Source organism: Caballeronia sp. LZ003 (assembly GCF_031451465.1).
In the GTDB taxonomy this organism is placed as follows: domain Bacteria; phylum Pseudomonadota; class Gammaproteobacteria; order Burkholderiales; family Burkholderiaceae; genus Caballeronia.
This window is the reverse complement of record NZ_JARUXJ010000003.1, coordinates 460,420-575,762: the sequence shown is the minus strand read 5'-3', so window position 1 is coordinate 575,762 and position 115,343 is coordinate 460,420. Positions and strand designations below refer to the sequence as shown.

General features: G+C 61.5%; 101 protein-coding genes and 4 pseudogenes (1 of these 105 running past the window's edge). 54 read left to right on the top strand and 51 right to left on the bottom strand.

Going from position 1 to position 115,343, the window contains the following annotated elements:
• The 19 genes from QCE79_RS20305 to QCE79_RS20215 all read left to right on the top strand — a co-directional run.
• On the top strand, positions 1 to 761 hold the 3' portion of the coding sequence (locus tag QCE79_RS20305; RefSeq protein ID WP_309847358.1) for a flagellar basal body P-ring protein FlgI. Its footprint begins 295 nt before the window's first position; 761 of the gene's 1,056 nt are visible here — the last part of the coding sequence; its start codon lies beyond the left edge, outside the window; its stop codon occupies positions 759 to 761.
• Between the two features lie 30 nt (positions 762 to 791).
• Positions 792 to 1,157 carry a hypothetical protein gene (locus tag QCE79_RS20300; protein WP_244830705.1) on the top strand — a complete coding sequence of 122 codons (366 nt, stop codon included), beginning with the start codon at positions 792 to 794 and terminating at the stop codon, positions 1,155 to 1,157.
• Positions 1,158 to 1,163: 6 nt separating this feature from the next.
• On the top strand, positions 1,164 to 1,613 hold the full coding sequence (flgC, locus tag QCE79_RS20295) for a flagellar basal body rod protein FlgC (protein ID WP_244830711.1): 450 nt from the start codon (positions 1,164 to 1,166) through the stop codon (positions 1,611 to 1,613).
• The gene (locus QCE79_RS20290; protein WP_309847355.1) at positions 1,610 to 1,909 is read left to right on the top strand and encodes a flagellar hook-basal body complex protein FliE; all 300 of its coding nucleotides are present in this window, start codon (positions 1,610 to 1,612) and stop codon (positions 1,907 to 1,909) included. Before flgC ends, QCE79_RS20290 begins: the two co-directional genes overlap by 4 nt.
• A 1-nt stretch (position 1,910) precedes the next feature.
• On the top strand, positions 1,911 to 3,350 hold the full coding sequence (gene fliF / locus QCE79_RS20285) for a flagellar basal-body MS-ring/collar protein FliF (RefSeq protein WP_309847353.1): 1,440 nt from the start codon (positions 1,911 to 1,913) through the stop codon (positions 3,348 to 3,350).
• Positions 3,343 to 3,897, top strand: coding sequence for a hypothetical protein (locus QCE79_RS20280; RefSeq protein WP_309847352.1), 555 nt, complete (start codon positions 3,343 to 3,345; stop codon positions 3,895 to 3,897). The genes fliF and QCE79_RS20280 overlap by 8 nt, the downstream gene beginning before the upstream one ends.
• A 98-nt stretch (positions 3,898 to 3,995) precedes the next feature.
• Positions 3,996 to 4,583 carry a hypothetical protein gene (locus QCE79_RS20275; RefSeq protein WP_309847349.1) on the top strand — a complete coding sequence of 196 codons (588 nt, stop codon included), beginning with the start codon at positions 3,996 to 3,998 and terminating at the stop codon, positions 4,581 to 4,583.
• The gene (locus tag QCE79_RS20270) at positions 4,580 to 5,908 is read left to right on the top strand and encodes a FliI/YscN family ATPase (RefSeq protein ID WP_309847346.1); all 1,329 of its coding nucleotides are present in this window, start codon (positions 4,580 to 4,582) and stop codon (positions 5,906 to 5,908) included. The genes QCE79_RS20275 and QCE79_RS20270 overlap by 4 nt, the downstream gene beginning before the upstream one ends.
• On the top strand, positions 5,905 to 6,357 hold the full coding sequence (locus QCE79_RS20265; protein WP_309847343.1) for a hypothetical protein: 453 nt from the start codon (positions 5,905 to 5,907) through the stop codon (positions 6,355 to 6,357). The genes QCE79_RS20270 and QCE79_RS20265 overlap by 4 nt, the downstream gene beginning before the upstream one ends.
• Positions 6,358 to 7,035: 678 nt before the next feature.
• Entirely contained in the window at positions 7,036 to 7,455 is a 420-nt protein-coding gene (locus QCE79_RS20260) for a flagellar hook capping FlgD N-terminal domain-containing protein (RefSeq protein ID WP_309847340.1), read from the top strand.
• A 25-nt stretch (positions 7,456 to 7,480) separates the two neighbouring features.
• Positions 7,481 to 8,674: a flagellar hook-basal body complex protein gene (locus tag QCE79_RS20255; RefSeq protein ID WP_309847337.1), complete on the top strand. Its 1,194-nt coding sequence runs from the start codon at positions 7,481 to 7,483 to the stop codon at positions 8,672 to 8,674.
• Complete coding sequence (locus tag QCE79_RS20250) at positions 8,674 to 9,495, top strand: FliM/FliN family flagellar motor switch protein (protein ID WP_309847335.1); 822 nt, start codon at positions 8,674 to 8,676, stop codon at positions 9,493 to 9,495. The genes QCE79_RS20255 and QCE79_RS20250 overlap by 1 nt, the downstream gene beginning before the upstream one ends.
• A gap of 6 nt (positions 9,496 to 9,501) precedes the next feature.
• On the top strand, positions 9,502 to 9,879 hold the full coding sequence (gene fliN / locus QCE79_RS20245; protein ID WP_244830721.1) for a flagellar motor switch protein FliN: 378 nt from the start codon (positions 9,502 to 9,504) through the stop codon (positions 9,877 to 9,879).
• On the top strand, positions 9,857 to 10,255 hold the full coding sequence (locus tag QCE79_RS20240; protein WP_244830723.1) for a flagellar biosynthetic protein FliO: 399 nt from the start codon (positions 9,857 to 9,859) through the stop codon (positions 10,253 to 10,255). Before fliN ends, QCE79_RS20240 begins: the two co-directional genes overlap by 23 nt.
• Complete coding sequence (gene fliP / locus QCE79_RS20235; RefSeq protein ID WP_309847330.1) at positions 10,252 to 11,040, top strand: flagellar type III secretion system pore protein FliP; 789 nt, start codon at positions 10,252 to 10,254, stop codon at positions 11,038 to 11,040. Before QCE79_RS20240 ends, fliP begins: the two co-directional genes overlap by 4 nt.
• Entirely contained in the window at positions 11,037 to 11,804 is a 768-nt protein-coding gene (locus QCE79_RS20230) for a sigma-70 family RNA polymerase sigma factor (protein ID WP_309847327.1), read from the top strand. The genes fliP and QCE79_RS20230 overlap by 4 nt, the downstream gene beginning before the upstream one ends.
• Positions 11,805 to 11,830: 26 nt before the next feature.
• Positions 11,831 to 12,370, top strand: a complete 540-nt coding sequence (locus QCE79_RS20225; RefSeq protein WP_309847325.1) for a hypothetical protein — start codon at positions 11,831 to 11,833, stop codon at positions 12,368 to 12,370.
• A 12-nt stretch (positions 12,371 to 12,382) separates the two neighbouring features.
• On the top strand, positions 12,383 to 12,757 hold the full coding sequence (locus QCE79_RS20220) for a hypothetical protein (RefSeq protein ID WP_309847322.1): 375 nt from the start codon (positions 12,383 to 12,385) through the stop codon (positions 12,755 to 12,757).
• Positions 12,758 to 13,061: 304 nt separating this feature from the next.
• Complete coding sequence (locus QCE79_RS20215) at positions 13,062 to 13,787, top strand: class II aldolase and adducin N-terminal domain-containing protein (protein ID WP_250511069.1); 726 nt, start codon at positions 13,062 to 13,064, stop codon at positions 13,785 to 13,787.
• 66 nt (positions 13,788 to 13,853) lie between these two features.
• Here the strand turns inward: QCE79_RS20215 and QCE79_RS20210 are convergent, their stop codons facing one another.
• Positions 13,854 to 14,846, bottom strand: a complete 993-nt coding sequence (locus tag QCE79_RS20210) for a D-2-hydroxyacid dehydrogenase family protein (protein WP_309848253.1) — start codon at positions 14,844 to 14,846, stop codon at positions 13,854 to 13,856.
• A gap of 46 nt (positions 14,847 to 14,892) precedes the next feature.
• On the bottom strand, positions 14,893 to 16,254 hold the full coding sequence (locus QCE79_RS20205) for an MFS transporter (RefSeq protein WP_309847319.1): 1,362 nt from the start codon (positions 16,252 to 16,254) through the stop codon (positions 14,893 to 14,895).
• 302 nt (positions 16,255 to 16,556) lie between these two features.
• Here QCE79_RS20205 and QCE79_RS20200 point away from each other — a divergent pair, with 302 nt between their 5' ends.
• On the top strand, positions 16,557 to 17,321 hold the full coding sequence (locus QCE79_RS20200; protein WP_250469402.1) for an alpha/beta fold hydrolase: 765 nt from the start codon (positions 16,557 to 16,559) through the stop codon (positions 17,319 to 17,321).
• Positions 17,322 to 17,355: 34 nt separating this feature from the next.
• Here the strand turns inward: QCE79_RS20200 and QCE79_RS20195 are convergent, their stop codons facing one another.
• From QCE79_RS20195 to QCE79_RS20170, 6 genes and pseudogenes are all read right to left on the bottom strand, one after another.
• Positions 17,356 to 18,294, bottom strand: coding sequence for a hydroxymethylglutaryl-CoA lyase (locus QCE79_RS20195; protein ID WP_244830740.1), 939 nt, complete (start codon positions 18,292 to 18,294; stop codon positions 17,356 to 17,358).
• 15 nt (positions 18,295 to 18,309) lie between these two features.
• Positions 18,310 to 19,670: pseudogene (locus QCE79_RS20190) on the bottom strand (MFS transporter).
• A 52-nt stretch (positions 19,671 to 19,722) separates the two neighbouring features.
• On the bottom strand, positions 19,723 to 20,535 hold the full coding sequence (locus QCE79_RS20185) for an enoyl-CoA hydratase-related protein (protein ID WP_244830744.1): 813 nt from the start codon (positions 20,533 to 20,535) through the stop codon (positions 19,723 to 19,725).
• Positions 20,532 to 21,701 (bottom strand): CoA transferase, encoded by a 1,170-nt coding sequence (locus QCE79_RS20180; RefSeq protein ID WP_309847314.1) that lies wholly within the window; start codon positions 21,699 to 21,701, stop codon positions 20,532 to 20,534. The genes QCE79_RS20185 and QCE79_RS20180 overlap by 4 nt, the downstream gene beginning before the upstream one ends.
• Entirely contained in the window at positions 21,698 to 23,446 is a 1,749-nt protein-coding gene (locus QCE79_RS20175) for a hydantoinase B/oxoprolinase family protein (RefSeq protein WP_244830748.1), read from the bottom strand. Before QCE79_RS20175 ends, QCE79_RS20180 begins: the two co-directional genes overlap by 4 nt.
• 17 nt (positions 23,447 to 23,463) lie before the next feature.
• Positions 23,464 to 25,509 carry a hydantoinase/oxoprolinase family protein gene (locus QCE79_RS20170; RefSeq protein WP_244830751.1) on the bottom strand — a complete coding sequence of 682 codons (2,046 nt, stop codon included), beginning with the start codon at positions 25,507 to 25,509 and terminating at the stop codon, positions 23,464 to 23,466.
• Between the two features lie 192 nt (positions 25,510 to 25,701).
• Between QCE79_RS20170 and QCE79_RS20165 the strand changes: the two genes are divergently transcribed.
• A complete protein-coding gene (locus tag QCE79_RS20165) occupies positions 25,702 to 26,640 on the top strand; it encodes a LysR family transcriptional regulator (protein WP_250469397.1) in 939 nt (312 codons plus the stop codon).
• 99 nt (positions 26,641 to 26,739) lie between these two features.
• On the opposite strand, the gene QCE79_RS20160 is transcribed toward QCE79_RS20165, so the two are convergent.
• Together QCE79_RS20160 and QCE79_RS20155 are read right to left on the bottom strand one after the other, a co-directional pair.
• Complete coding sequence (locus QCE79_RS20160) at positions 26,740 to 27,441, bottom strand: dienelactone hydrolase family protein (RefSeq protein WP_309847309.1); 702 nt, start codon at positions 27,439 to 27,441, stop codon at positions 26,740 to 26,742.
• Positions 27,442 to 27,525: 84 nt separating this feature from the next.
• On the bottom strand, positions 27,526 to 29,016 hold the full coding sequence (locus QCE79_RS20155) for a mechanosensitive ion channel family protein (RefSeq protein ID WP_250527685.1): 1,491 nt from the start codon (positions 29,014 to 29,016) through the stop codon (positions 27,526 to 27,528).
• A 131-nt stretch (positions 29,017 to 29,147) separates the two neighbouring features.
• Between QCE79_RS20155 and QCE79_RS20150 the strand changes: the two genes are divergently transcribed.
• Together QCE79_RS20150 and QCE79_RS20145 are read left to right on the top strand one after the other, a co-directional pair.
• Positions 29,148 to 30,587: a TldD/PmbA family protein gene (locus tag QCE79_RS20150; RefSeq protein WP_309847306.1), complete on the top strand. Its 1,440-nt coding sequence runs from the start codon at positions 29,148 to 29,150 to the stop codon at positions 30,585 to 30,587.
• On the top strand, positions 30,584 to 31,924 hold the full coding sequence (locus tag QCE79_RS20145; protein WP_309847304.1) for a metallopeptidase TldD-related protein: 1,341 nt from the start codon (positions 30,584 to 30,586) through the stop codon (positions 31,922 to 31,924). Before QCE79_RS20150 ends, QCE79_RS20145 begins: the two co-directional genes overlap by 4 nt.
• Positions 31,925 to 31,938: 14 nt before the next feature.
• Here QCE79_RS20145 and QCE79_RS20140 read toward each other — a convergent pair whose 3' ends face one another.
• On the bottom strand, positions 31,939 to 33,066 hold the full coding sequence (locus QCE79_RS20140) for a YbdK family carboxylate-amine ligase (RefSeq protein ID WP_309847301.1): 1,128 nt from the start codon (positions 33,064 to 33,066) through the stop codon (positions 31,939 to 31,941).
• A gap of 216 nt (positions 33,067 to 33,282) precedes the next feature.
• On the opposite strand from QCE79_RS20140, the gene QCE79_RS20135 reads away from it, so the two are divergent.
• Complete coding sequence (locus QCE79_RS20135) at positions 33,283 to 33,657, top strand: DUF4148 domain-containing protein (RefSeq protein ID WP_244830998.1); 375 nt, start codon at positions 33,283 to 33,285, stop codon at positions 33,655 to 33,657.
• 271 nt (positions 33,658 to 33,928) lie between these two features.
• Here QCE79_RS20135 and QCE79_RS20130 read toward each other — a convergent pair whose 3' ends face one another.
• The 3 genes and pseudogenes from QCE79_RS20130 to rtcA form a co-directional block, all read right to left on the bottom strand.
• Complete coding sequence (locus tag QCE79_RS20130; RefSeq protein ID WP_309847298.1) at positions 33,929 to 34,579, bottom strand: hypothetical protein; 651 nt, start codon at positions 34,577 to 34,579, stop codon at positions 33,929 to 33,931.
• 223 nt (positions 34,580 to 34,802) lie between these two features.
• Positions 34,803 to 36,571 (bottom strand): annotated as a pseudogene (locus QCE79_RS20125) (bifunctional alpha/beta hydrolase/class I SAM-dependent methyltransferase).
• 265 nt (positions 36,572 to 36,836) lie between these two features.
• A complete protein-coding gene (gene rtcA, locus QCE79_RS20120; protein WP_309847294.1) occupies positions 36,837 to 37,862 on the bottom strand; it encodes an RNA 3'-terminal phosphate cyclase in 1,026 nt (341 codons plus the stop codon).
• A gap of 254 nt (positions 37,863 to 38,116) precedes the next feature.
• Between rtcA and QCE79_RS20115 the strand changes: the two genes are divergently transcribed.
• Positions 38,117 to 40,096, top strand: a complete 1,980-nt coding sequence (locus QCE79_RS20115) for an MFS transporter (protein ID WP_309847292.1) — start codon at positions 38,117 to 38,119, stop codon at positions 40,094 to 40,096.
• Between the two features lie 9 nt (positions 40,097 to 40,105).
• On the opposite strand, the gene QCE79_RS20110 is transcribed toward QCE79_RS20115, so the two are convergent.
• Positions 40,106 to 41,257: a peptidyl-alpha-hydroxyglycine alpha-amidating lyase family protein gene (locus QCE79_RS20110; RefSeq protein ID WP_309847289.1), complete on the bottom strand. Its 1,152-nt coding sequence runs from the start codon at positions 41,255 to 41,257 to the stop codon at positions 40,106 to 40,108.
• A gap of 155 nt (positions 41,258 to 41,412) precedes the next feature.
• Here QCE79_RS20110 and QCE79_RS20105 point away from each other — a divergent pair, with 155 nt between their 5' ends.
• On the top strand, positions 41,413 to 41,832 hold the full coding sequence (locus tag QCE79_RS20105; RefSeq protein ID WP_244830770.1) for a hypothetical protein: 420 nt from the start codon (positions 41,413 to 41,415) through the stop codon (positions 41,830 to 41,832).
• On the opposite strand, the gene QCE79_RS20100 is transcribed toward QCE79_RS20105, so the two are convergent.
• A complete protein-coding gene (locus QCE79_RS20100; protein ID WP_404989390.1) occupies positions 41,827 to 42,792 on the bottom strand; it encodes a D-2-hydroxyacid dehydrogenase family protein in 966 nt (321 codons plus the stop codon). The genes QCE79_RS20105 and QCE79_RS20100 overlap by 6 nt on opposite strands.
• Before the next feature lie 157 nt (positions 42,793 to 42,949).
• Here QCE79_RS20100 and QCE79_RS20095 point away from each other — a divergent pair, with 157 nt between their 5' ends.
• Together QCE79_RS20095 and QCE79_RS20090 are read left to right on the top strand one after the other, a co-directional pair.
• Positions 42,950 to 43,807, top strand: coding sequence for a hypothetical protein (locus QCE79_RS20095; protein ID WP_309847286.1), 858 nt, complete (start codon positions 42,950 to 42,952; stop codon positions 43,805 to 43,807).
• Between the two features lie 136 nt (positions 43,808 to 43,943).
• The gene (locus QCE79_RS20090; protein WP_309847283.1) at positions 43,944 to 45,299 is read left to right on the top strand and encodes a TAXI family TRAP transporter solute-binding subunit; all 1,356 of its coding nucleotides are present in this window, start codon (positions 43,944 to 43,946) and stop codon (positions 45,297 to 45,299) included.
• A gap of 58 nt (positions 45,300 to 45,357) precedes the next feature.
• Here QCE79_RS20090 and QCE79_RS20085 read toward each other — a convergent pair whose 3' ends face one another.
• Positions 45,358 to 46,335: an aldo/keto reductase gene (locus QCE79_RS20085; RefSeq protein ID WP_244830776.1), complete on the bottom strand. Its 978-nt coding sequence runs from the start codon at positions 46,333 to 46,335 to the stop codon at positions 45,358 to 45,360.
• A gap of 248 nt (positions 46,336 to 46,583) precedes the next feature.
• Here QCE79_RS20085 and QCE79_RS20080 point away from each other — a divergent pair, with 248 nt between their 5' ends.
• Both QCE79_RS20080 and QCE79_RS20075 read left to right on the top strand, forming a co-directional pair.
• Positions 46,584 to 47,549 carry a LysR family transcriptional regulator gene (locus tag QCE79_RS20080; protein ID WP_309847279.1) on the top strand — a complete coding sequence of 322 codons (966 nt, stop codon included), beginning with the start codon at positions 46,584 to 46,586 and terminating at the stop codon, positions 47,547 to 47,549.
• A gap of 121 nt (positions 47,550 to 47,670) precedes the next feature.
• Positions 47,671 to 48,525 (top strand): oxidoreductase, encoded by an 855-nt coding sequence (locus QCE79_RS20075; RefSeq protein ID WP_244830779.1) that lies wholly within the window; start codon positions 47,671 to 47,673, stop codon positions 48,523 to 48,525.
• A gap of 56 nt (positions 48,526 to 48,581) precedes the next feature.
• On the opposite strand, the gene QCE79_RS20070 is transcribed toward QCE79_RS20075, so the two are convergent.
• From QCE79_RS20070 to QCE79_RS20060, 3 genes are read right to left on the bottom strand one after another with little or no spacing between them, the layout of a single operon-like run.
• Positions 48,582 to 49,484 carry a transglutaminase family protein gene (locus QCE79_RS20070; RefSeq protein WP_309847276.1) on the bottom strand — a complete coding sequence of 301 codons (903 nt, stop codon included), beginning with the start codon at positions 49,482 to 49,484 and terminating at the stop codon, positions 48,582 to 48,584.
• On the bottom strand, positions 49,481 to 52,114 hold the full coding sequence (locus QCE79_RS20065; protein ID WP_309847274.1) for a circularly permuted type 2 ATP-grasp protein: 2,634 nt from the start codon (positions 52,112 to 52,114) through the stop codon (positions 49,481 to 49,483). Before QCE79_RS20065 ends, QCE79_RS20070 begins: the two co-directional genes overlap by 4 nt.
• A gap of 29 nt (positions 52,115 to 52,143) precedes the next feature.
• Positions 52,144 to 55,635: a transglutaminase family protein gene (locus QCE79_RS20060; protein WP_309847272.1), complete on the bottom strand. Its 3,492-nt coding sequence runs from the start codon at positions 55,633 to 55,635 to the stop codon at positions 52,144 to 52,146.
• A gap of 189 nt (positions 55,636 to 55,824) precedes the next feature.
• Between QCE79_RS20060 and QCE79_RS20055 the strand changes: the two genes are divergently transcribed.
• Positions 55,825 to 56,886 carry a putative zinc-binding metallopeptidase gene (locus QCE79_RS20055; RefSeq protein WP_244830786.1) on the top strand — a complete coding sequence of 354 codons (1,062 nt, stop codon included), beginning with the start codon at positions 55,825 to 55,827 and terminating at the stop codon, positions 56,884 to 56,886.
• 8 nt (positions 56,887 to 56,894) lie between these two features.
• On the opposite strand, the gene QCE79_RS20050 is transcribed toward QCE79_RS20055, so the two are convergent.
• Complete coding sequence (locus QCE79_RS20050; protein WP_250469366.1) at positions 56,895 to 57,932, bottom strand: alpha-E domain-containing protein; 1,038 nt, start codon at positions 57,930 to 57,932, stop codon at positions 56,895 to 56,897.
• 56 nt (positions 57,933 to 57,988) lie between these two features.
• Positions 57,989 to 59,461, bottom strand: a complete 1,473-nt coding sequence (locus tag QCE79_RS20045) for a circularly permuted type 2 ATP-grasp protein (RefSeq protein WP_244830788.1) — start codon at positions 59,459 to 59,461, stop codon at positions 57,989 to 57,991.
• A gap of 422 nt (positions 59,462 to 59,883) precedes the next feature.
• On the opposite strand from QCE79_RS20045, the gene QCE79_RS20040 reads away from it, so the two are divergent.
• The 5 genes from QCE79_RS20040 to QCE79_RS20020 all read left to right on the top strand — a co-directional run bounded on the left by QCE79_RS20040 (position 59,884) and on the right by QCE79_RS20020 (position 65,057).
• Positions 59,884 to 60,591 (top strand): YceH family protein, encoded by a 708-nt coding sequence (locus QCE79_RS20040; protein WP_244830789.1) that lies wholly within the window; start codon positions 59,884 to 59,886, stop codon positions 60,589 to 60,591.
• 282 nt (positions 60,592 to 60,873) lie between these two features.
• Positions 60,874 to 61,080: a DUF3311 domain-containing protein gene (locus QCE79_RS20035; protein WP_370652249.1), complete on the top strand. Its 207-nt coding sequence runs from the start codon at positions 60,874 to 60,876 to the stop codon at positions 61,078 to 61,080.
• The gene (gene mctP / locus QCE79_RS20030) at positions 61,077 to 62,558 is read left to right on the top strand and encodes a monocarboxylate uptake permease MctP (protein ID WP_309847266.1); all 1,482 of its coding nucleotides are present in this window, start codon (positions 61,077 to 61,079) and stop codon (positions 62,556 to 62,558) included. Before QCE79_RS20035 ends, mctP begins: the two co-directional genes overlap by 4 nt.
• 93 nt (positions 62,559 to 62,651) lie before the next feature.
• A complete protein-coding gene (locus QCE79_RS20025) occupies positions 62,652 to 63,590 on the top strand; it encodes an LLM class oxidoreductase (protein ID WP_309847264.1) in 939 nt (312 codons plus the stop codon).
• 6 nt (positions 63,591 to 63,596) lie between these two features.
• Positions 63,597 to 65,057 carry an amidase gene (locus QCE79_RS20020; protein ID WP_309847262.1) on the top strand — a complete coding sequence of 487 codons (1,461 nt, stop codon included), beginning with the start codon at positions 63,597 to 63,599 and terminating at the stop codon, positions 65,055 to 65,057.
• A gap of 27 nt (positions 65,058 to 65,084) precedes the next feature.
• On the opposite strand, the gene QCE79_RS20015 is transcribed toward QCE79_RS20020, so the two are convergent.
• On the bottom strand, positions 65,085 to 65,636 hold the full coding sequence (locus QCE79_RS20015) for an H-NS histone family protein (protein ID WP_309847259.1): 552 nt from the start codon (positions 65,634 to 65,636) through the stop codon (positions 65,085 to 65,087).
• A 229-nt stretch (positions 65,637 to 65,865) separates the two neighbouring features.
• A complete protein-coding gene (locus tag QCE79_RS20010; RefSeq protein WP_250469359.1) occupies positions 65,866 to 66,306 on the bottom strand; it encodes a DUF3331 domain-containing protein in 441 nt (146 codons plus the stop codon).
• 478 nt (positions 66,307 to 66,784) lie between these two features.
• On the opposite strand from QCE79_RS20010, the gene QCE79_RS20005 reads away from it, so the two are divergent.
• On the top strand, positions 66,785 to 67,054 hold the full coding sequence (locus QCE79_RS20005) for a DUF1488 family protein (RefSeq protein WP_244830795.1): 270 nt from the start codon (positions 66,785 to 66,787) through the stop codon (positions 67,052 to 67,054).
• A 6-nt stretch (positions 67,055 to 67,060) separates the two neighbouring features.
• Here the strand turns inward: QCE79_RS20005 and QCE79_RS20000 are convergent, their stop codons facing one another.
• Both QCE79_RS20000 and QCE79_RS39365 read right to left on the bottom strand, forming a co-directional pair.
• Positions 67,061 to 68,350: a cytochrome c gene (locus QCE79_RS20000; RefSeq protein ID WP_250527667.1), complete on the bottom strand. Its 1,290-nt coding sequence runs from the start codon at positions 68,348 to 68,350 to the stop codon at positions 67,061 to 67,063.
• An 11-nt stretch (positions 68,351 to 68,361) separates the two neighbouring features.
• Positions 68,362 to 68,778, bottom strand: coding sequence for a molybdopterin cofactor-binding domain-containing protein (locus QCE79_RS39365; RefSeq protein WP_370652259.1), 417 nt, complete (start codon positions 68,776 to 68,778; stop codon positions 68,362 to 68,364).
• Here QCE79_RS39365 and QCE79_RS39360 point away from each other — a divergent pair.
• A pseudogene (locus QCE79_RS39360) lies at positions 68,773 to 68,823 on the top strand (hypothetical protein); the annotation flags it as partial. The gene QCE79_RS39365 and the pseudogene QCE79_RS39360 overlap by 6 nt on opposite strands.
• 78 nt (positions 68,824 to 68,901) lie before the next feature.
• Here QCE79_RS39360 and QCE79_RS19995 read toward each other — a convergent pair.
• The 10 genes and pseudogenes from QCE79_RS19995 to QCE79_RS19950 form a co-directional block, all read right to left on the bottom strand.
• A pseudogene (locus QCE79_RS19995) lies at positions 68,902 to 70,596 on the bottom strand (molybdopterin cofactor-binding domain-containing protein); the annotation flags it as partial.
• A gap of 1 nt (position 70,597) precedes the next feature.
• Positions 70,598 to 71,053: a (2Fe-2S)-binding protein gene (locus QCE79_RS19990; protein WP_244830799.1), complete on the bottom strand. Its 456-nt coding sequence runs from the start codon at positions 71,051 to 71,053 to the stop codon at positions 70,598 to 70,600.
• 321 nt (positions 71,054 to 71,374) lie between these two features.
• Positions 71,375 to 72,163: an aspartyl/asparaginyl beta-hydroxylase domain-containing protein gene (locus QCE79_RS19985; RefSeq protein ID WP_309847249.1), complete on the bottom strand. Its 789-nt coding sequence runs from the start codon at positions 72,161 to 72,163 to the stop codon at positions 71,375 to 71,377.
• Between the two features lie 105 nt (positions 72,164 to 72,268).
• Positions 72,269 to 73,342 carry an alcohol dehydrogenase catalytic domain-containing protein gene (locus tag QCE79_RS19980; protein ID WP_250469351.1) on the bottom strand — a complete coding sequence of 358 codons (1,074 nt, stop codon included), beginning with the start codon at positions 73,340 to 73,342 and terminating at the stop codon, positions 72,269 to 72,271.
• Positions 73,343 to 73,374: 32 nt separating this feature from the next.
• Complete coding sequence (locus tag QCE79_RS19975; protein WP_250511042.1) at positions 73,375 to 74,412, bottom strand: NAD(P)-dependent alcohol dehydrogenase; 1,038 nt, start codon at positions 74,410 to 74,412, stop codon at positions 73,375 to 73,377.
• A 32-nt stretch (positions 74,413 to 74,444) separates the two neighbouring features.
• The gene (locus tag QCE79_RS19970; protein ID WP_309847244.1) at positions 74,445 to 75,194 is read right to left on the bottom strand and encodes an SDR family oxidoreductase; all 750 of its coding nucleotides are present in this window, start codon (positions 75,192 to 75,194) and stop codon (positions 74,445 to 74,447) included.
• Positions 75,195 to 75,201: 7 nt separating this feature from the next.
• Positions 75,202 to 76,182, bottom strand: coding sequence for a sugar-binding transcriptional regulator (locus QCE79_RS19965; protein WP_244830810.1), 981 nt, complete (start codon positions 76,180 to 76,182; stop codon positions 75,202 to 75,204).
• Between the two features lie 36 nt (positions 76,183 to 76,218).
• Positions 76,219 to 77,064 (bottom strand): carbohydrate ABC transporter permease, encoded by an 846-nt coding sequence (locus QCE79_RS19960; protein WP_284503485.1) that lies wholly within the window; start codon positions 77,062 to 77,064, stop codon positions 76,219 to 76,221.
• Between the two features lie 32 nt (positions 77,065 to 77,096).
• Positions 77,097 to 78,014, bottom strand: a complete 918-nt coding sequence (locus QCE79_RS19955; protein ID WP_309847240.1) for a sugar ABC transporter permease — start codon at positions 78,012 to 78,014, stop codon at positions 77,097 to 77,099.
• 48 nt (positions 78,015 to 78,062) lie between these two features.
• Entirely contained in the window at positions 78,063 to 79,433 is a 1,371-nt protein-coding gene (locus tag QCE79_RS19950; RefSeq protein WP_309847237.1) for a sugar ABC transporter substrate-binding protein, read from the bottom strand.
• A gap of 261 nt (positions 79,434 to 79,694) precedes the next feature.
• Between QCE79_RS19950 and QCE79_RS19945 the strand changes: the two genes are divergently transcribed.
• From QCE79_RS19945 to QCE79_RS19915, 7 genes are all read left to right on the top strand, one after another.
• Positions 79,695 to 80,816: an ABC transporter ATP-binding protein gene (locus QCE79_RS19945; RefSeq protein WP_250494562.1), complete on the top strand. Its 1,122-nt coding sequence runs from the start codon at positions 79,695 to 79,697 to the stop codon at positions 80,814 to 80,816.
• A 120-nt stretch (positions 80,817 to 80,936) separates the two neighbouring features.
• Positions 80,937 to 81,221, top strand: a complete 285-nt coding sequence (locus QCE79_RS19940; RefSeq protein ID WP_309847234.1) for a hypothetical protein — start codon at positions 80,937 to 80,939, stop codon at positions 81,219 to 81,221.
• A gap of 152 nt (positions 81,222 to 81,373) precedes the next feature.
• Positions 81,374 to 81,883 carry a spore coat U domain-containing protein gene (locus QCE79_RS19935; protein ID WP_244830818.1) on the top strand — a complete coding sequence of 170 codons (510 nt, stop codon included), beginning with the start codon at positions 81,374 to 81,376 and terminating at the stop codon, positions 81,881 to 81,883.
• Position 81,884: 1 nt separating this feature from the next.
• Positions 81,885 to 82,679 carry a molecular chaperone gene (locus QCE79_RS19930; RefSeq protein WP_309847230.1) on the top strand — a complete coding sequence of 265 codons (795 nt, stop codon included), beginning with the start codon at positions 81,885 to 81,887 and terminating at the stop codon, positions 82,677 to 82,679.
• A 49-nt stretch (positions 82,680 to 82,728) separates the two neighbouring features.
• The gene (locus QCE79_RS19925) at positions 82,729 to 85,158 is read left to right on the top strand and encodes a fimbria/pilus outer membrane usher protein (protein WP_309847228.1); all 2,430 of its coding nucleotides are present in this window, start codon (positions 82,729 to 82,731) and stop codon (positions 85,156 to 85,158) included.
• Positions 85,155 to 86,126 carry a spore coat U domain-containing protein gene (locus QCE79_RS19920; protein WP_309847225.1) on the top strand — a complete coding sequence of 324 codons (972 nt, stop codon included), beginning with the start codon at positions 85,155 to 85,157 and terminating at the stop codon, positions 86,124 to 86,126. Before QCE79_RS19925 ends, QCE79_RS19920 begins: the two co-directional genes overlap by 4 nt.
• 293 nt (positions 86,127 to 86,419) lie before the next feature.
• Positions 86,420 to 87,319 (top strand): EAL domain-containing protein, encoded by a 900-nt coding sequence (locus QCE79_RS19915; RefSeq protein ID WP_309847222.1) that lies wholly within the window; start codon positions 86,420 to 86,422, stop codon positions 87,317 to 87,319.
• Between the two features lie 169 nt (positions 87,320 to 87,488).
• On the opposite strand, the gene QCE79_RS19910 is transcribed toward QCE79_RS19915, so the two are convergent.
• The 13 genes from QCE79_RS19910 to QCE79_RS19850 form a co-directional block, all read right to left on the bottom strand.
• Positions 87,489 to 88,871 (bottom strand): sigma-54 dependent transcriptional regulator, encoded by a 1,383-nt coding sequence (locus QCE79_RS19910; RefSeq protein ID WP_309847220.1) that lies wholly within the window; start codon positions 88,869 to 88,871, stop codon positions 87,489 to 87,491.
• Between the two features lie 5 nt (positions 88,872 to 88,876).
• Entirely contained in the window at positions 88,877 to 90,592 is a 1,716-nt protein-coding gene (locus QCE79_RS19905) for a TadG family pilus assembly protein (RefSeq protein WP_309847218.1), read from the bottom strand.
• A gap of 7 nt (positions 90,593 to 90,599) precedes the next feature.
• The gene (locus tag QCE79_RS19900; protein WP_244830825.1) at positions 90,600 to 90,899 is read right to left on the bottom strand and encodes a DUF3613 domain-containing protein; all 300 of its coding nucleotides are present in this window, start codon (positions 90,897 to 90,899) and stop codon (positions 90,600 to 90,602) included.
• Positions 90,900 to 90,925: 26 nt separating this feature from the next.
• On the bottom strand, positions 90,926 to 91,708 hold the full coding sequence (locus QCE79_RS19895) for a pilus assembly protein (protein WP_309847215.1): 783 nt from the start codon (positions 91,706 to 91,708) through the stop codon (positions 90,926 to 90,928).
• Positions 91,705 to 92,673 carry a type II secretion system F family protein gene (locus tag QCE79_RS19890; RefSeq protein ID WP_404989406.1) on the bottom strand — a complete coding sequence of 323 codons (969 nt, stop codon included), beginning with the start codon at positions 92,671 to 92,673 and terminating at the stop codon, positions 91,705 to 91,707. The genes QCE79_RS19895 and QCE79_RS19890 overlap by 4 nt, the downstream gene beginning before the upstream one ends.
• Positions 92,674 to 92,710: 37 nt before the next feature.
• Positions 92,711 to 93,691 (bottom strand): type II secretion system F family protein, encoded by a 981-nt coding sequence (locus QCE79_RS19885; RefSeq protein WP_370652251.1) that lies wholly within the window; start codon positions 93,689 to 93,691, stop codon positions 92,711 to 92,713.
• Positions 93,684 to 95,069 (bottom strand): CpaF family protein, encoded by a 1,386-nt coding sequence (locus tag QCE79_RS19880; RefSeq protein WP_244831002.1) that lies wholly within the window; start codon positions 95,067 to 95,069, stop codon positions 93,684 to 93,686. Before QCE79_RS19880 ends, QCE79_RS19885 begins: the two co-directional genes overlap by 8 nt.
• Positions 95,070 to 95,071: 2 nt before the next feature.
• Positions 95,072 to 96,364, bottom strand: coding sequence for a fimbrial protein (locus QCE79_RS19875; protein ID WP_309847209.1), 1,293 nt, complete (start codon positions 96,362 to 96,364; stop codon positions 95,072 to 95,074).
• Positions 96,361 to 97,719, bottom strand: coding sequence for a type II and III secretion system protein family protein (locus QCE79_RS19870; protein WP_309848251.1), 1,359 nt, complete (start codon positions 97,717 to 97,719; stop codon positions 96,361 to 96,363). Before QCE79_RS19870 ends, QCE79_RS19875 begins: the two co-directional genes overlap by 4 nt.
• 100 nt (positions 97,720 to 97,819) lie before the next feature.
• A complete protein-coding gene (gene cpaB, locus QCE79_RS19865) occupies positions 97,820 to 98,770 on the bottom strand; it encodes a Flp pilus assembly protein CpaB (protein WP_309847205.1) in 951 nt (316 codons plus the stop codon).
• A 32-nt stretch (positions 98,771 to 98,802) separates the two neighbouring features.
• Entirely contained in the window at positions 98,803 to 99,279 is a 477-nt protein-coding gene (locus QCE79_RS19860; protein WP_309847202.1) for a pilus assembly protein, read from the bottom strand.
• On the bottom strand, positions 99,276 to 99,785 hold the full coding sequence (locus QCE79_RS19855) for an A24 family peptidase (protein ID WP_309847200.1): 510 nt from the start codon (positions 99,783 to 99,785) through the stop codon (positions 99,276 to 99,278). The genes QCE79_RS19860 and QCE79_RS19855 overlap by 4 nt, the downstream gene beginning before the upstream one ends.
• A 142-nt stretch (positions 99,786 to 99,927) precedes the next feature.
• Positions 99,928 to 100,104, bottom strand: a complete 177-nt coding sequence (locus QCE79_RS19850; RefSeq protein ID WP_244830831.1) for a Flp family type IVb pilin — start codon at positions 100,102 to 100,104, stop codon at positions 99,928 to 99,930.
• A gap of 642 nt (positions 100,105 to 100,746) precedes the next feature.
• Between QCE79_RS19850 and QCE79_RS19845 the strand changes: the two genes are divergently transcribed.
• A complete protein-coding gene (locus QCE79_RS19845; protein ID WP_309847197.1) occupies positions 100,747 to 102,687 on the top strand; it encodes a collagen-like triple helix repeat-containing protein in 1,941 nt (646 codons plus the stop codon).
• Positions 102,688 to 102,920: 233 nt separating this feature from the next.
• Positions 102,921 to 104,636 (top strand): POTRA domain-containing protein, encoded by a 1,716-nt coding sequence (locus tag QCE79_RS19840; RefSeq protein ID WP_309847195.1) that lies wholly within the window; start codon positions 102,921 to 102,923, stop codon positions 104,634 to 104,636.
• A 25-nt stretch (positions 104,637 to 104,661) separates the two neighbouring features.
• On the opposite strand, the gene QCE79_RS19835 is transcribed toward QCE79_RS19840, so the two are convergent.
• Both QCE79_RS19835 and QCE79_RS19830 read right to left on the bottom strand, forming a co-directional pair.
• Complete coding sequence (locus QCE79_RS19835) at positions 104,662 to 104,958, bottom strand: DUF4148 domain-containing protein (protein WP_244830834.1); 297 nt, start codon at positions 104,956 to 104,958, stop codon at positions 104,662 to 104,664.
• Between the two features lie 62 nt (positions 104,959 to 105,020).
• Positions 105,021 to 105,464: a MarR family winged helix-turn-helix transcriptional regulator gene (locus QCE79_RS19830; RefSeq protein ID WP_244830835.1), complete on the bottom strand. Its 444-nt coding sequence runs from the start codon at positions 105,462 to 105,464 to the stop codon at positions 105,021 to 105,023.
• 1,026 nt (positions 105,465 to 106,490) lie between these two features.
• Between QCE79_RS19830 and QCE79_RS19825 the strand changes: the two genes are divergently transcribed.
• The 7 genes from QCE79_RS19825 (at position 106,491) to QCE79_RS19795 (ending at position 114,695) form a co-directional block, all read left to right on the top strand.
• The gene (locus QCE79_RS19825) at positions 106,491 to 107,405 is read left to right on the top strand and encodes a lipid A biosynthesis lauroyl acyltransferase (RefSeq protein WP_309936264.1); all 915 of its coding nucleotides are present in this window, start codon (positions 106,491 to 106,493) and stop codon (positions 107,403 to 107,405) included.
• Between the two features lie 184 nt (positions 107,406 to 107,589).
• Positions 107,590 to 107,793, top strand: a complete 204-nt coding sequence (locus QCE79_RS19820) for a cold-shock protein (protein ID WP_244830836.1) — start codon at positions 107,590 to 107,592, stop codon at positions 107,791 to 107,793.
• A gap of 1,077 nt (positions 107,794 to 108,870) precedes the next feature.
• Entirely contained in the window at positions 108,871 to 109,416 is a 546-nt protein-coding gene (locus QCE79_RS19815) for a fimbrial protein (protein WP_309847189.1), read from the top strand.
• Positions 109,417 to 109,525: 109 nt separating this feature from the next.
• Entirely contained in the window at positions 109,526 to 110,269 is a 744-nt protein-coding gene (locus tag QCE79_RS19810; RefSeq protein ID WP_250469318.1) for a fimbria/pilus periplasmic chaperone, read from the top strand.
• 151 nt (positions 110,270 to 110,420) lie between these two features.
• Complete coding sequence (locus tag QCE79_RS19805; protein ID WP_309847185.1) at positions 110,421 to 113,003, top strand: fimbria/pilus outer membrane usher protein; 2,583 nt, start codon at positions 110,421 to 110,423, stop codon at positions 113,001 to 113,003.
• A 37-nt stretch (positions 113,004 to 113,040) separates the two neighbouring features.
• A complete protein-coding gene (locus QCE79_RS19800) occupies positions 113,041 to 114,120 on the top strand; it encodes a fimbrial protein (protein ID WP_309847183.1) in 1,080 nt (359 codons plus the stop codon).
• Between the two features lie 56 nt (positions 114,121 to 114,176).
• Positions 114,177 to 114,695, top strand: coding sequence for a fimbrial protein (locus tag QCE79_RS19795; RefSeq protein ID WP_250527647.1), 519 nt, complete (start codon positions 114,177 to 114,179; stop codon positions 114,693 to 114,695).
• The last annotated feature ends 648 nt before the right edge of the window (positions 114,696 to 115,343 follow it).

Here is a 115,343-nt window from a genome sequence, read left to right as displayed (position 1 = left end):
TGGCCGGAGGAACCCTCATCATGACCTCTCTCCGCGGCCCGGATCGCAAGATGTATGCACTCGCGCAGGGCCCGCTTTCGGTCGGTGGTTATCGATACGACGCCAATGGCAATACGAAGCTCAAGAATCACCCTACCTCGGGCGTCGTGCCACTTGGCGCTACCGTCGAAGTTCCGGTGCGCGCCGATCTGGTCACCGACGATGGCTATCTGCGCTTCGTACTGAAGGACGCGGACGCCAGCACTGCCCGACGCATCGAACAACGCATCAATCAAGGTCTTGGCTTAGGCGCCGCGCGCGCGCTCGATGCGAAGACCGTACAGATTCGTGCACCTGGAAGCTCGCTCGCCTTGAACGACTATGTCGCTCGCATCGAGACGCTTGCCGTCGAACCAGATCAGGTTTCGCGCGTCGTCATCAACGAACGTACCGGCACGGTCGTGTCGGGCGGCGACACGCGCATCTCGCCGATCACTATCTCCCATGGCGACATAAGGGTATCCATCTCCACTGAATACACCGCTTCGCAGCCGGGGCTCGTCAGCTTCACGGGACCGGGCGTGCGCAGCATGGTCGTTGGCAATACGGATCTGACGGTCGAGGAATCAGGTCCAGCGGTTGCCGCATCCTTCCCGCGTGGCACGGTGGGCGATCTCGTCCGCGCGCTGTCCGCATTACATATCAGTACCAGAGATGTCATCTCGATTCTTCAGGCGATCAAGACTGCCGGAGCGCTTCATGCAGAACTCGTCATCCAGTAATCATCAAGGCAAAAGAGGAGGCGCAACATCATGAGCATCGACCTCGTGTCTGCCATCGCGAGCAAGGCGCTTGACGGACTTTTCGTCAGGCAGATTGCGACGGCGAATAACATTGCGAACGCCAGTTCCGAAGGCTTCATGCCGACGAGCGTGTCGTTCGAGGACGCGCTGCGTAACGCAGCCGAAGTCCACGCAGGCGACGACACCGCACGTATCGCGACACGTGTGGCGAACGTCACGCCTCTTTTGACCATCGAAACCACCGGCCTAACCCAGGGCTCACGACTCGATCGGGAGATCGCGACGGCATCCGAGACCTCGGCGCGATACGCCATGGTGACCGGCATGCTCGACCGCACCCTGCAAATGCAGATGCTGGCGATCAAGGGAGCCTGACGCGATATGTCGACAGGAATCTTCGCTATCGCCCGTTCCGGCATGGATGTCGAGCATCAGCGCATGGAAGTCATCGCGCAGAACCTGGCCAACGCAAGCGCCACGCGTGCGGCCGGCAGCCAGCCGTATCAGCCCATGCGCCTCGTGTCGGGACCACGCGCATCTGACGCATCCTCGCTGGCATTTTCAAGCGAGCTTTCGCATGCTGCGCTAGCGAATCTCAGCGGCGCGCAGACGCTGTCAGTCGAACCGGTCGATGCCGCGCCTCGTCTCGTCCATGACCCCGCGCATCCCCATGCCGATGCGAAGGGCTTCGTCCGCTATCCCGGGATCGATCACGCCGGTGAAATGGCGTTGATGGTGCAAACGCTGCGCGTTTATGAAGCGAACACGGTGATGTTCAACGCAGGGAGATCGATGTACATGCGCGCGCTCGAACTAGGGAATAAGGGATGAACATTGAAAGCATCGGATTTCCGGGCATGCCGCAGTCCCCGGCTGTGCAATGGCCGGCCGGTTCGTCGGCTGCCAATCAGGACTTCGGCACGATGCTGGCGAGCGGCGTGGTCAACGTCGACCGCGCCGTGCAGACAGCGCAAGACGCCGTTACCCGCTTCGCTATCGGAGACGATACTCCGCCTCACCAGGTGATGCTGGCACTTGAAGATGCGCGCTTGCAGTTGCAGTTCGCCCTGCAGGTCCGCTCGAAGCTGGTCGAGGGTTATCAGGAACTAATGCGGATGCAGATTTAGCATGAACTCAACCTCCTCGCGCCTGTTGGAGCGCTTCACCGACGCGTCGTTCATGCGCCGCTGCGCATTTGTCGCCGGTCTGCTGTTGATCATCGCCTTCGTGGCGTTGTCGGCATGGCTGCTCGTGCGGCCATCATACGAGGTGATGTTCAGCGATCTAAAGCGTCAGGACGCGGCCGTCATCGCTACCGAACTCGAAAAGCAAAAAATTCCCTTCCGCTACGACGAGGAACACGCGGCCATTCTCGTGCCGAGTGGCGACACGCGCGCCACGCGCCTCAAACTCATGAGTCGCGATCTGCGTTTGCAAGGCGTCGTGGGCCTTGAGCTTTTCAATAACTCGGATCTCGGTCTCACCGAATTCGCGCAGAAGGTCAATTACCAGCGCGCATTGCAAGGCGAACTCGCGCGCACCATCATGACGCTCGATGAGATCGATCTTGCGCGGGTCCACATCACCTTGCCCGAATCATCGGTCTTTCATCGCGATAATGCCCGGCCCAAGGCGTCCGTTGCCCTTTTCATGCGCGACGGCCAGACGCTCGGCGTCAATGCGATTCGCGGCATCCAGCGTCTCGTCGCGGCGGCGGTCCCCGAACTGACTCCCGCCGATGTTTCGATACTCGACGCGAGCGGCGCACCTGCCAGCGCTTCCAGCAGCGAAGTCGACGATCCAGCACTGCTATTGAAGCAAGCCATCGAACAAAATTATGAACGCAAGATCGCGGCGCTGATCGCAGCCGTGACCGGCCCAGGACATGTATCGGTGAGCGTGGAGGCATCGATCAATACCGATCAGGTGCGCTCGACGCACGAATCGACGATAAGCCGGCCGGGTTCATCCGATTCAAGCTCGAATGTACCGCTTCCTTCTTCGCGCGCCATGCCCGACGCCGGCAAGCCGCCGTTGCCCGCGCCGCAGTCACCGGCCTTGCGCGAAGACGCCCGGACGGTGCACGAGACCGAACAGATCGTGCGAACGCCGGGCGCGGTGCGTCGTTTGTCCGTCGGCATCGTGTACGACCGTGCCTTGCCACAAGAACAGATGCAGCGCCTGACGAGCGTCATCTCGACCGCGATAGGACTCGATGCGTCGCGCGGCGACGTCCTCTCCACGTTCGTTCGCGACGCGCAAGTTGGCGCTTCCACGACCGACCAGGATATACGAACCCTGCAAAACGCTAAGCAGGCCGAGAGCATTCAACCGGAGGAAGCAGCGGCTTCGGCTTCCGTGCATGCGAGCCAGCCGGGCTGGCTGAATGCATCGCTCGGACTGCCCGCCGTTGCAATGACCCTCGTCTTGCTTGGAGCGCTATTGATCCACGCTCGCTCGCGGGTCAATGCGTCGAATCGCTCGAAGCGGCTTACCGCTTCGGAACGCGATCGACACGTGGCACGCCTTCGCCAACTGCTCGCCGTCGAGGAGTCCACGCATGAGTAAGCGGCAACGCGACCTGCGCCGGGCCATGGCGAATTTGCTGTCGAATCCGATCCAAGACGTCGAGGCAATCTGGAATGCGCTTTCTCCGGACGAGCGCGAGCGACTCAAACCCATGATGGCATCGGCCTCGGGATTGCATCGGGAAGTAGACATGACTTGGGCCGCGGGCACCGGAGATCATGTTAAGTCCAAGACATCGAATACGAGCGACGATGACATCGCGCGCCTCGTGCATCGAATGCAAACAATGCCGGACATGCTTGCGCGAAGTCTCCTTTGCAGCCTCGATCCAGAATCTGCGAAGGCCGTCGTTGGCTGCTTGCCGGAGAAACGTCGCCGGGATCTCGAGAATCGGGAGGACGCGCCGTTATTGACCGCACACGCTCGCGCAGCCTGGATCGAAGCTTGCCTGCAAGGCGTAGCGCAGGCCGACATCGATCAGCCCTCTCGCGACGTTGCGAAGCAGCCTGGCGCACCCGCACGGCTGATCAAGCACTTCCTTTGCGTGCTGCGCCAACGAACGACAAGGAAAGCATGGGCTCGGTGATCAAGGCTCGTAGTGTGCGCTATTCCTCACTTTATGCGACGGTCGAGTCCGTGCGCGCTGAGGGCTCTTCTGCATCCGATGTGTCGGCGAGCGACGCAATGCCCGATACTCGCGATATCGAGTTGCTCGCCTTGCAGCAGCAGGTTGCCGACCTTCGCGCGGCCTATGCCCAGCTCGAACTCGATGCCGTCGCCACCCGGACGAATGCACGTGAAGAGGGCTACGCCGAAGGGCTCGCAGCCGGTAAGGTTCAGGCTTCGCTGCGTCGCGCGGAACACGAGGCAGCGCTGCGCGATGGCTTGAATACCGCGATGGCAAAGTTCGACGCGACGCTGCGCGCGCTCGAGCCGCTTTCCATCGAGATCGCTTTGACCGCACTCGATAGAATCTTCGGCGATGCGGAAGGCCTGACTCGACTGGTCGAACGGACTGCCCGGCACCATGTGTCACAGCTATCGGCGAAATCGATCGTCATGCTCGAAGTATCGGCGGAGGACTTTGCCTCGGATGCGGAAGTCGCAGACGCAATGTCACTCACCTTGCGTGGTGACTCCGTTCGACTCCGCGTCAATTCGCAGCTTAAGGCAGGACAATGCCTCGTCCGGCTCTCGCTTGGCACGCTCGACATTAGTCTCGACAGTCAGCTCGGCCGCATCCGCGATGCACTGCAGGAAGCGGCCACGTGACTTCGCCCAGCAATCCCTCTTCGCATCGTTTCGTGGAAGCAGTGCGCGCCGCCGACGTCCTGACGCGTAAAGGCGCCATCACACGCGTCATGCCAACCTTCATCGAGGCGGATGGTCCCGGTGTGCCGGTCGGCGCGTTGTGCCGCATCGAAGGGACATTGCCAATTCTCGCCGAGGTCGTGCGCACCGAAATCGGCCGCATCACACTGGCACCGTTCGCTCCATTGAATTCGATACGTATCGGTGACGAAGTCTGCTCCGTGCGGACGGAAAGCGAGGTGCGCGTAGGCGACGGCCTGCTTGGTCGCGTCATCGATCCGCTCGGCCAGCCACTGGACAGCGCAGGCGCCGTGGGTCTTCTCGAAGCCACCTGGCCTCTTGCTGGAATTGCTGCCTCGCCGCTCGAACGGACTTCGCCGTCCGTGCCACTGCAAACTGGAATCCGAGCCATCGATACCCTGCTCACCCTTGGCATTGGCCAGCGCGCTGGCATTTTCGCGGGAAGCGGCGTCGGCAAGTCGACCCTGTTGGGAAGCCTCGCACGGAACATCGAAGCCGATGTCTGCGTGGTGTGTCTGGTCGGCGAACGTGGACGAGAGGCCGAGGAGTTCTGGCGGCGCACTTTATCAGACGAGGCGCGCGCCCGGTCGACCATGGTCGTTGCCACCTCTGATCAGCCCGCCGTCCTGCGGGCACGCTGTGTCCTTCATGCACTCGCGATTGCGGAGTATTTCCGCTCGAAGGGCCTTCATGTCCTGCTGTTGCTGGACTCCGTGACGCGTTATGCGCTTGCGCTGCGCGAGATCGGCCTTTCCGCTGGCGAACCGCCCACCATGCGCGCCTATACCCCGGGCGTGTTCGCCGCCTTGCCGAAAGTCGTCGAACGTTGCGGCGGACTGCTCTCCGGCGGCGCTATCACCGCGCTCATGACGGTGCTTACGGAAACCGACGAGATCGACGACCCAATGGCGGAGACGATGCGCGCGCTCCTCGACGGACACATCGTGCTCACGCGTTCTCTCGCGGAACAGGGACACTATCCGGCAATCGATGTGCCTCGCAGCATCAGTCGTGCGTTTCAGCATGTCACGACCGCTGCTGAACGCCACACTGCCAGCGAAGCTATCGCACAACTCTCCACGTACGAGTCGTCGCGAACGTTGATCGAGTCCGGTCTCTATGTGGCGGGAAGCCAGCCTTTACTTGACAGAGCGCTTGCCACACGCAGTCAAATGATCGAATTCCTGCGTCAAGACTCGGACAAGCAGATATCCCGCGCCGATGCCAACGCCGCGCTCGCCGCACTGCATGGACATGCCACATGAATAAGCACGAACGCCTGCGCACCGCGAAGCAAGTCGCGCACATTCGCACGCTGCAAGTCGAGCGGCTGCGCGCCGAATATGAGCGCACGAAAGTCGAGGCATCGGCCGCGAACACAGCCTGGCGCAACGCAAAAGACTACGTGGACCTTCAACGTGCCGCCTTGCGCCATGTTCTGGAAGCTCGTGGCGGAATCGATTTGACATTGGTCGCCAATCTGAATCAAGCGCTCAGTTCAGCGATGAACGCCGCTGATGCTGCCCGGCTTGAAACTGATCGCAGGAACGAGCAGGTGAACGCACAGCGTCAGGCATGCACGCGAAGCCAGCAGTTAGCCGATCTTGCCGATACTCTCGCATTCCGTGCCGCCTTGTCGCATGCACGCAATCGCGAAGCGAGGCAAGCCAATGCTATCGAGGACAACATGCGCGCCCGGTGGAACCTGCCGTGAAGATCGACACAAACCTCATCCCGGCAAGCGAACTCAAGGTAACTAAGCAGTCAGTTGGTGATGCAGTCGCGTTCTCCAGTACATTGCGCAGCCTCGAGCGTGACATGTGGCGCGGCGCCGCGTCGGGCAGCAAGCCAGGCGCTGCGGCGCTGCGCCTTCATTCATCGATGCGCCTCGAAGAACGCGCTCGCGTACACATGGGCGATATCGTGCCGCACGAACGAGCGTCCGAGCTCCTTAAGGAACGAACGCGCCCGCCGGCAGACGACGGAGAGCATGAAGGTGTTGCCAACACGCCCTCTTCAGACGATCCGTCGGCTCGAAGCGACGATGTCAAACCTAATCAGTACGGCATTTCGCCATTGCTGTTAGAGGCACGCGCCAGTCGGACTTCGCCGGCATGTGGGACTGAACCACGAAGACGCGCTGAAACGCTGACCCTCAGACGCGCGCCCGACACCGATGTCCAGTTGAGCCTTCTCACTGGCGAGTCGGACACCACGCTCGCAATTCGTTGCCACGCCGACGCATCTCACGAACAGGATGCACTCGTGCGACACGCACTCGAAGCCTTTAGAAGACACGGCGCGCAGCCTTCGAAAGTCATCGTGAACGGCGTCGCACGTGAGATTGTCCACTTCGATCAACCAATTCATACCTTGACGAACAGAGGAAAGCATGGCCATCAGCCCTATCGGCTCTACCCAGAACGTGAACCGCGGCAACAACACCAGCCTGAGTTCGATGGGACTCGACATGCAGTCGCTGCTGCAGATCATCCTGACTCAGCTTACTTATCAGGACCCGCTCAAACCGGTCGATAACTTCGAGTTCGTTTCACAGCTTGCGCAGTTCACTTCGCTCGAACAAACGCGCCAGATGACCGACAAGATGGACAGTCTTCTATCGGTTCAGTCATCGGATCAGACGTTGTCCCTGCTCGGCCGAAATGTCGATGTTCAGACTGATACGTCGCTGCTTTCCGGCGTCGTCAAAAGCATCTCTTTGCAGGGAACTCAGCCGCAGTTGACCGTGGAAACCGCCGACGGGCAGTTCCTGACCAACGCGACGCTTACGCAAATCGTCACCGTGCGATAAGCGATCTTCCAAAGGGAGTTTTTCGATGCTCGACAGTATCTACATTGGCATGAGCGGGCTGACCGCATACTCGCGCGGCCTGCAGACCATCAGCAACAACGTGGCGAACATGAACACGCCCGGCTTCAAGACCTCGACGCCACAATTCGAGGACGTCTACTATGGACAGCGCTTCGCACGCGATACGCCAGGCTCGGCAGCGACGTTGCGCTATGGCAGCGGCGTCGACTACGGGTATGCGGCGCTCAACATGTCGCAAGGCGACATCCGCAACAGCACGGGACAACTCGACCTCGCCATTCAGGGCAACGGCTTCCTCACGCTGCTCGACGGCGACATCGCACGCTACGCCCGGACCGGCCAGTTCACCACGAGCGACGACGGCTTTGTCGTCGACACGGTGAGCGGACTCAAGCTGGGCGCGCTCGACACGGCGGGTAAGCCGCAGCCTATTTCGATGACGGGCAAGCAGTCCAATTCGCCGAAAGCGACGAGCGTCGTCAAATTCACCGACAACCTCTCGCCGGGCTCGACGAACTTTTCGGTTCCCAATGTCGAGGTCTACGACTCCACGGGCGCGAAGCGCACCCTCGGCATCGCCTTCACGCCCGATTCCACGATCATGCCTGGCCGTTGGAAAGTAACGGTCACGGACGAAAACGGCTTGCCGGTCACCGAGAGTTCGTTGCAGTTCATTGGCGGAATGCCGATGCCCGGCGCGGATACGATCAACTTCACGCTGACGTCCGCGGACGCACCGCCCACCACCATCACGCTCGATTTCTCTAGTGGCGTCACGAACTTCTCGGCGGGCAGCACCTCCACGCTGCACATGACCGAGCAAGACGGCTATGCAACAGGCACGCTGACCTCCATGTCCATCAACGAGGATGGACAGCTCGAGTGGCACTACTCGAATGGTCAGACAGACCACACGGGCGTCGTTGCTCTCGCCACTTTCGCCGATCCCGAGCGTCTCGTTCAGAGCGGTAAGGGCCTGTTCGACGCGGCTCACGCCGGTCCGCCAATCTATCGGGCAAGCGGTAAGGGCGGCGCCGGGCAACTGCTTTCCGGAAGCGTCGAGGCATCGAACGTCGACCTGTCGCGCGAGTTTGGACAGTTGATCCTGATTCAGCGCGGCTTTCAGGCGTCGTCGCAAGTGCTGACCACGGCCAATGAGATGATCATGCAACTCTTCCAGATGCGAGGACAGGGTTGATGTCGAAGGCAATTCGCTGGCGTCCGCTGGGTCCTGCCGATCTGGACCGCGCCCGTGATCTGGTTGGGGAAGCCATAACGAGCTGGCGTGACGACTGGTTCGGCACAAGAGGCATGGCCGCAATGCATCTTGAATCGGTGCGCCTGATTTCCAAGGACACGCCCTACGACTTCGCGCGCGCCCGCGCCGTGTCGCATGGCGGCTCCGCCGCGTCGTCTCCGTGGTGGAGCATCGACAGAAACGCGCGGCGCTTGCTCGCAGCGCTGGCGTTGGATCTAACCGGGCCTCTACCTATACCGGCAACGTCCGGCGCGGCGTGTCCGCTCACGACGCTCGGCGAGCGCATCATCGAAGAACTCGGCAACGCGTTATGCACCCTTTGCGATGGCACGCTTGCCGCCTGGACACCGCCTGCGCCCGCGCGTCTGCATGATGCGCCCGTAAGCGGCGTGCTGTTGCGGCTCGTCGCGGCCTGCGGCGATGCGTTATGCGAGATCGTCTGTCCTGCACCGCTGATCTTGGATCGCCCTGTCACGCGGCGAGAACCGACTCGCGCGAATCCACTTACATCTGCGTACGACGCCCTGGCTACCACGACGGTACGGATATCCGCGACTCTCGGGCACGCGCAATTGTCCTTACATCAACTGCTCGATCTCGCCCCAGGTGATGTGATCACCGTCGATCGCAAACTGCATGATCCCATCGCGCTCGTGGTTTCGTCGTTGAACACGCGCGAAAGACCACCGTTCGCATACGGCCGCCTCGGTCGCACCAGCGACAAACTCTCGATTCAATTAGCCACGCCCACATCCCTGTAGAAAAGCATGACGAATTCCGCCCAGAACGCTCGCGCCGCGATGGCGCAAGACGAGGACATGATCACGGTCGATGCAATCGACCTGCCAATGTTCGACCCTTCTTCGAACCCGAACAGTATTTCGTCGCCCAATACGCGCTCGCTCGATCTCGTCGGCGACGTGAAGATCACGCTCGACATTCACCTTGGTTCCGCAACGACATCGATTGGTGAACTGATGGCGCTCACGCCAGGCTCGGTCGTCGAACTTGAACGGCATCTTGGCGATCCGGTGGACGTTTTACTGAACGATCGCGTCGTTGGCCGCGCAGAAATCGTCGCCGTCGGCGACTGCTTCGGCATCCGCATGGTCGAGATACTCAATGGCGCCCGTGGCAGCGTCTGAACTCGCGGCGAGCGCTCCGTCCGCGGCAGCCTGGCGGGGCCTCCCCCTCAAAGACGCCGCCCAGTCCATGCATGCGCTCGGCGGAGTACTGGGGCATGACGGCGTGAGTCCGCTACGAGTCGTCGCGGCGCTCGCATCGTGTCTCTTGGTGGGCATCGTGATCATCGTATTGATGCGGCGAAGCGGACATTTCGCCATTGCCCGGCGCAGCGCCACCGCGTCGCACGTCCGGATACTGCAAAGCGTGCGCCTCAATTCCCGAACCACGCTCTATGTACTGGCTCATGGCGATGTGGAAATCATCATTGCCAGCGACGCAGGCGGCGTCAAGACCCTTCACACTGCTAGCTCATCGAAGCAGGAGCCAAGGCCTTGAACTTCTATCGCCTGATACATACGCTGGCGTTGTGCCTGATCGTTTGTTTTTTGTTCGCAAGCGCGCCACGAGCCGTAGCCCATGCCCGTCCTGCGCAAGCGCAGCCGCTGACTTTCTCCATCTCCGACTCCGTCAGCAAACGATATTCGGCCGGCGACGCCACCTCGAACACCGTGCGCATGGCCGCGCTTCTGACCGTACTCAGCGTGGGTCCCGCGCTTGTGATTTCAATGACGGCGTTCATCCGGATCATCGTCGTGTTGTCGATGATCCGTCATGCGTTCGGCATGCCGGAAACACCGCCCACGCCGGTGCTGATCAGCCTTGCGCTCTTCCTTACCGTCTTCGCGATGTTGCCCACGCTCGAGGCCGTCAATCACGATGCTTTTCAGCCCTTCATGAGCGGCCATATCGGTCTCAATGACGCGCTGGCGCGAGGTGCCGCGCCCTTGCGCGACTTCATGCTGAGGCAAGTCCGAGACGACGAATTGAAGCTGACGTATGAGTTGTCGGGGAAAGCGCTGCCTCAGACACCTGCGGAAGTGAGCTTGTTGCAATTGACGCCGGCGTTCATCCTCAACGAACTGCGCGTTGCATTTCAGATTGGTTTCGTCGTCTTGCTGCCGTTCTTGTTGATCGACCTCGTGGTATCGAGCGTACTGCTCTCGCTCGGCATGATGATGGTTCCACCGGCAACGATCTCCTTGCCGCTCAAGGTGCTGATGTTCGTGCTCATCGACGGCTGGGGACTCGTGCTGCGCGGCGTCCTGGGCAGCTTCCGATGACGGATCCCGACAGCGAGGTCGTTACGCCTTCTGCTCGTTCGGGCGATGCGCTATTGTGGGAGCGTTTCACAGCCATGCGCTCCGTGGAGGCGCGCGAAGCCATATTTCTGCGCTACATGCCCTACGCTCGCGCGCTCGCGGCGCAGTTGTACGCCGGACGACATCGCAATGACGTGGACTTCAACGATTTCAGACAACTTGCGTTGGTCGGCTTACTGGAAGCAATCGATCGTTTCGATAGCGTGCGGTCCGTTTCCTTCGAGACCTTCTGCACGCAACGCGTAAAGGGCGCGGTGCTGGATGGCGTGCAAAAGCTGACAGATGCACAGGAGCAGATATCGTTCATGAGGCGCGCGCAGCGTGAGCGTATTGCTTCGCTCGAAGATCGATCCGACCGAGACATCGACGCGAAACGCGACACCTTCGACCACTTGACGCAGCTTACCGCCGGGCTCGCAATAGGTTACATGCTCGACGACACCGGCATGCTTGCCGGAGAAGAAGACAAACCAAGCCCGGCGCCTGCGCCATGGCACGGCGTGGCATGGCGACAAACGCGTGACCGTTTGCTCGACGCCGTTTCCGGCATGGTCGAACGTGATCGAAAGATCATTCAGTATCACTATTTCAACGGCATGCGTTTCGAGCAGATCGCGAACATACTAGGCATTAGCCGCGCGCGAGTCTCGCAACTGCATCACGCCGCGCTGGCACACCTGCGTGAAGAGCTCGGCGGCTCACGTCACCTCTATACGATCGGATAACAATGACTGACAACCTGCCTTCGCGTTTGCACGCGCATATCGACGAAATCAGCCATGCGCTGACACGACCGGGTATCGATGGAACGCGACTGCTCCACGATGCACTAGAGCGCTTCCCCCACGACGATCGCCTATGGTTTTTTCTCGGCGCGCACCTGGCCAGCGCCGGAGACCAAGATGGAGCGCGCGACGCGTTCGTGCGCTGCCTTGCCGAGAACCCCGACTTTCACGCTGGTTCATTCGTGCTTGGCTTTTTGGAACTCATGACTGGACACGTGGATCGAGCGAAGCATGTCTGGTCCGCGCTCGATCAACTACCCGCGCAAGATTCGTTGAAGCTTGTCGCGCAAGGCTTGACGCTGCTCACCCACGACGATCTGGACGGAGCGTCGGAACAGCTCTCGCGCGCCCTCCAGGCCAATACCGCTTTTCTGCCTTTGAACGGTTATGTAAGCGCGGTACTCGCGGGAATCGAAGAGAGCAAGGCCGACGCAGAAACCGACGGGAACGTTTCTGCTAATCATTTGCTGCTGGCGGGCTATCTCGGCAGTGTCGCGAGACATTAAGAAGGTTTCGAGATGGATTCCGTGTCTACTTTGAATCAGGTCATGGCGCTGTTACGCCAGCAAGCGCGCGGACATGATCGGACGCCAAGCGGCGCCCGCCCGTTGTCCGGTGAGCCAAGCGATCCTTCGAGTCCGTTTGCACATCCGGGCGCCAAGGACGTCGGCTCCACGTTGAAGGAGAAGCTAGCCACACTGCAGGCAAGCGGAGTCACCGATGCGCACACACTCACGCGCTTCGCCGTGGAAACTGTTCTGGACCAGGCGTTCGGTCAGTCTCTGAGAAACGATCCACGATTTCAGGCGATGGTAGATGTGGTTCATCTCGCGCTCATGGACCACGAAAACGGTCGCGCGTTGTTCGAGCGTTTGCTGGCGGGGTTGGCCTGAGCGCTGCACCCTCTGTCCGCTGCGCCGGGAAACAGTATTTCTTCTTTAATTTGATTTGTTAGATTGATCTCGCAGCGAGCCCATGAGGTAAACGCACTTTTTTCATGCGCTAGACGCATGCATCTGCCCGCTGCTCGTCTGCCGCAACCGGAAACGGAGCACCCGCCGCGAGGAATTCGATCATGGATATGCATCGCACGCAGCGCCAATTTCATCGCGCACAAGCTGCATCAGCATCGAGCTTGAAAAGCCCGCTATCCATATGATTGCCTGCTCCCTCACCTCGACACCGGATACCCGACTCATGAACGAACGCCAGCTTCGTATCGATCTCGCTGCCGCATTCCGATGCTTCGCCCGGCTGGGCATGCACGAGGCCGTCGCGAATCACTTCAGCGCGGCCGTATCGCCAGATGGACGCAAGTTTCTGATGAACCCGAAGTGGGTGCATTTCTCGCGCATCCGCGCAAGCGACCTGCTGTTGCTCGATGCCGACGACGCCGACGACCTGGCCGGCCGCGACGATATCGATCCCACCGCGTGGGCCATCCACGGACAGCTTCACAAGCTCGCTCCGCATATCCGCGTGGCGATGCATCTGCATCCGATTCACGCTACCGCGCTCGCATGTCTCGCCGACCCGGAGATCAAGCCGGTCGAACAAAACACGGCGCGTTACTTCAATCGCGTTGCGCTCGATACGTCCTTCGGTGGCATGGCCGATACCGCGGCAGAAGGCGCGCGTCTGGCCGGCCTACTCGGTGACAAGTCGCGCTTGATGATGGGAAATCACGGCGTCATGGTGACATCTTCGACCGTTGGTGAAGCGTATGACGACATGTACACGCTCGAACGCGCCTGCCAGATTCTGTGCATGGCGTATGCAACGGGACAACCGCTGAAACTGCTGTCGCCAGAAGTCGCCGAGAAGACGGCGCGCGACTGGGAAGGCATCGCGGATTTCTCCCTCGCGCACTTCGAAGAGATGAAGCGCATTCTGGACAAGGAAGACCCGTCCTACGCCGACTGAGATGAAGCCGTTTCGCGACACCGCGGCAGCTCGAACGGCCTCGCGCAGCGTCGAGGCAAGTACGCTTCAAACGCCGACCGCAGGCTCGTAGCCAATCTCTCGCTTGTCGGCGGTGATCACTCGAATGGGCTTGCCTTCGATCCACGCGCGAATATTCTCGACCGATTCGCCATAGTAGATGGCGTACGAGTCCTCGGTCACGTAACCGATGTGGGACGTCGCGATCACGTTGTTCATCGAGCGAAGGGGATGCCCGGCGGGCAGTGGCTCCATATCGTAGACATCGAGCGCCGCGCCCGCAATCTGTCCGCGCTGCAACGCCTCGATCAACGCTCGTTCGTTGACGATGGGTCCGCGCGCCGTGTTCACCAAAAGCGCATTCGGCTTCATGGTGGCGAGTTCCGCCGCGCCTATCAGGTCTCGCGTGCGCTCCGACAAGCGGACGTGAATGGAAACAATATCGCTTCGTGCAAGCAGTTCTTCCTTTGTCACATAGGTCGCGCCATGCTTGGCGGCCGCTTCCCGCGTCATGTTCTGGCTCCACGCAATCGTCTTCATGCCGAACGCCTGTGCCACGCGGGCGGTCACGCTGCCGGAATAACCCAGCCCGAGAAGACCGATCGTCTTGCCGTTGAGATCGCGGCCGACCGACACTTGCCAGCCTCCTTCGCGAAACGAAGCCGCCTCGCTGGGAATGTGGCGCGCCGCCGCGAGGATGAGCGCCCAGGTGTGCTCCGCCGCAGCCGTCAACGAAGAAGCCGTCGCGCAGACCGTGATACCGAGTTCGTCGGCGGCTTCGATATCGATAGCCGCATTCCACGGCCCCGTGCTCGCAAGCAGCTTCAGGTTCTCGAGCTTCGACAGGACGTTTCGCGTAAAGCGGGTGCGCTCGCGCATGACGCAGAGAATGTCATACGGCCGAAGACGTTCGATGAGTTCCGCTTCGTCATCGATATGATCGGTGAACACATCGATTTCGGCGTGCTCTCGCAAGCCGTTCCAGTTGCCGAACTTGAGCGAGGTATTCTGGAAGTCATCGAGAATGGCGATCTTGTGCATGAGCGTCGTGTCTTCGTGAGAATGTATGGAGAGCGTGTCGGTCATCTCAAACCGGCTTGCTTGTCTGCGGCTTGAACCCTACGAGCATGACGATGATCCCGAGGACGAGTATCGCCGTCATCACGTAGAGGCCGCTCACGAGCGTGCCGGTCATCGTCTTGAGCCAGCCGATCACGAATGGGCTGCAAAATCCGCTGAGCAAGCCGATGCAATTGACGAACGCAATGCTTGCCGCCGCAGCAGGCGAGCCATGAAGATAATCCGCGGCGAGCGACCAGATCAGCACGTTGGTCGCGAAGATGCCGATCGATGCGAAGGTCAGCAAGGCGACGGTCAAGGCCGGCGAGTTCGTCGGATGCGACACGAGAAGCAACGCCACCGCACCCACTACACCCGCGCAGGCCGCGTGCCAGCGCCGTTCGAGCATGCGGTCGGAACTGCGGCTGATAGCCACCATGCCGATAGCGCCCATGGCGTAGGGAATCGTCGAAAGCCAGCCCAATTGCGAGAGGCTCGAGATGCCTGAATCTTTCATGACGGTAGGAAGCCAGAAAGTCACCGAATACGTTCCGCAGACAAACGCAAAGTCGATGAAGGCAAGCATATAGACCTTTGGGTCCGCAAGCGCATCCGCAAGGCGTCCGTGACCGCGATGTTCATTCTTGCGCTTGCGTTCGGTCTCGACGAGAAAGCCATCGCGAAGCACTTTCTTTTCTGATTCGCTGAGCCAGCGCGCCTTGTCGATATTGTCGTCCAGCAAGAACAACGTGACGATGCCAAGCGCCACGGCCGGCAACGCCTCGACGATATAAAGCCATTGCCATCCCGCCATGTTGGCGACATGCGCGAGTTGCGTCATCGCCCATCCCGAGACGGGACCGCCAACCAGACCCGCGACCGGAAAGCCGACCATGAAGCAGGCGATGATCACGCCGCGCCGCTTCTCCGGAAACCACGAGCTCAGATAAAAGATGACGCCTGGAAAGAAGCCCGCCTCGAAGACGCCGAGCAGCAACCGCACGGCGTAGAACTCGGTGACGTTCGTCACGAACGCCGTGCACATGCCGACGATTCCCCAGCAGATCATGATGCGCGCAATCGTCTTCTTGGCGCCCACCCGCCTGAGCAACATGGCGCTCGGTACTTCCAGCAGACAGTACGAGAGAAAGAAGATGCCGGCGCCGAGACCGTAGACGCTGTCGCTGAAACCGAGCGCGTCCTGCATCTGCAGTTTCGCAAAGCCGACATTGATGCGGTCCAGAAAAGCCACGACGTAGCAAACGAACAACAACGGCACGATGCGAAGCGTGACGCGCATATAGAGCGCCCGCTCTTCGGCGCTCGACGTCGAGACGGTTGATGATTCGTCGGATACCGCCGGCTCGGGTTCAACAAAGGTACGATTCACAGCGTGTCTCCTTCGTTCGATAGTGTCTCTCTCTATCCCGACGTCTGCGCGGCTTTTAATCGGCTGCCGCTGCGCGGAACCTTGGACCGGTCCAGTGTAAAGAGGCCGCGCTCAGGCGAGATAATGAAACCTTCCGATCAGGTGAGATGCGCGGGTTATATCGGTGATAACCAGTATCGAACGTAATGACACGCAGCGCGGATTCACTGGCTATTTGCGCTTTACAACTCACGCGCAGCCGTCGCAGAATGCGGCCTTCAGTGCTGACGTTCACGCATGACCGTTTCCGGAGCCAGACATCGATGCATGATTCATCGGCAGAGCAGGTTCGTCCCACCGCACCGCGATACACCTTCGTCCTCATTCATGGCGCGTGGCATGGCGGCTGGTGCTGGCGCTTCGTCGCCGACAAGCTGATCGCGCGCGGTCATCGCGTCTTCGCGCCGACACTGACGGGGCTGGGTGAACGGCGGCATCTGCTGGAAGCCGCGACGTCGCTTGATGTCTGCATCGAAGATATAAAGAATCTGATCGATGCCGAAGAGCTCTTGAACATCGTCATGGTAGGTCACAGCTTCGGCGGACTGGTGGCTTCGGGCGTCGCGGACCGCATGCCTCACGCAATACGTTCGCTCGTCATGTTGGACGCGTTGCTCGTCGATAACAGGCAAGCTGCTTTCGATGTGTTACCGCCGGAGGTGGTGCGCGAGCGCATGGAATCCGTTCAGGCGAGCGATCAGCCGCTGGCGATGCCCGTCAACGGATTGAAGGGCACCGGAATTCCGGAAGATCATGCACGCGCCGCGTGGGTGCAAAGGCGCCTGACGCCTCACCCGCTCGCAACCTACACCACGCCGCTCGACTTACAGCATCCGCTCGGCAATGGGCTGCCGTGTACCTACGTGCATTGCACGAACCCTTCATACGAGACGCTCGAACCCGTGCGCGAACGCATCAAGGGTTTGCCCGCGTGGAATTGGGAGACCATCGACACGGGACACGACGCGATGGTGCTCGCGCCGGATCTGCTCGTCGATCTGCTGGAGAGGCTGGCCTCGAACGCGTGAGGGTGAGCATGAGGGTGAATGACAGCGGCGAGCCCTAAGCCGCCACTGCTTCCCCTGCTCGCACGAACGTCTTCGGCAAGCCTGCACGCGCAATGGCGCCTGTGAATGGTTCGCCCGGCAACCACGCGGCAATCGTCTCGCGTATCGCCAGCAACTTGTCTATGTCGATGCCCGTGGTCATGCCCTGCGCTTCGAGCATGAACACCGTGTCTTCGGTGTTGATGTTGCCCGTGGCGTTCGGCGCGAACGGACATCCGCCGAGTCCGCCGAGCGAAGAGTCGAACGCACGCACACCCGCATCGAGTGCGGCCATAACGTTGGCCAAACCGAGTCCGCGTGTATCGTGGAAATGACACGCAACCGGCAAGGGCCCCGCAAGCTCCATGACGCGACGCATGAGCGCATAGACCTGCGCGGGATTCGCATAGCCGACCGTATCGGCGATGGTGATTTCCTGCGCGCCCGCCTCGATCAACGTTTCGACCAGCCCGAGCACGATGCCTTCATCCACCTCACCGGCAATGGTGCAGCCGAACGCCGTCGCCACGCCTGCGCCCAGCACGACGCGCCGGCCGAGTTCATCGCGCGCCGCCGCAATGCGCACGAAGTCTTCGACGGATTCCGCCGTGCTGCGCCGAACGTTCTTCAGGTTGTGCTCGTTGCTCGCGGACAGCACGTAGTGGACCTTGTTCAAGCCGACATCGAAGGCACGCTGCGCTCCCTTCAGGTTCGGCACGAGCGCTGCCGCGTGCAATCCGTCGATGGCAAGCGCGCCCGTCGCCACCTCGACCGCATCGGCAAATTGCGGCACGATCTTCGGCGGCACGAAGGACGTCACTTCGATATCGGTCACGCCCGCATCCACCATGCGCGCGCACCATTCGAGTTTTTGCGCGGCGCCGAGAATGGTGCGGACCATCTGGAGGCCGTCGCGCAAGCCGACTTCACGTATCTGTACTGCTACATCTTTCATTTTCACTCCCTTCGTTCAGATGGTTGCATCCGGTACGCGTTCACCGCCTTCCTCGGCGCGTCCTTCGCTCACGGGCGCGCTCGATGTGGACGGCGCAAGCACGACAGCCGCGATGGCGCCGAGCACCATCAGCGTGGCAATCGCGCCAAGGCCGCCTGCCATGCTGTTGGTCATCGTCTTGATGGAGCCGATGATCATCGGGCTCACGAAGCCGCCGAGCAGACCCACGCAATTGATCACCGCCACGCCGCCCGCCGCGCCGCTGCCACGGATGTAACCGTCGAGATTGCCCAGATGAGCGGGTTGGGCGCGAGTATGCCCGCGGTCGCCACCGAGAGCGCCGCAAGCGACAGCGCGAGATTGCCGGTCGTGAACGCCGCGACGACGAGTCCCGCAGCACCGAAGATCATGGCGATGGCGCAATGCCAGCGCCGCTCCATCGTGCGGTCCGAATGACGGTTGAGCATGATGAGCGCGACCCAACTCACGAAATACGGAATGGCGGAATAGCAGCCGATCTGCAACGCGCTCGACACGCCCGCGCTCTTGATGAGCGTCGGCAGCCAGAAGCCGATGGCGAACACGCCGGCAATCTGCGTGAACCACACGAAGCCCATCACGTAGACGCGAAAGTCCGTGAGCGTGCGTCCGAAGGTGTGCTCCTCGTGCTTCGCCGACACGCTCGAACTCTTGCGGATATCCGCGAGCACGACGGCCTTTTCGCTTTCCGTGAGCCACTTCGCCTGCTGCGGGCCGTCATCGAGATAAAAGAACGCCACCACGCCCAGCACGGTCGCGGGCAAGCCTTGCACGATAAACATCCATTGCCAGCCGTGCAGACCGAAGTAGCCGTTGAAGTACGTCATGAGCGCACCGGACAGCGGCCCGCCGAACAAGCCCGCAATGCCCGTTGCACACGTGAAGAGCGCGATGACCTTGGCGCGCCGTTCGACCGGATACCAGCGCGTGAGATAAAAGATCACGCCCGGATAAAGCCCCGCTTCGGCAAGCCCAAGAAAGAAGCGCACGGTGTAGAGATGCGAAGGCAGCGTGACGAATGCCGTGCCCGCCGCGATCAAGCCCCACAGGATCATGATGCGTGAGAACGTCCGCTTCACACCGATGCGCGCCAAGAGCAAGTTGCTCGGCACTTCCATCAGCACGTAGCCGAGGAAGAAGATGCCCGCGCCGATGCTGTATGTGAGATCGCTGAAGCCGACATCGTGCTTCATGTCGAGCTGCGCAATGCCTATGTTGATGCGGTCGAGAAACGCGAACACATAGCACAGGAACAGGAACGGGATGAGCCGGCGCGTGATCTTGCCATACGTCGCTTCGGCTTTCGGCATGTCGAAGCTGCCGATGTTGGGGGTCATGTCTGTCTCCTCCGGTTATCCGGGTATAGGTATGCCGGCTGTTGCGTTCGAACTAAACGCCCTTGAATCGCGGTGCGCGCTTCTCGTTGTACGCGCTGATGCCTTCTAGACGGTCTGCCGTCGGAATCAGCCGGTTATAGGCTTCGATTTCCAGATAAAGGCCCGTGCGCAAGTCGCCCTGCATGCCGAGGTCGACCGCCTTCTTGGCTTGCGCGACGGACAGCGGTGCGCTCGTGCAGATGTCGCGGGCGGCGTCGATGGCATCGGCGAGCACGCGGCCCGGCTCGCAAAGACGATTGACGACGCCCCACGCCAATGCTTCCTGCGCCGTGAATTTCGCTCCCCGGAAAATCAGTTCCTTCGCGCGGCGGGCGCCGATGGTGCGCGGCAATTGCTGCGTGCCGCCGCCGCCCGGCATGATGCCGCGCTTCACTTCGGTGAAGCCGAATACGGCATGTTCCGATGCATACGCGAAATCGCAGGCGAGCAGCAGTTCGAGCCCGCCCGCGACCGCCGCGCCGTTCGCCGCGCAGATGATCGGCACGGGGCAATAGGTGATCGCGCGGTTCATGCGTTCGAACAGATAGTGCTGCACGCCGAAGTGCTCGTCGGTCATGCCTTCGCGTTCCTTGAGATCCGCGCCGCCGCAAAACGCACGCTCTCCCGCGCCCGTCAGAATGACGCAGCGATAGAGCGTGGGATCGGCTTCAAGCGCGCCGAAAACGCGAATGATCTCCTGTCCCATCGTCGTGCTGATCGCGTTCGACACATTCGGGCGGTTCAGGGTGACGACGAGAATTTGCTGATCGATGTCTTCGAGCGACAGCGTGTCGAGCGCGCCGCCAAGTTGCGATGCGAGTTTCAAGATGTCTCCAGTGGCGTCTTCGCCAACAGATGGTTATGTTCGCCGAGCTTGGGCGTGACGCCCACATGCGCGGGCCGTGCCCCGCCGAACGATATCGGCACGCCGACGACCGTGGCCGCGCCATCGTCGGTCGTGCGCAAGAGGTCGAGCGCTTTCGTCTGCTCGTGCGCGACCACCTGATCGATGGTCTGGATGGGCCCGCACGGAATGCCCGCCCCGTCGAGCGCTTCGAGCCAGTGCGCGGTGCCGTGCTTGCGAAACTCGAGATGCAGCAAGTCGATGAGCGCGACGCGATGGCTCACGCGCGCGCCGTTGGTCACGAAGCGCGCATCGTCGGCGAGTGTCGGGATAGACAATACGGTGCAAAGGCGGCGGAACAATCGGTCGTTACCGGCCGCGACCATGATCGTGCCATCCGCGCATTCGAACGCCTGATGCGGCACGATGGCAGCCGTTCCCGATCCCCAACGGCCCGGCAGCACGCCGGAGGCGAGATAATCCGCGATCTGAATGCCGGCCCAGCTGATCGCGGTTTCGTACAGCGACACGGTGACGACCTCGCCCACGCCAGTCGTCTGGCGTCGGAAGAGCGCGGCCAACACGCCGATTGCCGCCCACAAGCCGGTGCCCATGTCGTTGACCGACACTGGTATGCGCGAGAGCGGCTCGCCCGGCTGACCCAGAAAACTCATGAGACCCGAAAGCGCCTGCACGAGCGGATCGTAGCCGGGCTTGTCGCGCAGCGGTCCCGCCGTGCCGAACGCGCCGAGATTGCAATAGACGAGCGAGGGCTTCATGCGCAGCATCTGCTCGCCGCCTAGGCCGTACTTCTCCGTGCCGCCGGCCTTGAGATTCTGCAGAACGACATCGGCGCGGCGCTCGATCAGCGCACGCAATGCCTCCGCGTCGTCGCGATTCGACAGCGTCATCGCAATGCTCTTCTTGCCGTGGTTCACCGCATGAAACAGCGCGGCGGCGCCATCGACGAAGGGCGGGCCCCAGTCGCGCGCATAGTCGCCGCCTTCCGCGCTTTCGATCTTGATGACCTCCGCGCCCAACGAGCCGAGGATCATGCCCGCATAGGGCGCGGCAAGACTATGGCCGATCTCGACCACGCACACGCCCGCGAGCGGCAAGGTCGGGCTCATGGCTTCGCCCGCGCTCATTCCGCCGCCACCGCGAGCGATGCGACTGCCGGCTCTTCCGCTGCCGGCTGTGCGCTCGGACCGTAACGTTGCGCGGCGGCTTCGGCGCTGACGTAGCCATCGGCGATATCGGCTGCCACGAGCAACGGATCGCGCTCGTGCGGATCGCCATAACCACCGCTGCCTGCCGGCTGCACCGACACGCGATCGCCGCGATACACCACCGTCTGTCCGCCCTTCGCCGCTACCGCGTGCTCGCTGCCGTCCGCCCGCTGCACGATGCATTGAAAGCGCGTGCCCGCCATCCCGCCAAAATGGCCTTCGGGCGCCGAGCGTCCGCGTTCGCCGGAGACGGTGAAGGTCGCCTCGTCGTATTCGACGCGATAGACGCGCCGCGACGTCAGGCCGCCGCGTCTGCGTCCCGCGCCGCCGCTGTCGGTCACGAGCGACCATTCCTCGACGACGAGCGGCGATGTCGCCTCGATCATCTCGATGGACTGGCTGCCCGCGTTGCCCACGTACACACGCACACCGCTCACGCCATCCTTCTCGGCGCGCGCGCCCATGCCGCCCGCGTGGACGTCGTGCATCGTGACGAACTCCTGGCCGGTGCGGCCAATGCGCGCCGGGTCCGTGTCGCGTCCGCTGAAGATGCCCGCGCACGACGCGCAGTTGCTTTGCCCCGTGATGCGCTTGGGCACCGCGGGCGCGAGTGCCTTCAGAAGCAGATCGATCACGCGTGGCGACGTTTCCGTATTGCCCGACACGACCGAGGCCGGATAGCGGCAGTTCAGCACGCTGCCTTCGGGCGCGATGATCGTCACCGGTCGATAGCAACCCTGATTGATCGGAATGCCCGGGTCGGTCAGCGCCTTTACCGTGAACCAGGTGCTGTTGCAGGTGACCGACAGCGGACAGTTGATGCCGCCGCGCACTTGCGCGCCGGTGCCGGTGTAATCGAACGTGATGTGATCGCCCGTCTTCGTCACCTTGACCTTGAGAAGCGGACGCTCCTGTTTCCAGCCCGGCGCTTCGATCGGATCGAGATACTCCTCGGCTTCGTAGACGCCATCGGGAATACGCGCTATTTCCGCGCGAATCAGCTTCTCCGAGTGATCGAGGCTCTGGCTCATCACGTCGCGCAAGGCATCGGCGCCATACTTCGCAACCAGATCGCCGATACGCCGGTCGCCGACGAACGTGCCCGCGTATTGCGCCTGAATGTCGAGCCGTAACTCGTGCGCATTGCGGCTATTGCGCGTGAGCAGGTTGAGCATGTCCTGCACAGGCTCGTCATTGCGATACAGAAACACCGGCGGAATGCGGATACCTTCCGCGAACACGTCCCATGTGGTGACCGTATAGCTGCCCGGAGACTGCCCGCCGATATCGGTCCAGTGGCCGCGCGTCATCACGAAGGCGACGATCTTGCCATCGGCGAAAACGGGACGCGTGAACTGCACGTCCGGTTGATGATTGCCGCCGCCGACATACGCGTCGTTGCTGACGATGACATCTCCGGGGCGCAAGTTCTCTCGTCCCATCGCCTCCACCGAGACGCGCGTCGAGATGACGGCGGAGCCGAGCATCGTCGGAATGTCGTTGCCTTGCGCGACGAGCTGCATGTCGGCGTCGAAGATCGCGGCGGACGAGTCGCCGCTCGCATGCATGAGCGGGCTGCCGGCGGTGCGCATCATCGCGATCTTCATTTCACGCGCGACGGCGAAGAGACTGCTGCGGATGATTTCGTAAGTAACAATATCCATGAGGATGTCCGTATATATCAGGCTGCCAGTTCGATGACGAGATTCAGATCGGGATCGACGCGCGCGACGTGCGACGCCTTGAGCACGGCGCAACTGCTGTGCTCTTCGATGACGGCGGGCCCTTCGATCGTCGCGCCTATGGGAATCTCCATGCGCGCGAACACGGGAAGCGTGCGCACGCCGCCGTCGAAATAGACCTCGCGCGTACGCACCGGCTTCGGCATCGCGCCGCCCTTGCTGCTTGCGACGCCGCCGCGCCAACCCGTCGTCGTGACGAGTTGCAGACGCACGTTGGCGACCACGACCGGCTTGTCCTTGCTGATGAAATTCCATTGCCGCTGATGCGCGGTTTCGAAGGTTTGCGCAAGCGCGGCGCGAATGCCTTGCGCATCGCCCTGCACTTCGACGGTGATGACATCGGGCTGACCGGCATAGCGGCAATCCGCGAGACGCACCACTTTCACGCCGTCTGCATCGACACCATGACGTTGCAGCTCTTGCATGCCTTCGGCGGTGAGTTCGTCGAGCGCATGCTGCAAGGTGGCGTCGTCGATCATCGCGAGATCGCTTTCCAGCGGGCGCTGATAGTCGTATTGCTGGTCCGCGACCGTCATGCCGAATGCGCTGAAAAGCCCCGGCAGCGGCGGAATCACGACTCTTCGAATGCCCATCTCGTGCGCCAGATCGACCGCGTGCACCGGCCCCGCGCCGCCGTAACAGATGTACGAAAATTCGCGCGGATCGTAGCCACGTTCCACCGTCATGATGCGGATGGCTTGGGCCATCAGTGCATTGGCCACCGACCGCACGACTTGCGCAGCTTCCGGCACCGAGACGCCGAGCGGCTTGGCGATGACCTCTTCGACCACGCGCCACGCCGCCTGTGCGTCCAGTTTGAATTCGCCACCGAGGAAGCTGTCGGGATCGATATAGCCGAGCACGAGGTTGCAGTCGGTCACGGTCGGACGCGTGCCGCCGCGCCCATAGCACGCAGGGCCCGGATCGGCGCCCGCGCTTTCGGGACCGATCCGCACGCCGCCGCCCGCATCGATCCAGACGATAGAGCCGCCGCCCGCGCCCACCGAGTCGATATCGATGCTGGGCGAGCGCACGGTATAGGTATGCAGCAGGCTTTTGTTGCGCAGCTCCGGCCGAAACTCGCGGATCAGCGATACGTCGAACGTGGTGCCGCCCATGTCGCCGAGAATCGCGTTCTTGAGATCGCTTTTCTCGCAGTTGCGAATGGCCGCGGAAACGCCGCCCGCGGGACCGGATTCGAGCAGCACGATCGGCTTGTCGGCGACCATCGCGGGGCTTGCCAGACCGCCGTTCGACTGCATGAAGAGGAACTTGCCCGCGAAGCCGTGTTGCGCGAGCGTGTTGATGAGCCTGCCGATATACCGGCCGCAGACCGGACCGAGCATTGCGTTGATGACGGTCGAGCTCGTGCGCTCGTATTCCATCGCTTCGGGATTGACCTCGTGCGATGCGCAAATGAAGCGGTCGGGCAGCAAGCGGCGCAACGTATCGACGGCTTCGCGCTCGTGCTGCGGATTCACATGCGCATGCAGGAAGCACACGGCGACGGCTTCGATATCCGACTCGCGAATCTGTGCGGCAAGGGCTTCGAGTCCGGCGTGATCGAGCGGCATTTCCATGCTGCCGTCGTAACGCAGACGCTCGCCGACTTCGAGCCGCCAGCGCCGCTCGACGAGCGGACGCGGATTGTCGAACAGCAGATCGTATAGATCCGCGCGGTCGTGACGCGACACGCGCCGCAGTTCGAGGATGTCGCGAAAGCCGCGCGTCGTGACGAGTGCGGTTTTAGCGCCCGTGCCTTCCACGACCATGTTGGTCGCCATCGTCGTGCCGTGGCCGAGAAAGGCGACGTCTTCGCTTTGCGTGCCTGAAAGCTCCAGAATCTTGAGAAAGCCTTCGATCGTTCCGACGACGCGATCCTTCGGCGTCGTCGGCACCTTGGTCGACCAGATTTGCCCCGTTTGGTCATCCACCATCACGACATCGGTGAAGGTGCCGCCGACGTCGATACCGATTCTTTTCAATTTGCTTCTCTCCATAGGGATGCATGATTCATCACGCCGCCCGCTTGTTCGCTTGCTCGTTCGTCGATCAATGCGGCTATGATCGAGCCGCGTGGCCGAGCATGGGCGGCGACGTCTGAGCCAGTGTAGGGAGAGAACGCCCTGGCCAGATAATGAAACCTTCGGATCAGGTGACAGGCTGGAGTTATATCGGTGATAACCAGTATCGATGCGATTTTGCGTAGATTGCGCGGCAATCACATTGCGTTGTTGATCGCGCTGGACGACCACGGCTCGCTGCGCAAGGCGGCGCATCAGGTCTCGCTTTCACAGCCCGCCACGACCAAGTCGCTGCGCGAGATCGAGTCTTTGTTTGGCGCGGAGCTTTTCGCGCGCTCGCCGCGCGGCATCGTGCCGAACGAACTCGGCCGCTGTGTGATTCGCCATGCGCGCGCGGTCCGTTCGGAGATCGGCGCATTACGCGATGAACTCGCGGCCCTCTTGCGCGGCGGCGGCGGCACGCTCGCGGTCGGCGCGGTCATGGGCTCGGTCCCCGTATGGCTCACGCCCGTGCTGCGAGAGTTGCGGGGCATTCAGCCGGATATTTCCGTCGAGGTCTGGGAGGACAACAGTGCGCGGCTCTTGTCGATGCTCGATCAGCGGCTGCTCGATCTCGTGATCGGTCGGCCGAGCATCAGCGTTCATCCCGAGGCTTACGACTTCATTCCGCTCGAAGTGGAGGAAGTGTGTTTCGTCGTCGATGGCGCGGACCCGCTGGCCACGGACGCGAACGTGACGTTCGCGGGCATCGGCGAGAATCCGTGGATCGTCCCTCAGGCCACCCTGCCAATGCGCTCGCTTCTCGAACAGCTATTCGACGATGCGCAAGTGCCCTTCCCGCGCTATGCGATCGAGACGTCATCGACGTTCGCGACCTTGTCGCTCTTGCGCTCCGGCGCGGGGACGGTGGGATTGATGCCGCTCAAGGTGGCGAGATACTTCGAGGAGCATGGACTGGTGGCGGTGCTGCCCATACGAATCGACAGGACAGGCGCGCCTTATGGAATTGCCACGCGGCGTGGGGCGACGCTTACGCAGCCGGTGCAGCGGTTCATCGAGTTGTGTGTCGCGAAGCGGGACGCAATGGCGTAAGTGGTAAGTCGAAGCCGTGCGGTGAGTGCGTGTGCCTGGCGATGATGGCGAACATTTCCACCGATGCCAAAGACCTCCACCGACACGCAGCCCGACAACTCAAGTCCCCGCCAGCTCGCGCCGAAACAAGTCATAGGTCCGTTCATTCGCAAGCTCTGCCGCGGCCGCATCGTAATGCAAACCTGTGTGCCGCGCGAACGCATGACTGCATCCGGGATACGCGTACACCGTCACATTCGTCCTGTCCTTCATCGCCGCCTTGATTGCGGCCTGTGCATCCGTCGATATGAATTCGTCTTCGGTACCGAGATGCATGATCATCGGCGCTCGTATGCTGTCTGCTTCGCCCAAGTACTGATCAGTCTGACCGCCGTAATAAGCCGCGGCGGCATCGACACCCTCGCGTGCGGTCGTCAGGAAAGTCATCAGACCGCCGAGGCAAAAGCCCATCAACCCGCACTTACCGTTCGACTCGGGCAAGGCACGTCCCATGGCAACCGTGGCGCCGACATCTCGAACACCCAGATCGATGTCGAATGCCTGATAGAGCGCAAAGCCCTTTTTCCATTCCTCCTCGGACCAGCTATTCAATTCGACGCCCGGTTCGAGCCGCCAGAAGAGATCGGGACACAGCGCGATGAATCCTTGCCTCGCCAACTCCTGACATGTTTCCCGCATGTCCGCGTTGATGCCGAAAATTTCAGGCAGCACCACGACGGCGGGCGCCGGCGTGTTGGCGGGAACTTCGACATAGACGGCGAAGCTGCCATCGTCGGTATGCAGTTGCCTATATTCGCCCATGAGATACCTCTCCAAGAGATTTCAAAAGATGCCAACGGATGGCCTCGTTCAACGCGACTACGTGTCTTCGCTTAAACATCTCTTCTAAGCGGACTTGTCGGTCTGCTTGACCTGAGAAGCTTCTTGCAACGCGTGCCGAAACCAGACCTTGTCCAACAACCACTGAAACAGCGATGTGCCTTTTTCTTCTTCCACCGGCATGGGATTCGTCAACTGGCCGAGCTTGTCCTGACGATAAGCGAGGAGCTGACACAACTGCTTCGCGACGTCCCGATGATCTTTCAGGAACGACGTCATATCGTTCTTACCGAGTTGATATAGCACTACGGGTGTGAGCGTCGAGATGGATACGTGCATCGGCAAACCAGCAAGCAGCCCGGCCTCCCCGAAGGCCTCTCCGGGACCGACGCGGGCAACTTCGCGATCTCCTGTCGCTTCGTGATAGGTGACCGACAGCACACCCGAATGAACGATAGAGAGACTGTCGGGCACCGTGTCAGGCGCGAGTATCTGCTGCCTTGCCTGATACTCGTGCCGCAAGAGCCGCTTGGCAAGCCGCTCTATTTCATCGCTCGTCAGACTGTCGAACAGGCTCACGCGTCTGAGCAAGGCTTCTCGTGCATCGTGCGCGGTCACGGCGGGCGCGGGAATGCCGAGCGCGCGCAGCGCCACGGACGAAGCCGCGAGATGCCGGTAACAAAGATCGAACAACTCGTTGGATACGGATGACTTCTTGTTCATGTCATCGACGAACGCCACGACTTCGTATTGCACCGAATTGAGCGTGGCACGCTTCATCCGCGCATAAGGTGCGGGGCTGTCGAGAATGACATTGCAGCCGGTCAGGGCACGGCCCAAGGCATCGAGCACGGTCTTTGGCCGGGCTTCGGGATCGATCTCGAGAATGAGAGAGATTCCGTGGATGTTCGCCGGCCTGCTGTTATTCGAAATCTTGGCTTTCGATGCAACCGCGTTAGGCACGATAAGCGTATTGCCCTGGCCCGTGAGCAAATGCGTGGCGCGCCAATTCATTTCGATCACTTTGCCTTCGACGTCATCGATCAAGACCCAGTCGCCAACCGAATAAGGCTCCGTGGTGTTGAGCACGATGCCCGCGAACACGTCGCTCAACGTGCTTTGAATGGCGAGACCGAGCACGATGGCGAGCGCGCCCGACGTCGCAACGAGCCCGCGTACCGGCAATTCGAGCACGAAGCCGAGCGCTGCCACGGCCGCTGCGAGAAAGACCACCGCACCGAACACATCTGAAAATAGCCGCTGCTTGCGCCAGGCGCGCGGCAAAAGCAAGGTGTCGAGCGAAAGCGTGAGCAACCGCGCGCCCGTCAGCCACCAGATGATTTCGAGCACTTGTCCAAGCCAGTGCAATTCGACGACGGCAGCGTAAGGCGCCTGAGTGAACGGATTCAGGTCAGAGGAAAAGAGGTCCCAGCTCAACGCGACGAAAAGCGCGAGCCGTATGAACAGCCGCGCGAGGTCTTGCGCGGGCAGACGCGCGCGCCACACGACGACATCCAGCGCGACGATAGCGAAGCCCAGTATGAGTGGGTATTTCACAGGGACATCCTCGAATGACGACATCGAGAGGATACACATCCGCAAACGCGCGTGCGTTGGTCCGTGCCATGGCATATTAACGCTGCCTGCGCACGCATTTGCGCACCCGACGGTAAAAACACGGAAGCGATATGAACGGTCCTTCACTCGACGAGCACGTTCGCGCCCTTTCCAGCGAAGCGGACTTCCACTCGGTGCGCTTCGTCGATGAACGCACGGACGATCACAAGGTTCGCAACGACGTGATCCAGCCACTTCGCACCGCGCGCGATCGCGGCGCAATGCTCACTGCATGGCACGGCGCCGGCGCGGGCTATGCGGCAACCGCCGACTTGTCCCCGGCTGGCTTGCAGGCGGCGCTCGACCTCGCCACGCGCCGCGCCAAGGCAAGCGCACGCGTCTCGCTCGTCGATCACAGGCTCGCCGCGCGTCCATCGCAAAGCGGCGAATACGCGTCGCCCGGCATCGAGGCCACGCTGCCGGCGCGGCGCGAATGGCTTGAACGGCTCGCGGAAGAATGCGCCGCGGCGAGCATCGACCCGCGTATCGTCGAGCGCACCGCGTCCATGCAGGTCATCGAAAGCGAACAAACCTTGATCACGAGCGACGGCGTTCGCATCGAGCAGCGTTTCCGGTTCGCCATGCCGCAATTGGCGGTCGCGGCGCACGCCCACGGCGATACGCAAGTCCGCACGCTGGGCGGCGATTACGGAACCATCGCGCAAGGCGGCGTCGAAATCCTCGATCGCTTCGCTTTCGATGGCGCCGGCGAGCGGCTGGCCAACGAAGCGCTCGCGCTTCTCGCCGCGCCGAACTGCCCGAGCGGCGTGCGCGACCTGCTCCTCATGCCCGATCAGATGATGCTGCAAATCCATGAGTCGATCGGTCATCCGCTCGAACTCGACCGCATTCTCGGCGACGAACGCAACTTCGCCGGATCGAGCTTCGTGAAGCCCGAGTTCTTCGGCACCTACCAATACGGCTCGCCGCTCTTGAACGTGACGTTCGATCCCGATGTGGCCGCTGAGGTCGCAACCTACGCATTCGACGACGACGGCGCCGCTGCGAGCAAACACCATCTGATCCGCAACGGCGTGCTCGAACGCGCGCTCGGCGGCACGCTCTCGCAACAACGCGCGGGCATCGGCGGGGTCGCGAATTCGCGGGCATCGAGCTGGAACCGCCCGCCTATCGACCGGATGGCGAACCTCAATATCGAAGCTGGCGAGAGTACGCTCGACGAGATGATCGCGAACATCGAACAGGGCATTCTGATGCGCACGAACACCTCGTGGTCCATCGACGACTATCGCAACAAGTTTCAATTCGGCTGCGAGTTCGGGCAACTGATCGAGAATGGCCGGCTTACGCAAGTGGTTCGCCAACCGGGCTATCGCGGCATTTCGGCGAATTTCTGGCGCAGCCTGGTCGCGGTCGGCAACGAAGCAACGCGCGGCATCTACGGCACGGCAATGTGCGGCAAGGGTGAGCCAATGCAGATCGTGCCCGTGGGCCATGCATCGCCTGCATGCGTGTTCAGCAACGTGGATGTGTTCGGAGGCACGCGATGACAGCCGCCGCGGCAAACTGGGAACATCGCTTCATGCGGCTCGCGGATGTCGTCGAGCGTCGGCTCGTCACAGGCGAAGTGGCATTGACCACACTTGCCGCCGAGGAATCGGACTTCGTGCGCTTCAATGCAAGCAAGGTCCGTCAGATCGGGCACGTCTCGCAGGGCGCGTTGACGCTGCGGCTCATCAGGAACGAGCGCCAGGCCTATTCCACGCTCACGATAAGCGGCGACGCGCATACCGACGACGAAGCCATCGCCGGGACGCTCGCCGCGCTGCGGGCCGCGCTCGAAGACGCCAGCGCCGATCCGCATTTGCTCGTCGATACGGCGACATGGACCCAGGCCACTCGACGACGCGGCACGCTGCCGGAGATCGAATCGCTCTTGAGCGTGGTCGAACGATGCGCGGCACGGCTCGACTTCGTCGGCTTCTATGCCGGTGGATCGATGGCGCGCGGCTTTGCATCGTCGAATGGGAGCCGTGGCTGGCATGAACTCGACAACTTCAACTTCAGCTGGTCGCTTTACGATGCAAGCGGACGCGCAATCAAGACGACCTACGCGGGCGAGCAATGGAGCGACGAAGTCTTCGCAAGAAAAGTCGAAGAGGCCGCGGCGCGCATGCCGGTGTTGGCCCGGCCCGCGCGCACGCTTGCGCCGGGGAATTATCGTGCATGGCTCGCGCCGGCCGCGCTTGCCGAACTCATCGGCACGGCGTCCTTTACGGCGTTTTCGGCACGCAAGCAGGCAACATCGCGTAGCGAGTTTCATCGCCTGAATAGCGGCGAGGCTTCGCTGGACGAACGCGTCACGCTCACCGAGGACATCGGTCTCGGCATTACACCGGGCTTTAGTGAAGACGGCTACGAGCGCGAGACCGTCCCGCTGATTCGAGCCGGCCGCGGCGCGCAGCAACTCACCAGCGCGCGCACAGCCCGCGAATACGGCTTGCGTCCCAACGGCGCGCCCGCGAATGAGATGCCCATATCGCTTTCGATGCAAGGCGGCGATCTCGCCGACAGCGACGTGCTCGCCGCGCTCGACACCGGTCTTTATGTCGGCAACCTGTGGTACGTGAACTTCTCCGACCGGATGGATTGCCGCATGACCGGCATGACGCGCTTTGCCACGTTCTGGGTCGAGCATGGCGAGATCGTCGCGCCCATCGAAGCCATGCGCTTCGACGACAGCCTTTATCGGCTGCTAGGAAGCGAACTCGACCGGATAGGCGCCACGCCCGAACTGCTGTTGAACGACTCGACGTGGGGCGAACGTTCGACAGGCGGCCTGCAATTGCCAGGAGTGCTGGTGCGCGGTTTCAGGCTAACGCTTTAGTCATTGCCTTGAGTTCATTCGAGCGTCTGCGCGCCACGCCATATCTGACATTGCTGCCGCACGACTTCATGCAAGGAGTCATGCGCGCCATAGACGCGGCGCAACCACGTGGCATCGCTCGTGCCGCTCGTCACCGCACGCCTGATCGATTCGAGGCCTGCTTGGCCGCCGAGAGCCTGAGCGTGGCCGCTGATCGCATCGAGCGTGGCGAGGATGTCGTCTCTGATCGGTTTGCTTTGCCCCGTCTCCGGATTCACGCATGTTGCATCCAGACCAAAGCGGCAAGCCATGAACCGGTTCGTCCGATAAACCTCGTAGTCGCGTTCACTCAGCGTCAAGGGTTTATCGATCAGCAGATAGCGCGAAAGCGCCTGAATGTAAGCCGCGATGGCGGCGGCTCGTTCCACGCGTAACGGCGTATCCATGACGCGTACTTCGATCGTTCCGAATCCAGGACTCGGACGAATGTCCCAGTAAAAGTCCTTCAGACTCTTGACGAGACCCGTGTTGGTCATGCGCTCGAAGTACTGTTCGAACTCGCTCCACTCCGTCACGAAGGGCGCCTGGCCCGACAAGGGGAACGGCGCGACCGAATTGAGTCTTGCGCACTGGAACTGCGTGTCGCTGCCCTGCACGAACGGCGAAGAAGCGGCGAGCGCAATGAAGTGCGGGACGTAGCGCGAGAGCGAGTGCAGTAGAACGAGCGCCGAGTCGGCGTCCGGGCAACCGACATGCACGTGCTGACCGAAGATGGTGAACTGCTGATAAAGCGCCCCGTATAGGCCCATGAGATATTCGGAGCGTTCGCGTCCATCGGACCGTTGGTCGTACCAATTCTGGAAGAAGTTGGTGCCGCCACCGCATACGCCGACGTTGAGAAAGTCGGCGGCGCGAACGAGCGTATCGCGAAGCACCTGCAACTCGTTACTGACCTGGTCGAAGTTCCGGCACACGCCAGTGGAGAGTTCGATCATCCCTTCGGTCGTCTCGGGGTCGATGGCCCCCGCGAAGGTTTCCTCTCGAACGCGGTTCAACAACTCCGTGGTCGCCTTCGTCAGGTTGTAGTCATGCGTATTGACGACCTGGACTTCCAGTTCGACGCCAATCGTGAACGGTTCTGATGATGCAAACGGCTGCAACATAGGGTGTCCTGTCATTCGAACGAAAGAACGGCGGCAACGCGATTTTACGCGAGCGCGTCCGATGCAACGGCGTCATCGGCTATTGAGGGTTAACGCAAATTTAACAATAATTACTTGTTCAGTCCGCACTTAATTCCCAAGCACGTGCCGCCTAGACTTCAAGCACTGAAACGCAAACGGGTGTTTGCGCAAAAACGAAGCCTGGAGGTAAGCATCATGAAACTCGTTCAATCGCTCATCGTTGCCGCTGCTCTTGCAATCCCTGCCGTGTCGTCGTTCGCTCAAACGAACCAGCCGGTGACTCGCGCTGAAGTGAAGGCGCAACTGGTTCAACTCGAAAAAGCCGGCTACAACCCCACCGGCGATCAAACGCAATATCCGGCCAATATTCAAGCCGCGGAAGCTCGTGTGAACGCCCAAGGCAATAACGCAACGGATGTCGGCGGCGCCGCGGATGGCACATCGGCTTCGGGTGCACACCATACGCTGCGCAATTTCGACCATGCAGTGGCTCGCGTGGGACACAAGATCAGCGCTTCCGTTCGTCCGGATGCCAACGACGGCATGAAGCCTGTATTCTTTGGCTCCTGATCTGTTCAGTTGTTTTCGTTCAAGGTCTGGCGCGCAATCGTCTTGTGCGCCTCGTCTCCAAGATCCTCCTCCGGTGGCCTTCAATCACTGGATTGCCCAGCGCTTAGTGGCTGGGCCTTTTTGTGCGCTAAGCGAAATAGCTTGATTTCGTTTGTCTGGCGCGTGGGCTTTATTGCCAAGCGCGTGCTTTCTTAGCGTGTCACGGCAAGACGCGCTCGTACAGGTCGCAAGATATTCCCTAAAGAAATTCGATCAAGCGCCAAGCCGTGTCTTAGCCTTGAAGATTGTCCTCGCAGTCTGCCCAGTACCGTAAAGGATCGCGATGGAATGGATAATTCGAGTTGAGCCACGTCGACAGCCGTGTCCAATCGGGATGGTTAGTGCCACTTTGCGCGGACCAGGTCGACGATCTTTCGAGAATTTGACCGTTCGATCGATCGCGGACGAGCAAACTGCCCAGCCCATTTGAACCGTTGGTCTGCGATTCAAGGGAATATCGCGGCAAGATTCGCAACTCGGCATCCTTGGCCCAACCAAACACGGCGCGCACCACGCCCGCCGGATCTCGCACTTCGATAGGACCGCTCTCCGGGCGAAGCGCCGACCATCCTTCAGGAAATTCCGTCACGATTTCGTGACCGCTTTCCCTCACCCATCTCAGGCGCCATGCTCGTGCCATCGCATCGCGCATGCGTGCGACCGATTCATAGCCAGCGGGCAACTCGACCGCCATCGGCAGCGTGATCAGGTTGTCTTTCCAGAGCTTGGCTTCTTCGTCGATGCGCTCGACAGGCTCGAACGCGCCAGCTTCGAATGGATTCTCGGGCCGGCCGGATTTACGCTCGCTCGCGCTGGATTTCGGCAGACCTTCGAAGAGACGCTCGGCGTCGTCGCGGGTGAGCTTGGGTTTTCCTTTCTTCATTTGTCTCTCTGCGGCAAGGGGTCTTGTCTAGCGACGGTGCTTCATTCGCGCGCGGTTAAAGTCGCTCTTGGCGTCATTGTGCACTGTTCGCTTGCACTAGCCCGTGAAGGTGGCTTAGGCGACGACTTTACACGGCGCTCAAAGTCCGCTAAACGCCACCGCGATGCCAACAGTCACTCCACGCCAGCACAAAGCAGCGCAGCGATAGCGGCCGCCGCATCGCTCATTGCCTCGCTTCCCGCTGCGCAAGACTCACCGTAAAAATACCCATTTCATCGATACGCTGTTCCAGCTTGCGGAAACCTGCGCGCCTGACGAGTTCATCCATCTCGGCCTGCGAGCGACGCCGCATGACCCGGCTTGCCTCACCGCGATGAGTACTCGACGAACGCGCGATAAATTCGCGTCGCGGATGCCACGGCTGTGCCGTATAGACGAGATAACTGCCCGGCAGCACTGCTTGCGCAAGCGCATGCAACGAGCGTTCGATCATCGCGTTGTCGCCGTAAAGCTCGTATAAGCCCGCCGCGATGGCAAGCGTCGGACGGGGTTCGAGCGTGGTGAACGACGCTTCATCGAAAGCATCGGCTTGCTCGAAGTGGGCGATCGACTCAAGTCCCCGCCGTGCGATCGAAGCACGTCCCGCTTCGACATTGATCGCACTCACATCGCGCAGCACGATGCGATCGACGGTCACGTTGGCGTCGTCGGTTGAATTTGCTATCGCGTCGAGCACGTGGCGTCCATGCCCGGCCGCGACATCGACGAGACGCACGGGTGAGCCCTCACGAACCAGCCGCGCGATAGCCAGACCCAGGAGCGCTTCGATATGCGTCTTGCGCTGCCGCATACCCTTGCACCCTGGCGCATTCAAGTAAAAGCGATCGATGAGACGTCCGATGCCACCGCATCCACGTGCCTCGTTGCGGTAGACATAGTCGAGCGTCGCGTCCGAATCGAACCCAAGCGAAAGACCAAGCGCGATGCCTTCCGAAAGCGCCCCGCCCGCCTCAGCGCCAGCCGGTTCATCCACCAATAAAAACGTTCGAACGGCTTGGTTGGAGGCTTCAGCATCGCCTCGTACTCGTCGCGGAATGGTCCGCGCTTGTTCGCGTGAACGAGTGATACACGCGGGCTGCGCGCATTGAATTCACGCAAGATAAATGCGCGCAATGGTTCCAGCGCCTTGGCGCGATCCCGCTCGCCTAGCGTATCGTGACGAAAACGCGGCAGCACGACGCGCTCTTTGCGAGCCGAACGCAGCCGATCATAAAAAAGGTCCTGCGGCGCACGCTGCACGACCCGGTCCGCACCTGAAATCAACACTTGCGTAGGCACGGTGATGGCAGCGGCATCGTCGACGATACGCTTCGACGTATCGTGCAGATCCAGCAACATGTTGACGGCGATCGGCCGCGTAACGAGCGGATCGGCCGCATAGCTCGCGATGCGTTCTATATCGTGCGTGAGCAGCTCGGGCCTCACTAGACTTTTCACATGGAACGAGCCGCGCAGCTTGTGCGCGAGCCGTAACCCAGCCCGCGCAAACGGTATATACAGTTTCATTCGAAATGCGGGCGATGCCAGCGCGAGACAGCGCACAGGCGGCGCGTAATCATGCACCCACGTCGCTGCAAGCACCGCACCGACGCTTTGCCCGATAACAGCGATGTCTTCCACGGCAATGCCGTGCGCATCACGGATATGATCGATGAAGCACTGCAGGTCACGCACCGACGCAGCCACGCTCGGGCTATATCCACGTGGCCCCGGCGACTTGCCATGTCCGCGCGCGTCCCATGCGAAGAAGGAGAAGTCACGCAACTTCAGCTCATCGACGAGATGCGCGACGCGTGCCGAATGTTCGTGTCCGCAATGCAGCAAGACGATTGCGCCACGACGACGCGATTTCGCCGCCGGCCAATGACGGTAGAAAAGCTTCTCACTGTCGTGCGTGATGAATTCGGACTCGTTGATTGTACGTTTGGTCATAGTGCTCTTTAACTTCGTGTTTGATTTGCTCGCAGATGCAAGTTCAATGCACCTGCTTCACTCCGGCGCTACCGCGCATGAATACGTTTGATACGCGCCTGAAGTATTCTTTCGCCGATGCTTGCCCGTAAGAAGTCTGTCGATAGCGACGAGTGCCATGCGAATGAATAGTCACGGCGGTATCGACGTAAAGAATGCCGCTCTCGCGCGAATAAGTGCGCCGCATTGTTGCTCGGGCATGTGAAGCGTTCACATGCGTCGCTGATCAGCGACGCATGACTTCGACGACCGATGCGGTCGCATCGTCGGCTTCATGGAACTCGAAGCGCACCGGCAGAAAGCGCTCGATCACTTCCGCATTCGTCCTTGCGTGCATCGATATTTTCTCGACCGTGAAGCGGCCGCCGCCCGCGAGCGCGAGTGGCAACAGGAGCTGATCGCCGAGATGCTCGCCAATGGCCGCAGCGGATGCCAAATAGCGATCCGCCATTCGAACCACGGTCTGCGCAACCTTATCCGCCGATACCGCGCGTTCGCCAAACGCCGTAAATACCTCGGTGACGTGCGCATGTTCGAGCGTGACGAGCAACGCGTTGCCCGGCCCCGGTTCGGCTTCCAGACCACGCACGAGCAGCTGCGAGTCGTCCCATCCCATGCCGGGACGAACCACGTCGAGTTCATGTTGCGCAACGCCGGCGGGCGCCGCCGCGATGAAGCTCTCCGCATACGCGGTATCGAGCGCGCCACGCGACATCCACTCGCACGGACGCAAGCCCTTGCACGGCTGCACCGTGGCGACAATCTCTCCACCGCCGTCCGGATAGAAGCCGAAGCGCTTGAGCTCGATGTCGATGACCGCTCCCATGTCGCCCATCGCGCGACGCCATGCACGTTGCAGAAAATGTGCGGGCGGCGCCATCGGATTGTGTGTGCCGCCGCGTATTCGCACGGTAGATGCTTTATCGGCGAATAAAAGCACCGGCAGAATCGTTTGCAAGACGAGCGTGCAGCTTTCCGCCGTACCGATATCGAAGCTGTACTCGCCGCTCTTGATCGGCCCCGGCGCGAACATCAGCATCCGCGATCCGACTTCTGCTCCGGAACATTGCGCACCGGATATTGCTTGCGCTGCCGCCACCGCTAAGAGATGTCGATGCAACAGCCCTGGCTCACTTCGCCTTGCGCGGATATTCCCGATCCCGAAAGGCTGCCCCGCTAAAAGCGAAAGCGTGAGCGCCGTGCGTAAAACCTGGCCGCCACCTTCGCTGGCCGATCCATCCAGTTCAATCATTTGCTTGTTACTTGGTATTTAGAATTCGTTCCGAAACCCCGGCGGCACGCATTCTCCGCTGTCGGAGCGTGATTCTGCAACCCTCCGTGCGCACGACAACCTTTGGTCTTGCGTGCAACATACAGCACGCCGGTACACAAAATGCAAAACACTAAGCCATGCGCACAAAAATAGACTAATCTCCATCTGGCGCAACAGCCCGTACCGCATCGTCCAGCCAGCAAGCGCCCGCGCCCCGACGCCAGGAGACGCCCATGAACGACGCCTCACGCCCCGCCGCCTCCGACTCGGGCAACCTCGAGCAAGCCACCAACCTCCCCATGGAGCCGCGCGTTCAGAAGATCGTCGTGGCGATACACGGCATCGGCAATCAACTGCACAGCGATACCGTGCGTTCGGTCGCGAGCCAGTTCGGCGCACGCTACGATCCGCCATTGCCCGTCATGCCGTTGGGATACTTCGATATCGCGGGTGTCGGCGAAGTGGATGTCCGCCAGCTCGATCTGCCGCAAGGCGGTCCTTATACCGCCGAGCAGCGCGAGTTCTATTCCGCGCTTGGCTTCGCGGAAGTGTATTGGGCCGACATCCCGCGCGAAGTGGTCAAACAGGACGACACGCTCGAAGAAAGCAAGGCCTGGGGATTGTCCATCGTGAGCCGCGCGCAGGCGGCATACATGCTGACCGTCGCGGATCGCAAGCTGGAGCCAGCCGATTTCTCGCTCGCCGCGGGTGTGGTGGAGGAAGTGGTCGAAACCGTCGCCATCATGCAAAGCCTGCTTGCCGTGACCGAGAAGGCCGGCATCTTCAAGTTCGATCTGGCGCCCGTGCTGCGCGACTATGTGGGCGACGTGCAGCTTGTCGCGGATTTCAAGCAGCATCGCGACACCATCGTGTTCCGGTTTCATCGCGTGATGGAGCGTCTCGTCGCGCTCGTCACCGAGCGCTGTCAGTGTCCGCCCGAGGTGTATATCGTCGCGCACAGCGAAGGTACGGTGATCAGTTTTCTGGGCATTCTGCAGGCGCTTTCCGCTCCGACGGCAGCGGACCCCAAAGACCACAAGCAAGTCATCGATACGAGCTGGGTGCAGAGTCTGCGCGGCTTCATGACGATCGGTTCACCCATCGACAAGCACATCCTCTTGTGGCCAAGACTTTGGGACGGCATGCAGCTTCGAAGCGAAGTGCAAGGAGAGTGCATCACGCAAGTCGATCGTCCGGGTGGGCCGTTGACACTGCCCTCGCGTATCCGCTGGCGCAACTACTATGACTTCGGCGATCCGGTCGGCTTCGCGCTCGATACCGCGCGCGACTTTCTGCAACAGCGTGGCTGCGAGGCTTTCGAGTTCGATGCAGACAAGCACGACATCGGCTTCTCGCGCTATTGGCTGCCGGGCAAGGCGCATACGGATTACTGGACGGACTCGAATGTCTTCGGCCATTTCATCGAAGACGTGGTGCTGCGCAAGAACACCGGGAAGGCGCCGGGCAATCTGCCGTTACGCGGCATGGTCGGCACGGCGATTCCTTATCTGCTCAGCTTCGCGCTTCATCTCATGGCCGTGTTCTTCATCTACAAGGCAGTCACGGCCGCCTCCGGTGCGGGCGGCGCGAGCACGGCGCCAGCGTTTATATACCTGACGCGCTCGGTGTTCGCGCTCGCGTGTCTTCTGATGGGCACGACGGTGGCCGCACGCATACCGCGGCTCGTCAAGGCGAGCGGCGCCACGCATCCGGTTGCACGGCTACGTTGGCGTCTCGTCGCGCTTGCTGCGTTCGTCGCGGGCGTCGCCATCTTCTGGCTCGTGATCCTGAATGGCGTTGCCGAGTTCCTCGCGAGTCCAGTCACGCATGATGGCGATGCGCCCAGCGCGCTCACCGGGAAAATCATGTTCACCCTGGCCGCGCTGATCGTCGCGCTGACGGGATGGTTCGCACCGCGCAAACCGCGATGGGGACGCCGCGTGCTCGTCGCAGCGGGCACGTTGATGACAATCCTCATCGTCGGCGTGCGACTCTGGGGCGACCTCGCAAACAAGCCGTTATGGCCCGTGGTGATCGGTGCGCTGCTGTTTCTCTATGCGTGGTGGCTGGCCATTCTGATATTCGATCTCGCCTTCGTATGGCATCGCTATGTACGCAACTCAGTCGCGCTCGATACGCTGCGCGCATGGCGTGAAACCGGTAAGGACCCGCTGCCCAAACCGATCATGTCGATGCGGGGCAAGCAAAACTGAGGGTAGCGTCTATGCATGAAGCACGAGCTTCTGCACGCGCCAGTTGAGCAGTTCCGCGACGAAGAGCGTATTCTCCGATGGACACGCCATCTCGTGAATCCAGCCGAACTGCTTCAACTGCTTGCCGGCACGGCCAAGCACGCCGAGCAGCTTGCCGTCGAGCGAGAGCTTGTAGATGCGGCCTGGGAAGGCATCGGCGCTATAGAGCACCTGGTTCGGTCCCGGTGAGATGCAAATGGCCCAGGGCGATCCGGGCGCGAAAGTGCCCGCCGCAATCGCGGCTTCATCCGGCATGTTGCCAATAGCAGGACGCGCATCCGGCGGTACGGGTACGTCGATCGTGAATTGACGCTGGAAGTTGCCTTCCGTGTCGAAGACCTGAATGCGACGGTTGCTGCGATCGGCGACGTACACCATGTTGTTTGCATCGACGGCAATGCTGTGCGGCGTATGAAACTGCCCCGGCGCCTTGCCACGCTCGCCCCACGACTTGATCCAGTTGCCGTCGTTATCGACCTTCGCCACGCGCGAATTGATATAACCATCGCTTATATACGTGTTGCCTGCCGTGTCCCACGCGACGTCGGTCACTTGCCTGAAGCGTCCCGGCTCCGAAGCCAGCGGCGGGTTCGGATGCTTGAGCGGCGCGGTTTCTTCGTCCGCTGCTTCCTGCTTGCGGCCGAACACCATCGCCACGCGTCCTTCAGGCGTGAACTTGATGATCATGTCGGAGCCTTTATCCGTCACCCAGATGTTGTCGTGCCGGTCGATCTTGACCGTATGCGCGAACGACCACGCATAGAGGTTGTGGCCGATCTCGCGCACGAAGCGGCCATTGCGATCAAACTCCAGGAGTTGCGCGGCCGCCGCGCCATACGCGGGACCTGTGCTGTTACCGCGCGAAAGAACGAAGATGTGCCCCGCCGAATTGACCGCAACGCCCGAGCATTCGCCGAGGTACATGTCGGTCGGCAAGCGCACGGGATCGGGTATGGAGTCGAAGGGCAGAGATGGCACACTGTCGTCTGCATAAGCAAGATGCGGGAACAGTGCGAGCGCCGCTGCGCTCTGCGTGGCCATCGCGAGAAAGCGACGGCGGCTTGCGACGCCCGGCTGCATGACTTCGCAGCATGGGCAGAACATCGAGTGCTGAAGGCTCATCGTTACCCTCCTCTTGTTCGTCGCCTGCATGGACGGGCATCGTCGCTTCAAGCTTCCGACGATGCGAGAGGAAGTGTAGTGTATTTGAAGCGAGACGCGCACGCAGTTCGCGCAACGGCTTTCGAATCTGAAAGGACTAAACGGAGAAGCGCATCATGAGCGATGCATGGCAATATCAGGTAAGAATCAGGCTCGCGCCGGACTATGCGACGAAGGCTCGCCAAAACATGGATGACGTTGCGCTCGCGCCGCTCGCTTCGCTATTGCGAACGCATGACGCTGAGTTGCAATGTCAGTTCGATGCCTTCGCGGGCTACGTCGCCGAAGCGGAACGCGAGGGAACGGAACACTATCCGCTCTATCAATGGACGCGCGACACCATTGAAGATCCGGTGAAGAAGGCCAAGTACATCGAGTGGTTCACCTTCCATGTGCAAGGGCAAGAGGTCTATGACAAGCCGCTCGCCGATGCACTCGAAGCCGACCTGACCGCGCTGAACAGCGAAGCGATCAGCGAGATCAGGAAGATCGATACGAACCCTGCACGCAATCCGCAGCCGCCGAAGCAATCATGACTGCGCCTTGGTTGCATCCATCCATTCGACGATATTGCGCACCGTGTCTTTGTAGAACGTGCGATACAACTCTTCCGTGACATAGCCGATATGCGGCGTTGCAAGCACGTTTTGCAGCGAGCGCAGTGGATCGTCCGCGGCGAGCGGTTCTTCGTCATACACGTCGAGCCCCGCGCCTGCGATTCGCTTCGACGTGAGTGCATCGAGCAAGGCGGCATGATCGACGATAGGCCCGCGCGACGTATTCACGAGCCGCGCCGTCGGCTTCATCAGCGCGAATTCAGGCGCGCTCACGAGATGCCGCGTGCGCTCCGATAGCCGCAAGTGAATCGACACCAGGTCCGACGTGCGAAAGAGCGCTTCCTTATCGACGCGCCGCACGCCTTTCTCTTGCGCGCGTTCCTCGGTGAGGTTCTGGCTCCACGCGATCACGTTCATGCCAAACGCGCGGCCGATCACGCCGACTGCCGAACCAATACGCCCGAGACCCAGAAGCCCGAGCGTCTTGCCCGCGAGTTCGGTGCCGAGGCCAACCTGCCATCCGCCGCTTTGCAACGAACGATTCTCGGCGGGAATGTTGCGCATCGTCGCGAGGATGAGCGCCCAGGTGAACTCGATAGTGGCTGTCGACGAGTAACCCGTGTGCCTGACCTCGACGCCACGGTCCCCGGCTGCGTCGAGATCGATGGATGCATTCGCCGCACCCGTCGATGCGATCAGCTTGAGCCTTGGCAAATGCTCGATGATGTCGCGCGTGAGCAGCGTGCGCTCGCGCATGGCGCAGATGACATCGAAGGGTTCGAGGCGCTTGAGCAAGGCATCGCGCTCGGCGATGTGATCGTTGAAGACGGTTATCTCGGCGCGGCCTTCGAGCGGCGACCAGTCTGCGAGCTTGAGTGCGACGTTTTGGTAGTCGTCGAGTATGGCGACGCGGACCGAAGAAGTAGACGCGATAGACATGATGAATGGCTCTGCTGCTAACGAAGAGGCCCTAGTGTGACGCAAAGCGCGATTTCGCGTCGGCGCGACATCTCGTGAAATAAGTTTGGAAGAGACTGCGCGAGACGCTTTCCCTATAGTGATCTGCATCGCCACCCACGAATCGAAGGGACATCCCGTGAAAAGCAGATCAGACGTCACCGTATCGAACCCATCCGGCACGCATGCGACTGCTCGCGCGCTGCGTCATGTACTCGTGATTGTCACCACCGCGGCGCTCGCATTTGCAAGCAGCTCGGCCTTCGCGGGCTGGACCCGCTCAGGCTCCGCCTATACCGGCCGTGGCGAATATAACGGCGCGCACGCGGGTTCATGCGGTGGCGGCAGTTGCTCGCATGCCGGCAGCTACATGAATCCGTGGGGCGGCGTGGCGACCAACACCGGCACGGTCACGCGAACCGGCACCGGGCAGTTCGCGAACTCGGGCACCGCCGTGGGTCCGGAAGGACGATCCGTGCAGCACTCCGGCGATACGAACTGCGCCGGCGGCAGCTGCAATCACACCGGCAACATGACCACGCCGAACGGCAAGACCACCACCACCGACAGCACCGTCACGCGCAACGGCGTCGGCCAGTACTCATCGACGGGGTCGGTGACCGGACCCAACGGCAACACCTCGACGCATAATGCATCCACGAATTGCGCAGGCTACACCTGCAATCGCTCGGGCACGGTGAACACCGCGAACGGCGGCAGCGTAACGCACTCAGGAAGCGCTACGAGCGTCGCGCCGGGCGTCGTGGTGACATCGGGTACGTCGGGTGCTTATGTGGCCAGCAGCGGCTCGCACGGCGCTACCGTGGTCACGGGTGGCACCGTAACGGCCAGCACGACGACGGTGATCGCAGCGCCCGTCGTCGCGACTGCGCCGCCGCCCGCAGCGACGGTTTATGTCGCACCGGCGCCGCGCCCTGCCGTGTGGGTTCCCGCGCACTGGGTCGGCAGATTCTGGGTGCCCGCGCATTGGGCGTGATGCGGCAAGCATGACGAGCATGACGGGCATGTCTTACCGCCTGTAAGCGGTACACTGCGGGTCAACGCCGCTCATCAACGAGACTCGCCATGGTCAATCATGCCTGTGCTTGCCGGACCTTCAGGATCGCTCACTCATGAAGCGGCAAGACGCGAAGCGCCCGTACCTGCCACACGAACATACGCATAGCATGCTGCACGATCTCACCTGGACTGCCGCGCCTGTCGTGCTTGCGCTTGCCATCGCCGGGGCGCTGGTCTTCTGGCTCCTCGATCCCGCGCCGCCTCGCACCATCACCATAAGCGCGGGACAAACCGACAGCTCGTTCTACTATTACGCCGAAGAGTACGCGAAGATCCTCGCGAGAAACGGCGTCACGCTCAAGGTAATGCCATCGGATGGCTCGGTGCAGAACCTGCATCGTCTGCTCGATCCGAAGGAGAGAATCGATCTCGCGCTCGTGCAGGGTGGCGTGGCGAGCAAGGAGCATGCGTCATCGTTGATATCGCTCGGCAGCGTGTCGTATGTCCCGCTCGTCGTGTTCTATCGCGGCAAGGGGCTGACGCAGCTTTCGCAACTCGAAGGCAAGCGCATTGCAATCGGCCGTGAAGGCAGCGGCACGCGCATGCTGTCGCTCAAGCTGCTCGAAGCGAATGGCATCAGACCGGGTGGAAGCACTGAGCTATTTGCAACAGACGGCCTGGACGCGGCCACGCAACTCGTCAGCAATCAGGTCGATGCCGTCTTTCTAAGCGGCGATTCCGCCACACGCGCACTCATGCTGCGCATCTTGAAAGTACCTGGCGTCTCGGTAATGGACTTTCAGGAAGCGCGCGCTTATACGCGTGTTTTTCCCTATCTCGATGAGATCGATCTGCCGCCAGGCGTGCTCGATCTGGGCCGTCGCGTGCCGTCCGAGACCGTGCATCTGGTTGCGCCAACCGTCGAACTCGTCGCGCGTCCAACGCTGCATCCCGCGCTATCCGATCTATTGATCGAAGCCGCGCAGGAAGTGCATGGCAAGCCCGGACTCTTGCAACGCGGCGGACAGTTTCCGAATTTCGTCGCGCATGAGTTTCCGATCAGCGAGGACGCCAACCGTTATTACCATTCCGGCAAGGGCTTCTTTTACCGCGTGCTGCCGTTCTGGCTTGCGAATATCGCGGATCGCGCGCTCGTGTTGTTGCTGCCCGTGGCGGTGCTGATATTTCCGGCGCTGCGTATCGTGCCAGGCTTGTATCGATGGCGCGTGAGGTCGCGAATCTATCGTTACTACGGCGCGTTGCTGGCGGTCGAACGCGGCGCCATGCGAATGTCGAACGATGAAGAGCGCAAGGGCCTGCTGGTCGAACTCGATTACATCGAGGAGTCGTTGAACACGCTCAAAGTGCCGCTTGCGTATGCGGATGCGCTTTACGTTTTGCGCGAACATATCGGCTTCGTCAGGTCGCGCCTTTCGGCCGTCACGCGAAAAGCCGCGAGCGAGGTTTAGCATCCTCGACGATGGCTGCGTCATCTCATGGACAACGCAGCCATTGACGCCGAAACGCTTACTTGAACCCGGCCACCGCGTGCGGCACGTAAGGCTTTTCGAGCTGCGCGATTTCCTCGTCGGTCAGGTTCAATTCGAGCGCAGCAACTGCATCGTCGATATGTCCCACCTTGGACGCACCGATGATCGGCGCACTCACAGGCGTCTTCTGCGCAACCCAAGCCAATGCAACCTGCGCACGCGGTACTCCACGCGCTTGAGCGACGGCGGCAACGGCTTCGACCACTGCACGGTCCGCATCGTCCGTTCGATACAGCGTGCTGCCGAATGCATCCGACTCTTGTCTTGCGCTCGTCGCATCCCAGTCGCGCGTCAGGCGTCCTCGTGCAAGCGGACTCCACGGCAATACGCCGATGCCCTGATCCACGCAAAGCGGCAGCATCTCCCGCTCTTCTTCGCGATACAGCAGGTTCAAGTGGTTCTGCATGGTCTTGAACTCGGTCCATCCTTTGGCACGCGAAAGATACAGCGACTTGCTGAACTGCCACGCATACATTGAAGACGCACCGATATAACGCGCCTTGCCCGCCTTCACGACATCATGCAGCGCTTCGAGGGTTTCCTCGATCGGGGTCGTGTAATCCCATCGATGAATCTGGTAGAGATCGACGTAATCCGTTCCGAGTCTGCGCAAGCTGTTATCGATCTCGTTGAAGATAGCCTTGCGCGACAAGCCACCACCGTTCGCACCGGGACGCATGCGATTGAAGACCTTCGTTGCAATGACGATATCGTCGCGTCGCGTGAAGTCGCGCAATGCGCGGCCGACAATCTCCTCCGATGTGCCATCCGAATAGGTATTGGCGGTATCGAAGAAGTTGATGCCCGCGTCCAGCGCGTGCTGAATGATCGGGCGGCTCTTTTCTTCGTCGAGCGTCCATGGATGCGTGCCGCGCTCCGGCACACCGAACGTCATGCAGCCGAGACACAGGCGCGAGACCTCGAGTCCGGTCGAGCCCAGTTTCACGTATTCCATCGTGTGATTCTCCATTCAAGGCGAACAAGCGTGTAGGCAACCAAGCTCTCTACCTTAGCGCATGCAGCCCCGGCGCGCTTTCAGCCAGCCTTAAAAGCCTGCATGGCAATTCGCGCTTGACGCATCCCTTCACTCCTGCCGGTAGCGTCCGCTGCTGCTAACATGCCCTGCTTCGAAGCGCCTTTATCAGATGTTCAAGCTCGCGTGGCTTGCAAGGAAGCGCCGATATTCGTTCGAGGAATGCGTGCATGCATCAGGATCAGCTGGACGGCATCATGACGTTCGTCGCGGTAGCCGAGGAAAAGGGCTTTTCCGCCGCTGCCGTGCGGCTTGGCGTGTCGCCCTCCGCCGTAAGTCAGGCTATTCGCACACTTGAGAAGCGCGTGGGCCTCGCGTTGTTCTCGCGCAATACGCGCGGCGTGAGCCTTACCGAAGCCGGAGAAAAATTCTTCGAACGCGTCTTGCCCGCAGTGCGCGAACTCGCGCTCGCTTCGGAAGAACTCGGCGCGGCGGCCGAACGACCGTCCGGAACCTTGCGCATTACGGTGGCGCGCTCGGGTCATATGATCGTGCTGCAGCCCGTGTTACGCCGCTTTCTCGAACGTTATCCGGAGATTCGCGTCGACCTGTGCATCGACAATTCGCTCGTCGATATCGTGGCGCGCGGCTTCGACGCGGGCATTCGTTTTGGCGATCGTGTCGAGCGCGATATGGTGGCCGTCCGGATCGGGCCGCCCATCGAAGCGCATATCGTCGCATCGCCTGACTATCTTGAACGGCGCGGCGTTCCGAAGCATCCGCATGATCTGGCGGCGCACGACTGTATAAGCTCTCGTCTGATCAGCACCGGACAGATCGAGCGCTGGAGCTTCAGGAAGAATGGCGAATCGCTCGATCTCGTCGTGACAGGTCGACTCATTCTCAATGACTCGGCTGCGCTCGTGCAATCGGCGCTGGATGGCATCGGCATCGCTTATATGATCAATGGTTATATCGAGCGATTCATCGAGGAAGGCCGGCTCGTGCGCCTCCTCGCCGACTGGAGCCCGCCACTGCCCGGCTATACGCTGTACTACCCGGACCGCCGTCATGTCGCGCCGAAGCTGCGCGCCTTCATCGACTTTCTTCGCGATGAGCGTGACGGGCTCGCGACTTCGCAGCAAGACATCGAACATAGGCCAAGCGTCGATATGCTGATTCGTCAGGCGCTTTGAAGTCTTTGTCTGTCAGCGGCGCTTATAAGGGCTTGAATCTCCAGACGCTGTCGCACAAGCAGGGAATGGATCATGCTCGCGAATTGCTCACGAAATAACGTTTTCTAACGGAGAATCGCACATGGCAACGACCGCTGACAAACCCGTCTGGTTCATTACCGGATGTTCGACCGGCTTCGGCCGTGAGCTCGCCGCCAAGACCCTGGGCCTCGGCTACCCGACCGTGATCACCGCGCGCAACGTCGCGGCCGTCGAAGATCTTGCAAAGGAGTACGGCGATCTGGCGCTTGCGCTCACGCTCGATGTCACCGACCCTGCTCAGGTCAAAGCCGCAGTGCGCGATGCGACGGCCAAGTTCGGCCGCATCGACGTGCTCGTGAATAACGCGGGTATCGGCTACTTCGGCTCGTTGGAAGAAAGCGAAAGCGAAGAAGTGCGCAAGATGTTTGAAATCAACGTCTGGGGCTTGGTCGATATGACCCAAGCCGTGCTACCGGGCATGCGCGCGAAAAAGAGCGGGACCATCGTGAATATTTCGTCGGTCGGCGGGATCATCGCGTTCCCGGGCATCAGCTTCTATCATGCGACGAAGTTCGCGGTCGAAGGCTTGTCGGAATCTCTGTCGCAAGAAGTAAAGCCGCTCGGCATCAAGGTGCTCATCGTCGAGCCGGGACCGTTTCGCACCGACTGGGCGGGCCGCTCGGCGAATCAGGCGCCGCATACCATCGACGATTACGCCGAGACCGCGAAGGCGCGCGTCGATATGGTGCGCAACTACAGCGGCAAGCAACCGGGCGATCCGGTGCGTGCCGCCGAAGCGATCATCAAGGCGGTCGAAAGCGACAATCCGCCGTTGCGGCTCTTGCTCGGCAAGGCCGCGCTCACCAACGCGCGCCTGAAAGTCGAGGCCCTGCGCAAGGACTTCGATGGCTGGGAAGCGGTGACGCTGGGCGCGGACTTTCCAGAAGGCGAATGAGTGCGCTGATGAATAGGGCATTCTGCATGCGGTCTGTTGAATGCAGAATGCCAGACTTACAACGCCAGCACGTTCACCGCCACGTCTATGTGGTGCGACCCGCCGCCGAGGATCATCCCGCGCAATAACGACACGTCCGTGTAGTCACGCCCCGTGGAAAGCGTGATGTGATCGAGATCCGCCAGCACGTCGTTGGTCGGATCGAGATCGACCCAGCCGCTCTGCGGGCAATGCACTGAAACCCATGCATGCGAGGCATCCGCGCCGATCAGCCGGGTCTGGCCCGGCGGCGGGTCGTTGCGCAAGTAACCGCTCACGTAGCGCGCCGGCAAGCCGAGCGAGCGCAGGCAACCGATCATCACCTGCGCGAAGTCCTGGCACACGCCGTGACCCAAGTCGAAGGCGCGCGTGGCGGGTGTATCGAACGCAGTCGACGACGGGCGGTATTCAAAATCCGCATGAATGCGATGCATCAGATCGATTGCACCCACGACGAGCGGTGTGTCGGCCTCGAAGCTCTGTGCGCCGTACTCGCGCAACGCATGATCGAGCGCGATGTTCGGCGACGCATAGCAAAACTCGCTCTCCGCGAAGAACCGCGCGCCCGCGTGGTATTGCAGGCGTTGCACGACCTTTTCCCACGGCGGCGTTTCGGCGGGATCGAACGCATTCCAGCGCGGCACGAGCCGCACCGTGGTCTCGCTCGTCATCGAAAGACGCTCGTGCGGCGCATCGAGCGAAAAGTACAGCACGTCGTTGCCGAACGCATCGACGCGGCTGTGCACATAGGACGGCACCGGCTCGATCCGCTCCGTGTGCGCGATCACCTGTTGCCACGGGCAATGCAATGGGCGAATCACCGCGAGATGCTGCGCGATCTCGACAGGCGTCGAATAACGATACGTGGTGCGATGCGTGACCGCGAGCGTCGTGGCTTCGGGGTTGCTGGATACGGTCATGAAGATACCTGCGAGGCCAGCGTGTTCGCATGGCTGAAGTAACGCGCGCTTACCTCGTTCGAAGCCACGCCCACGGCACTCACTAGCCGGTCGCACAGTTCGATCAGATTGGCGAAGCGGCCGTCTTCGTCCGTCTCGCACAGCGACTCGAGACTCGGAAATGATTCTGCATGCGGCATGATGAATGCAAAATGCGTTCGACGCGCGCCGCCCGCCGCCGCCGCGATTTCATCGAGCTTTTTGCGCAAGCGGACATACACGCCGACGAGGCCGCGCGGATTGGTTTCATCCAGCACGATCATGTCGATGAGCGCCGGCACTTCCAGCCGTCCCGGATAGCGCGATCGATACGTCAACGTGCTGTCGAAAAGCTGCAGCAACAAGTCGAAGCCTGCCGGCGTGGTCAACGTGCCGTGCTCGGCAGCCACGCGCACGAAGCTCGCCATGTTCGCGACGCGTTCGATATGCCGGCCAATGAAGAGCAGCCGCCACGCTTCGTCGCGCGTCATGCGGTCGCCTTGCGCACCGCTGATGGCGGATAGCTGCGTCGCCAGATGTTCGAGCGCATTCGCGAGCATCACGCGGTCGTAGTGCCTGCTGACCGGCGGCGCGGACTCGCCGCTTCCGCTCGCATTCGGACTTCCGCTCGCCGAAGGCAGCGCAAGCCGCGCGAGGGCATCGCGGAAATCGTTGCGCGACGCGAGAATGTTGCGCCAATGATCGTTGGAAAGACGGTCGCGAATTTCGCCCGAGGCGCGCGCCTGATCCGCGAGATTGCCGCCGATGCTCGTCGACCGGTTTGCAAGACCCATCACCATTGCGCGCTCGAAGGCTTGCGGCGAATTGCGTGCGGGCGTATCGATCGATGGAATCAGGCCGCATTGCGCCGCGAAGTCGGCAAGCGTCGGGAACAGATCGCCGTTGTCGTTGACTTCGAGCGTGCCCAAAAGCAGGCGGCACAGGCGCACGTTGTTCTCCGAGCGCTCGCTGTAGCGGCCCGCCCAAAAAAGATTTTCTGCCGCGCGGCTCGACACCGTGCGGCGCGCGCGCACGTCGCCCGGTTTCATCGGCGAAGGCAACAGCGATGCGGCCGGCACCGGTTGACTCGACAGCACCCACGTATCAACGCTGCTGCCGCCGAACTGCATGGACACCGTGGCTCGCCGGTCCGCGGCAAGCCGCGTGAAGCCGCCCGGCACGACGCTGAAGCCGCCGTCGATGTTCGCAATGGCATACACGCGCAGCACACAGGGACGCGAACCCAACGCGCCATCATTGAAACGCGGTGCGCTCGAAAACTGCAGGTTCTCCTGCACGGTGAAAACATCCGGCGAGCGTTCAATCCGTTCGCGCCATTCCGCCAGGTCCTGCACGCCCGCGTCGATGCCCGGCGGATGGTCGGTTTGCGCGCCCGGCCACGTCGGCGCGAGCAACGCTCGGTCCAGTTGCTCGAAAGCTTCCTCGCGCGCGGCGGGCTCGCCGCACCACCACGTCGGCACGGTCGGCAAGTCGAGCGACTCATCGAGCAAGGCATCGGCGATACCCGGCAGGAATGCATTGAGCGCGGGAGATTCGGTGAAGCCCGCGCCCGGCACGTTGGACACCATCACGTTGCCCGCGCGCATGACCTGCAGCAGTCCCGGCACGCCGATGGTCGAGTCGCCGCGCAACTCGACTGGATCACAAAATGCGTCGTCGAGCCGCCGTAATATTGCATGCACTCTCGACAAACCCGCGAGGGTCTTGAGATAGAGCTTGTCGTGCCGCACCGTCAGATCCTTGCCTTCCACGAGCGTCACGCCCAGATAGCGCGCAAGGAACACGTGCTCGAAGTAAGTCTCGCTGAATGGTCCGGGACTCAAGAGCGCGATATGCGGTGCATCGGGAGAAGTCTCTTCGTGTTCGCCATCGTCGTCGCGCATGGTGGCGCGCGCGGCGCGTGCGAGCGTCGCGATGAGTTGCGCATAAGCGGGCGCGAGACGGCTTACGCGCATGGCGCGAAACGGATCGGCAAAAAGACTCGCGACGATGAGCCGGTTTTCGAGCGCATAACCGAGGCCGGAAGGCGCCTCGGTCCGATGCGCCATGACCGTCCATGTGCCCTTTGGCGTGCGCGCGAGATCGACCGCGACGATCTGCAGAAAGCGCCCGCCAGGCGGTACGTAGCCCTTCACGGGACGCAGATAGCCAGGATGTCCGAACACGAGCGCGGTGGGCAAGAGACCACGATGCAGCAGCGTCTGCGGGCCGTAGATATCGGCCATGATCGCTTCCATGAGACGCGCGCGCTGAGCGACGCCGCGTTCGATCACGGCCCACTCTTCTTCGTCGATCAGAAGCGGCAGCAGGTCGAGCGACCACGCGCGCGGCTCGCCGTTATCGGCATAGACGTTGTACGTGATGTCGTTGTCGCGAATCTGCTGCGCAACGGCGGCCACGCCTTCATCCAGATGCTCGATACCGTCTTCACCGAGCAATTCGAAAAACTGGCGCCAGGGCTCGCGCAACTGGCCGGAAGAATCGCGCAATTCGTCCCAGTGCCCTTCGCGCGCCGGCAAGGTGCGCATCAGCGCGAGTGCGTCGACACGCGCACCGGACGTGTCGAAGGGCAAGGTCGATTGAAACGGCAAGATCGTCTGGTTCCGTGAATGAGCGCTTCTTAACGATAGCGCAGGTCGAGCGTGAAGGGGAATTCGAGGCTGCGTTGCTGCGGCTCGATCTGTGTTGCGCCCGGCGTATGTCCCGTCGCGAAGAAACGCGCGCGCCGGCGGCTCTCCGCTTCGTATGCATTCACCGGGAACGTCTGATAATTGCGCCCGCCCGGATGCGCGACATGATACTGACATCCGCCGATGGCGCGGCCCGTCCAGGTATCGACGATATCGAAAGTCAGCGGCGCATGCACGTCGATGGTCGGATGCAGCGACGCCGATTGCGACCATGCTCTGAAGCGCACGCCGGCCACATATTCACTGACGCGTCCCGTGGGCTGCATCGGCAAGGGGCGGCCGTTCACGGTAATGACATGCCGGGCGCCGTTGAGCCCGAGCGCCCGCACTTCGAGCCGCTCGACGGAAGAATCGACGAAGCGCACCGTGCCGCCTATCGCACCTTCCTCGCCCATCACGTGCCACGGTTCGAGTGCATTGCGCAGCGTCAGTTCGATGCCATTGGTGTCGTAGGCGCCGACGAGCGGGAAACGGAATTCAAAATGCGGATCGAACCAGCTCTTCTCGAATGCGAAGCCGGCTTCGCGCAAGTCGGCCAGCACGTCCTCGAAATCCATTTCCACGAAACTGCCGAGCATGAAGCGGTCGTGCAGCTCCGTGCCCCAGCGCGTAAGGCGTGCGGTGTAGGGCTTTTCCCAGAAGCGGGCGACCAGCGCGCGCAGCAGAAGCTGCTGCACGAGGCTCATGCGCGCGTGCGGCGGCATTTCGAAGCCGCGCAGTTCGAGCAGGCCGAGGCGGCCGGTCGGACCATCGGGCGAATACAGTTTGTCGATGCAGAATTCCGCGCGGTGCGTGTTGCCGGTCACATCGATCAGGATATTGCGCAGAATGCGGTCGATGAGCCAAGGCGGCACGGTGGCGCTGTCGCGACCGCCCAGCAGATCGAGCTGGCGTTGCAGTTCCTTGAATGCAATTTCAAGCTCGTAGACCTGATCGTTGCGCGCCTCGTCGACACGCGGCGCCTGGCTCGTCGGACCGATAAAGAGACCCGAGAACAGTGTGGATAGCGACGGATGGTTGAGCCAATAGGCAATCAGGCTCGCGAGCAGATCGGGCCGTCGCAGGAACGGGCTGTCGGGCGGAGTCGCACCGCCAAGGACGAAGTGGTTGCCGCCGCCCGTGCCGGTATGACGGCCGTCGAGCATGAATTTCTCCGGGCTCAGATACGTCTCGTGCGCCGCGTTATAGAGAAATTCGGTGTGCTCGACGAGCTGTTTCCAGTTAGATGCCGGATGAATGTTCACCTCGATCACACCAGGATCGGGCGTGACTTGCAGCACCTTCAGACGCGTGTCGCGCGGCGGCGGATAGCCTTCGACGATCACCGGGATACGCAGGTCGGCGGCCGTGGCTTCGACGGCGGCGAGCAAGTCGAGATACGCGTCGAGCGAGGTCAGCGGCGGCATGAACACATGCATGAGCTTATTGCCGTTGCCGTGTTTCTTGAGCGCATCGGCTTCGGCTTTCGGACCTGCGGCGCGCGCCGGATTGCGTGCTTCGACGCACACGGCGGTACGCGCGATCCACTTCGCGGATTCGCCTCGTTCGGGCATGCGAGTGCTTGCCGAATACGCCGATGCATCGCCCAAGGCTGACGATCCGGTCAATGCTTTCCCCGGACCTGCCGCATCGCTGCCGAGAACATCTGCGCCCGGCTCGGCATTTTGCACACCGGATTCAAAATCCAGGTCGGCGGCATATTGCATGCGAAATTCAGCCGCCCGCCGCAACGGCATGGACGGCGCAAACGGGTCGTGCTCGTGCTGATACGGATAGTCGCTCTTCGCCACCCACGGCAGCGAATCGAGCGGCATGCGGTAGCCCATCGGCGAATCGCCCGGAATCAGATACATGCGCTCGTCGCGGAAGAACCACGGGCCGCTCGCCCAGTGCGCCGGACGTGTGCCGTCGGCGGCTTCGCGGGCAATGGGCAGCGCGTAGCCGGTCACCGAGGGCAAGCCGGAATCGAACACACGGAAGAGCCGTGCGCGCTCCAGTTCGTCGTCGAGACGCGAGTCGAACGGGTCCACGTTGACCGGCAGGCGACGCTCGCGCCACAGGTAGTACCAACTGTCTTCGTAGCCCGCCTGAACGTATTTTGCATCCAAGGAAAGCTTGCCCGCGAGATGGCGAATGAAGCGCTCGGCATCTTCGGCGGTGTAGTTGGCGGGCTCGCGTTCGTCCGCGAAGAGCGTTGGATCGCTCCAGCACGGCTCGCCGTCCGCACGCCAGAATAGCGACAGCGCCCAGCGCGGCAACTGCTCGCCGGGATACCACTTGCCCTGGCCGATATGAAGGAAGCCGTTCACGCCGTACTCCGCGCGCAGCTTGTCCATTAGCGTGACCGCGTAGGCGCGTTTGGTCGGACCAAGGGCGTCGGTGTTCCATTCGGGCGCATCGCGGTCGCGCACGGCGACATAGGTCGGCTCGCCGCCCATCGTCAGGCGCACATCGGAAGCATTCAATTGCGCATCGACCTGATCGCCCATGCGCAGCACGTCACTCCAGTCTTCCTCGCTGTACGGCTTCGTCACACGCGGCGTTTCCAGCACGCGCGTGATGGTCATGGTGTGACTGAATTCGACTTCGCTCTCATCGACTGCACCTGAAACGGGCGCCGCGCTGTCCGGCTCCGGCGTGCACGCCACCGGAATGTGGCCTTCTCCCGCGAGCAGGCCCGAGGTCGGATCGAAACCGATCCAGCCCGCGCCCGGTAGAAACACTTCGCACCATGCATGCAAATCCGTGAAGTCGACTTCCGTGCCGCTCGGACCGTCGAGCGATTTGGTATCCGGCGCGAGCTGCAGCAGATAGCCCGAGACGAAGCGCGCTGCAAGTCCCAGATGGCGCAGCGTTTCGACGAGCAGCCAGCCTGAATCGCGGCACGAACCGGCAGCGCTGACGAGCGTTTCCTCCGGCGTCTGCACGCCCGGTTCCATGCGGATCAGGTAGCGAATCTCATCGGCGAGACGTTGATTCAATCCGACCATGAAGTCGATGGTCGGCGTCTCCGTACGGTCGATGCTCGCGACAAACTCCGCAAAGCGCGGCGTCAGTTCGCGCTTGATCATGTAGGGTGCGAGGTCGTGGCGCAAATCCGGCGCGTAAGCGAACGGAAATTTTTCGGCGGACGGTTCGAGAAAGAAATCGAACGGGTTATAGACCGCCATCTCGGCGACGAGATCGACCGTCACCTTGAACTCGCGCGTTTTCTCCGGGAAAACAAGGCGCGCCTGATAATTGGCGAACGCGTCCTGCTGCCAGTTGATGAAGTGTTCCTCGGGCTCGACGTTCAACGAGTACGACAGAATCGGCGTGCGGCAATGCGGCGCCGGGCGCAAGCGCACCACTTGCGGCGACAGCCCGACGAGCCGGTCATAACGGTAATGCGTGACATGGTTCAACGCGACGCGAATGGACACACCGGACTCCTTTTATTCAAATGACGCCGCACACGACAGTGCATCGTGCGCGTCTTATCTGTTGCTTAAGCGTTGCTGGAACGCCAGGCGGGAAGAGCGCTTAACGCGGCACGATGATTGCGTGGACTGCGCGCATCCACGAACACCGCGTCGGTTCCGACGCGAACTCCACCCCTTCCGGCTATCACGATGAAGACTTTTCACTGCAACCGCTGCGATCAGCTCGTGTTCTTCGAGAACACACACTGCGAAAATTGCGGCGCGCGGCTTGGCTACGTGCCCGAACTCAATCAGATCAGCGCATTCGAGGAAACCGGCGACGGCCAATGGAAAAGCCTGCATCCCCTCGCGAAAGACATGTTGTACCGCCCGTGTCATAACTACGAGGTCGAGAACGTCTGCAACTGGGTGGTTCCCGCCGACTCGCCGGAAACGCTCTGCTGCTCCTGCAAGCTCACGAGCGTCATTCCCAACCTCGACAATCCCGACAACCGTACCTACTGGTATCGGATCGAGGCGGCCAAGCGGCGCTTGCTCTATACGCTTTCCGAGCTCGGCCTGCCGGTGATCTCGCGGCAGGAAGACCCGGAACGCGGCCTCGAATTCCGCTTTCTCGAAGGCGATTCGCAAGGCCACGGCGTGATGACGGGTCACGACAACGGCATCATCACGCTCAACATCGCGGAAGCCGACGATGCGCATCGCGAGAAAACGCGCGCCGATCTGCATGAGCCGTATCGCACCTTGCTCGGTCATTTCCGCCATGAAACAGGGCACTATTTCTTCGATCGCCTGATTGGCGACACCGCGCGAATTGCGCCATATCGCACTGCATTCGGCGACGAGCAGCAGGACTACAACGCCGCGCTCCAGCGCCATTACAACGAGGGACCGCCTCCCAACTGGGAAGAGAACTTCGTGAGCAGCTATGCCACGATGCATCCGTGGGAGGACTGGGCCGAGACCTGGGCGCATTACCTGCATATCGTCGATACGCTCGATACCGCCGTGTCCTGCGGCCTCGCGCTCGTCCCCGACAGTCCGCATGAACCGACGCTTACCGACCAGACGCCTGTCGAGGAAACCACCTTCGATAACCTGATGAAACGCTGGTTTCCGTTGACCTATGTGCTCAACAGCCTGAACCGCAGCCTGGGCATGCCCGATGGTTATCCGTTCACGCTCGCCCCGGCGGTGATCGACAAGCTGCGCTTCGTGCATCGCGTCGTCGCGGCGGCGTCGAAACGCTAGGGACGCGTTCAAGCGGAGCCTTGCGACTGGCTCTGCGACTGACCCGTCCCCTGCGTTTGCGTCTGCGTTTGCGAGGGCTCCTGAGTCGCTTCCGGCGTCTCGGGAGCGATAGGCAAGAGAAACTCGCGGCTGATACGGCCTGCAAGATCGTTCACGCGCGCGAGGAAGCTCACAAGATACGCGTGCAGCCCCGCTTGCAGAATCTCGCTGATGCGTCCCGTTCTAAGCTCGGCGCTCAACTGCGCCGCCAGGCGCGACGCCTCGGTTTCGCGACCCTTGGTGACATGACGGATGAGCAGCTCCGCTTCGGCAATGCTCGCCGCAAGCGAGCGCGGCCATTCGCCATAGAGAATCAGGAGGCCGGCAACGCGCTCGGGCGTGATGACATCGCGATACACCCGGCGATACACCTCGAAGCCCGATACCGAGCCCAGCACGGCGGTCCAGTGGTGATAATCGAACGGCTGCGCGGAGGTATCGGCGCGCTGCTCCATCATCTCGAACTTCACATCGAGAATGCGAGCCGTATTATCCGCACGTTCGATGAAGGTTCCGAGACGCATGAAGTAAAACGCATCGTCCTTGACGAGCGTGCCGAGCTGAACCCCGCGCGAGAGATGCGAACGAAACTTCACCCACTCGAAGAAGGTATAGGGCTCGCGCTCGAGAATGCCATCGGCCAGCATGCGCTGACAGTCGAGCCACGTCGTATTGAGCGATTCCCACAACTCGCTGTTCGTCGAACTGCGTACAGCGCGTGCATTCTCGCGAGCAGCCCGCAGACAACTCACGATGGATGAGGGATTCGACATGTCCCGCGCCATGAAGTCGACGACCTCGTGGCTCTTCATGCCGTGGTGCGCGGCGGAATAGATGCCGCTTAGTTCGGAGATGGAAAGCATCGCGCGCCAGCCCAGTTCCGCATATTCGTCGGACTGCGGCAAGAGCGAAAGCTGATAGTTCGCGTCGAGCATGCGCGCGGTGTTTTCGGCGCGTTCGGTATAGCGCGCCATCCAGAAGAGATGATCCGCGGTACGGCTCAGCATGGGTTTTCCCGGTTGTTGATATGGAGGTTCGCGTCTCGATTCTCGAGCCGGGGCTCTTAGCGTTCAAGCACCCACGTGTCCTTGGTTCCGCCTCCTTGCGACGAATTCACGACAAGAGAACCTTCACGTAGCGCGACCCGAGTAAGGCCGCCCGGCACCATGCGCACCTCATTGCCCGACAGCACGAACGGACGCAGATCGATATGGCGCGGCGCGATGCCTGCCTCCACATACGTCGGGCATGTGGATAGCGCGAGCGTAGGCTGCGCGATGTATTTGTCCGGATGCGCTTCGAGCACCTTGCGAAACTCGGCGATCTGCGCGGTCGTCGATGCCGGGCCGACCAGCATGCCGTAGCCGCCCGCGCCATGCGTTTCCTTCACGACGAGTTCGGGCAAGTGATCGAGCACATACTTGAAGTCGTCTGGCTTGCGGCACATCCATGTCGGCACGTTGTTGAGTATCGGCTCTTCGCCGAGATAGAAGCGCACCATGTCCGGCACATACGGGTAGATCGATTTGTCGTCGGCAATGCCTGTTCCTACCGCATTGCAGAGTGACACGTTGCCCGCGCGATATGCCGAGATGAGGCCCGGAACGCCGAGCGACGAATCTTCGCGGAACACGAGCGGATCGAGGAAGTCGTCATCCACGCGGCGATAGATCACATCGACGCGCTGCGGCCCTTGCGTCGTGCGCATATACACGAAGTCGTGGTCGACGAAGAGATCCTGTCCTTCGACCAACTCGACGCCCATTTGCTGCGCTAGGAACGTGTGCTCGAAATACGCCGAGTTATACATGCCGGGCGTCATCACGACGATCGTCGGATTTTCAACGCCTGCGGGTGCCGCCGCGCGCAATGTATCGAGCAGCAAATCGGGGTAATGCGCAACCGGCGCCACGCGGTTACGCGCGAACAGATCGGGAAAGAGCCGCATCATCATCTTGCGGTTTTCAAGCATGTAGGACACGCCCGACGGCACACGCAGATTGTCTTCGAGTACGTAGAACTCGCCCTGGCCCGCGCGCACGATATCGATACCCGCGATATGCGCATAGATGTCGCGCGTCACCTTAACGCCGCGCATCTCCGGCCGATACTGCGAATTGTTGAGAATCTGCGCCTCGGGAATGATGCCCGCGCGAATGATGTTCTGCTCGTGGTAGATGTCGTGAATAAACCGATTGAGCGCATTGACGCGTTGCCGCAAACCGCGCTCTAGCGCTTTCCATTCGTCTGCGGGAAAGATGCGCGGAATGACATCGAAGGGAATGGTGCGCTCGGGAATGCTGCCGGATGTATCGCTCGTTCCATAGACTGCGAACGTAATGCCGACGCGGCGAAAGTTGAGATCGGCTTCGGCGCGCTTGAGGCTGATTTGCTGTTCGCTCTGCGCGATGAGCCAGGTCATGAAATCGCGGTAATGCTTGCGCGGATCGCCCACGTCATTGAAGGCTGCCGCTGGCACACCGCGCGCCTCCAGCACGCTTTGCTCGAACATCTCGTTGAAGAATGCTTGCGTCATAACCGGTCTTCCATATGAAGTGCATGCTGGGGCGGCGCCCCTTCGCTCGTAATTCTGGTTGCACTCGCAAACGCTCGAAAGCCTGAACGACGCGGCCGACCGGACTCAACCGGTATGTCGTGTTGTTTCTTAGGCGACCTCTAAGCGCGATGCCAACGATAGCCACGATTTTCGTCTGCATCGAATGCGCGGGCAGCCCAGTGCCGTTCAATCAAAAAGCAACTTCAATGCCAATGGTACAAGCCGGAATAAAAACACCTTTATATTGCGCCGATGCCAACATCCATGCACCAGAAAAGCGCATCGGTCCGAACGAGTGCACAGTCTGAGGAAGCCAGACGGCCGCACGACGGTGCGCGTACGCATGAATCGTTGCGCTCCACCGGTATCATAAGCGTCTCACCGCCAGTCTCCGACAGTTTATGAATACGCCCTCTTCTCCCGCTTCGCGCCCTGCCTTGCGCGAACTCACGCCACTCGAAGCACGCGTCCTTGGCGTGCTCGTAGAAAAGCAGCATACCGTGCCGGACACTTATCCTTTATCGCTCAACTCCCTCACCTCGGGATGCAACCAGAAGACCGCACGGGCTCCAGTCATGAACGTGAGCGAGGACGAAGTCCTCACGACCATCGACGGATTGAAGCGCCTCTCGCTCGTGATGGAAGGCAGCAGCAGCCGCGTGCCGCGTTTCGAACATAACGTCAATCGTGTGCTTGGTGTGCCGAGCCAATCGGTTGCCTTGCTCGCTACGTTGTTCTTGCGCGGCCCGCAAACCGCTGCAGAATTGCGTTCGAACAGCGCGCGTCTGCATGGCTTCGCGGACATCTCCTCCGTGGAGAGCTTTCTCGATGAGCTCGCTTCCAACGACCCGCCGCGCGTGATGAAACTGCCGCGCGTGCCGGGCGAGCGCGAAAGCCGCTGGGTGCATTTGCTATGCGGCGAAGTGAGCATGAGCGATTTTCCCGTGCGCGATGTCGCTGAACGCGAGTCTTGGTCGCCATCGGAAGTCGAATCGCTCAAGGCCGAGCAAAAGCGCCTGACACTTGAAGTCAACCAGCTAAGAGCGATGGTTCAGCGCATGGCGGCTGAATTGGGAATCGACCTCGAAGGATCGTCCGACGAAGCATGAGTGTGTCGATCGATCCCGCGGGCTTTAGCGTCAGGCGTGCAATGCTGATCGTCTTCGAGGCGGCTTAGCTTTAGCGCATCGTGCCAGGACCAACTATAAGCGATGGTTTAGCTAATGCTTGACGTAACCGGAAAGGAACACGTAAGCATTAAACGAAGATAGCGTGACATGCGCGCATCAATTACAAATATCTTGGATAATTCGCTCGCAGCGCCAGGCGCAGACAAAAGACGATACTGCGCCGCGCCTCGAACCCGCAACGACGTATGAGGAGAACCAGCGTTGGAACCCGACACGAGCGACCAAAACAAGAACCGTCCATGGCTCTGGGCGACTCTTTTGATTCCCTATATTGCCCTGCTCTGGCTGCCGTTTTATAACGACACGCATCCATCGTTCGCAGGCTTTCCCTTCTTCTACTGGTATCAGTTTCTTTGGGTGCCGCTCACGTCGCTTTTGCTTTATGTCGTGTATCGGGGCATCAAATGAACGATCTCAATCCAGTCAATCCGGTTGCGATGACCATCTTCATCGCGTTCTTTCTGTTGGTCACCGTCGTCGGCTTCTTTGCGGCGCGCTGGAAGCGTGGCGATCTTACGCAACTCCATGAATGGGGCTTGGGCGGCCGGCAATTCGGCGTTTTGATTTCGTGGTTCCTGGTCGGTGGCGATTTCTATACCGCCTATACGGTGATCGCGGTTCCCGCACTGGTCTATTCGGTCGGCGCGTACGGCTTTTTCGCGCTGCCTTATACGATCATCGTGTACCCGTTCGTGTTCGCGGTAATGCCCAAGCTCTGGAAAATCGCGCACGCCAAAAATCACATCACCGCTGCGGACTATGTGCACGGCGAATACGGCGGCAAGTGGTTTCCTGCTGCCATCGCGTTGACAGGCATCGTCGCGACCATGCCTTATATCGCGCTGCAACTGGTCGGCATGCAGGTGGTCATCAAGGGACTTGGCGTGACGGGCGAATTGCCATTGATCGTCGCGTTCGTGATCCTCGCGCTCTACACCTACACGAGCGGCCTGCGCGCGCCCGCGATGATCGCGTTCGTCAAGGACATCATGATCTATATCGTCGTGATCGCGGCCGTGTGGGTCATTCCGTCGAAGCTCGGCGGCTATGCGCATGTGTTCGATACCGCCGATCAGTTCTTCAAGGCCAAGGGCGGCGCAACGGGCATCACGCTCAAGCCCGCGCAATTCACGGCGTATGCTTCGCTTGCGCTTGGATCGGCGCTTGCGGCATTCATGTATCCGCATACCATGACCGCCGTGCTGTCTTCGTCGTCCGCGACCACGGTGCGCAAGAACGCAATTTTTCTGCCTGCTTATACCTTGCTGCTGGGCCTGATCGCATTGCTCGGCTATATGGCGATCGCGGCGGGCATTCATGTGAAATCGGCGTCGGATGTCGTGCCCGCGCTCTTCAACACGCTGTTTCCCTCGTGGTTCGTGGGCTTCGCGGCGGCGGCCATTGCCATTAGTGCGCTCGTGCCGGCCGCGATCATGTCGATCGGCGCGGCGAATCTTTTCACACGCAACTTGTGGGGACCGCTGATCTCGCCGGACATGACGCCCGCTTCGGAAGCCGCGACGGCCAAGGTGGTATCGCTCGTCGTGAAGTTCGGCGCGCTGCTGTTCATCGTCTTCCTGCCGACGCAATATGCCATCGACCTGCAATTGCTCGGCGGCGTGTGGATTCTGCAAATATTCCCCGCTATCGTGTTCAGTCTCTACACGCGCCGCATGACGATGCCCGGCCTCTTTCTCGGCTGGCTCGTCGGAATCGTGCTCGGCACTGGACTTGCCATCTCGCAAGGGCTCAAGCCGGTGTATGTCCTGCATGTAGGCGCGGGATCGTGGCCGCTTTATATCGGCCTGATTGCGCTGGCGGTGAATATCGTCGTGACGTTCGCCGTATCGCTCGTAACGCATCGCCGTGTGGTGCCCGCGATTTAACGCCATGAACAGCCCGGCGCTTGACGGCGTCGGGCTTCTTTGCCGAGTGATAGTATCGATGGAGCATGCCCTTCTCATCTTCCGTCGAGTGCCATGTCCGCCTCTTCCATCGCGAACACGCTGTTCGCACCCGGCAAGCTCTCCATCGGCCTTACGCTTCCCTTGGTAACGTCGGGCCGGACCGTAGTGGACTTTAGCGAGCAGCTAGAACTCGCGCGTCTTGCAGATCAACTCGGCTTTCGTGCGCTATGGGTGCGCGATGTCCCGCTCAATAGCATCGACTATCCCGATCCCGTCGGACACCTCGATCCGTGGGTGCTGCTCGGCGCGCTTGCATCGAATACGCAGCGTATAGCGCTTGCAAGCGGAGCAATCGTGCTCACGTTGAGACACCCGCTTCATATCGCCAAGGGCGCCGTTTCCGTCAATACGCTTTCGCGTGGACGCTTCATTCTCGGTGTCGGCTCCGGTGACAGGCCGCCCGAATATGCGGCCTTCGGGCGCGATCCTGAAGAACGCCGCGACTTATACAAACGGCATTGGGAGACGCTCGCTGCGGCCATCGAGGTGCCCTCGCGCGTCATTCCGGACCGCGAGCCCGAAGGTGCGCCCGCGTTCTTTCTGCTGCCTGAGCAGGACGCTTCGATTCCCCTGATCGCAGTCGGCTCCGGCGGTCAAAGCGTCGACTGGATTGCGCGTCACTCGCTTGGCTGGATGACTTATCACCGCGAACCGCAAGCGCAGCGCGGCCGCTATAGCATGTGGCGCGCAGCGGTCGAGCGCGTGTCGCCCGGCGAATTTCGCGCATTCGGCGTGGCCATGCGTCTCGACTTGAGCGAAGATCCCGACGAACCCGCCAGCGATATTTCTCTTGGCTATCGCACGGGTTATCGCGCGTTGATCGACCTGCTGCGCGCCATGCGGGATAACGGCACGCATCATGTCACGCTGAACGTTTCTTCTGAGCGGCGCGAGGCACGCGCGGTCATCGAGGAAGTCGCGGGATATGTGTTACCCGAATTTAATCGCTAAACGCATATGACCAGGCTTGCTTCCTTGCCCACCAACGATATCGTTGCACTCGACGCCATTGCGCTATCCCAAGCTATCCATGCACGAGAAGTATCTTGCGTCGAAGTGATGAACGCGTATCTGGCGCAAGTGGATCGCCTGAACCCGCAAGTCAACGCGATAGTCGCGATGCAGGATCGCGAGAGTCTTCTAAAGCTCGCACGCGAGCGCGACACGCAATTGGCGCATGGCGGAAGTCTTGGCGTGTTGCATGGTTTTCCTCAAGCGCCCAAGGACATTTTGCCCGTCGCCGGCATGGTGACGACCAAAGGCTCGCCCCTCTTAGCCAAGCAAATCACGCAAACCGATGCGTTTATTTTCGAACGCACGCGTCGCGCAGGCGCGGTCTTCATTGGCCGCACCAACTCTCCCGAGTTCGGCCTTGGCGGACATACCTATAACCCCGTTTATGGTTTGACGCGCAACGCATTCGATCCATCTCGGTCGGCTGGCGGAAGCAGTGGCGGCGCAGCCGTTGCGGTCGCGTTGCGCATGCTTCCCGTGGCCGATGGATCGGACATGATGGGCTCGCTGCGCACGCCTGCGGCATTCAACAACGTGTTCGGATTTCGCAGTACACCGGGATGCGTGCCGTATGGCCCCGCCGACGAAGTGTTCTATCAGCAATTCAGCGTCGCCGGTCCAATGGCGCGCACGGTCCCCGAACTCGGCTTCCTGCTTTCGGTGCAAGCGGGATTCGATGCGCGCGCCCCACTCTCGCGCCGCAACGATTCACCGGCGGCATTTGCCAGTGCCTTGGAGCGCGATATGCGTGGCACGCGAATCGGCTGGCTGGGCGATCTAAACGGATATCTACCTACCGAGACGTCCTTGCTCGATACCTGTAGCGCCGCCTTGCGTCACTTTGAAACGGCAGGTTGCACGGTTGAAGCGGCAGAGTTGAAATTCGATTTCAATCGCTTGTGGCAAGCGTGGATCGATTTACGCAGCTTCGCCATCGCGGGCGCAAATGCGCCGCTTTATCGCGATGCCGCTAAGCGCGCATTGCTAAAGCCCGAAGCCGTATGGGAAATCGAGCGCGGACTGGGTCTTTCGGGAGAAGACGTCTACCGCGCCGCACTGGACCGTTCGGCGTGGTATCAAACGCTGAACGCGCTATTCGAAAGTTATGATTTTCTGGTGCTGCCTGCGGCACAAGTCTTCCCCTTCGATGCCACGCTCAAGTGGCCTCATTCCATAGGCGCACGAACAATGGATACCTATCACCGATGGATGGAAACCGTGGTGCCCGCAACCATGGCGTCCTTACCCGCGTTGTGCGCGCCAGCCGGTTTCGGTCCTGCGGGTTTGCCAGCCGGAATACAAATAATCGGGCCGGCGCAAATGGATCTTGCCGTGTTGCAAGTCGGGCTTGCCTACGATCGCGCAAGCGGCTATTCCGGCATGCGCAGTCCATTGCTTGCTTAGCGGGATTAAACCGCGCTAAGCGCATTTTCAAGTACTTGCTTCTTGCACGCTTGCCGCTTTCTTTCCTGCCGGACGAGCTTTGCTCTTGGCGCCCGCTGCCTTAGACGATCCTGCCGGACTGTCACGACGCGCGCCCGTTTTGCCGTTCGATGCGCCATCGATCAAATACACGCTACGGTCTGCTACATCCTTGATCCAGGCCGGTGGACGCGCGTGCCCACTCCAAGTCAGACCGCTCGCGGGATCACGATACTTGGGCGGCATCTTCGATTTCTTGACGGCCTTCCTGGACGAAGCCACATTCTTCGACCCCACCGGACGCCCGCGCTTCTTGACGCCAGGGGAACTGTCGCTCTTGTCGAGATCCGCCGTAGTCAGGCCATATTCCTGCATCAGCGCGCGAATGTTTGCGATGACCTCGCTCGATTTACGTTCACGCAATGCATCTGCACGGCGCTGCAATTTTTGAATCTGAGTTTCCAACTGAGCCAATGTAACCATTCTTCCCCCGTTTGATATCCTGCATAGGTCTAGGGAATGAGCGTACGAGAATTGATAAAGGCTTAAACAATGAAGCATTAATCTCGACGCGCACACTCACCCGTCGAGACATCTTAAAGCGATACCATTGTTATAGCGGCAATCGCTCAAAAGATTACTTTTTATTGCTTTCGGCCTAATTGCGTTCGATGCGCTTAACGTGCTTTAACCGCGCACGGCGCAATGGCTTGATGAATATGGCGTTGGCGAAACAATCAAAAAAGCGGTGTGGCGAGGCGTGCATTGCACACGCCCTCTTGACGACTTCTCAGCTTTCCTGCGCCATCTCGGCAGGCTCGTGCACATCCGTCACGAGCGCGCCCGCGAGAATCATCGCGCCGCTATTGAGCGGCACGGAACTGCCCACGCGCCTTGGCCGATACACCGGCTGCCCGCGCCTGATCACCTGCCCGCTTAGCACGCACGTTCCGCCCTTGCGCGCCGTGCAAAGCGCCCACACCTGCTCTGAATAATTGAATGAAGTGGGATCGTGCCATGAAAGCGCCAGTGTCGATTCGCTCAAGCGCTCCAACACGCGAATGTTCACGCTTTCCGCGCCCGCCGCCCGCGCTAATGCGTTCGATGGCTCGCGCGTGAAGGCACGCGGCATCAGCCCATGGGTCTCGCCAGACTGCGATCGTCGGCTTGACCGGCTATCGAGCAATGCCAGGGTACGGCTCCAGGGATCCATCGTCGATGGAAGCTTCATGTTCCGCTCCTGCTGGCGGCAACAGACGTCCGCGAAGCGAGCCGGACCGCTGCCTGGTGAACTTTCGGGAATGCACGACGCGCCATCTTTGACACCGGGGCGAGCCGCGCCAGGTCGAACCGTTATCGACTCCTGCTCTTGGTGGAGACACTGCTCTGGACATTCGATCTAGAGTAGTACACCTGAGCATGCATTGTTTTTATTTTTCTTTCCATTCTTTTGTCGAAAATGACAAGCGTCTGTAGCTCGTGCGGGCCGTCCGGCCCGCCATTTGAGACGCGGCGGGGAAAGCGAACGCGTAATGCATTAGCGAACGAACGTTCGGCAAACCCTTTAGAATACTTTAGCGGCTTCCCATGTCACCGTAATGAAGGAAGTCGTTTGCCTGCTTGCGCACGTTTGCCGAACGACGAAGCATGCGCGGAGCGGCGAATTTCTGACAAAATAAAAACCGCGAACCGGACAACCCTGTCGAATCATGACAAGCAAGATGAACGTCAATGCCAGCGTCTCGGCGGACCGCGCGTCCGTCAGTTTCGTTGCCTTCTCGCGCGAGCAGGCCATTCAGTGCAACATCACGCGCAAGGCATTGGAGCAATATTTCTGGGCGCCCGTCGGTGCTACCGACGAGCGTCTGCTCAAAGCGTTAAGCGATGGCTACGAGCGCATCAGCGCTCGCGTTCATCGTAAATTCCTTGCTCATCCGTCGAGTTCGGTCACGCTCGACGTCGTCGATTTTTCCACTTGACGCGGCTCAACGCGCCGCCTGCGTCGACTTGCGCATTTTGGTGACGTCCTCGACGTTGACGGCGGGCGTGTTGTTGTTCCATGCGCCGCGAACGAACGTTAGTACGTCGGCTATCTGCTGATCGCTCAGTACCGGCGCATAGCGAGGCATGGGATAAGGCGCCGGCACGCCTTGAATGACGAGGTCGCCAGTACCGTTCAGCGTCACGTTGATGAGCGACGACGCATCCTTTTCCAGCACGTTGGGATTGCCCGCCAAAGGCGCGAGCATCGGCGCAAAGCCACGACCGTCCACGCCGTGACAATGCATGCAGTACGCCGTGTAGACACGCGCGCCCGAATCCGATGCAGCCGGACGCGCCAGGGACACCTTCGTGGCCTTGGCATCATACGAATACGGCGCGTTGCCGTTACCGCCCGCTGCCGGCAGCGACTTCAGATAACTCGCCATGGCCGCCACATCGCTGTCGTTCATGGCTTGCGTGCTGTTGTTGATCACGCTCGTCATTGCGCCGAATGCGGACGCGTGCCCGTTCGCGCCGGTTTTGAGGAACGTCGCGATATCCTGCTCGCTCCATCGGCCGAGACCGGTGTTGTGTTCGGCGGTGAGGTTCGATGCAAACCAGTTGTCGAGCAAGCCCCCGCTTAAATAGACGCTGCTCGTTTCGTCGAGTCCTTTTTCCTGGAACGCGATACCTCGTGGCGTATGACACGAGCCGCAATGGCCCAGGCCTTGAATGAGATAGGCGCCACGGTTCCAGGCGACATCCTTGCCGGATTTATCGCGGTACACGCCCTTCTCGAGAAATACCAGATTCCAAAGCTTGAGCGGCCAGCGCATGGTAAGCGGCCATTTGAAGTCTGGTTCGCGATTAGCCTGCTTGATCGGCGCGACGCCATGCATGAAATACGCATAAAGCGCATGCATGTCTTCATCGTTGATCTTTGCATAAGACGGATAAGGCATGGCCGGATAAAGATTATGGCCATCCTTGGCAACGCCCTCGCGCAAGGCTTTAGCAAAATCCTCTTCCGTATAGCGGCCAATGCCTGTGTCGGGGTCGGGCGTGATATTGGTCGTATAGATGGCGCCTAACGGCGTCATCATCGGCAAGCCGCCGGTCATGGGTTTGCCGCGCGGAGCGGAATGGCAGGCCACGCAATCGCCGGCTTTGGCAAGGTAAGCGCCGCGTGCGACGAGTGCATCGGCGGATGCATCCGCTGCATGCGCGAGTGTCGACGTCACGGCATACGCTGCAAAACAGGCAGCCACGAGAGGCTTGAATACGTTTTTCATGTCGGCCTCCGTCAAGCGCTTTGCAACTGGTTGCCGACTGGTAATTGCCTCAGTCGCTTGCCGGTGGCGGCATAAATCGCATTGGTGATGGCGGGGGCGAGTGCCGCCGTGCCCGGTTCGCCGATTCCTCCCGGCGCTTCGCTGCTCTTGACGATATGCACTTCCACCGGCGGCGTTTCGTGAATACGCAGTATCCGGTAGTCGGTGAAATTGCTCTGCTCGACGCGGCCGTCCTTGATCGTGATCTCGCTATAAAGCGCCGCCGTAATGCCGAATATGATGCCGCCTTGCACCTGCGCCTCGACCGTATTCGGATTGACGACCATGCCGCAATCCACCGCGCATACGATTCGACTGACCTTCACCGCGCCGGCTTTATCGACCGCGACGTCCGCCACGATTGCGAAGTAACTGCCGAACGCATGCATGACCGACACGCCGCGCCCCTGACCTTGCGGCATGGTTTGCTTGCCCCATTCCGCCGCCTGCGTGGCGACATCGAGCACATTGCGCGCGCGCGGCGACTTGCCGAGCAGATCGCGTCGATACTGCACGGGATCGATCTTCGCCTGCGCCGCGAGTTCGTCGATGAAACTCTCCACGACGAACGTGCCACGCGTCGGTCCCACGCCGCGCCAGAATGCGGTCGGCACCTCGCGTGGCTCCTGGCGCACGTAGTCCACGAGTTGATTCGGCAGATCGTAGGGAAGATCGGCGGAGACTTCCACCGCATCCGGGTCGATGCCATTCTTCACCGCCGGCGGCGCAAAACGCGCAAGCACCGACGAACCGACGATGCGATGCGTCCACGCCACGGGCTTGCCGTTCGCATCGAGACCGGCCGACAGCGTGTCGTGATAGCAAGGACGAAACATGTCGTGCTGAATGTCTTCCTCGCGCGACCATGTGACCTTGACCGGCACGCCAAGCTGCTTGCCTATCTTGAGCGCTTGCGTGGCCATGTCGAATTCGAGCCGTCGACCGAAGCCGCCGCCGAGCAGATGGTTATGCACGACGATCTTTTCGGGCGGCAAGCCCGTGGCTTTGACGCCTGCATCGACGACACGCGTGGGCACCTGAGTGCCTAGCCAGACATCGCAACCATCGGCGCGCACGTGCACCGTGCAGTTGATCGGCTCCATCGTCGCGTGTGCGAGCAACGGCTGCACATAGACGGCATCGACACGCGTCTTGGCATTGGCGAACGCCTTGTCGACATCGCCGTCCTTGCGCGCCACGGCGCCCGAGCGTCGTGATGCGCTCGCCATTTCATCGACAAGCTGTTTCGTCGATGTGTTCGCGCCCGCGCCTTCGTTCCATTCGATCACGAGCGCGGCCGCGCCACGTTTGGCGGCCCACGTATGATCGCCGATGACCGCCACGCCGTTGTCGAACTTGATGACCTGCTTCACGCCCGGGATTTTTTTGGCGTGACTGTCGTCGACTGAAACGAGCGTGCCGCCGAACACCGGGCAGTTCACGATGGCCGCATAGACCATGTCGGGCAAGTGCACGTCGAGACCGAATACCGCCGTGCCATCCACTTTTTCGGGAGAATCCAAACGCTTGGGGGGCGTGCCGATCAGCTTGAAGTCCTTGGGGTCTTTAAGCTTGATGTCTTTGGGAACCGGCAATTTGGCGGCTGCTTCGACGAGTTCGCCATAACTTGCGCTGCGCCCGCTGGATGCCTGCGTGACCTTGCCGCCTGCGGCGCTGCATGTCGATGCATCGCATTGCCATTGCTGCGCCGCAGCCGCTATGAGCGTCATGCGTGCGGCGGCGCCTGCCTTGCGCATCGGTTCCCATGCATAACGAATCGACGTTGAACCGCCGGTGAGCTGACCGCCCAGCAACGGGTCCATGAAAAGCTTTTCGTTGGGCGGCGCATGCGCAATCGCTACGCTGTCGAGCGGCACTTCCAGCTCTTCGGCGATCAGCATGGGCAGCGCCGTATAAACGCCTTGTCCCATCTCGACCTTCGGCATGATGAGCGTGACCTTGCCGTTCTTGTCGATCTGCACGAAGGCGTTGGGCGCGAATATGCCGTCTTGCGGCGTTTCGACACCATCGCCGGCAATAACGGACTTGCCGCTCTTCTGATCCTGGCTCGCGGCCGGCAGACTAAAGCCGATCAATAAGCCGCCGCTGGCAGCCGCGCCTATCGTTACGCCGAACTTGAGGAATGCACGGCGCGAGAATGCCCCGCGCGACGCATGACGTCCCGCCTCGATTAAGCCTTGCGACATCTCAGGCCTCCTTCGCGGCTTGCTTGATCGCCGCACGGATGCGGTGATACGTCCCGCAGCGGCAGATGTTGCCCGCCATCGCGGCGTCGATGTCGTCGTCGGTCGGATTGGGAACGGTCGTGAGCAATGCGGTCGCGGACATGACTTGTCCGGACTGACAGTAGCCGCACTGCACCACATCCAGTTGACGCCATGCGGTCTGCACCTTCTTGCCAGCGGGTGTGTCGCCGACGGCTTCGATCGTCGTCACCTTGCGCTCACCGACAGCCGCCACAGGCAGCACGCATGAACGCACGGCGACGCCGTCGAGATGAACGGTGCAGGCGCCGCATTGCGCGATGCCACAGCCGAACTTGGTGCCCGTCAGGCCCACAAGATCGCGCAGCACCCAAAGCAAGGGCATGTCGGGCGGCGCATCGACGGTATGCGTCTGGCCGTTGATGGAAAGCGTGGTCATTGGGCGGCTCCGGCTTATTAATGGTTATCGGATATCGCATGAGGCTGAAGGCGTGGGGCGGCCGTCAGTCTTTGAATTCATCGCGTCTCGAATGCAAGGCGACTAAGCACGAGGCAAGCGGATTGTAGCGCCGCATTAAAAAAGGAGCATGGATGGCGACGCCTTTAGCTCAGACGGCTTTAGCACCATGTTGCTTTGCAGGCTTAAGGAATGAGGCATTTGCTTTAAGGCGTCAACATAAAGTACCAAGCGCGATCGACAGTTAGTTGCATGATAAAAGCTAAGGCGAGTTGCTTCACGGCCCTCTCGCCTATTGGCAAGCTAGCGAATCATTTCCCAGTTTGCATAGAACACACGTCGCATGGACATGACGCCAAGACGCACCGCCGCGACCATGACGTCAAGCACGCGCGCAAAATGCGAAGGCCTCAAGACATCGAGAAAAATGCAGTACCGCAAGCGATCAGATTCGTTGACCGACCGATGCACGAGCGTATCGTCGAAAATGAATAGCGGATCGTCGTGCCAATAATGACGAAGCCCCGCTACTTCGATAAAGACATTTTCGCCGTCGATAGGACGGAGGTTGTAAAGACAACGCAAGGTAAGACGCAGCGGTCCGTAATGCACTGACGTACTCTGCCGCTCATTGAAAACCGATATGCCGATGGTCTTGACGTATTTGAAGTCGCGCGCCATTTCCGGTAGGTCAAGCGAACTATCGACAGGCATGCCGTACCAGCGCACGAAACACATGCCGCGGCGCTTGCTTGCCATTTGCCCTCCGAGGCGCGCGTTCACTAGCGGAAGATGGTCGTTGAAAGCGGCGATGATCGAGCGGATCTCGTCTTGATGCGCGGCCGGTAACTGCGAGAGATCGTAGACGCCGTGATTCCGTTCGCAGATGAGATCGACCAGCAAATTGAAGGGAGAAAGCACCCACGTAAGCAGGCCATTGCCAAGAAAATAACGCCGCCAGTTTGCTGCATCGAACTGGCGGCTGCGTTGAAAATCCGCTAAGCCGCTTGCCAGGAAACAGAGCGCAAGGACAGGCAAGAACTTTAGAAGAAGCGCCAGAATCGCAAGATAGAGCAGATCCTTTCGTCTCACATTCGGCCTCGGCGAGCGTCGTCGTTGACCGTTACATCTTAGTACGGGTTATGTCAGCAAGAAAACGCCTGCTTAAGAAAATGCGGCGCGCTTGCAACACCTGCTTCAAGCGCTCTTAGGCTTGAGCAAAACCTTGATTGAGTCGAGTGAATTGGCGGTCTTGATCGCTTCGTCCCATTCTTCCAGGGAAAAGTCGTGCGTGACGATGCCCTTGGAAGTCACGAGCCCGCGCGCCAGCAAGTCGATAGCGATGGGATAGCAATAAGGACCGAGATGCGCGCCGCGCACGTCGAGTTCTTTGCGGTCGCCGATGATCGACCAGTCGACCGTCGTATCCGCACCGAACACGGAGAACTCCACGAAGCGTCCGAGCTTGCGAATCAATTCCAGCCCTTGCGACACGCCGGCAGGCACGCCTGTGGTTTCGATATAGACATCGCAACCGTATTGGTCCGTGATCGAGCGGATGATGTCGAGCGCGTTATCACTTTTGGGATTGATGGTGATATCCGCGCCATACTCGCGCGCGAGTTCCAGCCGCTCATCCACGAGATCGATCACGACCAGCTTCCTGGGCGTCTTGAGATGCGCGACTTGCGTCATCATCAAACCGAGCGGTCCCGCGCCTGCGATCACGACGACATCGCTTAGTTGAATATCGCCGCGATTCACCGTATGAATGGCACACGCGAGCGGCTCGATGATCGCGGCATCTTCGAGCGAGATGCCGTCCGGAATTTTGTGAACGATGGCTGTCGGCGGGAAGCGCATGTATTCGGCCATGCCGCCATCCGCCACTTCACGCTGAAAGCCGAAGATGTTATGCACTTCGCACATCCAGTATTGCCCGGACTTGCAATAGCGGCACTTCGCGCACGGCACGATCTGTTCGGCAATCACGCGGTCACCCTCGTTCACGCCGAAGTGCTCGGCCGCCCCCTCGCCCAGTTCTTCCACATAGCCGAAGAATTCATGGCCTGGAATGACCGGCGCCTTGACCCAAGGGTTCGGGCCGCCCCAGAACATCTTCGCGCCCGACCAGCATTTGCAGTCGCTCGCGCAAATTCCGCATGCGGCAATGCGAATGACGATCTCGTTTCTGCCCGGCGTCGGGCGCGCGACGCGCTCCACGCGATAGTCCTTCGGCGCGCGGCACACAATGGCCGTCATATCCGTCATGTTCGTGTCTCCGGTTATCGTTTTGGCGATCGTTATTCTTCGAGCACGATCTGCACTTTCACATCCGTAGGCAGGCCGCTCGATGCTTCCTCGAACGCCTTGATACCATCGGCGAAGGGAAATGTGCGCGAGATGAACGGCTTCACATCGAGCTTGCCGGATGCGATCAACTGGATCGCACGCGGGAAAATATTCGCGTAGCGGAATACGGATTCGATGCGCGCTTCCTTGATCTGCACGGCGACCACATCGAGGGCAATGGCGCGCTGCGGCATGCCGACCAGCACGAGGCAGCCACCGGGACACAACAGATCGACAATGCCCTCGAAGGCCTTTTCATTACCGCTCGCCTCGATCACGATATCCGCGCCCCAGCCGTCGGTCAGTTCGGCGATCACGTCCTTCGCATTGCGTTCGCGGATATTCACGGCCGTCACGCCCTGCACCGCGCCAATGAGATCGAGCTTCTCCTGCACGAGATCGCAGACGATGGCGCGGCTGCATCCACCTGCGAGCGCCGCCAGCGCGCACATCATGCCGATGGTGCCCGCACCCAGCACGACGGCGACATCGCCCGGCTTGATCGCGGCTTTCTTCGCGGCCTGCAAGCCGATGGAGAGCGGCTCGACGATCGCGCCTTCGGCAAAGCTCACGTTGTCCGGCAACTTGTACGTGAAGGCCGCGGGATGCACGACGAACGGCGCGAGACAGCCATGCACGGGCGGCGTGGCCCAGAAGCGCACCTTGGGGTCCAGGTTATAAAGCCCTTCACGCGATGCACGCGACTCCATGTCCGGCACGCCGGGTTCCATGCACACGCGGTCGCCCGCCTTGAGATTGCTCACTTCATCGCCGACCTCGATGACCGTGCCCGACGCTTCATGCCCGAGCACCATCGGCTCATTGACGACGAACGGTCCTATGCGGCCATGCTGGTAATAGTGAATGTCGCTGCCGCAAATGCCCACCGTGTGAATGCGGATACGCACGTCGCGCGGTCCGACCACCTGCGGCAAGCTGAACGGCCGCAAGCTGATACGCCGTGCTTCTTCGAGAACCAGTGCTTCCATCGTCGTTCCTTCCTTGAAATGTTTATTGTTGGCTAGCCCGCCTGAAAGCCGCCGTCGATGGCGAGGCTCACGCCGCTGACCATGCTGGAATCGTCGCTTAGCAGATAGGCGATGGAGCGCGCCACTTCCACGGGCTGCACGAAGCGGTTCAGCGGAATGCGCGCGAGCATCGGGCCGGATTTGACGGGGTCGCTCCAGGCTCGCTCGGCCATGGGCGTCATCGTCACGACAGGGTTCACGGCGTTGACGCGGATGCCGTGCGGTCCGAGTTCGACGGCCATCACGCGCGTCATTGCGTCGAGTCCGCCCTTGGACGCGCAATACGCCGCATGCAACGGCAAGCCGACGGTCGCCGACAAGCTCGACACGTTGACGATGGCCCCGCCCGCATTGCGCGCGATCATGCTCTTCGCGCACTCCTGCGCGACGATCATCGCGGCGCGCACGTTGACGTTCATGGTGAGATCGAACGCTTCGGCGGTCGTCTCGAGGAACGGCTGCAATTGCGCGATGCCCGCGCAGTTCACGAGCAGATCGACCGGTTGCGCGCCGCGCGCGGCTTCGCGGGTGGCATCGGCATTTGCGAGATCGACGGCAATGGTTTCGCAGCCGGTCTCTTCCTTGAGTTGCGCGAGATCGGCAGCGCTGCGGCTCAAGGCAACGACCCGCGCCCCGCGTTCGATCAGGAGATGCACGGTCGCGTGGCCGATGCCCTTGCCCGCGCCGGTGACGAGCACGGTCTTGCCTGCAAACTCGCGGTTACGGTCGATGGTGTCGGTCATGTTCTCTTCAAGGTTCGTCGCAGAGTCGCCGCGCCGTGTCTTCATCGGTCACGAGCACCGACGGATAGCGTCCGCGCAACGCCGCACGCGTGACATGAAACTTCTTCGCGCCGCCACTGACGAGAACCACGCGACGCAGCTTGCGCAAGTCTTCGAGCGTGATCGCAACGGTGCGGCGATTCAGCGGATGATCGATCAGCTCGCCGTCTTCATCCATGAAATGCCCGAGCATGTCGCCGACCGCGCCTGCTTTTTCGAGCGTGCGCAATTGCTCCGGATTGTCGATGCCATAGGTTACGACGAGGGATTCCGTCAGATCGCCGCAAGTCAACAGGGCGAGGTCGGAGTTGCGCGCGAGTTCGTAGGTCTCGCGCACGGTGCCTTCCTGCAGGATCACATCGCGCGCCTTCTGGCTGCTGACGTAGATGGGCGCGGCGAACAGATATCCGTCCGCGCGGCAGATATCCGCGAAGTCGGAAACGATGTCGAACGTGTTGATGCTCGGGCAATGCGAGAGGCCGCCTTGCAGCGACACCGCTGACACCGCGCCATAACTGCGTTGCGGCATGGCGCGCAGCACGGCGCGGATCGTGCGTCCCCAGCCAAGCCCGATAGTTTGCCCTGCAACGATCTGCCTCGAAAAGTAGCTCGCCGCGCCGATGCCGAGCGCCGCGTTGTTCGCTTCGGTGTTCGCACCGGTCGGCACGACCACCGCGCATTCAAGACCAAAGCGTTTGCTGAGCGCTTCTTCCAGCGCGACGCATGGCGCTATCTTGCTGTTGATGGTGATCTGCACGAGACCCGACTCGCGGCTTGCCGCGAGCAGGCGGTTCACGCGCACGCGGTTGCTGCCTATACGTTCCGCGATCTCCTGCTGCGTCAGGTTGCCGACGTAGTAGTGCCACGCGACGCGCGCCTGCAATTCCTCTTCCGAGTCGATGGATTCGTCGGTTTCGGCGAAGGCTAAGGGTGGTACTGTCTTGCTCATATCGAGTGTCTGGTCACAATGGAAGGCCGAAGGAGTCTACTTCACCGCGCCCATCGTGAGACCTTGCACCAGCCGCCCGGACACGAGCAGCGCGAAGACGACCATCGGCAGGACGATCAGCGTACCCGTGGCCATGATCTCGCCCCAGGGCAATTCGTAACCGCTCATGTAGCTCGTCGCGGCGACCGGCGATGTAATGGCATCGGTGCGTGTCAGCACGAGCGCATAGAGCAGATCGTTCCACGAGAAGATGAAAGCGAAGATGGCGGATACGACGATGCCCGGCATCGCGAGCGGCAAGTTGATGCGCCAGAACACGCGCCACGGCGACGCGCCATCGAGCCGCGCGGCCTCGTCGAGTTCCACGGGAATATTGCGGAACTGGTCGGTGCAGATCCATACGACAATCGGCAACGAGAACGTCAGATAAAGAAGAATCAGCACGATGTGCGTATCGACGAGATCGAGCTTGGTCGCAATCAGAAAGAACGGCACCGCGAGCACCACGGGGCTCACCATGCGATTCGAGATGAACCAGAACCACAGATCTTCCTTGCCACGAAATTCGAAGCGTGCGAGCGCATAGGCAGCGGGCGCGCCGAGCAGAATGGCAAGCACCGTCGTGCTGCTCGCGATGATGAGCGAGTTGAGCAGACTGCCCGCCACGTCATGCTCGAAAAGCGCCGCCGAATAGTGATGAAACGTGGGACTGAACAGCCACTTCGGCGGATACGCGAGCGCGTCGGACTGGCTCTTCAGGCTCGTCGTCACCATCCAGTAGAAGGGAAACACGGACGACAGAAAGACGATCGCCAGACCGAAAAAGTGCCATACGGTGGCGCGTTTGCGTGCGGCACGCGCACGCAGGGCACGCTTGGTCATGCCGCCATTCGCGGCTTGCAGGGTCGGAGAACTCACGCGGCCTCCCGGTACACGAAGCGGATATAAAGACGCGACAGCACGATAGTCAGGATCAAGAGAATGATGGCCTGAGCGGACGCCATGCCCTGATCGAAGAGACGAAAGCCCACGCGCTGGATATAGATGCTGATGAACTCCGTCGCGGTGCCGGGGCCGCCGCGCGTCATGGTGAAGACGGCATCGAACATCTTCAGCATGTCGGCCGAGCGCAGAATGAGGATGGCCGTCAAACCCGGCAGCAAATACGGTCGCTGCAAGTGCCAAAGAATCATGCTCCACTTCGGCGTTTCGAGGCGCGCCGCTTCCTCGGCTTCCTTCGGCACCATGGAAAGCCCGGCCAGCAGAATCAGCGCGCAAAACGGCGTCCACTGCCAGATATCCATGATCATCACGGAGACGAACGCCAGCGTCGGATCGGCAAGCCAGTCTTGCGGCGGAATGCCGAAGAGGCCCGCCAGATAGTTCGCCACGCCGAACTGCCGGTTGAAGATCAGGCGGCCGATCAGGCCCACGACCGCATAAGTTGTCGCCATTGGAATGACGAGGCTCACGCGAGCGGCGGCGCGCATCCATCGCAAGTCGATACGGTGCAGCATCAACGCCGCAAAGAGCCCGAGTGCGACCTCGATCGGCAAGGTAAGACAAAGGAACAACGCAGTGCGGCCGAGCGCGCCCCAGAACGAGGGATCGGTGAGCGTCGCCACGTAATTGTCGATGCCCACGAACGGCGTGCCCGACGCGAGATCGGCGAGCTTGTACTGATGAAACGAGTTATAGAGCGCCAGCAGCAGCGGGTAAATGCCGATGACCGCCAGCGCGAATATCGCCGGAATCAGGAACCAGAAGGCAGGCGTTCGCGGCACCACGCCAAAGTAACGCGTCCGCTTTCCGAGCCTTGGAGAAGTTGCCACGCCTGCCATTCGATCGCCTCCGGTTCCTGATGTTTAGCGTTCAGCCGATTACTTGAGCAAAGGCTTCTTGCCGTCGTAATAGCCGGCTTTCTTCAGGATGTCCTCGGTCTTCTGACCGATGGTCTGCGCGCCATCCTTCACCGTCACCTGACCGAGCATGATCTTGCTGCCCCATTCGCCGATGACTTCCGACACCGCCGGCCATTCGGGGAAACGCGGACGATAATCCGGCACGCCGCCTTGCCACGATTCGACCATCGGCTTCACGAACGGATACTTGTCCTGCACCGCCTTGTCCTGATAGACCGCCGTGCGTGCCGGCACGCCGCCCGCCTCGAGATAAGGCTTCGCCATGGCCTCGGACGTGATCCATTGGATGAAGAGCCACGATGCCGCTTGCTTCTTCGCGCTGGCCTTTGCATTCACGGCAAGCGAGAAGCCGCCGAGCGCGGGCTTGAGTCCCGCCGGCCCCTTCGGTTCGGTGGTGATCGCAAGACAGTTGCCGAGCTTCGACTTGCTCGGGTCGGTGAGCGTCGGATAGAAAGCGGACCATTCGGTGATCATCGCGACCTGCCCTTGCGCAAGCGCGTTGACGGCTTCGGCGTGATCGAAATCGACGATACCCGGCGGCATGTACTTCATCAGCTTTTGCCGGTATTCGAGGCCCGCTTGCGATTGCGGCGACATCAGGTTCGACTTGAACTTAGCATCGAGAAGCGATCCGCCATTGGGCCACAACACGCGCATGAAGCTATCCGCCGATTGCGTCTCGCCGCGCCGCGACTGCAACGCGAAAGCGAACTTGTCGCCCTTCGTGAGCTTCGGCGCGTAGGTTGTCAGCAACTCGTCCCAGGTCTTCGGCGGCTCGTCGAAACCCGCGTCCTTCAGCATGCACTTGTTGTAGAACATGAGGCCCGAGTAATTATCGAACGGCAGGCCATACGTGACCTTGTCCCATGTGCCGAACGAGTCGAGCAGAATCGGGAAAAAGCCCTTCAGATTGAGATTCGGGTCCGCGAGCTTGGGATCGTCCGTGAACTTCTTGATGGGCACGAGCCACTTGTTGCTCGCGAATTCGCCGATCCAAACCACGTCCACGAGCACGATGTCCTGATCGCCGCCGCCCACGAAGTTGAGCACTTCCTTCTCACGCGTGTTCTCGTACGGAATCACTTCCCAGCGCACCTTGATGCCCGTTTCTTTCTCGAACTGCGGTATCAGGGTTTGTGCTGCCTTGTAACCGGGACGATCCAGAAAGATGGCCTTGATGGTGGTGCCAGAATACGGCTCCGCGGCTTCCTTGAGCGTCCACGCCTGTGCGTTCGATGCGGCGAAAGCCGCGCTGGCCGCAAGTAGCGCGACAGCCGCTACGTGCTTGACGGGACCAAGTTGTCTCACCTGGTTGAAGCGCTTCTTCATGCCTGTCTCCTTTGATTTTTTTAGAGCAGTGATGGCTTGCGGATTCGTTCGTAGCGTCTTTCGGTTCCTGCGAGTGCGAAGGGAAACGGGTGGAAAACACGGCGTATGCGGCGAAGACCGTCTGTGTCGTTTCACTTGTAATTTCCGTTTTACAATTGTATATTTTGGCCCGAACAGGTTGTCAAGAACTAAATCGACGAAGCCATTCGATGCTGCGCTGCGATGAACATACTCGTGGCTCGGCCATAGACGGAGACAGGCATGAGCGCCGTTCATCTACAGCAGATCCGCAAGTCCTTTGCAGGCACCGATGTGCTCAAGGGCGTCGACATTCAGGTGAAGGACCGCGAGTTCATGGTCTTCGTCGGACCATCGGGATGTGGCAAGTCCACCTTGCTGCGAAGCATCGCCGGGCTCGAACGCAGCGATTCAGGGCAAATACTGATAGGCGGTGAAGACGTCACCGAACTCGAACCATCGCAGCGTGGCGTGGCGATGGTGTTTCAGTCGTATGCGCTCTATCCGCACATGACGGTGTACGAGAACATCGCGTTCGGACTGCGCATGCTGAAGCTGCCCGAAGCGCAGATCAAGGAACGCGTGCAGCGCGCAGCCGAGATCCTGCAGATCGGTCAACTGCTCGAACGCCGGCCGCGCGCGTTGTCGGGCGGACAGCGTCAGCGCGTTGCCATCGGGCGATCGATCGTGCGCGAACCGCAAGTGTTTCTCTTCGACGAACCGCTCTCGAATCTCGATGCCGCCTTGCGCGTGCAGATGCGCCTCGAACTCATCAAGCTGCACAAGCAACTCAACGCGACGATGATCTACGTCACGCACGATCAGACCGAAGCGATGACCATGGCAGATCGAATCGTCGTGCTGAATCATGGGCGCGTGGAGCAGATCGGCACGCCGCTGGAGCTTTATCGCACGCCGCATAATCGCTTCGTCGCAGGCTTCATCGGCTCGCCGAAGATGAACTTCATGGACGTGCGCGTGCAACGTGTCGATGCCGCCGGCGTCAGCATCGAACTGCCCGGTGGCGAGGCGCTCACGCTGCCCTTCAAGGCTTCGTCGGTGAAGGCGGGCGAGACGCTCACGCTCGGCATTCGCCCGGAACATTTCGTCGAGGAATGCGGCGGCGATATCGATAGCGGTCTTGCCGGCGAAGTGATGGTGATCGAGCATCTCGGTGGCGAGACGCTCTTGCATCTGCGATTGCCGAACGACCTCGTGATTCAAGTAAAGGGCTCGGGCGAGTCCACTGCGTTCGAAGGACAACGCCTGAACGCGGGCTTCAGCATTCGCCATGTGCATCTGTTCAACCAGGACGGCAGTGCGCTCGAACGTCTTCGGCCCGTGACGGAGACTGCTGCCGCTTGAGGCTGGGTCGCTCGATCAAGTTTCCTCAGCGGATGCCGTAAACGAAAAGAGGCGCCGAAGTAGCGGCGCTCGCGGCCGCGCCGTCGGCTGCATCCGTCACCGCTGTTCATCGTGAAACTCATGGCATCCAGCATCCGTTCGCTGACGGCATGGTCCGTCGTGGTGACGTTCGCGCTCAGCGCGGCACCTTCCGCTTTCGCAGGCACCGGCAACGCAGAGTTGCCCGTGACGCTGACCGTCTACGATATCTGCACGCTCGATACGGGCGCCACGCAGCCGAGCGTGGCCTGTTCCGCAGGCGGCCAGTACCGCATCCTCGCGGGCGAATATTTCGCGGACGTCCGCATCGCCGATATCAAGGCCGCGCAACGACCGCCAATGCCGGTCGTCGAGATTGCGTTCTGAAACCTCGAAGCCATGGCGATGCATTGTTACAATCGCTTACGCTTTAACGTCTGAGGAATGCACATAATCAGGGCGTCACGACGCGCCAAAAATCTGAGAGAGCAGCGCAAACGTTTGGCGCGCGGAAGACACTTCCAGAGAAGAGGTGAACAATGCGTCGCCGTAACCTTGCCGTTTCCGTGCTTTGCATCGCGTTGGCATCGGGGCCGCTCGTTCCGTTCGGAGCGAATGCAGCCACGCGAACCACTACCTTCACCGTATCCCTCACGCTGCAGAACGATTGCCAGATCGCGGCCAATCCGCTCAATTTCGGCAACTCGGGTGTTATCGCGGCGAACATCGATCAGACCACCACGTTGAGCGTCACCTGCTCGAACGGCGCGTCGTATAACGTCGGGCTGGATGCGGGCTCGGTGTCGGGTTCCACGGTGCCGAACCGGCTGCTCGCGGGCACGGGCACGCCTCTGCCGACGGTCGCCTATCAGCTCTATCGCGATGCCGCGCGCACGCTCGTCTGGGGCCAGACGGTCGGCACCGACACGGTCTCCGGCACCGGCACGGGCGCGGCGCAGACGGTCACGGTCTATGGCCGCGTCGCGCCGCAGACCACGCCGGCCGCGGGCACGTATTCATCCGTCGTCACGGCTACCGTCACGTTCTAGCATGCGCTCATCGCAGTGTTACCGGGCCGCGCGGCCCGGCAGGCGGGCGCTCGCGTGTGCGCTGGCGGGCTTCTCGTGGTGGTGCCTTCTGTACGCGGCGAACGTATCGGCGGCGGCCTTGCAAGTGTCGCCGATCCGGCTCGATCTCTCCGCCGAAAGGCCCGCCGCCGCGCTCACGCTGCATAACGACGGCAGTGCGCCGCTCAATGCTCAGGTACGCGTGTTCGCATGGACCCAGTCGCTCGACGAAGACCATCTGGAGCGCACGGCCGCCATCGTCGCGAGTCCGCCGATCGTGCAGATCGCGCCGAACGGCGATCAGACCATCCGCATTCTGCGAGTGGGAAGCGAGCCGCTTGCGCGCGAGGAGACGTATCGTCTGCTGATCGATGAAATTCCGAACGGACAGAGCGCACAGAACACGGGCGTGCGCATGCAGTTGCGCTACTCGGTGCCGGTCTTCGTGGGCGCGGACGAAGCGCGCTTGCCCGCGTTGAAGTTCGCGCTGGAACGCAAGAGCCAGGCAAGCAACGAAGCCGACGTCATGCTGCGCGTGTCGAACGGCACACAAACGCATGCGCAACTGAGCCGCGTTCATCTTGACTGGTCCGATGGTCAGAGCACGCAAGTCTCGGCGGGACTGCTCGGCTATGCGTTGCCCGGCGCCGCGCGCCGCTGGCCCGTGCAGGGCGCGCCTGCGAATGGCACGTGGGCGACCTTGCACGCCGTCGTCAACGGCGAGCCCGTGACCATGCGTGTGAACGTCGAGCCGGGACCGCCGGGCTCCGACCGCTAGGCCGTGGATGCCATCGCCGCGCCCGCGTGCGAGCCGGTCACGCGCTCATGTGCTTCGTCTCGTGCCGATCATCGTGTGGTCCGCCATGCCCGCGTGGTCGCACGCGAACGACTCGACACCGGCAATAGCGCCCATGCAGATGCAAGGCGCCCTTCCCCATGAACGCGGCGACCTGTATCTCGAAGTGTCGATCAACGGAACATCGACGCAAAAGATCGCGCAATTCTTCGTGACCGACGAGATGATCTACACGACGCCCGGCGAATTGCGCGAACTCGGCTTGCGCACCGACGACCTGCAAGCGCAAGCGAACGGCCGCATCGCGCTGGGTGTCGTGCCGGGCCTGCATTATCGATACTTCGAGCAACAGCAACGCATCGACCTCGAAGCCGCCGATGCGCGCCGCGTGCCTTCCGCGCTTTCCAACATTCCGGCACGCGCGCCGGTGGCCGCAACCGGCACGGGCCTCGTCATCAACTACGAAGCGAGCGTGCAGACCAACTCGCCGGCGCAATACGGCTTCTATGGCGAGGAACGTTTCTTCTATCCGGGCGGCCTCTTCGACAACACCGGCACGGCGTACTGGTATGCGGACAGCCGCCGCTACGTGCGGCTCGATACGTCGTGGAGCCATTCGGACACCGCTTCACTCATGACCACGCGCATCGGCGACACGATTTCCTCATCGCTCACATGGACGCGCCCGGTGCGCATGGGGGGCGCGCAACTATCGCGCGATTTCGGCTTGCGGCCCGATCTCGTCACGTATCCCGTGCCCGCGCTCGGCGGTTCGGCCGCCGTGCCGAGCGCCGTCGATCTCTACGTCAACAATGTGCGCCAGTTCAGCGGCGCGGCGCCCTCGGGACCGTTCGTCATCAATGCGGTGCCGGCCATCAACGGCGCGGGCGAAGCGGTGATCGTGAGCCGCGATGTGCTCGGCCGCAGCGTGATGACGACGGTGCCGCTCTATATCGACGCGCGTCTGCTCGCAAGCGGCCTCACGGACTTCTCCGTCGAAGCGGGCTTCGTGCGCCGCGCATATGCGCTGCGCTCGTTCGACTATGCGGGCGACCCGTCGGCATCGGCGTCGATCAGGCGCGGTTTAAGCGATACCATCACGCTCGAAGCACACGGCGAAGCCACGCGCGGCGTCTACAACGCGGGCGCCGGCGTATTGTTCGGCATCGGACAAGCGGGCGTCTTCAATGTGTCGCTGGCGGGCAGCGCGGGCAACGGCGGCTCGAATCCCGCGCCCCTTTATACCTATCCGGCAAGCTTCTACAACGGCTTCGATAGCAGTTTGCCGCCTTATGTTCCGCAAGCGCCGCATGGCGGCAGCGGAATGCAGGTTTCGGTGGGATGGCAATGGCGCACGCCCGCGCTTTCCGTCGATCTGCAAGCGCAGAAAGCGACGCCTCACTACAGCGATCTGGCGTCCGCCGAAGGCACGCCCGTGCCGCGTTCGACGTATCGCGCGACGCTTGCCGCGCCCGTGCGCGTGCTGGGTTCTTCGAGCACGGCAAGCGCGAGTTACGTGGGTCTTGCCGATCCCTACTACGGCGACTCGCGCATCGGTTCGCTGGCGTACACGGTGACGTTGCCGCGCGGCACGTCGCTATCGGCGAGCGTGTATCACGACTTCGGCGACACGCGTAACACCGGCGTCTTCGTGGCGCTCGCCTTCGCGCTCGGCGGCGCCCTCAACGCGAGCGTCGATGCAGGCAGCGATCACGGCAAACCGCTCTTCGGCGCATCGGTGACGAAGACGGCCGACTACGGCGGCGGCTTTGGCTGGCAAGCGCAGACGGCGCATCAGAACGGCGTGCAGCAGTCGCTTGCGCAAGGCGCGTATCGCACTCGCTATGGCGACTTGCTCGGCACCGTGGCGAGCGTGCAGTCGCGCGTGTATGGCGAGCTGGACGCATCGGGCTCCATCGTGATGATGGAAGGCGATGTGCTCGCGGGCCGCCGTATCGACGACGCCTTCGCGCTCGTCTCCACCGATGGCGTAGCGAACGTGCCCGTGCTGCACGAGAACCGCGAGATCGGCAAGACCAATGGCGCGGGGCATTTGCTGGTGCCGGATCTGATTGCGTATCAGGCGAATCATCTCGGCATCGACCCGCTCGATCTTCCCGCCAATACCTCCATCGCCACCATGCAGCTCAATCTCGCGCCGCAATCGCGGGCGGGCGTCGTCGCGCGTTTTCCGTTACGGGGTTTCAGCGGCGCACAACTGCAGCTCGTCGATGCCGCAAGCGCTCCCTTGCCGCCGGGCACGACGCTTACGCACCGCGAGACCGGCAAGCGTTACGTCGTCGGCTACGACGGACTCGCCTTTATCGACGATCTCGCCGCGACCAATACGCTCGACGCCACGTCATCCGGCACGCCCTGCGAAGCGCACGTTGCCTTCACGGCGCAAGCACACGCCTTACCGACGCTCGGCCCATTCACCTGCAAGAGCGCGTTGCCATGAAGCGCGCATGGTTCTTGGCTATCGCGCTGTTCGTCTTCATGACGACGCCGGTGCGTGCGCAAGTGTGCACGGCGTCGATATCGAGCATCAACTTCGGATCGATCGCGCCCGCGACGGATTCGTCCGCGAACGTCTCGGGCTCGGTGACGGTGTCTTGCACGGGCTTCGTGCTGACCTTGCCGGTGCGGGCGTGCATCAGCATCGGGACGGGCAGCGCAGGCGCGTCCTACACGCCGCGCCTGGCGGCCAACGGCGCCAGCACGCTGCAATACAACCTCTATGCCGATTCGACCGGCGGCACGATCTGGGGCTCGCGGCGCTCCGCGAGTTACGGCGCGGTGGCGCTCGACATACCGCTTACCCTCGCGCTCGGCACGGCATCCGGCAGCCGTACCTTGCCGTTTTATGGACGCATCGCGGCGGGTCAGAGCACGCTCGTCGCGGGAACGTATCTATCGACATTCTCGGGCGCGACGCAGGCCGAAATGACGTATCAGCAATACGTCGTCTCGCCGCCCAACTGCTCGACCGTGACCGCCAATTCGAACGCCCTTTCCTTTACCGTAAGCGCGACCGTCATCAACGATTGCACGCTTGCCGCGACCAACATCAATTTCGGCACGGCCGGACTACTCGATGGCGCCTTGACGGCAACGGGCACACTGAGCGTGGCATGCACCAGCAACGACCCTTACTCGATAACGTTATCGGCCGGCGGCGGCAGCGGCGCAAGCGTCGCGGACCGGCGCATGACGCGCGGCGGCGGCAGCGAACAGGTGCGATATCAGCTCTATCAGAACGCGGCTTACTCGACTCCGTGGGGCGATGGCACGAATTCCGCGCCGGCTCTTGCAGGCACCGGCACCGGTTCGAGTCAGGCGATCACGGTCTATGCGCGCGTGCTCCCGCAAGCCACACCCACCGCCGGAACTTATAGCGATACCATCCTTGCGACCATCACTTACTGAGCCGCGAACGTGCGCTCTCCACTAGTCAGCATTGCAAAAGTTATTACACACAGGCTCGAAACTACAAGGCGCCGTGCACGGTGACGACGCATGCGGGCGTAACGCTTGCCTCGACGTAACGTTACCTTTGACCGATACGCTCTTCCCGATGCTTCCGAGGATCGCTTAACACCGGCAAAAATTCGGGTTTTCCCTTTCTGAAGTCCGCATCCGAACGCCGAACCGCCGCGTATATCCAAACTGGCACGACTCCTGCAAACCTTCTCTTGAACACTAAGGGAGGGCGGCAAAGCATGAGTACAACGACATCCCGCTCGCAGGTCGAGAACGTCGTGCGCGACTCCGGTCAGGCATTGAGGCGTCGCGTACTTCAGGGTCTCGCGGCTGGCGAGTTTTGTATCGCCTATCAGGGAATCTACCGAGTCGACAGCGGCGAGCTCGCGCGCATGGAAGCGCTCATCCGCTGGCGTCATCCAGACTACGGCGTGCTCTTGCCTGGCGCGTTCTGCGAGGCGTTGCAGGACCCGGACGTCATGGTGAAGATCACCTGGTTCGTCATGGATGCCGTCGCAGGCGATATCGCCGCGTGGCTCGCGCGCGGCGGCAAGCGTTATCCCGTCGCGGTCAACGTGCCGCCTTCGGTCGCCGCCATGCCGGGCTTCGCAAAACGCATGGAAGCGATCTGCGTGGCGCATGGCATCGCGTCGAGCTATATCGAACTCGAACTCTCGGAAAGCGAGGATCTTGCGCTCTTTCCGTCGATTCAACAGGTCGTCCAGCGCTTCCGTAATAAAGGCGTCAACATTGCGATGGATGATTTCGGTACCGGCTACGCGTGCCTCGCCGCGCTCGGGCCGATCGACTTCGGCACCGTGAAGATCGCCAAGGAGCTGCTCGCGGAAGCGCCGCGCTGCCCGAATGCGTGCATGGTGTTTTCCTCGGTGCTCGCGCTGCTCACGCGGCTCAAGGTATCGATCGTCGTCGAAGGCGTGGAGACGCCCGCGCAGGCGCAATGGCTCGCGCAGTGGCCGCATGTGCTCGCGCAAGGCTTCCTGCTCGCGCGGCCCACGTTTGGCATGGACAACGTGCCGGGCGTCGATGCTCACGCGGACATGCAAGGCATGCAGGGAGCCCTTGCAATCACGCGGCAGACCAGCCGGCGCTCGGCGATGCGTATCGCGGACGCGGCATGAAGGCGCGCACCGCCTGTATGGAAGGTTGAAAGGACATAAGGCCGGACCCGCTGATTTTATCCGGCCGCCCAGAGCTTCTGGCAGCCCTCGAAACGCCAGAACTTCGCCGACGTAGGCATGCGTCGGCGTTTTTTTTTGGACGCCCGGAATCGATACCCGAGCGCGGCACTCAGAGCGGGCGCGTCTCCGGTTCCTCATCGAAGATCTGGAACTTGCGCATCTTCTCCCACAGCACCTTGCGGCTGATGCCCAGATGCAACGCCGTATCCTGCCGGCGCCAGCCGTTCGCTTCGAGCGCGGCGATCACGCGGTTTCGTTCGTTCATGTCCCACTTGCTGCGGTCGACGAGCAGCTCAGTGGCGTTATCCACGGGTTGCGCATTGCGCGCGAGCACGAGGAGCCGCTTGACGCGCCCTTCGTCCCACGAGCCGAGTTGCCGCACCGTCACACCCACGCGCTCCGCCAGATTGCGCAACTCGCGCACGTTGCCGGGAAAATAGACATCGGCGACGGCGTCCGCCAGCCAGTACGGTAACTCGGGCAAGGACTCGAGCTTCTCCTTGCCCACCACTTCGTTGATGAACGACTTGAAGAGCGCAATCTTGTCGGCCGCGCCGCGTTCTTCCAGCGTCGGAATCTTGAGTTCGATGACCGCGAGCCGGTAATAGAGGTCCGCGCGAAACGTGCCGTCCTTCACGAGCTGCGGCAGGCTCTTGTTGCTCGCCGCGATAAGCCGGAATTCGAGCCGCACGGGCGTCGCGGAACCGAGCCGCGTGACCGCCTGATCTTCCAGCACGCGCAGCAGCTTGACTTGCTGATAGAGCGGCAAATCGCCGATTTCATCGAGAAAAAGCGTGCCGCCGTTGGCCTGCTCGAAGTAGCCTTTATGCGCGAGCACGGCGCCCGTGAACGATCCCTTCGCATGCCCGAAGAACAGCGACTCGAAGAGACCATCGGGAATCGCGCCGCAGTTCACCGGCACGAACGGACCTTCGCCATAGCGGCGATGCTTCTCGTGCAGCAATTGCGCAATGCGCTCCTTGCCGACGCCGGTCTCGCCGTGCAAAAGCACGGGCGTATCGCAATCGGCGAAGGTATCGACTTCGTGCAAGAGCGCCTGCATGCATTCGGCATGCGCGATCAACGCATGCGACGCCTGCGCTTCCTCGCCATGCGCGCGCAATTGCTGTGCGAGTTTCGAGACCATCGCGCGCAATTCGGCGCCGGTGAAATCGAGCGGCAGGATGTGCGAATAATCGGCGGGAAACATGGACGGATCGCGTTCGCGCGGCACCGCGCCGACCCAGACCACGGGCATCGAATGACGCGCTTCCCAGTCGCGCAGCACGAACGCGCCGCTGTCTATCACGCTTACGCTGATGATCGCGATCGCCGGGCGCGACGAATCGCGCGGCGCGCTGATGGACGTGCCGTCCGCGCGCAATACATCCACTTCGTGACTGGACATGCAGCGCACCACGCGCTCGACGATGTCGGACTTGCCCTCCCACACGTGGATGTCGAGGCCATCGATTTTGGTGATCTGTCTCATGTCGTTCAGTACGCCAGTTGCGATTCGCCGCAGGTAAGCGACAAGTCGTGAATCGTGCTCGTGCCGATCTGCGCGCCGAGGAGTTGCAGGACGGGGACGAGAACCTGGTCCAGTCCGGCGAGTATCGTGGTCAATGCGGGCGTGAGCAGGGCAAGCAGCAGCGGTGCGATGCTATTGAGCAGCGCGGACGGAAGCAGCGGCGACGCGAGTATCAAACCGCCAGGCGCCGAGAGACTCGTGTTGAGCGAGGACAACGCGTTGGCGAGCGTCTTCCCTGGCAGCGATGCAAGTGTCTGATAGTCGTCGCTGTTGCCGCTCTGGCCATCGAACGTGAGCGTGCCCGATGCCGAAGGCACGGAGCCGGTGGTCACCTTGGCGGTGACCGTCAGCAGTCCGAGCACGTTGACGAGCGTCGCCGGTTGCGAGCAGGCGGCGGTGCCCGCGGGGGTGTCGCCGACACACACGTTCGCCACCGTGCTGTTGACGCCGATGACCGAGCGCCGCGCGAGCGGCGGCCCCTTGCATTGCGTCGACGCAAGGTACGCGGAGCCCGCCACGGCCTCCACGACCACGGGCAGATGCACGGTCGGCGCGATGTTGCCGAAGAGCGGACCGAGCACGAGCGACAGCGTGCCGACCGTGACATCGAGCGATGCGCGCACTTGCGCGGTCTGCGCCTGCGTGCGCCAGTTGCCGTTGGCATCCTGGCCCGCTTCGCCGATGGCGAGCACCGGCGGCTGAATGACCTGCACGGTCAGCCCGGCGGAAATCCCGAGCAGATTCAACCCGCCCGCCACGTTCACCGCCGACTTCCCGGCCTGCGCGATCTCGGCCATGACGAAGAGCGCGTCCAACGGGCTGATGGTCGCGTTGAGCGCGGATTGCGTGTTGGCGAGCGCCACCGAAAGCAGCCCCGGCGCCGTCGATGTCTTGCCGAGCGAGATCGTCTGATTGCCCGGGATATTGGCGCTCGCGATGGTCTGCATCGCGCCGAGCGCCGTCGAGAGATTGGCGTTGGCCACGCTCGTCGTTTGCAGCGCGTTCACCATCAGGCGCGCGATCTGCGCGGCCGTGAGACTCGTGGCGAGCAGTTGATCGACCGTGCCCACGCCCGCCGCCGTCACCAGATCGGCGATTTTCACGCGGGTATCGGCGAGTCCCTGATACGACGCGAGCGAGAGATTGAGGCTCGTGCCGAGCAGCGCGTTGAGCAGGCCGTTGATCGGTCCCGGGCCGATGCTCGCGAGCGTCGTGCCGATGCTGAACGCGCCGATATCCGTGACCTTGGCGACGGCCGTCGCCGTCACCGTGCGTGCCGGCCCCACGAAGAAGTACGGCACGGTGCGCGTCGCGACGACTTTCACCGCGTTGATCGGCGTGCCGCCCGCCGCGAAGTAGTCGGGCGCGGAGTTCGCTTGCGTGTCCCAGCGGCCGCACGCGGTCGTCATGCCGTTGCCCGGCGCGGTGGCATCGAAGCCGTTGACCGCCGCGCTGCCCGTCGCGGCGGCGGTGGCGCGCGTGCACGCGGCATCGGCGACTTGCGAGCCTGCGGTTGCCGCTAGATCGGCCGCGCTTTGCAGGCTGCGGCGCGCGAAAAAGAAATTGCCGACGTCGATCGCGCCGAGCGCCGCCACCGCCACGATCAGCCAGATGGCCGCGAGCGTGCCCGCCACGCCGCGTTGCGCGCGCCGCGCTGGTCGATGGCGAAAAGGCCGTGTCATGGGTCGGTCAGTCCGCGTCGTGATAGTTGACATCGAGCGCCGGCCGTCCCGCCTGTTCCAGCGACGAGCCGTAGCGCTCGGGAATAGCCGTCTCGAACGACTTCATGTAGCGCGCGTAGGCAAGACTCGCTTGCGCGCCGGGCATCGGGCGCGCGGGACCGGCTGCGGCATTGCTCGACTGCAACGTGAGCCAGGCTTCGGTTGCGTGACCGACTTCGCTTGCTGCCGGTGCGCCTTCCTCGGCCCGCGCTGCGGATACGAGCGCCATCGCGCTCAACCAGATCGCTGCCATTGACGATGCTTTCATCGACTGCTTCCTCGCTCGATTCGATTTCAACGTGACGCGATACGGCTACCGCCGCCTTCGTCCTGCACTTGCGCGCGATACGTGCGCGCCGCCTGCTGCACGCGCTTTGCATCGCCCTGAATGGCCTGCTGCACGTCCGGCGTGAACTTCTGTTGCGTCATCAATCCCTGCGCATTTGCGGCCTGCCCGCTCGAAAGCAGAAAGAGCGCGACGTTGCTCATGATCTTCGCGTTGTCCGGCGCGAGTTCGGCGGCCTTCATCAATGGCACGCGCGCGCCCGCTATGTCGCCTTCGCGCAGCTTCGCGTACCCCAGGTCGGACAGCGTCGCGGCATCGGTCGGCGCGCGCTGCGCGGCGGCTTCGAAGCGCGTTGCCGCCAGCCGGAAGTCGCCCGCCTGGCCGGCCAGCAAACCCAGTCCATGCAGACCGCGCGCCGCGAACGGGGTATCGGCGAGACGCGCATAAGCTGCTTCGGCGGGCTGTGTCTGGCCGGTCTGACGCAGCGCATCGGCGCGCAAGAGAATGGTGTCGGGCGACTCGCCATACTGCTGCTCGTAAGCTTCGATATGCGCGAGCGACGCGAAGTACAACCCTTGCGACTGCATCCGGTCGATGAGCGCCAGATACATGCCGGGCGTGTCGGGCGCGGCATCGCGATGCATCGCCTGATCGAGCGCGGTCTGACGTTCGGCCTGAATGCCGACGCCGTAGCCGCTTTCCATCTTGCTCGCGCATCCGCCTAACAGCATGCATGCGCCGATAGCGGCAAGCGTGACGAGTCGCGTCCGGTTGATTGAAGATTGCGTCATCGATGAAGCCCCGAAAGCGAATGCAATACCGCGAGAAACCCCGGCCCCGCGGTGACGATGAGCAGCGCAGGCAACAGCGTCAGCACCATCACGCCCGTCATCTTCACGGTGACTTTGCCGATGCGCTCACGCAGCGCCGCACGCCGCGCCTCGCGCAGACGGTCGCCGAACTGCCTGAGCGGCTCCTGCACCGCGCCGCCGTATTTCTCCACCTGAATCACGAGCCGCACGACCGCCGCGAGGTCTTCGTTCTCGTAGCTGCTGGAAAGGCGCTTGAGCGACTGCTCGCGCGTGCGGCCCGTCGCAAACTGCGCCTGCGCCGCCGCCAGTTCCTTCGACAAGATCGGCAGCACCGTTTTGAAGTCGTGGATCATCACTTGCAGGCTCTGATCCAGCGATAACCCCACGCCCTGCAACAACCGCAACAGATCGACGAACATCGGCAGCTCGTTGCCGACCGCACGCTGACGCGCGTTCGCCCGGCTCTGCACGAACCACTTCGGCGCCATGAAGCCGCCCGACAGCGCGACGAACAGCAGCAGCATGAAACGCGCGCCGTGCGGCGTGCCACGCGCGAGCAACATCAGCGCGACCGGCGCGAGCGCCGCGCCCGCGATGCGCGCCAGCATGAAAGCGCCGCGAGCGCGCGCGTCGAGATAGCCGCAGCGATCGAGCAGGCGGCGGTCTTCGTCGGCCACGGCGATGCGCCCGAACGAGGTATCGAGCCACGCGATGCTCGCGCGACCGATGGCGGCGAACAGGCCCGTCGGCGGCGCTTCGCTGCGCGCGGGCCCGCTATCCGTCGATACCGGCGCGCCTGCCGCGACACGTTGCGTGAGCGCACCTTCCAGCGTGCGCGCCGAGCGTTGCATGCGCGCGTAGCGGCTCAACGCGAGCGCGCCGATCAGGGCGGCGGCGCATGCGAGCGCGAGCACGGCGAACGCGGCCACGAGGTTGGGCGTCAGATGCATCGCGTCCTCTTAACGTTTACGGCGCGCGCGCTCATGTCCTGAGCCTCGCCATGCGAAACAGCAGCCACACGCCGAGCATTTGCAGGCCGAGCGCCGCGTACACGAGCCGCTGGCCGAGCGGATCGGTCCACATCGCATCGAAATATTGAGGGTTGGTGACGATCACCGCCGCGCCGAGCAGAACGGGCAGGAGACCGAGCACCCAAGATGAGAGGCGCGTTTCCGTCGACAGCGCGACGAGTTCGCGGTCGGCCTGTTCCAGATCGCGCATGAGCGCCGACATGCGGTCGAGCATCACGTCCGAGCGCCCGCCGTATTTCACCGATACGCGCAGCACCGCGCCCACCAGTTCGAGCTCGCGCACGCGATACATCCGCGCCACCGCGCCGAGCGCGTGATCGATCTCCATGCCGGTACGCAGCATCGGCAACACGCGGTCGAGGCAATCGGCGAGCGGCGGCTCCGTGCTTCCGAGCGCGGTCTGAAACGCCGCCGGCACGCTATGACCGATGACGATGAGCCGCACGATGCCATCCATGAACGAGGGCAACTGCCGCACGATACGCTGACGTCTTTTCTGCGCGCGCCAAAAAAGCGCTGCCGCCGTCACGGCAAGCACGAGCGCGCCGGCCGCAAGCCCGAGCAATGCGTTCGTGCGCGCTGTCATCCAGAATGCGGCCAGCGCCGCGGCGACGAGCGTGACGAAAAAGAAAGCGCGCGGCCGTTCGATTCCCGCACGCCGCATCAGATGTCCATAAGCGGCACGCGCCCGCACGATGTCTCGCGCAATCTCGACACTCACGCCCGAGTGCGTGTTCGCCGATGCCCGCGACTGCTCGGGCTGCCGTGCAGTGCGCGGCCGCGGCGTTGCGTGCGACGCCATGACCTGCCGCTCCACGAAGCGCGCGGCGAGCATGCGTTCGCGCTTTTGCGCGCCGCGCCGCCACAAGGCGAGCGCGGCGGCCGCGAACAACAGCGCGAGCATCGCGACGAGCGCCGTGCCTCTAGACACGGAAGCCTCCGCCGAAGCCGCCGAAACCGCCGCCGCCGCTTTTGCCGAATCCTTCTGCAAGCGACGCGCCCAACGCCTGCCGATACTTCGCGAGCTTGGGCGAACTCGGATGAATGCCGAGCGAGGTCCAGCGGTCGGTTTCCTCGCCGTTCGCATCGGCGACGGGGTCGTAGCGATACAACTCCTGCATCGCGATGATGTTGTCGGACAGCCCGGTGACTTCCGTCACGGAAAGAATGCGCCGCTTGCCGTTCGAGAGCCGCCCGATCTGCACGATAAAGTCGATGGCGTTCGCAATCTGCCGCCGCAAACTTGCCTCGGTGCCCTGAAAGCCCGCGAAACCCGCGAGCATTTCCAGCCGGTAAAGGCACTCGCGCGGTGAACTCGCGTGCACGGTCCCCATCGAGCCGTCGTGGCCGGTGTTCATCGCCTGCAGCATTTCCAGCACTTCGCCACCGCGCACTTCGCCGACGATGATCCGGTCGGGCCGCATCCGCAACGTGTTGCGCAAGAGGTCGCGAATCGACACGACGCCCGCGCCGTCGAAGCCGCCCGGACGGCTTTCGAGCCGCACCACATGCGGATGGTTCAGCGACAACTCGGCCGTATCCTCGATCGTCACGACGCGTTCGTGCTTCGGAATGAAGAACGCGAGCGCGTTGAGCAGCGACGTCTTGCCCGAACTCGTGCCGCCCGAGACGAGCACGTTGCAGCGCGCCTCCACCGCCGCTTCGAGCAGCGAGCTGATCTCCTGATTGAACGTGGAGTTCGCGAGCAGATCGTCGGGGCGCAGCGGATCGCGGCGAAACTTGCGGATCGACACCACCGGCCCGTCGATCGACAACGGCTCGATGACCACGTTCAGGCGGCCGCCGTCTGGCAGGCGCGCATCGACCATCGGGTTCGACTCGTCGAGCCGTCGGCCGATGGGCGCGAGAATCCGCCGCACGATGCGCAAGAGGTGCGCGTTGTCCGCAAAGCGCACGGGAATCTTTTCGAGCATGCCGTGACGCGACACGTAGACATCGCTATAGCCGTTGATGAGGATGTCTTCCACGGCGGCATCGGCGAGCAAGTCCTCGATCGGACCGAAGCCCGCGAGCTCCTTCGTGAGCGCGGCCGCGACGAGGCGTACCTCGCTCTCGTTGAGCGGGATGCGTCGCAGGCGCACGAAGCTGTCCATCTCCAGATCGACGAATTGCTGGATGGCCTGGCGCGACCATCGCCCGAATTCGGCGCCGAGTTCCTCGATACGCGTGAGCAGATGTTCATGCGCCGCGCTCGCCACGTCCTGGAACTGCTGCGAGTGCGCGAACGCGACGGCATCCTCGGCCAGATCGTTGGAAAACGCGATGTCCTTGCTGAAGTCCTGAACCATCGTCATGACCGCCTGAGAAAGGTGGGAAGAAGTTGCGCGAGTCCGGCGGCCGGGCTTTCAGTAGCCTTGGGCAGTGCATGGCGGCCGGCGGGCGCGGGTTCATCCGCGAGACGCGCGACGAGAGGTAAGAGCGCGCGCACGTAAGGGTCGCGCGGCGCGGTTTCCGCGAGCAGGCTTCCCTGATTCACCGCGCGCCCGAGCGCCTGCGCACGTTCCGGCAAGATGCCGATTAGCGGTAGCCCGAGCCGCGCGGCCAGTTGATCCGCGCCGAAGTTGAGCGCCGCATCGAACTTGTTGACGACGAGACCGAGCGAAATCTTCCGCGCCGCGGCTTCGGTTTGCTCGCCGCCGCGCACATGCTCGACGAGCGTGACGGCCGAGACCGCCGAGACCACGTTCGGATCGCATACGAGCCAGGTTTCGTCGGCGGCCTGCACGACTTGCGCGACGAAGTCGGGATTCGAAAAACCGCCGAGATCGACGATCTGGTGGTCGAAGTATGCGCGCAGCCGGTTGAGTGTGCTGACGGCCGTGGCAAAGGAAATCGCGCGCATTTCGGCAAGATCGGCGGGCAGCGCGGTGAGCGCGAGGCCGCTCGCATGACGCGCGAAGGCGGTGTGCACGAAGGTTTCGTCGAACCGGCGCAGGTTGCGCACGGCATCGACGAAATGCAGTTCGCTGCGCGTGTCGAGCAAAAGCGCGCTGTCGGCGGCGGGCAGGCCGAGATCGAGCAGCGCGGTGGCGCGGCGCGCGCTCTGACCGCGCCGTTGCAGACTCACGGCGAGATTGGCGGCGAGCGTGCTCACGCCCACGCCGATGCGCGCGCCGAGCAGCACCGTCAGCTTGCCGCGCTTGGGCACATGTTCGGGACGCTCGTCGATAAGCCGCCGCGCCACCGTGAGCACGCTGCCGGGATGCCCGCCGGTATCGATGAAATCGCGCACGCCCGCGCGCAACGCGGCGAGCGCGGGTGCGGGCGTCGCAAGCGTGCCGAGCGCCACGACCGGCACGTTTGGAAAAGCGTCGCGGGCCGCTTCGGCGAGTGCGGCCGCGTGGTAATCGGCGCGCTCGGTGAAGTCGATGAACACGATGGCCGGCGCGCATTCCGCGATGCGCGTGACCAGCGCGACGGCATCGCATGGCGCGATTTCCACCGCGCCCGTGTTGGTCAGCGCCTGCTGCAGCCACGCTTGCCTCGACGGTTCGGGACTCGCCAGCAGAAAGCGCGCGGTGAGCGGCTCGCCCGCTGCCGCCGCCGCTGCTGCCTTGCCGGGTCCGAAGCCTTGGGTGTTCATCGCGAAAATCCCGGCGCGGTGTCGGAAGAAAGCGCTCCGCCGACGAAGCTCTTCCACACCGGTCCGTCGCGCTGTTCGGACTGCTGGCCGGGCGTCATCGGCAAGGCGGCGCCCCGGGCGATAGGCGCTACCAGGTGCGGCGTCACGATGATCACCAGCTCGCGGTCCGTCTGCGAGTACTGCAAAGTCTTGAAGAACGCGCCGATGATCGGCAAGTCGCCGAGCAAGGGCACCTTGTTTACGTTCGACGCCGTTTCGCGATCCACCAGCCCGCCGATCACGAAGCTCTCGCCGTCGCCGAGTTCGACCGCCGTTTCCGCGCGGCGCGTGGTAAGCGCGGGCACCGAAACACCGTCGATGGTGATGGCGTGCGCGAAGTCGAGTTGGCTCGCCTCGGGCGCGACCTTCAGCGCAATGCGGTCGGCGCCGAGCACGGTCGGCGTGAGCAAAAGGCCTATGCCATACGGCTTATAAACGATGGTCGTGCTGCCGAGCGCCTGCGGCACCGGAATCGGAATTTCGCCGCCCGCGAGAAAGCTCGCGCTCTGGCCCGAGAGCGCGACGAGCGTCGGTTGCGCGAGCACGCGCGCGAGGTTGTTCCCTTCGAGCAGGCTCAGGTTGGCGAACAAACCGCGCGAGCCCGAGTTGAGCAGCAGGTTGAACGCGGCGCCGATTGGCGAGGTGGACGTCACCTGCAACGCGGTCGTCGCGCCGCCGGTATAGGAACCCAGCGAACTGGGCGCGAAACTGCCGAACGCGAAGCCCGCGTGATTCTGCGAGAACAGATTGAAGCCGGCTTCCTTTAGCACGGCCTTGCTGAACTCGACCACTTTCACGTCCACCTGCACGACGCTCTTGCTCTGTACCGTCGATGTATCGACGAGCGCGCCGTCCTTGCCGATAGCCGCGCGCGCCGCCGCTGCCGCGCGCTGATGCTTGGCCATCGACGGCGTGCTGCCGCTGAGCACGGCCGTCTTGCCGAGCACGCGCACTTGCGGCGCGTCGTGGTCGAGCAGCGCGGCGTTCGCGCTGGCGGCGACATCGACGGTATAGGACGCCGGCGTGTCGCGGCCCTGTTCCCAGACGAGCAGATTGGTCGTGCCTGCCGACTTGCCGACCAGCAGCACGCCGCCATTCTTGAGCACGAGAACATCCGCGATGGCGGGATCGGCGACGGCCACGCGCGACACCGTGCGGCCATGCGCGAGAACCCGCTGCGCACCGGTCGCAAGCGCGATCACGGGAGCGTCTTGCGCGCTGCCCGTCGATGCGCGCTCGATGTCATCCGCGTGCGGCGTCGCGACGGCATGCGCCAGGTTCACGTTGAGGCCGAGCAAAACCGCGCAGCACGCCATGAGCGCGCGCGTGTGGAACCGCAAGATCGGTGGCCGGTTTATCGTCATCGTCATGGCTTGCTTCGTTTCGAATTCATCGGGATAGCCGGCATCGGCGCGCTCAATATGCGGTTCGCTCGACACGGCCACCCCGGATCACTTCCACTTCGTTGCTACGCGGCGCACGCGCCACGCCCGCCGCACGCGGCTGCGTCACCGGTTCGCGGCCGGCGCGCGCGCCCGACAGCGCACCGAGCGATACCCCGGCGGCCGCGCGTGCGGCGCCATCCGCGTCGGCATGCAAGGCAGCGGCATGCAGGGGCAGCCACGACTGCGGCGGCGGCATTTCGTCGTCGTTGGTGTTGCGCAGCGCCAGCACGAGGCGGCCCGAGCTTTCGGCGAGCGTGAGCGCATCGACATCGGCAGTGCGCACGGCGAGCACGGCGGTCTGTGCGTTCAAATTGCGAGTCGCCTGGTTCGTGTCGCCCCCGGCCTTGCCATCGACACCCTCCACCGACGCGCCGCCCACGCTCAGCACGCGCACTTTCGACAATAGAAGGCGCGCCTGTGTCGCCTCTACTTCGGCGCCGCTGCTGCCGCCGCCTTCGCGCTTGAGCGTGAAAAACACATCGACGAAATTGCCTGGGCGCACGAGATTGCCGACCGCGTTGGTTTCGTCGACGCGCACCGCGACCGCGCGTTCGCCCGGCTCGACGACATCGGCAAGTCCGCTAGACAGCGTCTCGACCGTGAGCGGCGTGCCTTGCGGCACCGCGACGCGCGTGGTGCGGCCGGTGAGCGCGGCGGTATCGCTGAACACGCCGGACGCGGGTTCGGCCTGCATGCGCACCGTGAGCGACGCGGCATCGAGCGGCTTGCCGGGCTGCAAATCGCGTGCGGCGATCACCACCGGCGCGAGCTTGCGATCCACCGCGAGCGCGGGACCGGGCGCGCCGCCGTTGGCGCTTGCCGGCAGCGGCGCCGGGGCGCGCGCCAGCGTGAACGCGAAGATGCCCAGCGCGATGGCCAGCATGAAAAACAGGACCGCGAGCGTTCGTGTGACGTTGGCCATATGAGATCAATCGTGAAAGTTCGGGCGGACGCTCATAACACATTGTCCGGATTGAGCTGGACCATCGCGCGCGCCACCAGCGAATCGGGCAGCGCGAGGCCGATCAACGGCAGCGTCGGCACCAGCGGCTTTTGCGCATAGGCATAAGCGAGCGTCACCTGGATGCAGCGCAGGGTCCCGTCGTAGGTACACGGCGCGGGCGTGGCGGTGCATTGCGCGAGTCCCGCAAGCCAGTTCGACAAGCCTTGCGCGGTCTGGCAGGCGGCACTACCACGGCGCGCGAGGGCGTCGTCGATGCTCGTCGCGTTGGCCTGATAGCGCAGCGCGGCGCGTGCGCCCTCTTCCGCTGCGAGCGTCAGCGACTGCTGCGCGACGAACACGAGGCTGTAGGTGACGATGGCGTAGAAGATCAGGAAGAACAGCGGAAACACGATGGCGAACTCGACCGCCACGTTGCCGCGCTGGTTTCGTCGTGGGCGTTGCCGTTGAAGTGATGGCGCGGACTTCATGTTGGCCGCCCCGTTGCGTTCAGCAGATGCAGCGCCAGCTGACCGATCCCAGCCGCCGCGAGCAATGCGCCGTAGGGTGTGCTGTTGCGCCTGCGTTCGGCCACGCTCGCATGCGCGGCAAGACTGCGCAGCGACAGCACCACGCGGTCCTCACGGCGCGCGAGCAACACGAGCGCATGCACCGCGGCCGCAAGGCTCGCCGCGACCCAGACGCCGACGAGTTCGCGCGGGCCGCACCACGCGCCGAGCACGGCGAACGCCTTGACGTCGGCGGCGCCCATCATGCCGAGCAGGTAAAACGGCAAGAGCGCGGCGAAACCCGCCAACGCGCCGAGCAATGCGAAGCCGATCGCCGTCTGAAAAGGCGAAATGCCGAGCGCGGCGAACGCAAGCGCGAACACGCCTCCGGCCGCGACCAGTGAATTCGGAATGGACCTGCGCTGCCAGTCGAATAAGACGACCGCCAGCGCCCAGCCGATAAATATCGCGGATTCAAAATAAATCATGGCAGCGTAAATCGGCAGGCAATAAGACAGCGCCCTCCGTGGTAATACGGAGGTTTAATCGAAACTCGAAAGATGTATTCGGTCCGCGCGCCGGATTGCTCCGGCGCGCGAATCGGCATCTCGTCAGCGAATAAAGATGGGATTAGCTCGACGTTTTAGCGAGCTCCGCCTTTATCGCGTTGAAAGTGGACGTGAGCTGAGTGGAGACGCCGCCCACGGCCGTCATGATGCCGAGCGCAAGCACGCCGGCAATCAGCCCATATTCGATGGCGGTGATCCCACGCCGGTCGCGGATGAATTGAAGCAAGGTAGATGTCATTCTTGTTGCCCTCGGATGGTGTACTGCCTGGCCGCGGATTCGCCTCTTCGTGCGAGGCTCCAGGCGGCAGACCACCACGCGAACGCGATGTCGTGACCCCGGGCCCATGCATCGGAGCGGCGCTCCAACTCTCTCGATATTTTTGGTTTTTCTTGTTGATCGCTACCCTCCCACAACGTTTGCCGAAAGAAGAGGACTGCGTTGGCGAATTTATATCGCATGCACATCTCAAAATCAATTACGTCAGAACATTTTGTATCGTGCAGTGCATCAATAGTTGCATCGGGTAAATAAACTCTGGCATATCAGTAAAATCAACTTGATGCGAATGCAGCGACTCGTATTGATTTCCTGCCCCGCTCTTTTCATTGACTGGCTCTTTATGGCGGGCCCGCGTAACGCGTCGCGTCGTAACGCGGCTCGATGTTCGTTACGTTACGAACGTCCGAATTGCCGTTTGCCGATACGCGGTGAGAGGCGGCCGCAATCTCCCGCCGAACCCCGAATTCATTTGGAAGTTCTTCTTTCGCGAGCGCTTCTCGCAGGGCGAGGAACGCCTGCGAGCCCCGTCGTCCGTACGTTGGCACACCTTTCGCAGTTACTGGCCCGCGGTTCAACCAAAACAAAGTAACGAGGGCCATCATGAATACGAGGAACGTCGGACAGGAATTCTTGCGCAAGTCTATCGTCGCGGCGGCGGTCGCGAGCGTACTCACGCTGGCGGCGTGTGGCGGCTCGGGAACGATGAGCAAGTCGGCAGGCGCGAGCGGTAGCGGCTCTGGAACGATCACGACCGGCGACAGCGGCACGGGCTCGGGCAGCAGCGGCGGTACCGGAACGGGTAGCGGCGGGGGTAGTGGTAGTGGCAGCGGTAGTGGCGGGGGGACCAGCGGGGGCTCCGGTGGCAGCACGGGCGGCACAAGCGGCGGCGGCACCGGAGGCGGTAGCACGGGTAGTGGTAGCACCGGGGGCGGCGGTACGGGCGGTGGCAGCACCGGAGGCGGTAGCACGGGTGGTGGCAGCACGGCTGGTGGCAGCACCGGCGGTGGCAGCACGGGCGGCGGGGGCACTGGCGGTGGGGGAACCGGCGGTGGCACCACGGGCAGCACGACGCCTCAGCCTGTCGCGGCCGTCGTAGGCAAAACAGGCAACGTGGTGTCCGCGCTTGGCGCGACGGTATCGGGAATCGGGTCGGCAATCGGCGCGACGACCACACCGCTCGTCAGCGCGGGCACCACGAAAGCCACGGGCGATGTCGTCACGAACGCAGGCGCGGCTGTCACGACGCTCGGCGATGGCGTGTCGGCCGGGCTCGGAACCATCGGCTCGAGCACGAATCCGGTCGGCACGACGGTGGCGAGTCTTGGCGGTGTCGTCGAAAAAACCGGCGATACGGTCAGCAGCGCCGGGACGCTCGTATCGAGCCTCGGCACCAGTACGCTTTCGCCGCTCGCACCTGTTACGACGCCGGTCGGGAGCATCGTCGGAATCGTGGGTAACGCGGTGACGCAGACGGGCGGCGTCCTCGATCAGACGCTGACCGGCGCACCGGTTCAGCAACTCACGCAGCAAGTCAGCCAGGCCATCACGCCGATCACGTCTGTCGTCAGTTCGACGACGCAGACCGTCGGCGCGGCAACGGGCCTCGGCACGCCGGTCAACAACCTCCTCACAACGCTCGGCGGCGCGCTCGGTCAGGCGGGTCAGGGCATCGCAGGCACGGGCGCCAATCCGGTCACGGCGGGCGTGGGCAATCTGGTGTCGACCACGGGAACGACGGTGGCATCCGCGGGCGGCCTCGTCAGCGGCACGCCGGCGTCCAATCCGCTCGCACCGATCACCGGCATTCTCGGCGGCGCTACCGGCGCAGGCTCGGGCGTACTTGCGCCGGTCACGGGTCTGGTCGGCGGCGTCACGGGCGCACTGACGGGCGCAACGGGCGGCACTGGAACGACGGCAGGCTTGCTTGCGCCGGTCACCGGTCTCGTCGGCGGCGTGACGAGCGCGCTTACGAGCGCGACGGGCGGCGGCACGGGCTCGACGGCGGGCTTGCTCGCACCGGTCACGGGGCTTGTCGGCGGCGTCACGGGTGCGTTGACGGGCGCAACCGGCAGCGGTACGAGCGTGCTCGCGCCGGTCACGAGCGTGGTCAGCGGCGTAACGGGTGCGTTGACAGGCGCGACGAGCGGTACGGGCGCCGGTGCGGGCGTGCTTGCTCCGGTCACGGGCGCGGTCGGCGGCGTGACCGGCGCGCTTACAGGCGCCACGGGATCGGCCGGTGGCGTGCTTGCTCCGGTGACAGGCATCGTTGGCGCGGTCACTGGTGCGCCGGGCGGCACGACCGGCTCGTCCGGTTCGGGCGGCGGCGTGCTCGGCACGGTGACCACGATCACGGGCGCGGTCGGCGTGACGGTCGCCACGACGCACGGCACGACCAGCGCAGGCGCCGGTACGGGCGTAGGTATCGCGACGACGACAGGCGGCACGGGTAGCACCGCCAGCACCGCAAACGGCTCTGGCACGGGCTTGCTCGGCGCGGTGGGTTCGATCGTCGGCGGCGTGCTCGGAGGACCGCGACGCTAACGCATGAAGCCAGGCGTCACCGTTTCCGGATCGCGGCGTATCGCGGTTCGGAAACGGCGTGACGCCAGGCGAATGTCGACGCGCATGCCAGCAACACAACACGCGTCCGATCGAAGCCACGAATCGCATCACCAAACGACAACACACGACGAAGAACGCGGCGCTGCCCGTGCAGGATGTTAGAAGAAGCACGCACCGCACGACGTTCTCGCGACAACCTTCGAGGATTCATCGTGGAGATCCGCGACTGGAAACGGGTGCTCTTGCTCGCCGCAATCGGCGCCCCATTCACGGCGCAACTCGCGCTCGCTCAAACTGTTCCGGCGGCACCGCGCGCGAGCATCGGCGGCAATCCGCTCGATGCCCTGCCGCAAGTGAACACGCCGCCCAAGCCGGCGGTATCGGTGAACGTGCAGCCTCCCGCTCCCGCGCTCGACGCGCTCCTCGCGCAGCATCTCACGCCGCGCAAATTCGAAATCGAGGGCGTCAAGGCTCTGCCCTTCGACGATGTCGCGCAACGCTTCGCGCCGCTCGTCGGCACGGACGTGACCATCGGCAAGCTGATCGAAACCGCCAACGGCATCACCGCGCTTTACAAGGAGCGCGGCTATGCGCTCTCGTTCGCCTTCATTCCGGCGCAAACGTTTCGGGAAGGCGTCGTGCGGATAACGGTGGTCGAAGGGTATATCGCGCAGGTCGTCGTGAAGGGCAACGCGGGCGCGGCCGAGAAGCGCATTCGCGCGGTGGCCGACCGCATGCGTCAGGACCGGCCGCTCACGCAAGCGAATTTCGAGCGTTATATCAACGTGCTCGGCATGATTCCGGGCGTGAAGACGCGCGCGACCGTCGCACCGCCGCAGAATACGGACGGCGCCGCCACGCTCGAACTCGATGTCGAGCGCAAGCCTTTCAACGTGAGCACGGGCATCGACTTCAATCATCCGGGCGTGCAGGGCATTCTGAGCGCGACCGAGAACGGCATGCTCGGCTTCGGCGAATCGCTGTCGGCGTCCGCACTGTTGCCCAAGGGACGCGACGATCAAACCTATTACGCGCTCAACGGCTCGCTGCCTATCGGCACGGATGGCTTCACCGCGAAAGTCGATGCATCGCATTATCACGGGCATCCGGTCGACAATCCGGGGCTGCCGTCTTATATCGAGCGCACCGTCGTGAACGACAAACTCGCGTTTTCCGCCGTCTATCCGTTCCTGCTGAGTAACGCGCGCAGTCTCGTCGGCACGGGAAGCGTCTATGCATCGCACGATGAAGACCGGCTGAAGAACACCATCGTCGCGGGCAATCCGCAGTTGTCGCAGCGCTCGCAGATTCGCGTCGCGCAATTGCAGCTCGATTACACCGGCATTGCGACAGGCGTCGTGCGGCGCGCGAGCGTGAACGTGGCGAAGGCGTTCGACGTGCTCGGCGCCTCGAAGAGCGCGGACACCAACATTGCCGGCTACGCGCCCGTCAATCCCGTCTCGCTCACCTTCGTGCGGACCGGCGCGAGCTACACGCAGAGCAACGAATGGCCGATGAAAATCGGCACGGCGCTTTCGCTGACAGGGCAGTATTCGCCCGACTCCCTGCCGACATCCGAGCAGGTTTCGTTCGGCGCGCAGCGTTTCGCGCTGGGCTATCAGCCGGGCGAAGTGTCGGGCGATTCGGGCTTCGGCGCGTCATTCGAAATGAACCGGCCGCTCGATATCGGCATGACGTATCTGAAGACCTTCACGCCCTACGTCATGGTCGATGCCGCGCGCGTTTTTCTCCAAGGCGGCACGGCGAGTCCGCGGCGTTTGTCGTCGTTCGGGATAGGTTTTCGAGTGTCGGATTCGAAGCACTACAGCATCGATCTGTCCGTCGCCAAGGCAACGGGCGATGCGCCCGTCGAGAGCGCATCGCGCAGTCCGCGTGTGAACGCTTCGTTGTCGTATCAGCTGGACTGAAGCTTCACGTGACTGAGCGTCCGGTTCACGGCGTCGAAGCGGGCGCCGGTTGTCCGGCCTTCTTTGCGTTGACCTTGGCCTGCGCGTTCTGCAGATTCTGCGGATAGTCGTTCTGCTCGCCGCCGGGGTTATAGCCGTTCTTTTCGAGCTCGCCGAGTTCGGCGTTTTTCTTTGCGCGCGCTTCCTTGCGCTGCGCTTTCTTGACCTGCTTGGGCGTGGACGCGCCGGCGTCTTGCGCGTGTGCGGGCGTCGCGGGCAGCGTGACGAGCGCCGCGACGGACAGCGCGATGACGGCGAGCGGTGCGGTGCGTAGATTCAGCATGGTGTCTTCTCCCCAGGAAGTGAATGAAGCGCCTGTCGCGACAGCAAGAACCGATCCAAACCTTATCTGTCGACGATCCGGCTGAGGTTCGCCCGCACCCGCTGCAGGAGCCCGATCAACTGCTCGCTTTCCTGGCGGCTCAGGCCCGCGAGCGCCTCGGAAGTGATTTCGTCGCCGACGCGCCGCGCCCGGTCGAGCGCCTTCTCGGCTTTCGCGGTCATGCTCACTTGCCGCTCGCGGCGGTCGTCGGGATTGAGCCGCCGTTCGATCCAGCCGCCCTCCTCCATGCGATCCAGCAGCCGCCCGGCGGAGATCGGCGCGACTTCGAGCAGCCCGGCGAGCCGCGCCTGATTCACCTCGCCGTAATGCGACAGATAGGCAAGCACGCGGCATTGCGCGCGGGTCAGATTCAGCGATGACTTGGCAAGCTCGTCGAAGCGGTTGCCGCACAGGCGGTCCACATCGGCGACCAGAAAGCCGAAGCGTTTGTCGAGTTGAGTTTCCATCGGGCGATTATAGGGAAGACGCCGCCCGGTGTTCCAGAGGCGACGGGCAGGCAAACCACGATGATCGTGATCTCAACGACTTCATGCTGATGTGCGTTGTCGGTGTGATGCGCCCAGCGATGAATTGAGTCGCTAATCATTCGACGCACGCCACGGCGAAAAGTCCATGCCTATTTTTGCCGAAGAGATGACTCGACTTCTTGAAGTTAATCGTTATGTTTCGGTATCCGAATATCTCTGAATGCTTTGCCGATGGCGCGGTCGATTCGAATCATGGATGTATCAGTTCGCATATTCGAATTTGGTCACGGGTCAACGTCTGCCACAACGGCCGATAAAGGCTCGACCGTACTAAATTATTTAGTCTCTGCACACAGGATGACGCACGCGCTAGTCGGCGCAGGATTTAGTTGCATAGCGCCCGGTAAATATCGTTCCACTTGCTTTAAGTTTTACCGATTTACAGCCGCATGCGTGTTAAGCTTCACAGCATGCCTCCTGAAGCAAGCCACGCGGCACGCACCATTCGCCGCTTGTGAGTTGCTCCCTCCTATGATCGTGCCCGTATCGTCCAATGGGCTTGGACAATCCATGCTCCCTTCAACGAGAAAGCGCCCTTTTCGCACGACTCGCTTTATGAGTAATTAGCGCATTATTGATCTGACGATCCTTTTCAATACTCGCTTCGTTAGTTCTAACTTCGTGTAAGTGCAGCGACGGGTTGCACGGTCTCCTTGGTTGCAGGCGCGTTTGAACGCAAGCCTTGCCCGCTTCTGATCCGCCCAGAGTCGCCATTCTCTGCGACTAATGTCTTGCGTGCGTCACGATCGCATCGGCGATCGATTCGCGAAAATAGTCTTTGCCACCTTGGCCGGCGCGTCCAGGCCGCCGACCACCATCAGCGTGAAATATCTAACCGGCTGTTTTCCGGCTCAACAAGACTAAATGCCTACTACGTATGTGTAAATAGCTGGTTCAGGCCGGTCTACGGAGCAAACGGTGTTTACTACCGAGTGGTACCTGCCCATGAAAGCCGATTCCCTCCCTCATCCACGAGAACAGATACCGGAGAACCCCGGCTTCACGCCTGTCGCGCTACTGCTCCGTGCTCTCTCGATGCTTCCATATCGATGGGTTGCCAGAATTGGCAGCATACTTGGCGCGCTGCTGTACGAGATCCCGAGCCGTCGCAAGCACATCGTTCTCGTCAATCTGCGCCTTTGCTTTCCCGGCAATTCCGAAGCGCACTATCAAGAGCTTGCCAAAAAGCACTTTCGTCATGTAATCCGCAGCTATCTCGAGCGCGGTATTCAGTGGTACGGCAGCGCGAAGTCGATACGTTCGATAGTGCAGATAGACAGCGAAATCGATCTCGATGATAAAAACGCCCCGCCAACCATTTTCATGGGCTTTCACTTCGTTGCCATCGAGGTCGGCTGTCTGGTCCATTCGACGACTTCGCCAGTGGCTGCGCTCTACACCCGCATGTCGAACAAGCGCCTGTGCTCGCTTGCCAAACGGCAGCGCGGCAGGTTCGGCGCCGAGCTAATCGAGCGGTCGACGAGCGCCAGAAAGGTGGTCGCGCTGCTTCGCTCGGGCACGCCGGTGATGCTGGCGGCCGATATGGATCACGGCATCGACAATTCGGTTTTCGTGCCGTTTTTCGGCGTGCCGGCCTGCACGTTGACTGCCGTCTCTCGGCTTGCAAAGCTGGGACATGCGCGTGTGGTACCGTTCGTCACGGAGGTGTTGCCCGATTATCGAGGATACCGGCTTAAGGTCTTTAAACCCTTGATCGATTTTCCGTCCGCCAGCGACACGGTCGATGCGACCCGCATGAATGCATTTCTGGAAGAACAGATTCGCCTGATGCCCGAGCAGTATTATTGGGTGCACAGGCGCTTCAAGCATCGGCCGGACGGCTTGCCATCGGTATATTAAGGTTGAAATGGACGTTGTGTGCCCGAAAGGCAGGAAATCCGGCGTTTCGCGAACCGGAGTTTGACGCAGAAGTAATTTTGCGCACAACACCAGTTGCCTTTCAGACGTAGGCAGTTCACTATAGGCGCCTTAGCGCAATCGCGATAGGAAACCGCCGCTACGCGGCAAAATTCAGGAAGAAGATATGGCAACCGGTACGGTCAAGTGGTTCAACGATGCAAAGGGTTTTGGTTTCATCACGCCTGATGGCGGTGGCGAGGACCTGTTTGCACATTTCTCGGAAATCCGCGCTGACGGCTTCAAGAGCCTGGCGGAAGGCCAGAAAGTGAGCTACGAAGAAAAGATGGGCCCGAAGGGCAAGCAAGCTTCGAACATCAAGCCTGTGTAAGGCGAACGCGCCGCAGCAGCTTTCGGGTTTGCTGCGGCGCGTCATATTTGACCTTCTGTTTAGGCACGGCGACGCGCATTGGTTTTGCGCTGCTCGGCTGCTGCTATCTAATACCGCTTAGTCTACCTGGGGCTTGATGCGCTCGTGCTTCGGCGCGGCATATAAAAGCCGAAGATCGCGTGGGCACGATATGTTGTGCCGATGCTTTCGTACGCATGGGTCGTTTAGGCGCGTCGATCAAGACTTCGTCTTGCCAACATTGTCCTTCGGGTCTTTCCCTACCTCAAGCGTCCGCTCGACCTGATGGTCTTCCTTGGCGCCAACAAAAAACCAACCTTTCCGCAAGGCGCGTCTGTCTAAGATGCAAGGTTTTCGGCTCTTGGCTTTCGACTTTCGCCATCCAGGTGACTTTTGTCTTGTTCACCGGTCGAGGTACCCTGCGCAACATGACAGAGGTACTACAAGCCACTTCCCCGAACGCACTTCGCATGCAACCGCCACGACTGAAGCGTGGTTGGAAGCAGTTCCACTTTGACAAGCTGCCTGGCGTCACGCACTCATCTGTGCTGCTTGCGCACTGACAACGTCGGCTAGTGTTCGCGCCGCTTTCCGGGTGCCTCACCAATCCGGCGGAGACGGAAATCCAAGAGCACATTTTGGTTCTGCATCGCCGGATCAAACCCTTCTTACATCGAAATACTAAGGCAGGCGCAAGGAAGCATACGACGCCCGAGGCGCAGCAAGTTAGCCGGCTCACCCACTGCCCTAAAGCAATTTCCTTCACACTTACATTGGCACTTTTCAATCAAAGATTCGATTTCCTAAACATAAGCAACAATGCCAATGAAAATATAAGACCAATCTCGTTGAAGCTTAGATAAGGATACCGGATCATTCAAACACGCTTTGTAGAGAGCGACTCGGATGACTTTAGTCGCACTGACTCTGTCGTCTGATGAAGCTGACTGTCTGGACTGACGCGCACCCTTTCGGCGCCAATCCAAGCTCGACGCTTCACATACTTAGCGGCGATTCAACTTAAAACACATTCGCAAATCTAACTGTCTGGAATCTCGTATGAAGACTTTTGCTATCTCGGCCCTCGTTGCTGGCTTGCTTGGCTTGACTGCCGCCAGCGCATTCGCCTCGGACGGAACCATCACGTTCAACGGCGCATTGACTGCCTCTACTTGTACCATCAACGGCAACGACACGTCGTCTAAAGACTTCACCGTCAACTTGCCTAACGTTATGACCAGCCAACTCACGGCTTCAGGCCAGACAGCCGGCACGACGTCCTACCACATAGCACTGACGGCCTGCTCGCCGGTTACCGCCAGCAGCAAGGCGGCGGTGTTCTATGAAGCGGGCTCAACCGTCGACCCGAGCGATGGTCGTCTGATGGTCGCAAGCGGCGGCGCCGGAAACGTCAAGCTGCAACTGTTGAACTCTGACTCCTCGCCTATCAAGGCAGGTTTTTCGCGCGATTTGCAGAACTCCATCGCGGCCAACATCTCCTCAGGCTCGGCTTTGCTGAACTATCAAGTCCAGTACTACGCAACCGGCGCAACGTCCGCTGGCGCGGCAAACTCGTCAGTCGTGTATAGCATCGACTACCAATAAGCCGAGCTTTTGGCAGCGGTTGAGTTCGCATAAGTAAGAGGTCATGCGAGGGTGGGCGCGAGCCCACCCTCGCGTTGGGTCAAAGCATTTGGTTGAGATTTTAGTTCCCATGAGACTGGCAAGCAGGCTACTCACAATTACAGCGCTGTGCATTGGGCATCTCACGGCGGCGCCACAAGCGTACGCCTCCGTGGTGATTGCCGGCACGCGCGTCGTCTATAACCAGAGCGATTCCGAAGTCACCGTGAAGCTCACGAACAATGGAAAGCTCCCGGGGCTGACCAAGGTGTGGCTCGATAAGGGCGACCCGGACGCCAAGCCGGACAGCATCGACGTCCCGTTCACGATCACACCTCCCATCATGCGCATCGATCCGGGCAAGTCTCAGACGTTGCGCATCATGTCGACCGGCGAGGCGCTGCCTGCCGACAAGGAATCAATTCTCTACCTGAACGTGCTGGAAGTCCCGCCAAAGCCATCCGGCGATGACGCTTCCGCCAACCAGCTGCAATTGGCGTTCCGTACACGCATCAAGTTCTTCTTCCGGCCGACTGGACTGAAAGGACAAGCATCGGACGCGCCCGGCGCTGTCGTGTGGCACATCAAGCGTGATGGCTCGACGAATGCGATCGAAGCGTCCAATAGCTCTCAGTATCACGTTTCTTTCGACCGCATCGAACTTACGGGGGACGGGCATACCGCGGCATTCGATCAAGGTGGAATGGTCGGGCCGGGAGAATCAAAATCGTTTCCGCTCAAGGGTGAAGTGCCTTCATCGGGCGGAAAGGTCAAATACACGGCCATTAACGACTACGGCGGCCCCCAGTCTGGCGAAGCGAGTCTGGCTCCCTGACTAAGAGACAACCCCGGTTCGACCGCGTGGCCAACTAACCACGAGTTTGCAAACGCGCCGGATTTCCTCCAAAAGACGCGCAGGCTGGCATGCACGCCTTTAATGGCTGCATGGCTATGCACGCCCGTAATTTTCGTATGCGTCAGGGAACATGAAATACCGCAGCATTAAGTTGGCAGGCACGCACCTGAAACCGGTAAGTATTCTGGTCATTCAAGCTATCGCGGCAGTGGGTACCAGTTGCCGTGCCTGGGCGGATGCACCGCAACACTATGCCGCCGTCGAGTTTAACGAGCAATTCCTCGATTCCAGCGATTCCGAGAAGTTAGATGTATCTCGATTCAATAAGGGCCAAGAAGTGCTTCCGGGCACGTATCGGTCCGACATATATGTCAACGACGCCTGGAAAGGAAAGCTGAATATCGAGGTTCGAGAGCTGGGAGGGGACTCTCACGAGGTGGTCCCTTGCATGAATGCCGATCTGCTCGAACGGCTTGGCGTCGACCCGAGAAAGCTCTCGGCAGAGTCGACCGCCAAGCTCGAAACAGCAGATAAGGTCTGCCTGACTTTGCCAGATCTGATTCCGAGCGCGGTCGCGTCGTTTGACAGTGGCGAGCAACGGCTGGACGTCTCAATCCCCCAGATCGTGATGAATAGCCGTGCCCGAGGCTATGTCGATCCGAAGTACTGGGAGGACGGCGTGCCTGCGGCCATGCTGCAATACAACGCCAACGCTTATCACAGTTCGTCGCCCCAATTCAATAACGACTCCCAGTATCTCGGACTGATCGGCGGGGTCAACGCGGGCGCCTGGCGCTTTCGCTATCAGGGCAACCTGACGAACACCAGTAACGGTGGTTCGCATTTCCAAAGCGTGCAGACCTATGTTCAGCGCGGGTTCAAGGGAATCAAGAGCCAGTTGACCGCCGGTGACACCTTCACCGACGGTGCTCTGTTCGACAGTTATGGCGTTCGAGGCGTCACACTGGGCACCGATGACCGGATGTATCCGGAATCGCAGCGTGGCTATGCGCCGGTCATCCACGGCATAGCGAATAGCAACGCCAAGGTTCAGATCCGGCAGAACGGCAACATCATTTACGAAACGACCGTCGCACCCGGTGCTTTCGAGATCGACGACCTGTATCCGACTGGCTACGGCGGCAATCTCGATGTCATCGTCACCGAAGCAGACGGGTCTCAGCATGTCTCCACTGTGCCGTACGCCGCAGCCGTCAATGCGCTGCGTCCGGGAGTGACGCGCTATAGCGCGACGATCGGTGAGTATCGTGATGCCACGCTCAACATTCATCCCTTCGTCTCGCAGTTCACGATACAGCACGGCATAAGCAACCTGCTGACGCTCTACGGCGGGATCACCGCTGCGGATCTGTATTTCGCCGGCATGGTGGGCACGGCGCTAAACACGAGCGTTGGTGCATTCGGCGTGGACGTAACCAGCGCGACCGCGAGTTTCAAGCGACTCGGCACGCGTAACGGGGCGAGCGTACGCCTGAGTTACTCGCAGCTAATTGCACCAACCGACACGAATATCGCGATCGCGGCGTACCGCTATTCCACGAGCGGTTTCTTCAGCTTGCCTGATGCCATGACCATGCGTCAATTGAACGACGACGGTCAGCTAGCGGCTATGTCGGCGCTACAGAAATCGCGTGTTCAGTTCGTGCTGAATCAGAGCATCGGATCGAGTGGCCGTTTTGGGTCAGTGTATGCAATGGGTTCGGTCACTTCTTACTGGAATCGCTCCGGCCACGACACGCAGTATCAAATTGGCTATAACAACAGTTGGAAGCGTCTGACCTATGGCGCGTCGCTTGTGCGCCAGTATCAGGTCGATGCGGACCGCTGGGACAACCGAATCATGCTGAATCTCACGGTTCCGTTGGGTTTGGGTTCGCATGCGCCGCAATCGTCAACATACTTCCAGCATGACACGAGCAATAGCAGTTCCAGTATTCAACAGTCGATCACCGGCACCTTGGGTGAGGACAACGCCATCACGTATGGCCTGAATGGAAACTTCAACGACGGCGGCCACGCACGCAGTTCGTTCAATGCAGGCGCCAATGTGGGCTATATGTCGCCATTCGCGCTCCTGACGGCCAACGCCAGCACGGGACGTCAATACTCTCAGGTGGGCGCGAGCGTTTCAGGCGGTGTGGTGGCCTGGGGCGATGGCGTGGCGTTCACGCCGAACATGGGCGAAACGGTTGCCGTGGTGGAAGCCAAGGATGCGGCTGGAGCCAAGCTTGCGAACGGTTCGGGCCTTCGCGTAGACCCTTGGGGCCACGCAGTGGTGTCGGGCATACAGCCGTATTCGAACAACGACGTCGAGATCGATCCCAAGGGTTTGCCTCTGAATATCGAGCTGAAGTCAACCGTTCAGCGAACAGCGCCGACGGCAGGCGCCGTCGTGAAGCTCAAGTTGGAAACCGAGGACAAGGGCAAGTCCGCAGTGATGCGCGTCTTGCAGGCCAACGGCAAGCCGCTTCCGTTTGGCGCCACGGTTTCGGACGACGCGCAAAACACCGTCGGGACCGTGGCTCAGGGCAGCCGCATTATCGCGGTGGGACTGAAGCTCGATAGCGGCAAATTGAATGTCAAGTGGGGCGACGCATCTGATCAAACCTGCTCCGTGCCTTATCAGTTGCCAGAAAAGACAAACTCGGTGACGCCGATCTTGCTAAAGATCGCGGACGGCGTATGCCAGTAATGCAAAAGGCACGAGCTAAACCATTTTGGAGTTATACATGAATCACGTTAAGAGGATAGTGCTGACATTCGCGCGGCTCGCGGTGTGCTCGGTGTTAGCTGTCACTATGCTCCCTAACAATGCTAAAGCCGATGTCTCATGCCGCTCGAACTACACGAGTTTTACCATCACGATGCCGGGCACGGTTGCGGTTCCTCGCGACCTGGCCAATGGTTCCATGCTGACATCCTGGTCAATGATGCCGAACACGACCAACATGTACACATGTACATCGACTAACCTTACATATTCAGGAATAGACTTCGAACTCGCAGGCATGAGTTCGACCATGACGAGCTATACGGCCTCGTATAACGGCACCGCCTTCCCTGTCTATCAGACGACCCTTCCTGGCGTGGGAATCGCGATGGGAGGCAATCTGAATGCTCACGGACGCACGGCCGGTCCTATCGGATTTAATGGCATGGGCTTTCACTGGAACAGTAACGGCACCAATGACAATGGCGGTCAGTTGATCGTTGCCTTGGTGAAGATCGGTGACATCACTCCGGGCACGCTTTCGGGTTTGGTCGCACAAGGCTTTTCATGGGAAGGAGCCGTTACTCCGCCTGCCGGAGATAATCCTGCGTCGGGGGTCATAAACTTCAACATTACGCCTGTCGTCGTGACCGTGTTGACTTGTCAGACACCAGACAAGACGATCCCCATGGGCATACACGGCCCAAGTGACTTGCCTACTGTTGGGTCAACGTCGAGCAATCCGGCATCGTTTACGCTCGACTTGAATAACTGCCCTGGTGGTGCGCCCGTAGCAGGCCTTTCGGTTGGGCAAATTAACAGCATTCAATACCGAATCGATCCGTCGAATGGTGCAGTGGCCGGCTTTGCCAACGTCGCAGCGTTGAGCGGAAGCCCATCCGCCGGTGGCGTCGGAATTCAGCTCTATGACAGCACCGGTGCAGTCTTTCCGCTTAGCGTGTACAAAGCTTTAAGCAACTTCAATAGCGCCACAGGCGGTAGCTACAACATTCCGCTCACGGCACGCTACTACAGAACAGGAACCCTCACTCCGGGACCGGCGAACTCGACCATGACGATGACTGTGCTGTACCAATAGAAGCGTAAAAAAACGTGTTTGCACCAATCAAGTTTATAAACATTCGGGAATGTAAGATGAACAAACTTAAGCTCATTCTAGTAGTCTCAGCATTGGCCGCCGCGAAGTCTGTGTTTGCAGTAGACGCGACGCTCAACTTCACAGGCACAATCATTCTGCCGACCTGCACGGTCGATTCGAGTAGTGCGAACCAGACGATCTCGCTCGACACGGCGAAGACGACCGATTTCGCGGCTGTGGGGTCCACTCAAAATCCTCGGCCGTTCAACGTGAAGTTGGCCGCTTGTGCTACGAACACCAACGTGACAATGACCGTGAATGGTACGAATGACACGTTGACCAGCGTGTTGAAAAACACCGGTTCAGCGGCGCAGGTGGGCGTGCAGTTGCTAAAGGCATCGAATGTTGGCGACACGACTGGATCGCCTATTACGCTTGGAAGCGCTGAATCGCTCGGTGCTGTGGATCAGACGAATGAGATGACCATCCCGATGGTTGCGCAGTTCTACCGACTTGGAGCAATGACGGGTGGTACGGTGACAGCAGTAGCTACAGTCAATTTCGCTTATAATTAACTGGTCTAAGGTTCGTTTTCCGAACTAACAATATGTGAACCAATTTTAAGGATTCAGCGCGCCCTAAACGCTCCCAGATTGACTGGTCGACTAGTCACCGCGCTATCCGTCAAACATCCGCGTGTCGTTGCATCGATATCCATACGTAACGACCTTGGAAAACCCATTCTCGTCAACAGGTTCGAGAATTTTTATCAACGCTTTTACTTTAAATAGGTTCAAAAATGAGTATGCAGAAAATCACGCGAAGCGCACTCGCACAAGTCGATATCGCGGGCGCCGGTTCGACGTCATCTTCCTCATATACGAGCGTTACAATCAACATCAACCGAGCCGATACAACTGGTGGCCTCAAGTCCGGAATCGCGATATCTGTTCAGTAAGATAATCAGCTAGCGACTATGATTCGCGGAGCCATCACCGATGGCTCCGCGTTTTCTTAAAGCAGGGCTGCGACCTCTACGCCATGTCTGTCGCATCGGCGAACTTGCGCAGGAATGTACCCAAAGAATATGCCATTCGACATGAACATTATTCGTTGATTGCCACGAACCTGTCCGCATTTTTGTGTGCGAGGCGGTTAGCGGAGTCACCCGCGTGCGTTGGTAAAACGCTCTCCAAACAGGATGGCAAACTGGTTCATTGCGG

Bases quoted from the DNA above. Each gene is read 5' to 3' on its own strand.
- QCE79_RS20300 (WP_244830705.1), top strand. From the start codon at position 792: ATGAGCATCGACCTCGTGTCTGCCATCGCGAGCAAGGCGCTTGACGGA.
- flgC (WP_244830711.1), top strand. From the start codon at position 1,164: ATGTCGACAGGAATCTTCGCTATCGCCCGTTCCGGCATGGATGTCGAG.
- QCE79_RS20290 (WP_309847355.1), top strand. From the start codon at position 1,610: ATGAACATTGAAAGCATCGGATTTCCGGGCATGCCGCAGTCCCCGGCT.
- fliF (WP_309847353.1), top strand. From the start codon at position 1,911: ATGAACTCAACCTCCTCGCGCCTGTTGGAGCGCTTCACCGACGCGTCG.
- QCE79_RS20280 (WP_309847352.1), top strand. From the start codon at position 3,343: ATGAGTAAGCGGCAACGCGACCTGCGCCGGGCCATGGCGAATTTGCTG.
- QCE79_RS20275 (WP_309847349.1), top strand. From the start codon at position 3,996: ATGCCCGATACTCGCGATATCGAGTTGCTCGCCTTGCAGCAGCAGGTT.
- QCE79_RS20265 (WP_309847343.1), top strand. From the start codon at position 5,905: ATGAATAAGCACGAACGCCTGCGCACCGCGAAGCAAGTCGCGCACATT.
- QCE79_RS20260 (WP_309847340.1), top strand. From the start codon at position 7,036: ATGGCCATCAGCCCTATCGGCTCTACCCAGAACGTGAACCGCGGCAAC.
- QCE79_RS20255 (WP_309847337.1), top strand. From the start codon at position 7,481: ATGCTCGACAGTATCTACATTGGCATGAGCGGGCTGACCGCATACTCG.
- QCE79_RS20250 (WP_309847335.1), top strand. From the start codon at position 8,674: ATGTCGAAGGCAATTCGCTGGCGTCCGCTGGGTCCTGCCGATCTGGAC.
- fliN (WP_244830721.1), top strand. From the start codon at position 9,502: ATGACGAATTCCGCCCAGAACGCTCGCGCCGCGATGGCGCAAGACGAG.
- QCE79_RS20240 (WP_244830723.1), top strand. From the start codon at position 9,857: ATGGCGCCCGTGGCAGCGTCTGAACTCGCGGCGAGCGCTCCGTCCGCG.
- QCE79_RS20230 (WP_309847327.1), top strand. From the start codon at position 11,037: ATGACGGATCCCGACAGCGAGGTCGTTACGCCTTCTGCTCGTTCGGGC.
- QCE79_RS20220 (WP_309847322.1), top strand. From the start codon at position 12,383: ATGGATTCCGTGTCTACTTTGAATCAGGTCATGGCGCTGTTACGCCAG.
- QCE79_RS20215 (WP_250511069.1), top strand. From the start codon at position 13,062: ATGAACGAACGCCAGCTTCGTATCGATCTCGCTGCCGCATTCCGATGC.
- QCE79_RS20210 (WP_309848253.1), bottom strand. From the start codon at position 14,846: ATGCACAAGATCGCCATTCTCGATGACTTCCAGAATACCTCGCTCAAG.
- QCE79_RS20200 (WP_250469402.1), top strand. From the start codon at position 16,557: ATGCATGATTCATCGGCAGAGCAGGTTCGTCCCACCGCACCGCGATAC.
- QCE79_RS20195 (WP_244830740.1), bottom strand. From the start codon at position 18,294: ATGAAAGATGTAGCAGTACAGATACGTGAAGTCGGCTTGCGCGACGGC.
- QCE79_RS20180 (WP_309847314.1), bottom strand. From the start codon at position 21,701: ATGAGCGCGGGCGAAGCCATGAGCCCGACCTTGCCGCTCGCGGGCGTG.
- QCE79_RS20175 (WP_244830748.1), bottom strand. From the start codon at position 23,446: ATGGATATTGTTACTTACGAAATCATCCGCAGCAGTCTCTTCGCCGTC.
- QCE79_RS20160 (WP_309847309.1), bottom strand. From the start codon at position 27,441: ATGGGCGAATATAGGCAACTGCATACCGACGATGGCAGCTTCGCCGTC.
- QCE79_RS20150 (WP_309847306.1), top strand. From the start codon at position 29,148: ATGAACGGTCCTTCACTCGACGAGCACGTTCGCGCCCTTTCCAGCGAA.
- QCE79_RS20145 (WP_309847304.1), top strand. From the start codon at position 30,584: ATGACAGCCGCCGCGGCAAACTGGGAACATCGCTTCATGCGGCTCGCG.
- QCE79_RS20140 (WP_309847301.1), bottom strand. From the start codon at position 33,066: ATGTTGCAGCCGTTTGCATCATCAGAACCGTTCACGATTGGCGTCGAA.
- QCE79_RS20135 (WP_244830998.1), top strand. From the start codon at position 33,283: ATGAAACTCGTTCAATCGCTCATCGTTGCCGCTGCTCTTGCAATCCCT.
- QCE79_RS20130 (WP_309847298.1), bottom strand. From the start codon at position 34,579: ATGAAGAAAGGAAAACCCAAGCTCACCCGCGACGACGCCGAGCGTCTC.
- rtcA (WP_309847294.1), bottom strand. From the start codon at position 37,862: ATGATTGAACTGGATGGATCGGCCAGCGAAGGTGGCGGCCAGGTTTTA.
- QCE79_RS20115 (WP_309847292.1), top strand. From the start codon at position 38,117: ATGAACGACGCCTCACGCCCCGCCGCCTCCGACTCGGGCAACCTCGAG.
- QCE79_RS20110 (WP_309847289.1), bottom strand. From the start codon at position 41,257: ATGAGCCTTCAGCACTCGATGTTCTGCCCATGCTGCGAAGTCATGCAG.
- QCE79_RS20105 (WP_244830770.1), top strand. From the start codon at position 41,413: ATGAGCGATGCATGGCAATATCAGGTAAGAATCAGGCTCGCGCCGGAC.
- QCE79_RS20100 (WP_404989390.1), bottom strand. From the start codon at position 42,792: ATGTCTATCGCGTCTACTTCTTCGGTCCGCGTCGCCATACTCGACGAC.
- QCE79_RS20090 (WP_309847283.1), top strand. From the start codon at position 43,944: ATGAAGCGGCAAGACGCGAAGCGCCCGTACCTGCCACACGAACATACG.
- QCE79_RS20085 (WP_244830776.1), bottom strand. From the start codon at position 46,335: ATGGAATACGTGAAACTGGGCTCGACCGGACTCGAGGTCTCGCGCCTG.
- QCE79_RS20080 (WP_309847279.1), top strand. From the start codon at position 46,584: ATGCATCAGGATCAGCTGGACGGCATCATGACGTTCGTCGCGGTAGCC.
- QCE79_RS20075 (WP_244830779.1), top strand. From the start codon at position 47,671: ATGGCAACGACCGCTGACAAACCCGTCTGGTTCATTACCGGATGTTCG.
- QCE79_RS20070 (WP_309847276.1), bottom strand. From the start codon at position 49,484: ATGACCGTATCCAGCAACCCCGAAGCCACGACGCTCGCGGTCACGCAT.
- QCE79_RS20055 (WP_244830786.1), top strand. From the start codon at position 55,825: ATGAAGACTTTTCACTGCAACCGCTGCGATCAGCTCGTGTTCTTCGAG.
- QCE79_RS20050 (WP_250469366.1), bottom strand. From the start codon at position 57,932: ATGCTGAGCCGTACCGCGGATCATCTCTTCTGGATGGCGCGCTATACC.
- QCE79_RS20045 (WP_244830788.1), bottom strand. From the start codon at position 59,461: ATGACGCAAGCATTCTTCAACGAGATGTTCGAGCAAAGCGTGCTGGAG.
- QCE79_RS20040 (WP_244830789.1), top strand. From the start codon at position 59,884: ATGAATACGCCCTCTTCTCCCGCTTCGCGCCCTGCCTTGCGCGAACTC.
- mctP (WP_309847266.1), top strand. From the start codon at position 61,077: ATGAACGATCTCAATCCAGTCAATCCGGTTGCGATGACCATCTTCATC.
- QCE79_RS20025 (WP_309847264.1), top strand. From the start codon at position 62,652: ATGTCCGCCTCTTCCATCGCGAACACGCTGTTCGCACCCGGCAAGCTC.
- QCE79_RS20020 (WP_309847262.1), top strand. From the start codon at position 63,597: ATGACCAGGCTTGCTTCCTTGCCCACCAACGATATCGTTGCACTCGAC.
- QCE79_RS20015 (WP_309847259.1), bottom strand. From the start codon at position 65,636: ATGCTTCATTGTTTAAGCCTTTATCAATTCTCGTACGCTCATTCCCTA.
- QCE79_RS20010 (WP_250469359.1), bottom strand. From the start codon at position 66,306: ATGAAGCTTCCATCGACGATGGATCCCTGGAGCCGTACCCTGGCATTG.
- QCE79_RS20005 (WP_244830795.1), top strand. From the start codon at position 66,785: ATGACAAGCAAGATGAACGTCAATGCCAGCGTCTCGGCGGACCGCGCG.
- QCE79_RS20000 (WP_250527667.1), bottom strand. From the start codon at position 68,350: ATGAAAAACGTATTCAAGCCTCTCGTGGCTGCCTGTTTTGCAGCGTAT.
- QCE79_RS39365 (WP_370652259.1), bottom strand. From the start codon at position 68,778: ATGCATGCGTTCGGCAGTTACTTCGCAATCGTGGCGGACGTCGCGGTC.
- QCE79_RS19990 (WP_244830799.1), bottom strand. From the start codon at position 71,053: ATGACCACGCTTTCCATCAACGGCCAGACGCATACCGTCGATGCGCCG.
- QCE79_RS19980 (WP_250469351.1), bottom strand. From the start codon at position 73,342: ATGACGGATATGACGGCCATTGTGTGCCGCGCGCCGAAGGACTATCGC.
- QCE79_RS19975 (WP_250511042.1), bottom strand. From the start codon at position 74,412: ATGGAAGCACTGGTTCTCGAAGAAGCACGGCGTATCAGCTTGCGGCCG.
- QCE79_RS19970 (WP_309847244.1), bottom strand. From the start codon at position 75,194: ATGACCGACACCATCGACCGTAACCGCGAGTTTGCAGGCAAGACCGTG.
- QCE79_RS19965 (WP_244830810.1), bottom strand. From the start codon at position 76,182: ATGAGCAAGACAGTACCACCCTTAGCCTTCGCCGAAACCGACGAATCC.
- QCE79_RS19960 (WP_284503485.1), bottom strand. From the start codon at position 77,064: ATGACCAAGCGTGCCCTGCGTGCGCGTGCCGCACGCAAACGCGCCACC.
- QCE79_RS19950 (WP_309847237.1), bottom strand. From the start codon at position 79,433: ATGAAGAAGCGCTTCAACCAGGTGAGACAACTTGGTCCCGTCAAGCAC.
- QCE79_RS19945 (WP_250494562.1), top strand. From the start codon at position 79,695: ATGAGCGCCGTTCATCTACAGCAGATCCGCAAGTCCTTTGCAGGCACC.
- QCE79_RS19940 (WP_309847234.1), top strand. From the start codon at position 80,937: ATGGCATCCAGCATCCGTTCGCTGACGGCATGGTCCGTCGTGGTGACG.
- QCE79_RS19935 (WP_244830818.1), top strand. From the start codon at position 81,374: ATGCGTCGCCGTAACCTTGCCGTTTCCGTGCTTTGCATCGCGTTGGCA.
- QCE79_RS19930 (WP_309847230.1), top strand. From the start codon at position 81,885: ATGCGCTCATCGCAGTGTTACCGGGCCGCGCGGCCCGGCAGGCGGGCG.
- QCE79_RS19920 (WP_309847225.1), top strand. From the start codon at position 85,155: ATGAAGCGCGCATGGTTCTTGGCTATCGCGCTGTTCGTCTTCATGACG.
- QCE79_RS19915 (WP_309847222.1), top strand. From the start codon at position 86,420: ATGAGTACAACGACATCCCGCTCGCAGGTCGAGAACGTCGTGCGCGAC.
- QCE79_RS19910 (WP_309847220.1), bottom strand. From the start codon at position 88,871: ATGAGACAGATCACCAAAATCGATGGCCTCGACATCCACGTGTGGGAG.
- QCE79_RS19905 (WP_309847218.1), bottom strand. From the start codon at position 90,592: ATGACACGGCCTTTTCGCCATCGACCAGCGCGGCGCGCGCAACGCGGC.
- QCE79_RS19900 (WP_244830825.1), bottom strand. From the start codon at position 90,899: ATGAAAGCATCGTCAATGGCAGCGATCTGGTTGAGCGCGATGGCGCTC.
- QCE79_RS19895 (WP_309847215.1), bottom strand. From the start codon at position 91,708: ATGACGCAATCTTCAATCAACCGGACGCGACTCGTCACGCTTGCCGCT.
- QCE79_RS19880 (WP_244831002.1), bottom strand. From the start codon at position 95,069: ATGGTTCAGGACTTCAGCAAGGACATCGCGTTTTCCAACGATCTGGCC.
- QCE79_RS19875 (WP_309847209.1), bottom strand. From the start codon at position 96,364: ATGAACACCCAAGGCTTCGGACCCGGCAAGGCAGCAGCGGCGGCGGCA.
- QCE79_RS19870 (WP_309848251.1), bottom strand. From the start codon at position 97,719: ATGGCGTGCTGCGCGGTTTTGCTCGGCCTCAACGTGAACCTGGCGCAT.
- cpaB (WP_309847205.1), bottom strand. From the start codon at position 98,770: ATGGCCAACGTCACACGAACGCTCGCGGTCCTGTTTTTCATGCTGGCC.
- QCE79_RS19860 (WP_309847202.1), bottom strand. From the start codon at position 99,279: ATGAAGTCCGCGCCATCACTTCAACGGCAACGCCCACGACGAAACCAG.
- QCE79_RS19855 (WP_309847200.1), bottom strand. From the start codon at position 99,785: ATGATTTATTTTGAATCCGCGATATTTATCGGCTGGGCGCTGGCGGTC.
- QCE79_RS19850 (WP_244830831.1), bottom strand. From the start codon at position 100,104: ATGACATCTACCTTGCTTCAATTCATCCGCGACCGGCGTGGGATCACC.
- QCE79_RS19845 (WP_309847197.1), top strand. From the start codon at position 100,747: ATGAATACGAGGAACGTCGGACAGGAATTCTTGCGCAAGTCTATCGTC.
- QCE79_RS19835 (WP_244830834.1), bottom strand. From the start codon at position 104,958: ATGCTGAATCTACGCACCGCACCGCTCGCCGTCATCGCGCTGTCCGTC.
- QCE79_RS19830 (WP_244830835.1), bottom strand. From the start codon at position 105,464: ATGGAAACTCAACTCGACAAACGCTTCGGCTTTCTGGTCGCCGATGTG.
- QCE79_RS19825 (WP_309936264.1), top strand. From the start codon at position 106,491: ATGAAAGCCGATTCCCTCCCTCATCCACGAGAACAGATACCGGAGAAC.
- QCE79_RS19820 (WP_244830836.1), top strand. From the start codon at position 107,590: ATGGCAACCGGTACGGTCAAGTGGTTCAACGATGCAAAGGGTTTTGGT.
- QCE79_RS19815 (WP_309847189.1), top strand. From the start codon at position 108,871: ATGAAGACTTTTGCTATCTCGGCCCTCGTTGCTGGCTTGCTTGGCTTG.
- QCE79_RS19810 (WP_250469318.1), top strand. From the start codon at position 109,526: ATGAGACTGGCAAGCAGGCTACTCACAATTACAGCGCTGTGCATTGGG.
- QCE79_RS19805 (WP_309847185.1), top strand. From the start codon at position 110,421: ATGAAATACCGCAGCATTAAGTTGGCAGGCACGCACCTGAAACCGGTA.
- QCE79_RS19800 (WP_309847183.1), top strand. From the start codon at position 113,041: ATGAATCACGTTAAGAGGATAGTGCTGACATTCGCGCGGCTCGCGGTG.
- QCE79_RS19795 (WP_250527647.1), top strand. From the start codon at position 114,177: ATGAACAAACTTAAGCTCATTCTAGTAGTCTCAGCATTGGCCGCCGCG.